The 112039-nt window shown below is 65.1% G+C and carries 105 protein-coding genes, 1 tRNA gene and 1 pseudogene (2 of these 107 cut by a window edge); 47 read left to right on the top strand and 60 right to left on the bottom strand.

Annotation, left to right across the window (positions count from 1 at the left end; all coding sequences use genetic code 11):
* A protein-coding gene (locus tag JOD97_RS23980; protein ID WP_209724222.1) for a DUF885 family protein crosses the window boundary here: on the bottom strand, nt 1–563 show its 5' end (the start). It extends 1195 nt beyond the left edge of the window; only the first 563 of its 1758 coding nucleotides appear in the window; the start codon lies at nt 561–563; the stop codon falls past the left edge of the window.
* A gap of 66 nt (nt 564–629) precedes the next feature.
* Complete coding sequence (gene queG, locus JOD97_RS23975; RefSeq protein ID WP_209724219.1) at nt 630–1748, bottom strand: tRNA epoxyqueuosine(34) reductase QueG; 1119 nt, start codon at nt 1746–1748, stop codon at nt 630–632.
* A 67-nt stretch (nt 1749–1815) separates the two neighbouring features.
* On the opposite strand from queG, the gene tsaE reads away from it, so the two are divergent.
* From tsaE to JOD97_RS23960, 3 genes are read left to right on the top strand one after another with little or no spacing between them, the layout of a single operon-like run.
* Nucleotides 1816–2301, top strand: a complete 486-nt coding sequence (tsaE, locus tag JOD97_RS23970) for a tRNA (adenosine(37)-N6)-threonylcarbamoyltransferase complex ATPase subunit type 1 TsaE (protein WP_209724595.1) — start codon at nt 1816–1818, stop codon at nt 2299–2301.
* Nucleotides 2265–3731 (top strand): N-acetylmuramoyl-L-alanine amidase, encoded by a 1467-nt coding sequence (locus JOD97_RS23965; RefSeq protein ID WP_209724217.1) that lies wholly within the window; start codon nt 2265–2267, stop codon nt 3729–3731. Before tsaE ends, JOD97_RS23965 begins: the two co-directional genes overlap by 37 nt.
* Nucleotides 3732–3768: 37 nt before the next feature.
* Nucleotides 3769–4611 carry a D-hexose-6-phosphate mutarotase gene (locus JOD97_RS23960; RefSeq protein WP_209724215.1) on the top strand — a complete coding sequence of 281 codons (843 nt, stop codon included), beginning with the start codon at nt 3769–3771 and terminating at the stop codon, nt 4609–4611.
* 16 nt (nt 4612–4627) lie between these two features.
* Here JOD97_RS23960 and JOD97_RS23955 read toward each other — a convergent pair whose 3' ends face one another.
* Both JOD97_RS23955 and JOD97_RS23950 read right to left on the bottom strand, forming a co-directional pair.
* The gene (locus JOD97_RS23955) at nt 4628–5644 is read right to left on the bottom strand and encodes a carbonic anhydrase (RefSeq protein ID WP_209724213.1); all 1017 of its coding nucleotides are present in this window, start codon (nt 5642–5644) and stop codon (nt 4628–4630) included.
* Nucleotides 5645–5793: 149 nt separating this feature from the next.
* Entirely contained in the window at nt 5794–6438 is a 645-nt protein-coding gene (locus JOD97_RS23950; protein ID WP_209724211.1) for a VTT domain-containing protein, read from the bottom strand.
* Between the two features lie 149 nt (nt 6439–6587).
* On the opposite strand from JOD97_RS23950, the gene JOD97_RS23945 reads away from it, so the two are divergent.
* From JOD97_RS23945 to miaA, 3 genes are read left to right on the top strand one after another with little or no spacing between them, the layout of a single operon-like run.
* Entirely contained in the window at nt 6588–7520 is a 933-nt protein-coding gene (locus JOD97_RS23945; protein WP_209724209.1) for a peptidylprolyl isomerase, read from the top strand.
* Between the two features lie 8 nt (nt 7521–7528).
* Complete coding sequence (gene mutL, locus JOD97_RS23940; RefSeq protein WP_209724207.1) at nt 7529–9487, top strand: DNA mismatch repair endonuclease MutL; 1959 nt, start codon at nt 7529–7531, stop codon at nt 9485–9487.
* 1 nt (nt 9488) lies between these two features.
* Entirely contained in the window at nt 9489–10445 is a 957-nt protein-coding gene (gene miaA / locus JOD97_RS23935; RefSeq protein WP_209724205.1) for a tRNA (adenosine(37)-N6)-dimethylallyltransferase MiaA, read from the top strand.
* Nucleotides 10446–10448: 3 nt separating this feature from the next.
* Here miaA and JOD97_RS23930 read toward each other — a convergent pair whose 3' ends face one another.
* Entirely contained in the window at nt 10449–10853 is a 405-nt protein-coding gene (locus JOD97_RS23930; protein WP_209724203.1) for a VOC family protein, read from the bottom strand.
* A gap of 158 nt (nt 10854–11011) precedes the next feature.
* Between JOD97_RS23930 and JOD97_RS23925 the strand changes: the two genes are divergently transcribed.
* Both JOD97_RS23925 and JOD97_RS23920 read left to right on the top strand, forming a co-directional pair.
* Nucleotides 11012–11088 (top strand) — tRNA-Met (locus tag JOD97_RS23925).
* 107 nt (nt 11089–11195) lie between these two features.
* Nucleotides 11196–11633: a hypothetical protein gene (locus JOD97_RS23920; RefSeq protein ID WP_209724201.1), complete on the top strand. Its 438-nt coding sequence runs from the start codon at nt 11196–11198 to the stop codon at nt 11631–11633.
* 76 nt (nt 11634–11709) lie between these two features.
* Here the strand turns inward: JOD97_RS23920 and JOD97_RS23915 are convergent, their stop codons facing one another.
* From JOD97_RS23915 to JOD97_RS23875, 9 genes are all read right to left on the bottom strand, one after another.
* Complete coding sequence (locus tag JOD97_RS23915; protein WP_209724199.1) at nt 11710–12267, bottom strand: hypothetical protein; 558 nt, start codon at nt 12265–12267, stop codon at nt 11710–11712.
* On the bottom strand, nt 12264–12842 hold the full coding sequence (locus tag JOD97_RS23910) for a lytic transglycosylase domain-containing protein (RefSeq protein ID WP_209724196.1): 579 nt from the start codon (nt 12840–12842) through the stop codon (nt 12264–12266). Before JOD97_RS23910 ends, JOD97_RS23915 begins: the two co-directional genes overlap by 4 nt.
* A 57-nt stretch (nt 12843–12899) precedes the next feature.
* The gene (locus tag JOD97_RS23905) at nt 12900–13682 is read right to left on the bottom strand and encodes a PAAR domain-containing protein (RefSeq protein WP_209724195.1); all 783 of its coding nucleotides are present in this window, start codon (nt 13680–13682) and stop codon (nt 12900–12902) included.
* Between the two features lie 51 nt (nt 13683–13733).
* Nucleotides 13734–14288, bottom strand: coding sequence for an FxDxF family PEP-CTERM protein (locus JOD97_RS23900; RefSeq protein WP_209724193.1), 555 nt, complete (start codon nt 14286–14288; stop codon nt 13734–13736).
* A 103-nt stretch (nt 14289–14391) separates the two neighbouring features.
* A complete protein-coding gene (locus tag JOD97_RS23895) occupies nt 14392–14868 on the bottom strand; it encodes a hypothetical protein (RefSeq protein ID WP_209724191.1) in 477 nt (158 codons plus the stop codon).
* Nucleotides 14869–14898: 30 nt separating this feature from the next.
* Nucleotides 14899–16488, bottom strand: coding sequence for a hypothetical protein (locus JOD97_RS23890; RefSeq protein ID WP_209724189.1), 1590 nt, complete (start codon nt 16486–16488; stop codon nt 14899–14901).
* A 320-nt stretch (nt 16489–16808) separates the two neighbouring features.
* A complete protein-coding gene (locus tag JOD97_RS23885; RefSeq protein WP_209724187.1) occupies nt 16809–17300 on the bottom strand; it encodes a hypothetical protein in 492 nt (163 codons plus the stop codon).
* 18 nt (nt 17301–17318) lie between these two features.
* On the bottom strand, nt 17319–18299 hold the full coding sequence (locus JOD97_RS23880; protein WP_229264673.1) for a poly(3-hydroxybutyrate) depolymerase: 981 nt from the start codon (nt 18297–18299) through the stop codon (nt 17319–17321).
* Nucleotides 18300–18739: 440 nt separating this feature from the next.
* The gene (locus JOD97_RS23875; protein WP_209724176.1) at nt 18740–21067 is read right to left on the bottom strand and encodes a glycoside hydrolase family 31 protein; all 2328 of its coding nucleotides are present in this window, start codon (nt 21065–21067) and stop codon (nt 18740–18742) included.
* 475 nt (nt 21068–21542) lie between these two features.
* Here JOD97_RS23875 and JOD97_RS23870 point away from each other — a divergent pair, with 475 nt between their 5' ends.
* Genes JOD97_RS23870 through JOD97_RS23855 form a run of 4 tightly spaced genes read left to right on the top strand, consistent with a single transcriptional unit; the run spans nt 21543 to nt 29233 of the window.
* The gene (locus JOD97_RS23870) at nt 21543–24425 is read left to right on the top strand and encodes a TonB-dependent receptor (RefSeq protein WP_209724173.1); all 2883 of its coding nucleotides are present in this window, start codon (nt 21543–21545) and stop codon (nt 24423–24425) included.
* A gap of 17 nt (nt 24426–24442) precedes the next feature.
* The gene (locus tag JOD97_RS23865; protein ID WP_229264672.1) at nt 24443–25579 is read left to right on the top strand and encodes a glycoside hydrolase family 88 protein; all 1137 of its coding nucleotides are present in this window, start codon (nt 24443–24445) and stop codon (nt 25577–25579) included.
* A gap of 13 nt (nt 25580–25592) precedes the next feature.
* The gene (locus tag JOD97_RS23860) at nt 25593–26873 is read left to right on the top strand and encodes a DUF2264 domain-containing protein (RefSeq protein WP_209724169.1); all 1281 of its coding nucleotides are present in this window, start codon (nt 25593–25595) and stop codon (nt 26871–26873) included.
* Between the two features lie 5 nt (nt 26874–26878).
* A complete protein-coding gene (locus tag JOD97_RS23855; protein ID WP_209724167.1) occupies nt 26879–29233 on the top strand; it encodes a beta-galactosidase in 2355 nt (784 codons plus the stop codon).
* A gap of 94 nt (nt 29234–29327) precedes the next feature.
* Here JOD97_RS23855 and JOD97_RS23850 read toward each other — a convergent pair whose 3' ends face one another.
* Nucleotides 29328–30143, bottom strand: coding sequence for an AraC family transcriptional regulator (locus tag JOD97_RS23850; RefSeq protein WP_229264671.1), 816 nt, complete (start codon nt 30141–30143; stop codon nt 29328–29330).
* Between the two features lie 123 nt (nt 30144–30266).
* Between JOD97_RS23850 and JOD97_RS23845 the strand changes: the two genes are divergently transcribed.
* From JOD97_RS23845 to JOD97_RS23825, 5 genes and pseudogenes are all read left to right on the top strand, one after another.
* Nucleotides 30267–31199: a 4-hydroxyproline epimerase gene (locus JOD97_RS23845; RefSeq protein WP_229264670.1), complete on the top strand. Its 933-nt coding sequence runs from the start codon at nt 30267–30269 to the stop codon at nt 31197–31199.
* Nucleotides 31196–32302 carry an FAD-dependent oxidoreductase gene (locus JOD97_RS23840; RefSeq protein WP_209724161.1) on the top strand — a complete coding sequence of 369 codons (1107 nt, stop codon included), beginning with the start codon at nt 31196–31198 and terminating at the stop codon, nt 32300–32302. The genes JOD97_RS23845 and JOD97_RS23840 overlap by 4 nt, the downstream gene beginning before the upstream one ends.
* Complete coding sequence (locus JOD97_RS23835) at nt 32295–32603, top strand: 2Fe-2S iron-sulfur cluster-binding protein (protein WP_209724158.1); 309 nt, start codon at nt 32295–32297, stop codon at nt 32601–32603. Before JOD97_RS23840 ends, JOD97_RS23835 begins: the two co-directional genes overlap by 8 nt.
* Nucleotides 32600–33862: an FAD/NAD(P)-binding oxidoreductase gene (locus JOD97_RS23830; RefSeq protein ID WP_209724154.1), complete on the top strand. Its 1263-nt coding sequence runs from the start codon at nt 32600–32602 to the stop codon at nt 33860–33862. The genes JOD97_RS23835 and JOD97_RS23830 overlap by 4 nt, the downstream gene beginning before the upstream one ends.
* A gap of 96 nt (nt 33863–33958) precedes the next feature.
* A pseudogene (locus tag JOD97_RS23825) lies at nt 33959–34102 on the top strand (FAD/NAD(P)-binding oxidoreductase); the annotation flags it as partial.
* A gap of 165 nt (nt 34103–34267) precedes the next feature.
* On the opposite strand, the gene JOD97_RS23820 reads toward JOD97_RS23825, so the two are convergent.
* From JOD97_RS23820 to JOD97_RS23800, 5 genes are all read right to left on the bottom strand, one after another.
* The gene (locus tag JOD97_RS23820; protein WP_209724151.1) at nt 34268–35257 is read right to left on the bottom strand and encodes a LacI family DNA-binding transcriptional regulator; all 990 of its coding nucleotides are present in this window, start codon (nt 35255–35257) and stop codon (nt 34268–34270) included.
* A 108-nt stretch (nt 35258–35365) separates the two neighbouring features.
* Nucleotides 35366–36769 carry an MFS transporter gene (locus JOD97_RS23815; protein ID WP_209724149.1) on the bottom strand — a complete coding sequence of 468 codons (1404 nt, stop codon included), beginning with the start codon at nt 36767–36769 and terminating at the stop codon, nt 35366–35368.
* A gap of 235 nt (nt 36770–37004) precedes the next feature.
* Nucleotides 37005–38303, bottom strand: a complete 1299-nt coding sequence (locus JOD97_RS23810) for an MFS transporter (RefSeq protein ID WP_209724147.1) — start codon at nt 38301–38303, stop codon at nt 37005–37007.
* A gap of 165 nt (nt 38304–38468) precedes the next feature.
* Nucleotides 38469–38789, bottom strand: a complete 321-nt coding sequence (locus tag JOD97_RS23805; protein ID WP_209724145.1) for a thioredoxin family protein — start codon at nt 38787–38789, stop codon at nt 38469–38471.
* Nucleotides 38786–39601 carry a ChaN family lipoprotein gene (locus JOD97_RS23800; protein WP_209724143.1) on the bottom strand — a complete coding sequence of 272 codons (816 nt, stop codon included), beginning with the start codon at nt 39599–39601 and terminating at the stop codon, nt 38786–38788. The genes JOD97_RS23805 and JOD97_RS23800 overlap by 4 nt, the downstream gene beginning before the upstream one ends.
* Before the next feature lie 435 nt (nt 39602–40036).
* Between JOD97_RS23800 and JOD97_RS23795 the strand changes: the two genes are divergently transcribed.
* Entirely contained in the window at nt 40037–40234 is a 198-nt protein-coding gene (locus tag JOD97_RS23795; protein ID WP_209724140.1) for a PEP-CTERM sorting domain-containing protein, read from the top strand.
* Between the two features lie 55 nt (nt 40235–40289).
* On the opposite strand, the gene JOD97_RS23790 is transcribed toward JOD97_RS23795, so the two are convergent.
* From JOD97_RS23790 to JOD97_RS23780, 3 genes are read right to left on the bottom strand one after another with little or no spacing between them, the layout of a single operon-like run.
* Entirely contained in the window at nt 40290–40457 is a 168-nt protein-coding gene (locus JOD97_RS23790; RefSeq protein WP_209724138.1) for a hypothetical protein, read from the bottom strand.
* Between the two features lie 16 nt (nt 40458–40473).
* The gene (locus JOD97_RS23785) at nt 40474–40875 is read right to left on the bottom strand and encodes a DUF3224 domain-containing protein (protein WP_209724136.1); all 402 of its coding nucleotides are present in this window, start codon (nt 40873–40875) and stop codon (nt 40474–40476) included.
* Between the two features lie 11 nt (nt 40876–40886).
* A complete protein-coding gene (locus JOD97_RS23780) occupies nt 40887–42467 on the bottom strand; it encodes a sensor histidine kinase (RefSeq protein WP_209724134.1) in 1581 nt (526 codons plus the stop codon).
* A gap of 170 nt (nt 42468–42637) precedes the next feature.
* Between JOD97_RS23780 and JOD97_RS23775 the strand changes: the two genes are divergently transcribed.
* Nucleotides 42638–42994 (top strand): hypothetical protein, encoded by a 357-nt coding sequence (locus tag JOD97_RS23775; RefSeq protein ID WP_209724131.1) that lies wholly within the window; start codon nt 42638–42640, stop codon nt 42992–42994.
* Entirely contained in the window at nt 42987–43832 is an 846-nt protein-coding gene (locus tag JOD97_RS23770) for an HDOD domain-containing protein (protein WP_209724130.1), read from the top strand. Before JOD97_RS23775 ends, JOD97_RS23770 begins: the two co-directional genes overlap by 8 nt.
* Before the next feature lie 91 nt (nt 43833–43923).
* On the opposite strand, the gene JOD97_RS23765 is transcribed toward JOD97_RS23770, so the two are convergent.
* Nucleotides 43924–44256, bottom strand: coding sequence for a hypothetical protein (locus JOD97_RS23765; RefSeq protein ID WP_090323567.1), 333 nt, complete (start codon nt 44254–44256; stop codon nt 43924–43926).
* Between the two features lie 485 nt (nt 44257–44741).
* On the opposite strand from JOD97_RS23765, the gene JOD97_RS23760 reads away from it, so the two are divergent.
* Both JOD97_RS23760 and ybeY read left to right on the top strand, forming a co-directional pair.
* Nucleotides 44742–45821, top strand: a complete 1080-nt coding sequence (locus JOD97_RS23760; RefSeq protein WP_209724128.1) for a PhoH family protein — start codon at nt 44742–44744, stop codon at nt 45819–45821.
* Nucleotides 45805–46272 (top strand): rRNA maturation RNase YbeY, encoded by a 468-nt coding sequence (ybeY, locus tag JOD97_RS23755; protein WP_209724126.1) that lies wholly within the window; start codon nt 45805–45807, stop codon nt 46270–46272. The genes JOD97_RS23760 and ybeY overlap by 17 nt, the downstream gene beginning before the upstream one ends.
* Before the next feature lies 1 nt (nt 46273).
* Here the strand turns inward: ybeY and JOD97_RS23750 are convergent, their stop codons facing one another.
* A complete protein-coding gene (locus JOD97_RS23750) occupies nt 46274–46573 on the bottom strand; it encodes a YrhB domain-containing protein (protein ID WP_209724124.1) in 300 nt (99 codons plus the stop codon).
* Nucleotides 46573–47058, bottom strand: a complete 486-nt coding sequence (locus tag JOD97_RS23745) for a toxin glutamine deamidase domain-containing protein (protein WP_209724122.1) — start codon at nt 47056–47058, stop codon at nt 46573–46575. Before JOD97_RS23745 ends, JOD97_RS23750 begins: the two co-directional genes overlap by 1 nt.
* Before the next feature lie 84 nt (nt 47059–47142).
* Here JOD97_RS23745 and JOD97_RS23740 point away from each other — a divergent pair, with 84 nt between their 5' ends.
* The 9 genes from JOD97_RS23740 to JOD97_RS23700 all read left to right on the top strand — a co-directional run bounded on the left by JOD97_RS23740 (nt 47143) and on the right by JOD97_RS23700 (nt 56788).
* On the top strand, nt 47143–48027 hold the full coding sequence (locus JOD97_RS23740) for an HlyC/CorC family transporter (RefSeq protein WP_209724120.1): 885 nt from the start codon (nt 47143–47145) through the stop codon (nt 48025–48027).
* Nucleotides 48027–49598: an apolipoprotein N-acyltransferase gene (lnt, locus tag JOD97_RS23735; RefSeq protein ID WP_209724112.1), complete on the top strand. Its 1572-nt coding sequence runs from the start codon at nt 48027–48029 to the stop codon at nt 49596–49598. The genes JOD97_RS23740 and lnt overlap by 1 nt, the downstream gene beginning before the upstream one ends.
* Nucleotides 49599–49697: 99 nt before the next feature.
* Nucleotides 49698–50624, top strand: a complete 927-nt coding sequence (glyQ, locus tag JOD97_RS23730) for a glycine--tRNA ligase subunit alpha (RefSeq protein WP_209724109.1) — start codon at nt 49698–49700, stop codon at nt 50622–50624.
* A 5-nt stretch (nt 50625–50629) separates the two neighbouring features.
* Nucleotides 50630–52738, top strand: a complete 2109-nt coding sequence (glyS, locus tag JOD97_RS23725) for a glycine--tRNA ligase subunit beta (RefSeq protein ID WP_209724107.1) — start codon at nt 50630–50632, stop codon at nt 52736–52738.
* Nucleotides 52739–52753: 15 nt separating this feature from the next.
* The gene (gene gmhB, locus JOD97_RS23720) at nt 52754–53320 is read left to right on the top strand and encodes a D-glycero-beta-D-manno-heptose 1,7-bisphosphate 7-phosphatase (RefSeq protein WP_209724105.1); all 567 of its coding nucleotides are present in this window, start codon (nt 52754–52756) and stop codon (nt 53318–53320) included.
* A 67-nt stretch (nt 53321–53387) separates the two neighbouring features.
* Nucleotides 53388–54080: a lysophospholipid acyltransferase family protein gene (locus tag JOD97_RS23715; protein ID WP_373999932.1), complete on the top strand. Its 693-nt coding sequence runs from the start codon at nt 53388–53390 to the stop codon at nt 54078–54080.
* Nucleotides 54081–54097: 17 nt separating this feature from the next.
* A complete protein-coding gene (locus JOD97_RS23710; RefSeq protein ID WP_209724589.1) occupies nt 54098–55042 on the top strand; it encodes a SprT family zinc-dependent metalloprotease in 945 nt (314 codons plus the stop codon).
* A gap of 213 nt (nt 55043–55255) precedes the next feature.
* Nucleotides 55256–56305 carry a patatin-like phospholipase family protein gene (locus tag JOD97_RS23705; protein WP_229264668.1) on the top strand — a complete coding sequence of 350 codons (1050 nt, stop codon included), beginning with the start codon at nt 55256–55258 and terminating at the stop codon, nt 56303–56305.
* A 303-nt stretch (nt 56306–56608) separates the two neighbouring features.
* A complete protein-coding gene (locus JOD97_RS23700; RefSeq protein WP_209724100.1) occupies nt 56609–56788 on the top strand; it encodes a hypothetical protein in 180 nt (59 codons plus the stop codon).
* Between the two features lie 22 nt (nt 56789–56810).
* Here the strand turns inward: JOD97_RS23700 and waaA are convergent, their stop codons facing one another.
* From waaA to rfbB, 9 genes are all read right to left on the bottom strand, one after another.
* Complete coding sequence (waaA, locus tag JOD97_RS23695; protein WP_209724098.1) at nt 56811–58112, bottom strand: lipid IV(A) 3-deoxy-D-manno-octulosonic acid transferase; 1302 nt, start codon at nt 58110–58112, stop codon at nt 56811–56813.
* Between the two features lie 5 nt (nt 58113–58117).
* On the bottom strand, nt 58118–59125 hold the full coding sequence (gene waaC / locus JOD97_RS23690) for a lipopolysaccharide heptosyltransferase I (protein ID WP_209724096.1): 1008 nt from the start codon (nt 59123–59125) through the stop codon (nt 58118–58120).
* A 3-nt stretch (nt 59126–59128) separates the two neighbouring features.
* The gene (locus JOD97_RS23685; RefSeq protein ID WP_209724094.1) at nt 59129–60511 is read right to left on the bottom strand and encodes a phosphomannomutase/phosphoglucomutase; all 1383 of its coding nucleotides are present in this window, start codon (nt 60509–60511) and stop codon (nt 59129–59131) included.
* 200 nt (nt 60512–60711) lie between these two features.
* Nucleotides 60712–61032: an H-NS family nucleoid-associated regulatory protein gene (locus JOD97_RS23680; protein ID WP_209724092.1), complete on the bottom strand. Its 321-nt coding sequence runs from the start codon at nt 61030–61032 to the stop codon at nt 60712–60714.
* A gap of 65 nt (nt 61033–61097) precedes the next feature.
* Nucleotides 61098–62192, bottom strand: a complete 1095-nt coding sequence (locus JOD97_RS23675; protein WP_209724089.1) for a glycosyltransferase family 4 protein — start codon at nt 62190–62192, stop codon at nt 61098–61100.
* A 182-nt stretch (nt 62193–62374) separates the two neighbouring features.
* Nucleotides 62375–63232 (bottom strand): dTDP-4-dehydrorhamnose reductase, encoded by an 858-nt coding sequence (rfbD, locus tag JOD97_RS23670; protein ID WP_209724087.1) that lies wholly within the window; start codon nt 63230–63232, stop codon nt 62375–62377.
* Nucleotides 63229–63774 (bottom strand): dTDP-4-dehydrorhamnose 3,5-epimerase, encoded by a 546-nt coding sequence (gene rfbC, locus JOD97_RS23665; RefSeq protein WP_209724085.1) that lies wholly within the window; start codon nt 63772–63774, stop codon nt 63229–63231. Before rfbC ends, rfbD begins: the two co-directional genes overlap by 4 nt.
* Nucleotides 63771–64685, bottom strand: coding sequence for a glucose-1-phosphate thymidylyltransferase RfbA (gene rfbA / locus JOD97_RS23660; protein WP_209724083.1), 915 nt, complete (start codon nt 64683–64685; stop codon nt 63771–63773). The genes rfbC and rfbA overlap by 4 nt, the downstream gene beginning before the upstream one ends.
* Nucleotides 64686–64687: 2 nt before the next feature.
* Nucleotides 64688–65758, bottom strand: coding sequence for a dTDP-glucose 4,6-dehydratase (gene rfbB, locus JOD97_RS23655; RefSeq protein WP_209724081.1), 1071 nt, complete (start codon nt 65756–65758; stop codon nt 64688–64690).
* Nucleotides 65759–65898: 140 nt separating this feature from the next.
* Here rfbB and JOD97_RS23650 point away from each other — a divergent pair, with 140 nt between their 5' ends.
* Nucleotides 65899–66768: a symmetrical bis(5'-nucleosyl)-tetraphosphatase gene (locus JOD97_RS23650; RefSeq protein ID WP_209724079.1), complete on the top strand. Its 870-nt coding sequence runs from the start codon at nt 65899–65901 to the stop codon at nt 66766–66768.
* Nucleotides 66769–66832: 64 nt separating this feature from the next.
* Here JOD97_RS23650 and JOD97_RS23645 read toward each other — a convergent pair whose 3' ends face one another.
* The 6 genes from JOD97_RS23645 to JOD97_RS23620 are packed head-to-tail and all read right to left on the bottom strand — an operon-like array spanning nt 66833 to nt 71530.
* On the bottom strand, nt 66833–67588 hold the full coding sequence (locus JOD97_RS23645) for a 1-acyl-sn-glycerol-3-phosphate acyltransferase (RefSeq protein WP_209724077.1): 756 nt from the start codon (nt 67586–67588) through the stop codon (nt 66833–66835).
* A gap of 8 nt (nt 67589–67596) precedes the next feature.
* Nucleotides 67597–68922, bottom strand: a complete 1326-nt coding sequence (locus tag JOD97_RS23640) for a dihydroorotase (protein WP_209724075.1) — start codon at nt 68920–68922, stop codon at nt 67597–67599.
* A gap of 8 nt (nt 68923–68930) precedes the next feature.
* The gene (locus tag JOD97_RS23635; protein ID WP_209724073.1) at nt 68931–69896 is read right to left on the bottom strand and encodes an aspartate carbamoyltransferase catalytic subunit; all 966 of its coding nucleotides are present in this window, start codon (nt 69894–69896) and stop codon (nt 68931–68933) included.
* Between the two features lie 20 nt (nt 69897–69916).
* Nucleotides 69917–70432 carry a bifunctional pyr operon transcriptional regulator/uracil phosphoribosyltransferase PyrR gene (pyrR, locus tag JOD97_RS23630; protein ID WP_209724071.1) on the bottom strand — a complete coding sequence of 172 codons (516 nt, stop codon included), beginning with the start codon at nt 70430–70432 and terminating at the stop codon, nt 69917–69919.
* Between the two features lie 9 nt (nt 70433–70441).
* Nucleotides 70442–70828: a Holliday junction resolvase RuvX gene (ruvX, locus tag JOD97_RS23625; protein ID WP_209724069.1), complete on the bottom strand. Its 387-nt coding sequence runs from the start codon at nt 70826–70828 to the stop codon at nt 70442–70444.
* Nucleotides 70829–70840: 12 nt separating this feature from the next.
* Nucleotides 70841–71530: a YqgE/AlgH family protein gene (locus JOD97_RS23620; RefSeq protein WP_209724067.1), complete on the bottom strand. Its 690-nt coding sequence runs from the start codon at nt 71528–71530 to the stop codon at nt 70841–70843.
* A gap of 170 nt (nt 71531–71700) precedes the next feature.
* Between JOD97_RS23620 and JOD97_RS23615 the strand changes: the two genes are divergently transcribed.
* Nucleotides 71701–73146, top strand: coding sequence for a deoxyribodipyrimidine photo-lyase (locus JOD97_RS23615; RefSeq protein WP_209724065.1), 1446 nt, complete (start codon nt 71701–71703; stop codon nt 73144–73146).
* A 6-nt stretch (nt 73147–73152) separates the two neighbouring features.
* On the opposite strand, the gene JOD97_RS23610 is transcribed toward JOD97_RS23615, so the two are convergent.
* The 6 genes from JOD97_RS23610 to JOD97_RS23585 all read right to left on the bottom strand — a co-directional run bounded on the left by JOD97_RS23610 (nt 73153) and on the right by JOD97_RS23585 (nt 82927).
* The gene (locus JOD97_RS23610) at nt 73153–78813 is read right to left on the bottom strand and encodes an Hpt domain-containing protein (RefSeq protein WP_209724063.1); all 5661 of its coding nucleotides are present in this window, start codon (nt 78811–78813) and stop codon (nt 73153–73155) included.
* A 38-nt stretch (nt 78814–78851) separates the two neighbouring features.
* Entirely contained in the window at nt 78852–81155 is a 2304-nt protein-coding gene (locus tag JOD97_RS23605) for a methyl-accepting chemotaxis protein (RefSeq protein ID WP_209724061.1), read from the bottom strand.
* Between the two features lie 105 nt (nt 81156–81260).
* Nucleotides 81261–81818, bottom strand: a complete 558-nt coding sequence (locus JOD97_RS23600; RefSeq protein ID WP_209724059.1) for a chemotaxis protein CheW — start codon at nt 81816–81818, stop codon at nt 81261–81263.
* 14 nt (nt 81819–81832) lie between these two features.
* Complete coding sequence (locus JOD97_RS23595) at nt 81833–82198, bottom strand: PleD family two-component system response regulator (protein ID WP_209724057.1); 366 nt, start codon at nt 82196–82198, stop codon at nt 81833–81835.
* Between the two features lie 19 nt (nt 82199–82217).
* Nucleotides 82218–82640 (bottom strand): PleD family two-component system response regulator, encoded by a 423-nt coding sequence (locus JOD97_RS23590; RefSeq protein WP_209724055.1) that lies wholly within the window; start codon nt 82638–82640, stop codon nt 82218–82220.
* Nucleotides 82641–82735: 95 nt separating this feature from the next.
* Nucleotides 82736–82927, bottom strand: a complete 192-nt coding sequence (locus tag JOD97_RS23585) for a rubredoxin (RefSeq protein WP_301547057.1) — start codon at nt 82925–82927, stop codon at nt 82736–82738.
* A gap of 57 nt (nt 82928–82984) precedes the next feature.
* Between JOD97_RS23585 and JOD97_RS23580 the strand changes: the two genes are divergently transcribed.
* Together JOD97_RS23580 and hemL are read left to right on the top strand one after the other, a co-directional pair.
* Nucleotides 82985–83836 carry a bifunctional hydroxymethylpyrimidine kinase/phosphomethylpyrimidine kinase gene (locus JOD97_RS23580; protein ID WP_209724053.1) on the top strand — a complete coding sequence of 284 codons (852 nt, stop codon included), beginning with the start codon at nt 82985–82987 and terminating at the stop codon, nt 83834–83836.
* A gap of 50 nt (nt 83837–83886) precedes the next feature.
* A complete protein-coding gene (gene hemL, locus JOD97_RS23575; RefSeq protein ID WP_209724051.1) occupies nt 83887–85191 on the top strand; it encodes a glutamate-1-semialdehyde 2,1-aminomutase in 1305 nt (434 codons plus the stop codon).
* A gap of 158 nt (nt 85192–85349) precedes the next feature.
* Here the strand turns inward: hemL and JOD97_RS23570 are convergent, their stop codons facing one another.
* Together JOD97_RS23570 and JOD97_RS23565 are read right to left on the bottom strand one after the other, a co-directional pair.
* Nucleotides 85350–86633, bottom strand: a complete 1284-nt coding sequence (locus JOD97_RS23570) for a nitrate/sulfonate/bicarbonate ABC transporter ATP-binding protein (RefSeq protein WP_209724048.1) — start codon at nt 86631–86633, stop codon at nt 85350–85352.
* A 13-nt stretch (nt 86634–86646) separates the two neighbouring features.
* Entirely contained in the window at nt 86647–88377 is a 1731-nt protein-coding gene (locus JOD97_RS23565; protein ID WP_209724047.1) for an ABC transporter permease subunit, read from the bottom strand.
* 305 nt (nt 88378–88682) lie between these two features.
* Here JOD97_RS23565 and JOD97_RS23560 point away from each other — a divergent pair, with 305 nt between their 5' ends.
* Together JOD97_RS23560 and JOD97_RS23555 are read left to right on the top strand one after the other, a co-directional pair.
* Nucleotides 88683–89420 carry a GAF domain-containing protein gene (locus JOD97_RS23560; RefSeq protein WP_209724045.1) on the top strand — a complete coding sequence of 246 codons (738 nt, stop codon included), beginning with the start codon at nt 88683–88685 and terminating at the stop codon, nt 89418–89420.
* Between the two features lie 200 nt (nt 89421–89620).
* Nucleotides 89621–91255, top strand: coding sequence for a methyl-accepting chemotaxis protein (locus tag JOD97_RS23555; protein ID WP_229264667.1), 1635 nt, complete (start codon nt 89621–89623; stop codon nt 91253–91255).
* Nucleotides 91256–91582: 327 nt separating this feature from the next.
* Here JOD97_RS23555 and corA read toward each other — a convergent pair whose 3' ends face one another.
* The 9 genes from corA to mpl form a co-directional block, all read right to left on the bottom strand.
* Complete coding sequence (corA, locus tag JOD97_RS23550) at nt 91583–92548, bottom strand: magnesium/cobalt transporter CorA (RefSeq protein ID WP_209724043.1); 966 nt, start codon at nt 92546–92548, stop codon at nt 91583–91585.
* 81 nt (nt 92549–92629) lie between these two features.
* A complete protein-coding gene (locus JOD97_RS23545) occupies nt 92630–93016 on the bottom strand; it encodes a DUF4124 domain-containing protein (RefSeq protein WP_229264666.1) in 387 nt (128 codons plus the stop codon).
* Nucleotides 93013–93723, bottom strand: a complete 711-nt coding sequence (gene mtgA / locus JOD97_RS23540) for a monofunctional biosynthetic peptidoglycan transglycosylase (RefSeq protein ID WP_209724041.1) — start codon at nt 93721–93723, stop codon at nt 93013–93015. Before mtgA ends, JOD97_RS23545 begins: the two co-directional genes overlap by 4 nt.
* On the bottom strand, nt 93720–94538 hold the full coding sequence (gene aroE, locus JOD97_RS23535) for a shikimate dehydrogenase (RefSeq protein WP_209724039.1): 819 nt from the start codon (nt 94536–94538) through the stop codon (nt 93720–93722). Before aroE ends, mtgA begins: the two co-directional genes overlap by 4 nt.
* Before the next feature lie 2 nt (nt 94539–94540).
* Nucleotides 94541–95428, bottom strand: coding sequence for a TonB family protein (locus JOD97_RS23530; RefSeq protein WP_209724037.1), 888 nt, complete (start codon nt 95426–95428; stop codon nt 94541–94543).
* Nucleotides 95429–95606: 178 nt separating this feature from the next.
* Nucleotides 95607–97631, bottom strand: coding sequence for a ribonuclease catalytic domain-containing protein (locus JOD97_RS23525; RefSeq protein WP_209724035.1), 2025 nt, complete (start codon nt 97629–97631; stop codon nt 95607–95609).
* 20 nt (nt 97632–97651) lie between these two features.
* On the bottom strand, nt 97652–98263 hold the full coding sequence (locus JOD97_RS23520) for a chorismate lyase (RefSeq protein WP_373999921.1): 612 nt from the start codon (nt 98261–98263) through the stop codon (nt 97652–97654).
* 11 nt (nt 98264–98274) lie between these two features.
* Nucleotides 98275–98853, bottom strand: a complete 579-nt coding sequence (locus JOD97_RS23515) for a YqiA/YcfP family alpha/beta fold hydrolase (protein ID WP_209724034.1) — start codon at nt 98851–98853, stop codon at nt 98275–98277.
* Nucleotides 98850–100229 carry a UDP-N-acetylmuramate:L-alanyl-gamma-D-glutamyl-meso-diaminopimelate ligase gene (gene mpl, locus JOD97_RS23510; protein WP_209724032.1) on the bottom strand — a complete coding sequence of 460 codons (1380 nt, stop codon included), beginning with the start codon at nt 100227–100229 and terminating at the stop codon, nt 98850–98852. Before mpl ends, JOD97_RS23515 begins: the two co-directional genes overlap by 4 nt.
* 88 nt (nt 100230–100317) lie before the next feature.
* Here mpl and JOD97_RS23505 point away from each other — a divergent pair, with 88 nt between their 5' ends.
* From JOD97_RS23505 to JOD97_RS23470, 8 genes are all read left to right on the top strand, one after another.
* Nucleotides 100318–100965 carry a hypothetical protein gene (locus tag JOD97_RS23505; RefSeq protein WP_209724029.1) on the top strand — a complete coding sequence of 216 codons (648 nt, stop codon included), beginning with the start codon at nt 100318–100320 and terminating at the stop codon, nt 100963–100965.
* Nucleotides 100958–101503, top strand: a complete 546-nt coding sequence (locus tag JOD97_RS23500) for a TlpA disulfide reductase family protein (protein WP_209724027.1) — start codon at nt 100958–100960, stop codon at nt 101501–101503. Before JOD97_RS23505 ends, JOD97_RS23500 begins: the two co-directional genes overlap by 8 nt.
* Before the next feature lie 95 nt (nt 101504–101598).
* The gene (gene aroQ / locus JOD97_RS23495) at nt 101599–102036 is read left to right on the top strand and encodes a type II 3-dehydroquinate dehydratase (protein WP_209724025.1); all 438 of its coding nucleotides are present in this window, start codon (nt 101599–101601) and stop codon (nt 102034–102036) included.
* A 100-nt stretch (nt 102037–102136) separates the two neighbouring features.
* Nucleotides 102137–102604 carry an acetyl-CoA carboxylase biotin carboxyl carrier protein gene (gene accB / locus JOD97_RS23490; RefSeq protein WP_209724023.1) on the top strand — a complete coding sequence of 156 codons (468 nt, stop codon included), beginning with the start codon at nt 102137–102139 and terminating at the stop codon, nt 102602–102604.
* Nucleotides 102605–102715: 111 nt separating this feature from the next.
* Nucleotides 102716–104101 (top strand): acetyl-CoA carboxylase biotin carboxylase subunit, encoded by a 1386-nt coding sequence (gene accC, locus JOD97_RS23485; protein WP_209724020.1) that lies wholly within the window; start codon nt 102716–102718, stop codon nt 104099–104101.
* Nucleotides 104101–105033, top strand: coding sequence for a 50S ribosomal protein L11 methyltransferase (gene prmA / locus JOD97_RS23480; protein ID WP_209724018.1), 933 nt, complete (start codon nt 104101–104103; stop codon nt 105031–105033). Before accC ends, prmA begins: the two co-directional genes overlap by 1 nt.
* 8 nt (nt 105034–105041) lie before the next feature.
* Nucleotides 105042–106508 (top strand): DUF3426 domain-containing protein, encoded by a 1467-nt coding sequence (locus JOD97_RS23475; RefSeq protein WP_373999920.1) that lies wholly within the window; start codon nt 105042–105044, stop codon nt 106506–106508.
* A gap of 9 nt (nt 106509–106517) precedes the next feature.
* The gene (locus JOD97_RS23470) at nt 106518–107456 is read left to right on the top strand and encodes a carbohydrate kinase family protein (protein ID WP_209724014.1); all 939 of its coding nucleotides are present in this window, start codon (nt 106518–106520) and stop codon (nt 107454–107456) included.
* Nucleotides 107457–107598: 142 nt separating this feature from the next.
* Here JOD97_RS23470 and JOD97_RS23465 read toward each other — a convergent pair whose 3' ends face one another.
* On the bottom strand, nt 107599–108114 hold the full coding sequence (locus JOD97_RS23465) for a YggT family protein (RefSeq protein WP_209724583.1): 516 nt from the start codon (nt 108112–108114) through the stop codon (nt 107599–107601).
* A 184-nt stretch (nt 108115–108298) separates the two neighbouring features.
* On the opposite strand from JOD97_RS23465, the gene JOD97_RS23460 reads away from it, so the two are divergent.
* Entirely contained in the window at nt 108299–109243 is a 945-nt protein-coding gene (locus tag JOD97_RS23460) for a hypothetical protein (RefSeq protein WP_209724012.1), read from the top strand.
* Nucleotides 109244–110234: 991 nt separating this feature from the next.
* On the opposite strand, the gene JOD97_RS23455 is transcribed toward JOD97_RS23460, so the two are convergent.
* Entirely contained in the window at nt 110235–110717 is a 483-nt protein-coding gene (locus tag JOD97_RS23455; protein ID WP_229264665.1) for a MarR family winged helix-turn-helix transcriptional regulator, read from the bottom strand.
* Nucleotides 110718–110798: 81 nt separating this feature from the next.
* On the opposite strand from JOD97_RS23455, the gene JOD97_RS23450 reads away from it, so the two are divergent.
* On the top strand, nt 110799–112039 hold the 5' portion of the coding sequence (locus JOD97_RS23450; RefSeq protein WP_209724010.1) for an FAD-dependent oxidoreductase. 250 nt of this gene lie beyond the right edge of the window; the window shows 1241 of its 1491 coding nt (coding positions 1–1241); its start codon is at nt 110799–110801; its stop codon lies beyond the right edge, outside the window.

The following is a 112039-nucleotide window of genomic DNA, read 5'->3' as shown; positions in this document are numbered from 1 at the left end:
GACGATTGCGTGATAAAGGTCGGCATCAGGAAGCCCCGGCCGGCGGCGCCCCGGGCGCGCGCGATGCCGGCGTCGATCTTGCCGCCGACGGCCTTCAAGCGCGCCAGATAGTTTTCGACGTCGCGCTGGTTGCGGATCGGATGCTGCTGCGACAGGAAGTTCACGATCTGCACATGCAGGCCGGTGAACTGGTTGAACACGAACTGGTGATCCTCGAACGCCTCCGCGTCGACCGCGCCCTGCAGGTTCCACGCGATGGCGGCGGCGCTGGCGCGCTGCTGCGGCGTCAGCGACTTTTGATCGATCGCCGCCAGCTGCGTCAGCGCGGCCTTGGCCTTGGCCACTTCGGCCTTGCGGTATTCCGGGGTGTTGGGCGTGAGCGCGCGGTCCAACCGGTCCTGCTCCTTGCCGCTGAAATACTGCTTCTGCGTGGCCTGCTCCGGATCGCTGCGCACCTTGGCGTCGGCGACCTTGTCGGCCCATGCGTCGAAGCTGACCGCCTGCGCGGCGATGGAAAAGGAGGCGCCGGCCAGCAGCGCTATGAACCTGGTTGAAGTTTGCATGGACATGGGCCTTTTAAGGAGGATAAGCACACGAGTGTAGCCCAATCGCGCCACGCGAACCAGCGCTCAAGCCCCGGTCGCCGGCCCCTCGGCATGACAGGCCAGCGCCCATTCGACATGCTCGCGCACCAGCGCCGATGGGTGCTCCAGGCGCGCCGTGAGCGCGGCGACGATCGCCGCGTCGCCCCTGGCGCCGGCCGCCGCCGCGTTGCCCAGGCCGACCGCCAGATTGCGCAGCCAACGCTCGTGGCCGATGCGCCGTATCGGGCTGCCCTCCATCTTGCGGTTGAATTCCTCCTCGCTCCACGCGAACAGCTCCACCATCGAGGCGTCGCCCAGCCCATGGCGCTCGTCGAAATCGGGCAGCACCGCGCGCTGGGCGAACTTGTTCCACGGGCAGGCGGTCTGGCAGTCGTCGCAGCCGTACACGCGATTGCCGATCAACGGCCGCATGTCGAGTGGGATGGCGCTTTTCAGCTCGATCGTCAGGTAGGACACGCAGCGCCGCGCGTCGAGCCGGCCCGGCCCCAGGATTGCCTGGGTGGGGCAGACGTCGATGCACGCCGAGCACTGGCCGCAGTGGGCGCCGGTCGGCGGGTCCACCGGCAGCGGCAAATCGACCAGGAATTCGCCCATGAAGAACATCGAGCCGGCGGTCCGGCTGAGCAGCAAGGTGTGCTTGCCGCGCCAGCCCAGGCCCGCCTTTTCCGCCAGCGGCAGCTCCATCAGCGGCGCCGAGTCGGTGAACACGCGGTAGCCGAATTCGCCGATTTCCGCCTTGACCTTGTCGGCCAGCTGCTGCAGCCGCGCGCGCAGCACCTTGTGGTAGTCCCTGCCGCGCGCGTAGACCGAGATGACGGCGGCGCCGGGATCGGCCAGCCGGCGCAACTCGCGCCCGCGCCAGTCATCCTCCCCGCTTTCGGCCTCCCTCGGCAGATAGTTCATGCGCGCGCTGATCACCCGCACCGTGCCGGGCACCAGTTCGGCCGGGCGGGCGCGCAGCATGCCGTGGGCGGCCATGTAGTCCATTTCACCATGCATGCCGGCGTCCAGCCACGCCCGCAGGCCCGCCTCGGCGTGACTGAGGTCGATGTCGGTGATGCGGATTTCGGCAAAGCCCAGCTCCACACCCCAACGCTTGATGCTGAGGGCGAGTTCGGCTAAATTGGATTCTGGCAAGGACATCAGTGGTTTGACAGGGACGCGGGCGGTTACAATGGCTGGCGATTCAACCAACATGACATTCTATTCGATGCAGCACTTCAAAGCCCATCTCCACGACGAAGCCGGCACCGCGGCACTGGGCGCGGCGCTGGCGCGGGCGCTGGCGCCCGGCCTGGCGATCCACCTGCACGGCGATCTGGGCGCCGGCAAAACCGCCCTCACCCGCGCGCTGCTGCACGCGGCGGGCCACGTCGGCACCGTCAAAAGCCCGACCTACACCTTGTCGGAACCATACCGGATACAACTCGGCGGCCGCGCCGTGGACGTCATCCATTTCGACCTGTACCGCATGGGCAGCGCCGAGGAATTCCTCGACGCCGGCTTCCGTGAAGACTTCAACGGGGACAACATCTGCATCGTCGAATGGCCCGAAAAAGCCGACCGCGTGCTGCCGCCGCCCGATATCGACCTGTATCTGACCGTGGCCGGCAACGGCCGTGATGTAGAATTGCAGGCGTCCACCGCCCTGGGTAACTCATGCCTTCAAAGCCTCAAATTCGCTCCCAATATGTGAGCGCGGAGTCCACTCCGGCCGTCTCGCGGCGCACCGTCCTGAAGGCCGGCGCCACCCTGATGCTGTCGGTAACGTCCCTCGCCGCGCCGCTGCGCGCCAGCGCGGCACAGATCCTGGCCGTGCGCGTGTGGCCGGCCGACGACTACACCCGCGTCACGCTGGAGAACGACGCCGTCCTCAAGGCCACCCACTTCATCGTCAAGGACCCGGAACGCATGGTGGTCGACATCGAAGGGCTGGAGCTCAATCCGACGCTCAAAAGCCTGGTCGCCAAGATCCAGTCCAACGACCCGTACATCAAGCAGGTGCGCGTGGGCCAGAACCGGCCCAACGTGGTGCGCCTGGTGTTCGACCTGAAGGAGGAGGTGCGGCCGCAGGTGTTCACGCTGCCGCCGGCGGGCCACTACAAGGACCGCCTGATCTTCGACCTGTACCCCGTCAAGGAGGCCGACCCGATCGCCGCGATGATCGAAAAAGGTAATTGGTCGAGCGACGGCAAGCCGCCGCCTGACGCCGCCGGCGCCGCGCCGAAGGCCGACATGCCGCCGCTCAAACCGGGCGAGGCGGAGATCGCCGCCAACGCGCCGCAAACACCGCAAGCGCAAATGGAGGCGCTCAAGCCGGACATCAAGGCCGAGCCGCGCGCGGAACTGCGCAACCAGGTCAAGACCGCCGAGGCGCAGGCCAAAGCCGCCGAGAAGGCGGAGAAAAACAACATGGTGCGGATGATCACCATCGCGCTCGATCCCGGCCACGGCGGCGAGGACCCCGGCGCCTCCGGCAAGAACGGCAGCAGGGAAAAGGACATCGTGCTGGCCATCGCCAAACGGCTCAAGGCCAAGCTGGAGGACCACCCCAACATGCGCGTGATGCTCACGCGCGACGGCGACTACTTCGTCCCGCTCGGAAAACGCGTGGAAAAGGCGCGCAAGGTGCAGGCCGACCTGTTCGTGTCGATCCACGCGGACGCCTTCGTGCAGCCGACCGCGCGCGGCTCGTCGGTGTTCGTGCTGTCGGAAAAAGGCGCCAGCTCGACGGCGGCGCGCTGGCTGGCGGACAAGGAGAACGAGGCCGACACCATCGGCGGCGTCAACGTCAAGAACCACGACCGCCAGCTGGCCGGCGTGCTGTTCGACCTGTCGACCACGGCGCAGATCAACGATAGCCTCAAGCTGGGCAAATCGGTGCTGGGCGAGATCGGCGGCATCAACCGCCTGCACAAAGGCTCGGTCGAGCAGGCCGGCTTCGCGGTGCTCAAGGCGCCCGACATCCCGTCGATCCTGATCGAGACGGCCTTCATCTCCAACCCGGAGGAGGAGGCCAAGCTGCTCGACGACGGCTACCAGAATCAATTGGCCGACGCCATCGTCAAAGGCATACGGCGTTATTTCGCCAAGAACCCGCCGCTGGCGAAGAACCGGCTGACGTGAACCCTATCGAACAACTCATTTATTTTACGGAAGAACCATGGCTGTAGTGACGATGACAGAATACGGCGCCCTGCCGGCGGTGCGACTGACCGCCGCCGATGGCGCGCAGGTGACGGTGTCGCCGTTCGGCGCCCATCTGCTGTCCTGGAAAACCGGCGATGGCAAGGAGCGCCTGTTCGTCAGTTCGCGCACCCCGCTCGACGGCAGCAAGGCGATACGCGGCGGCGTGCCGGTCATCTTCCCGCAGTTTAATATGCGCGGCCCCGGCCTGCGCCACGGCTTCGCCCGCGTCAGCACCTGGCGCCTGACCGACAGCGGCGGCGATGGCGGCCAGTCCTTCCTCGAGTTCAGCCTCGATCAGGACGATCTGGCAGCCGAACACGCGCAGGCGTGGCCGCACGCCTTCGCGCTGACGCTGCGCTTCACGCTGCACGGCGACGCGCTCGACTTCGCGTTCACGGTGCGGAACAACGGCCAGACGGCGTTCCCGTTCGGCGTGGCGCTGCACACCTACTACGACGTCGGCCACCTGAGCGCGACCAGCATCAGCGGCCTGCAGCACCAGCGCTACACCGACCACCATCTGAACACCGCCACGCAGGAGCATCCGGCGCTGCACTTCACCGAAAAGCACGACCGCCTGTACCAATCGACGCCGTCGCTGACACTGAACACGGCCAACGCCACCTTGCGGCTGGACCAGCACGAATTCAGCGAATGGGTGGTGTGGAATCCGGGTCAGGCCGACGCCGCCGCGCTGGTCGACCTGGCCGACGACGAGTATCTGCGCTTCGTCTGCATCGAGCCGGCGCGCGTGGACCAGAAGCCGCTCGACGCCGGCGCCGCCTGGACCGGCAAGCACCGCATCTGCGCCGACTGAATCGGTTCGACTCGTATCAGTTGGACTCTTTGATGATGCGGCCGGAACTGGGCTGGATCGGCCGCGAATTCAATGGATAGAGGCGGCTGAACAGCGCCATCTGGGCCGGCGAGGCCTGCACCGGCTCCTTCATCACCAGCCATAACACGCCCTCCTGGCAGGGCGGCGTCGTCATCGATCCCATGAAAGTGAAGTAGTCGCGGCGCGCCGGCAGCAGCTCCATCGGATCGAGCACCACCGACGGCGCCAAGGTCTCCAGCTTTTCCAGCGGCAGGTTGTTCCACACGGTCTGGATCACCGGCTGCGGCTTGCCGCGCTCGAGCAGCAGCGCCAGCATGGCGATGCGCCCCTCCCCGTCCTTGTGCACCAGGTGCACCACCATCTCGTAGCCCTTGCCGTTGATGCGCTCCTCCGACGGCCGGTGGAAGTGGAACTGGATCAGTTCATACATGCGGTTCTGCACCGTCAGGAAGTTACCGCCGCCGACCATCACCTGCACCGTGTGGCCGTTGTCGGTGACGTTGAAGGTGGACGGATGGTAGTCGAACGAGATCTGCTCGAGTTCCACCTTCATGCCGTCGCGGATATCGATCGGCGACTGGCGGTTGCCGCTGCCGCACTTGGCCCAGGCGGGATTGATCTTGCCCCAGTTGGCGGGGCCGGTTTCGCCCTCATAGGACCAGGTGTTGCTGAAGAATTTGGGCGCCGGCGGCGGCGCGGCGGCCGCCGCCGCGGCGGCCTTCTTGGCCTTGGCGGCCGCCTCGGCGCGGGCCTGCTGGTTGGCCCGCATGATGGCCAGGCGGGCCGCGATCTTGGCCGACAGCTCGGCCTCGGCTTCGGCCTCGGTCGGCTTGCGGGCCGCCGGCGCGCTCGACGCGCCGGCGGCGGCCGTCGACGCGCCGGCGAATCCGGCGCGCGCGCCTCCCACACCCGCCACCGGCGATTTCGCCGACGGCGAAATGAGCGGATCGGTTGCGGCGCCGGCGCTCATGACGACGCAGCAGCAGGCAATCAGGGTGAGAAGAGTACGCATGAGTTTCCAGAAGTAAAAGAATTACATACTGGTTTACGGATGCATTTGGGCAAAACTTGAGACGTGCCGGCCGGGCAAGGGAGAATTATTTCTGTAGAGACACGCCGCGTGGCCCGCGCGGCGTGCTTGAAGGCAGTCGGGAGGAGCGCTTAGCGGCCCATCACGCGGCGGCCCAGCTTCCAGGCGCCGCCCAGCAGCATCGGCACCACGGCCACGCCGACGCCGACCATGACGATCTCGGTCAAGTGGTCGCGCACGACCGGGATGTTGCCGAAGAAATAGCCGGCCGTGGTCAGCAGCGCAACCCACAGCGCCGCGCCGGTGATGTTGTACAGTTGGAAGCGCGCGTGCGTCATGTCCGACACGCCGGCCACGAATGGCGCGAAGGTGCGCACCACCGGCACGAAACGCGCCAGCACGATGGTCTTGCCGCCGTGCTTCTCGAAGAACTCGTGGGTGCGGCGCAGGGCGTCCTTGTTGAGCCAGCGGTAATCGTGCGTGAACACTTTCTGGCCGATGGCCTCGCCGATCCAGTAATTGAGCGTGTTGCCGGTGACGGCCGCCGTAATGAGCAGGAACATCAACAGCGCCAGGTTCATCTCGCCCACCGCGCAGAACGCGCCGGCGATGAACAGCAAAGTGTCACCCGGGAAGAAAAACAGCACCACCAGTCCGGTTTCGCAAAAAATAATGGCGAACAACACAGCATACACGAGCGTACCGTATTGCTTAATTATCACGTCCAATGTTTTGTCGACATGAAGGATCATGTCAAAGAATTGCATAAAATCCATATTCTTCCCATAAAGTGTGCGCCGGAATCATACACCAGCAATGCCGCCAGGGGTCGAAGTTTCCCGCCTCTTCTCCCAACGCTGTTAACCAGTTTACAATCGTCCGCGTGCCCGCAGCAAGCGGACGCGTCCAACCAAGGAGATTCTGGATGTCCCCGACCCGATTCCTACGTACTTGTACTTACTCCCTGCCGCTCGCCGCGCTCGCCGCGCTCGCCGCGACGGCCGGCGCCGCCGATCTGCCGGTCAAGCCCACCGCCGGCGAACTGGTCAAACAATCCCAACCCGCCGACTGGCGCCCGCTGGACCCGAACAACACCCTGTACATGGAATTGCCGGGCGGCCGCGTGGTGATCGAACTGGCGCCGGACTTCGCGCCCGAGAACATCGCCAACCTCAAGACCCTGGTGCGGGAAAAATACTTCGACGGCCTGGCGGTGCTGCGCTCGCAGGACAACTACGTGGCGCAGTGGGGCGATCCGGACGCCGAAAAGAATCCCAAGCCGCTCGGCACGGCAAAAGCCAAGGTGGCGGGCGAATTCACCGTCCCCATGGCCAACGACAAGCATTTTGTGCGCCAGATGGACTTCGACGGCTACGCGCCGCAAATCGGCCACTCCAACGGCTTCCCGGTGGGACGCGATCCGAAGACCAAGACCACCTGGCTGGCGCACTGCTACGCCACGGTCGGCGTCGGCCGCGACATGGCCACCGACAGCGGCAACGGCGCCGAACTGTATGCGGTCAACGGCCACGCGCCGCGCCACCTGGACCGCAACATCACGGCGGTGGGACGGGTGGTCTCGGGTATGGCGCTGCTGACGACGCAGCCGCGCGGCGGCCAGGAGATGGGCTTCTATGGTGCGAACGAGGCCAGGACGCCGATCAAATCGGTGCGCCTGGCGGCCGACGTGCCGGAGGCCGAGCGCAGCCACCTGGAGGTGATGCGCAGCGAGGCGCCGATCTACAAGGAGGTCGTCGAGGCGCAGCGCAACCGCGGCGGGCCGTGGAACAAGTTCTCGCCCAACTACGTGGAGCTGTGCAACGCGCCGATGCCGGTGCGCGAGCGCCCCGCGTTATAATCCACCGGATGAACGCGCCCGACACCTCCCCCCGCTCCCCCCGTCCGATCCAGGCCCTGCCCGACCAGCTGATTTCGCAGATCGCCGCCGGCGAGGTGGTCGAGCGGCCGTCCGCCGTCGTCAAGGAGCTGCTGGAAAACGCGCTCGACGCGGGCGCCACGCAGATCACCGTGCGGCTGGAGGAAGGCGGCGTCAAACGCATCGCCATCACCGACAACGGCCGCGGCATCCCGCCCGAGCAGATGCCGCTGGCGCTGGCCCGCCACGCGACCTCGAAGATCGCCTCGCTGAACGACCTCGAAAACGTCGGCACGCTGGGTTTTCGCGGCGAGGCGCTGGCGTCGATCGCCTCGGTGGCCGCCGTCACCTTGACCTCGCGCACCGCCGACGCCGCGCACGCGTGGGAAATCGTCGGCTCGCACAACGGCACCGTGGCGCCGTCGTCCGGCGCCCTGGGCACCACGATCGACGTGCAGGACCTGTACTTCAATACGCCGGCGCGGCGCAAATTCCTCAAGTCCGAGCAGACCGAATTCGGCCACTGCGCCGAGGTTGTGCGCCGCATCGCGCTGGCGCGGCCGGACGTGTCGTTCTCGCTGAGTCACAACGGCCGCACCATCGACCACTGGAACGTCAGCGAAATGGCCAAGCGCAGCGCCCACATCCTCGGCGACGGCTTCGCCGAGGCGCGCCTGCCGATCGACGAACGGGCCGGCGCGCTGCGCCTGCACGGCTACGCCGGCCTGCCGACCGCCTCCAAGGCGCGCGCCGACGGCCAGTTCTTCTACGTGAACGGCCGCTTCGTGCGCGACAAGGTGCTGGTGCACGCGGTCAAAGCCGCCTACCAGGACGTGCTGCACGGCGACCGCTTCCCGTGCTATGTGCTGGCGCTCGAACTCGACCCGGCGCTGGTCGACGTCAACGTCCACCCGTCCAAGATCGAGGTGCGCTTCCGCGACAGCCGCGCGGTGCACCAATTCGTGTTCCACGCGGTGCAGCGCGCGCTGGCGGCGACGTCGGCCACCTCGCACGGCAGCGTGCCGTCGCCACTGCCGGCGGCCGAAAGCCTGGGCAGCGCCACCTGGCGCGGCGAGCAGACCTCGTTCGGCCCGTTGCTGGCCCCTGATTACGCCCCGACGTTCTCGCCGTCGCCGTTCGGATCGCGCAATGGCGATGCCGGCGGCGGCGTGGGCGCGGGCTACGGCGCGACGCGCTTTGGCGCCGGCGAGGGCGGCGTCGCCCAGAGCACCGAGAAGTATGGCGCGCTGTTCGGCGGCGCCGGCCGCATCGACGGCTATCGCGCCGAAGCCGACATGGCGCTGCCGCAAGCGAGTCCGTTCACGGTATCCGCCGCCGCGATGGCGCAGGAGGAGTTCCCGCTCGGCTTCGCGCTGGCGCAGCTGCACGGCATCTACATCCTGGCGCAGAACACCAAGGGCCTGGTGCTGGTCGACATGCACGCCGCCCACGAACGCATCCTGTACGAACAGTTGAAGAACGCGCTGGAGAGCCGCGTCGCCGGCGAGGAGATGCAGGTGCAGCCGCTGCTGATCCCCGTCACCTTCTACGCCGACGCGGTGGAGGTGGGCACCGCGCAGGAGCACCGCGAGACCTTGAAGGCGCTGGGCTTCGACATCGCCGCGCTGTCGCCGACGACGCTGGCGGTGCGCTCCGTGCCGGTGCTGCTGAAGAACGCCGACGCCCAAACGCTGGCGCGCGACGTGCTGCGCGACGTGCGCGAATTCGGCGGCTCGCGGGTGCTGATCGAACGGCAGAACGAACTGCTCGGCACCCTCGCCTGCCACACGGCGGTGCGCGCCAACCGCATCCTGTCGACCCAGGAAATGAACGCCCTGCTGCGCCAGATGGAAACCACCGAACGCGCCGACCAGTGCAACCACGGCCGCCCGACCTGGGTGCAGGTGGAAATCGGCGCGCTCGACAAGCTTTTCCTGCGCGGCCAATAAGATGAACGCAACCGTTTCAAAACCGTTGGCGGTGGCCATCATGGGACCGACGGCGTCCGGCAAGACGGCGGCGGCGCTGGCGATCGCCCAGCGCATCCCGTCGGAGATCATCTCGGTCGACTCGGCGCTGGTGTATCGCGGCATGGACATCGGCACCGCCAAGCCCACGCGCGCGGAACGGGCCGCCGCGCCGCACCACCTGATCGACATCCTCGACCCGCTCGATTCGTATTCGGTGGCGCAGTTCCGCGCCGATACGCTGCGGCTGGTCGACGAGATTGTCGCGCGCGGCAACCTGCCGTTGCTGGTCGGCGGCACCATGCTGTATTTCAAAGGCCTGGCCGAGGGACTCGACGACCTGCCCGGCGCCGATCCGGCGCTGCGCGCGGAACTGGAAGAGGAAGCGGCGCGCGTAAGCTGGCCGGCGATGCACGCCAAACTGGCGGCGCTCGACCCGGAAACGGCGGCCCGTCTGGCGCCCAACGACGCCCAGCGCATCCAGCGCGCGCTGGAGATCTGCGCGTTGAGCGGCAAGCCGATGTCGGAGCTGCTGGCGCTGCGGGAGAAAACCGAGCTGCCGTTCGAGGTGCTGTCGTTCGCGCTGGAGCCGTCGGACCGCGCGGTGCTCCACCAGCGCATCGCGCGCCGCTTCGACATCATGCTGGAGGAATCCGGGGACGGCAATCTGATCACCGAGGTGGAGGTGCTGCGCCGGCGCGGCGACCTGCATCCGGGGCTGCCGTCGATGCGCTGCGTCGGCTACCGGCAGGCGTGGGAATATCTGGACGGGGCCATCGACTACGCGACCATGCGCGAGACCGGCATCATCGCCACCCGCCAGCTGGCCAAGCGCCAATTGACGTGGCTGCGCTCCATGCCCGGGCGCGTGGCGCTGGACTGCCTGGGGCCCGATCCGGCCGGCGCGATGCTGGCGCAAATCGCCGAAAAGCTGGGGTAATCGTTACGTGGTCGGCGGCGCCGAATCCATATAAATGATTTCCCACAGATGGCCGTCGAGGTCCTGGAAACCGTGGCCGTACATGAAGCCATGGTCCTGCGGCTCCTTGTAGGCGCTGCCGCCGGCCTCGATCGCCTTGTCGACCAGCGCCGTCACCTGGTCGCGCGACTCCACCTGCAGGCACACCAGCACCTCGGTCGACGCGTGGGCGTCGCTCACCGGCTTGGGGGTGAAGGTCTTGAAGCGCTCCTCGGTCAGCAGCATGACGAAGATGTTCTCGGCCACGATCATGCACGTGGCGCCCTCGTCGGTGTAATGCTGGTTGAAGGAATAGCCCAGGTGGGTAAAGAACTCCACCGATTTCGGCAAGTCGCGCACAGGCAAATTCACAAAAATATTGGTGGCCATACCATCTCCGTTTGGTTATATGCTGATAGCCCGGACATCAGGATACCAATATGCTAACGTTTTAGCGACCACCACGCGCGTGCACGCACTTTTTTAGAAAAATCTTTGGGTCACCCTTGACAGTCCAAAGCCCAACCCCGATAATGCTGGGCGTTGCAGGTGATATAGCTCAGTTGGTTAGAGCACAGCATTCATAATGCTGGGGTCGGTGGTTCAAGTCCACCTATCACCACCAAGAATTTTCCTGAGTCTATATGGCTCAGTTCAATAACCCGCCGTTCTCCCAGTGAGACGGCGGGTTTTTTGTTTGTGGACGTCGGGCACGTTCTTGGAGGGGAAATTATGAAAGCTAGCATTGGAAGACTGTTGGCTGCGACTGCGACCATCTTTTTTGCATCATGCGATTCCGGCGGCGGACAGACTTCCCGTGCCATCGCGTCGCCGGATCAAGCCTACGTCGCCGTACAGATTACCGAAGTTGGCAGTGAAATGCCCAGCTCCTCATGTATCGACACCATCGTCGTTGTTCCAAGCAAAGAGCTATCGTCGGGTAGATATCCCGCCAGCAGCCGCGCCGATGTCGGCGGTTGCCATTCGTTGAAGATGACTGTGATTAATGGTCACCCCACCATGCCGAACGGACCGCAATTGCGGTGGTCTGGCCCTCGGGAGCTCAGCATTGTCTTCGACCCGAAAGGCGCACGCAGCGGGGTGTCGACGTTTTACTCGGTGACGTCGCTCTACGACGGCGCGATAACAATCCGCAACGAGCCTCAATAAAGTTGATCTCATTGGGAGCGGTGGACTAGCGATTGTCCTGGGCTACTTACTTAGGAGGTCTACGGATAAATTCAGCTCATTTCGACACCATCGATTGCTCCAACTGGATTACCTCGAATCGACCAACAGGAGGCAGCTTATCTATGCCTACAGGCTCTAGGTCCGTGGTCGACCCAGCGACATGACGATACATAATGTATTTCTTGTTGGTCTCCCCGTAGCCGTTGGTCGGCACCACGATCAATGTTTGTCGTGCTCCAATATATAGCCGTGCAGGCCGATTTTTTTCAGCAAAGTCCAATCGTTCAATCTTGCCTGTGGCTGGATTCTGAGTCAGAACGAAACCCTGCAAAAAATTGGAGGTGAACATTCCGGAAACAATAAGCGCGTGCCGCTTTTGCCCGGCACACGCGATATGAACGTCTGAGCCGCGCGAATCATCCGGATTACCAAAAAGCGCTTTAACCTCTCCTTCCTGCCGCACATAGTAAATATGCGTATCGCCGATCTCCGAGTCGCGAACAACCTCGACTCGCTTCCCTCTTTTAGCGCCAACATCGCAGCTTGACACCGGTTCTGAGGCACCGGCCGAGGACGCTAAAAACATGAGCGCAAGACTAAAACACATCTTCATTTTTTCACCATCTCCCTGAGCACTTCCATGGATTCCGGATGAGCTTTCAGCTTTTCGCTAGCCGCCTTGATCTTTGCGTAATAGATGCCGTTACGGAGACCTCGGTAGTCCTTGTATGCCTCTGCGACAGGATCATCAGAACCATCCGCAGTACGCTTATCGATGAGCGCTTTTAAGTAGGCCGTGCCAGTTCGAATATTAACGGCTTCGTCGACGAGTTCGGTGCCACTGTGGAATGCATCCGCATCACGGTACAGGTCCGCCTCGGGACGTCTTTCCTTACGCGGCTTCTTAAGGTTTTCAAGACGATAGAGTTCGCGGATCGGTGCCTTCAGCAACTGCATCAGGCCTCGCGCGCTGCTGCCTTGGGCGTTGGCATTCGCGTCGAATCGGGATTCCATGTAGATCTGACAGATGATCAGGTCTGTACCTATGTCTGATTGATTGTTCGCCTCAACCAATGTCCTGATCTCACGGAGCCGCACAGAGTCGTCAATTTTGACAGCGCCAGGTTCATTGTCGGATACCGGGGTCAGTCGCGCCGTATGAGTTTTAATGCTTTTCTTCTTAGGCATTTTAGCGGTCCCAATGCGGATTGATCGGTGTGGGATCCGACTCATATACTTGGAGCGTCACATGGTCTGCCTGCTTCGCGGAAATTCTTTGGGTTTCCCGTCCTGGTCCGTCCTGCCTTCCAGGCGCACGCCGCTAGCAAGTTCGAGGACGTAGGGATGGTCGATTGCCGGTCGCCCAGTGATTTCGTTTGTAATCAGAAAATCCAGATCATAGGATTGCGGATCGGGCGAGGATTCACCAGCGTCCGCTACGACGCCGTTATTTTCCGCGATTTCCGCAGCATAGGACGTCGCTGTGGTGCCGTCGATCACTTGGCTCCGCAAAGTCTGACTGGCGATTAAGCGAGGGTGAGGCGTGCAGCCACAGATACAAATGTCATTTTCAAGAGCGACCGCAATATCGTTCCATAGCTCGACTAGCCGAGGACCCACGCACAAAATATAACCTGTGCCGCCGCAGCTGTTGCATATGATAGGGTCATTCTCCACGGCGATACGTGCGCCTTGAATTGAGCCGTGGCTACTAGCCTTTATCACAACGCCGCCAGCCGTAGTTTTGGCACCTTCGGTGATGATGTAACGTCTCACATTGGTCTCCTTGGCTTCGGGAATACCACATTCCGCGCGTATCGCTTTCTGATAGGCGACGTCATCTTTGGGCTTGGTGCCATCGTCTGCCCACATGCCAAAAACAGGAAGCAGCACGGCGCGACGTACCGCTCGCCTGCTTGCCAAGCTATCCAACCCAACAGCACGACCGGCGATGACGTGGAGTCGCCACCGCCCGTGGCAACTACCTGTTTGCCGGTGCCGACACGGCGGCAAACGCGCCGCCGCCATGTCCTCGCCGATCGGGACGGCTCAGCCGAACGGTGCCGCCCCGATGCCTGGTCAGGCCATCTTCAAGGACTGCGCACGACGACGGCGTGCCAAGCCCACGACGCCCAGGCCAGCTGCCATCAGCGCATAGGTCTCGGGTTCGGGAACGGCGCGGACGGCGACGTCGACGGTGCCGGGCCCGCCAATGGTCGTGCTGTACTGGCCATACTCGAAGCCTTCATAACCGGTAATCACCAGTACGTAAGCCGTGTTGGCGTCCAGGTGGGTCACGAAGCCCGAAGTGGTCGTACCAAGAAGATCGTCGTTACCGATCAGGGCGTTCGTCAGTGACGAGTGGGAATCGAAGCGCGGGCTGTACAGGAAAACGAGCGAGTCGAAAGTCGCCGTCGTCAAGAACGAGTAATCGCCCGCTGCGGAAACCGTGAAGCTGAATTGGTTGAAGCTCACATCCGTGCCGATTGCCGACAAGCCGGAAAGGTCCTCGACCGGTCGATTAAAGATGGCGGCGCCAGTCGTGTCGCCGGTGATGGTGTGGATGGAATCAGCCTGGGCGGTCGATGCAAAGGCAAAAAAGGCCAGGGCGAGCAGTGTCGATTTCAGAAACATGGTTTATTCCTTTTCAATAATGGCTAAGTCATAGGCTGGTAGGCGAAAGCCCAGGCAAGAGCGCCGCGCCCGTAAAGAGCGCGGGTCTTGCCGGCACCCGTTGCTATTTGGTTTGCGCTGGCAGGATGGCAATCCGCCGGCCGCGACCGTCGACCGAAATGGTCGGCGCGGTGCTGCTGGCAACGCTGGATTTGGCGGCCGGGCCGTTTTGCACGGTGAACGACGAAATCTTCGAACCTCGTTTGCCGTCAAACTGGCCATCGACCTGCACCGCCAGATTGCTCGTGCCCGGCGGGGGCGTGTAGTTGACCAGCAGCGTCATCACTTGGCCGGCGGCGAAAGTCCCGCCGATAACGGGAGACTTCGCTCCAACCACGGTCAGGCCATCCACGCCGTAGACCCGAACATTGACCTGCTGCGCGGCCGACTCGAAGGCGATCTTCAGCGTGGCTTGTTGAGCTTGCACCGTTCCGGAGATTTCCACGGGCGCATTGGGCTTGGCGTGGACGGCCGCGGCCGTGAATGAGGTGATCAGTCCGACGGCGAGCGCCGCCGCCAGTGTTGAAATTTTCACTTGCATGATGGCATCCTTAAGGAGGTGGGGAACGCTTTAGCGGACCGTTTTGGTTTTTTGATTGACTATCATGCCTTTGCCCGCGATCTCACCGCTTGCGATGCGCATCGACGCGGTGTATTGGCCGCTCCCGTTGACATTGAAGCCTTGGACCGCGAGGACGTACAACTTGTTGGCCTTGGCGGCGAACGAAAACTGCTCGGTTCCACTGATGTAACTGTCAGCAGCGGCGATCAGCTTGCCGTCTTCGAACAGCTTGAGCCCGATGTCGCCGCTCGAGGTCCCGATGACCTGGAGCGGACCTGCGGCAGGGCTGGTGAACCTGATGAAGCGGTTCGCTCCAAGCTTGTTATTGCGGTTCACATCCGCCAGGAACGTCAGGGTCTGGCTCTCGCCGTCCACCGTCATCTGCCGGAACACCGGCAGGTTCGCCGCATTGCCGCCGTTGTTGGTTTCGCCGGTCCCAAACTCGTCTTGAACGGGGCTGATACCCGACTTCGACGTCACGCTGTCGATTGCCGCAATCGTGGAGGCCGAGGTGCCGGGGACTGTTTTCAAGGCGTTGATGAACGAAAAAATGGAAGTCACCGCCGGGGTACTCTTCTGCCCCCCCGTCATGATGTCGTAGATCGGTCCCAGTCCAAGCGCCACCCTATCAAACGACTCGTTCGCCGGGTCGAAGAGGTCATACAGCACGGATTGCACCGAAGCCTCGGAGAACCAGCCCGGCGTCGGATCGTTGGAGTCGTTGGTTTCCATGTCGATGATGAGCGTTGTGTTGCCCTGGCCGACGCCTCCGGTATCCCGGTACTTCGCGTCCGGAAAAAGTATCATCGCGCTCAGCGCATTTCCCCACCCCTCGCCAAAGGCAAGCCGTGGATCGATGATGTCGCCGGCGCCGTGAGTCCCACCGATGCTGTCCGAGCGACCCAGCTTGTCTTCAAAGTAGTGTCCCCATTCATGCACCATGACATGGGCATCGTATTCGTCGGTATCCACATCCGCCTTGCCGAGGATGTAGATGCCGCCCGTGCCACTGTTGTAGTGCGAAGTGTCGATCTGGCCCGAAGCGATATCGCCAGATTCCGGACGATTGTTGACGCTCCAGTTAATGGGCAACGCGGGAAAATTCAGCTGGGGTCGCACCGCCATGAAAGCGCGCGCCGTCGAGTAGAGCGTGTCGAGGCTGGCAAACGGTGCGGCCGTGCGCGCGCCCGTGTAGGACGCCCCTCCCCAGCCGCTGCCGGCGTTCAAGTCCTTGACGGTGGCCGCCGCGGTCGTCGTAATTGCAGCAGACTCCAGCGTGTATAGGGCGTTGCCGTTGGTGTTGTCCTGAACGAACAATGGCGGATTGGCCGTCTCGGCGTACGCCCGAACCCTGACCCGGGTTACCAGATCGGGAACCGCGAAGCTGTAGCTGCCGTCTTCCCCTGAGGTGGTGACCGCGAGTTCCCGGTTCGTGGGGCTCTCTTTGTTGTATTCAACCAGCACCACCCGCACGTTGCGGATGGGCTTTGGCACGACCGCGCTGTAGTTAAGCCCGTTCTCCAGCGTCGACGGTACCCGGTCGTATGTCAACTTTCCGTACAACACCTTGCCCTTGGTGTCGGCTTTGGCGTCGTTCACAGCCAAACCTAAAACTCCGAACAAGCAGAGTGCCCCGACGCCAACCAGCCGAGCCAAGCGGCTCGTCTCTAGCTGGCGCAGGCCATATCCCAATGTGCCTCGACTATGCATGAAGGTCTCCCGTATTGGTCAATCGCCAAAAAAACCGTGGCAACCCCCTGTTGCCAGGTCACGATTTGCTTGTTAACAATATCATATTATTAATTAATATTTAAATGTTTTTGACATTTGGTAGACTAATTATTACTACCATCTTTATACCGACGTGGCAGGTCAACACACGCTCTGAAGCAAGGCTTAACCTCGGCGGCGCAATCTATTTATGCCTGAGCCGCCGGCGGCTCACTCTGCTTCTGGCTGGCCCAATAGCCATAATCGACATCGATGTTCTCCAGCAGCGCGATGAAATCCGTCGTCTGGCTGGTCAGCAGTTGGGAGAATTGCGAAATCAGATTGCCCTGTTTCTCCATCAGCTTGGACATGGTGTTGGCCTGGCGCAGTTGCTCGTAATCTTCGAGCAGTATCGTGCAACCCTTGCGCCAATTGAGCCCCTGCGTATGCAAGCGCCGCAAGATGGCCGCCTCCAGCTGCATCGCCTCGCTCCAGACGGTCGGATCCCACAGCCGCGTCGCCAGCGTGAGCGACAAAGCGCTGTTGTTGGCCATGCTGGTGGCGTATTTTTGCGTCAGCCTCTGCGTGGTCAGCGCCTGCGCCAGATGGGTCGTCGCGCTCGAAGCAAGCGCCCCGGCTTCGGCGGCGAGGTTTGGTTGCTCGTTCGATTTCAAGTCGACTGCGAAGGGAAATATACTCATGACATCCTCCATAGGCCTTCAAGCGCAAAGGCGGTCCAGCATGGCGTGAATGGCCTTGATCTGCACGGCATCACGGGAATAGTAAAGCGACTTCGCATCCTTGCAGCTGTATCCCCACCAGTCCCAGCACCCGTCCGGGTTTTGGAGGTGGCCGTTGTCCGTGCCCTCGGCTTGCGGGTACAGCACGATGATGTCGTTGCTTTCGGCGATATTGTTATAGCCGGTGGTGGTGATATAGCGGTTGCCGTAGGGCGGACGGTTGGCCGTGTCGGGGCGGCCGCTGACGCAGTCCGTGAAGTTGTAGCCCTGCTTGCAGCCATGCAGGGCGATATGCACGCGCGGCGCGGCCACGGCGCCGGCCAGCACCTGCGACGGGATGTAGGCGTAGCCGAATCGGCTCATGCTGGTCCACTGCGCGTCCTTGCCGAGAAACTCCGTCTGGTCGAAACGCAGCAAACGCCCGGCCAGACGCTCGGAGGCCGGCTTCAGCGCGCCATAAATATGTTCCAGGATATGGTGGGATTGCATGAAGCCGCCGTTGTTGATGTATGGCGGCTGATTGGCCGCCAATGCCGAATCCTCCGGATTGTCCGTGATGATGGAATGGCCCGCCGGCACGTTGTCGTGGTAAGCGATATTCTCCCCTTTTACACCCAGCATTTCGTAGAACTGGCGGGTTTTCGCGACCACGTCGGAATACACGACCTGGTCCCGGCTGCCGGTGAAGATGTAGAGCCGGTCATCGGCCAGATTGGAAAGATCGTCGATCAAGCCCGCCCTGGCCGTGTCCCGCGTCATATCGGCCAGTTGCCGGGGATCGGGCGCGGTTTGCGGGATCAACGGGCTCATACAGATATACAGGGCGTTCTCGATGTAGGCGTCCTCCGCCGCCACCGTCTTGCGGGAACGATATGTCTGGGCGCAGCGGAACGGTCCCCCGGCGATAATGCCCGCCCCCGCGAAGCTGGCCGAACGGGCCAGGTGCAGCTGCACCGTCATGAAGGCCCCCGACGACAGGCCGGAGATCGAATTATTGCTTTTCGACGCTCCGTACGATCCGAGTTGAACAATATCCGCGTCTGTGTTTGCGACCATCGCGCCTCCTGTTTATGTGGGTGGACCGGCCGATGCGCCATGGCCGCGTAGAAACAGTATTGTCTGATCCAGGCGGGGCAGCTTATTGAGATTTATCAAGATTTTCTGCACGGATCGGGCCGGACGCATTTGGCAGCCGGGGCACGACGGAGATATCGGGGGGGGACGTTGGAGCGGGTGCTGGAGGGCTGGAGGAGGCCCCGGACGACAGCGAGCCTTTGAAACACGTAGGGCGGATTAGCGCAGCGTAATCGGCCATGCATGCGCCGCCACCGGCGCATGCATGGCCGATTACGGCGTTCCGCCTAATCCGCCCTACGTGTATTGCGTGTTAACGGCGCGGTCTATTTACCGATCACCTTGACCAGCTTGGCCAGCGCCTTGTCGTTGGCGCTCAGGCTCTGCGTGGCGTCGTTCCAGCGCAGCGTGGTGGTGGTGGCGCCCTTGCCTTTTTCGTAGTCGTAGCTGGCGCCGTCGTCGTCATACAGGTTGAACTCGCCGTCCTTGCCCGGATAGACATGGATGGCGACGATCGCCTGTTTGGTCGCCGTCGACTGAATATCCGCGCCGACCGGCACGATCGATCCGGCCTTGACGAACACCGGTATGCGCTCGATCGGCGCCGCCACCTTGACCCACTGGCCGCCGCTGAATTTCTCGTTGGTCCAGTAGTTGTACCAGTCGGCACCCGCCGGCAGGTAGACATCCTTCTGCGTCTGCCCCTGCTCGGTCACCGGCGCCACCAGGAAGGCCGGGCCGAACATGTATTCGGTGCCGATGTTGGCGACGTTCGGATCGCCGGCGAAGTCCATCCACAACGGCCGCATGAATGGCGCGCCGGTGTCGTAGGTGGTCTTGGCGCTCGAATACAGGTACGGGATCAAACGATAACGCAGGCGGTCGTAGTCGGCCAGGATGGTTTCGGCGGCGCGGCCGAAGGACCACAACTCGGTGGCCTTGCGGTCGCCGTGCACGCGCAGCGTCGGCAGGAAGGTCCCGTACTGGAACCAGCGTGTGAACAGCTCCGGATAGTCGTGGTACTGGCCGATCACGTCGCGCGCGTCGGATGGATCGAGCAGCGGCGCCTTGGTGGCGCTGGTGACCTGCGGCAGTCCCTGCCAGCCGCCGATGTCGTTACCCCAGTAGGCGATGCCGGAGGCGGTCATGTTCAAGCCGGTCGGGATCTGGCGCGCCAGTGCTTCCCAGCTTGGGTGGATGTCCGAGGACCAGAACAGCGCGCCGGTGCGCTGCGAACCGAGGTACGCGGCGCGCGACAGGATCAGCACGCGCTTGTTCGGCTTCCACGCGCGCATGCCCTGCGCCACGCCTTCCACGTGCAGCAGCGGGAACAGGTTGTGATAGCGGTCGCCCGAGCCGATCGAGTAGAAGAAACCGTCCGGCACCAGATCGGGCTCGGTCTCGTCGAGCCACGGATAGTCGAAGCCGTGCGACAGGATATTGTCGCGCGCCTTCTGCCAGAACCACGCGCGCGCGGCCGGATTGGTCGGGTCGATCAAGCCGCCGGTGCGGTCGGAACGGAACGGCAGGCCGTCGACGGTCTTGCCGTCCTTGTCCTTGAGCAGATAGCCCTTGGCATCGAGCTCGTTGAAGTAGCGGCCCGACGTTTCGTAGCGTGGCCAGATCGAGATGATCGACTGCATGCCCATGTCGTGCAGCTGCTTGTTCATGCCGTCCGGGTCCGGGAACTCGGCCGGGTTGATGTCCATCTGGCCCATGCGCGTCCAGTAGAACCAGTCCAGCACCATCACGTCCAGCGGATACTTCTTCTCGCGGTAGGTCTTGGCCACGCGCAGCATCAGGTCCTGGCTGTCGTAGCGCGCCTTCGACTGGATCAGGCCAAACGCCGCCTTCGGTGGAATCGGCGTCTTGCCGGTCAGCCGCGCATAGCCCGAGTACAGCGCCTCCGGCTTGTCGCCGGTGATGATGAAGAAGCTGACGCGCTCCCCCACCTTGGATTGGAACGAGGTGCGGCCGTTGATGGCGGCGACAAAGCGCGTGGCCGACGGGTTGTCCCAGACGATGCCGTAGGACTTGGAGCTGACCATGAACGGCACGCACACCGTCTCGCCGGCCGGCGCGTCGTACCAGTGCGCGCAGTCGATGGTGCGGCCGCGCAGGTCCAACGCGCCGGTCGATTCCTGGTTCTGCCCCATGCCGTAGTAATGCTCGTCGGCCGGCGCGGCGAACGAGGCTCCCACCTGGTAGGTCTTTTCGGTGTTGACGGTCTGCGGCGACATCTCCCAGCCGTTCATGCTCAGGAGGGTCTCGCCCCTGGCGTTTTTCACTTGCAGGCCGACCGGCGCCAGTTGCGGCGCGAAGTACTTCTCGCCGGTGCTCGGCACGCGCGGCGGCGGCGCGGCGTTGATGTGCAAGGTCAGCGCGGACGAGGAGAAGGTGTCGCCGTCGGCGCCGGCCTTGTGCTGGAAGGCGCCGCCGTCCGCGTGCTCGGCGATGATGCCGTAGCCCGGCGCCTTGAGCGCCTCGGCCTTGTCGGCGGCGATCGAGACGTGGACGATGTTCGGACCATAGGCCTGCACCGAGACCCAGGCGCCATTGCGGTCCAGGGTGGCGAGCGGCGCGGCGTGGACCGCTGTGGCGGCCAGCGCCGAGGCGAGCACCGTCGAGGCGGCGCGGAGTGAAAGCAGTTTCATGGGGGAAGATCCTGTAATTGCAGGTCGATAATTTTGTATCCGTTGCAACGCTGTCGCAAGTGTGAAAATCACCAAACAATGGACTGAAATTTCGCGCCGCCGATTCCGGTCCCGCACGGGCCGGGCCACGACGGCGGCGCGAGCGTTACTTTTTTTCCACAATTCGTATAGAAAAATTGCGTCCGCCTATACGAAGTGGGAATAGCTGCGCGCAAAAATAATCATATCGGTGATTATTTGTGACTTTTATGACAATTCCCAGTATCGCGCCGCCAGCCACCCCGGCCGCCCGACCCCGCCCGCTGAGAGGGAAAGCCTGCCACCGCCGCCCGATTCTTCCTCCACGGAAACCGTTTAACTTGCGGTCCCCCGGCTCCCTACCGCTAGTTGCTCACTGTTTGCTAAGTGACTAGTCTTGACTCTGCCAGGCAAGAGACGGCTTAGGCGACCCAGAAATCAAACACTGAGGATAAAAATGAAAAAGAAAACATTGGAGACGATGGTGGCGCTGGCGCTGGCCGCCATGTACACCCCGGGGGCACTGGCACAGGAGACGCCGGCGGCGGCCAGCGGCGAACCGGCAGTCGCCACACCACCCGCGGCCGCCCCCGCCGCGGCCCAGGACAAAGTCGAAACGGTGGTCGTCACCGGTTTCCGCTCCAGCCTCCAGAAGGCGCTCAATCTCAAGGCCCAGGCCATCGGCGTGCGCGATTCGATCGTCGCCGAGGACATCGGCAAATTCCCGGAGGCGAACGTCGCCGAATCGCTGCAGCGCGTGCCGGGTGTGATCCTGAACCGCGACGAATCGTCCGGCGAAGGCCAGCGCATCTCCATCCGCGGCCTGCCGACCGACTACTCGGTCACCACCCTGAACGGCGCGCCGGTCAACACCACGTCGACGTCCACCATCGGCAGCGCGGCGCGCGGCTTCAACTACGACGTGTTCGCGTCCGAACTGTTCGGCCGCGTCGACTTCTACAAATCGCCGCTGGCCGAACTGACCGAGGGCGGCCTCGGTGGCGTGGTCGATCTGCAGACCCCGCGCCCGTTCGACAACCCGAAGCGCACCATCCGCTACGGCCTGACCGACACCTACAACACCGCCTCCAAGCACAACGACCCGAACGGCTTCGTGCTGTACTCGAACACCTGGGACAAGCTGGGCTTCCTGATCGGCGCCTCGCACTCGGGCAGCGTCAACACGCGCTCCGGCTTCGAGGCCACGGGCGGCTACAACAGCTCCTTCAACGGCAGCCAGAGTCCCGTGAAAGGCAATTTCGCGCTGACCTTGGACTATGACGATCCGCGCGCCAATCTGTCCGGCTACACGCGCGACCAGATCGACAAGGCGCTGCTGCCGCGTATCTACCGCTTCTACGGCTCGCAGAACGAGCGCACGCGCGACGGCCTGGTGTCGTCGCTGCAGTGGAAGACACCGACCGTCAACGTCAGCCTCGATACGATGTACTCGAAGCTGAAGAACACCCGCGAGGAGACGCTGTTCGGCATCCTGGTGCGCAGCACCAAGACCACCAACCGCGCGGCGCCCGCCGGCGCGAGCGGCAACAACGGCCTGATTCCGGTCAACGTGCATATCGATCCGGCCACCAATCTGTTGACCGGCACCTTCGCCAACACCACCTACAACGCCGGCGCCGGCTACACCAAGGACGAAACCGAATTCGGTTACGGCGCCTTGAACGGCAGCTGGAAGGTCAGCGACAAATTCACGCTGACCGGCCAGGCCAGTTTGAACCAGAGCACCGCCACCAGCGCGACCGGCCAATTGTCCGGCTTTATCTACGGCGCGCAGTCGACCATCGACTATGGCGACGACCATGTCTACCCGTCGATCTCGTCGCCGACCAGCTACACCGATCCAAACAACTGGAGCGGTTTCGCCGTCAGCACCGGCTGGACCAAGGAAACCGACAAGGGCAAGCAGGCGCGCGTGGTCGCCGACTGGGACTACGACCTGCCGGGCGAATGGACCGGCCACCTGAAGGCCGGCCTGACGTTCGTCTCGACCACCAAGGGCGTCAACAAACGTAACGGCACCTCGCTGGCGACGGCCAAGTTGAACAGCATCGGCGCCGCCGGCATGCGCAACGGCATGACCAGCAACCTGCCGATCGATAACCTGGACTTCGGCGCCGGCTGGCCGCATGCGTGGAGCACCTGGGACAGCAACTACTTCTATTCGCAGTTCGATCCGAACACCTACAATCCGCAGTCGGCGTTCACGCCCTCGCAAAGCTTCACCGCGCAGGAGGATGTCAAGACCGCCTTCGTGCAGTCCGACTTCAAGGGCACGATCGCCGACCACGAACTGCGCATCAACGCCGGCGTGCGCTTCTCCGGCACCGATACCAAGATCGACAACTTCAAGCAGCAGGGCGCGAGCCTGGTGTACTCGCCCAATCACGAGAATGGCTCGTACAGCAACGTGCTGCCGGCCATCAGCAGCGCGTTCGACCTGACCGAGAACCTGATGTGGCGCGCCTCGTGGGGCAAGACCATCACGCGCGCCTCGCTGTCCGTGATCGCCGCGCAAACCGTGATCCCCAACCAGTTCGACAACACCGCCACGTCGGGCAATCCGAACCTGCGTCCACAGCAGTCGAAGAACCTGGACACCAGCCTGGAATGGTACTTCTCGCCCGGCAGCCTGCTGTCGGCGGCCTACTTCAAGAAGGAGCTGACCGACGCCACCGTCGCCAACACGCAGGTGGTCACCTTCGGTTCCCTGGGCCTGCCCGACACCGCGCTCGGCCCGTTGTTCCAGGACGCCAGCGGACATGTGGATCCGAACCTGGCGATGACGCTGCGCAGCTACACCAACGCCGGCCAGCAGACGCTCAAGGGCTACGAGCTGGCCTACCAGCAGGCGTTCAGCTTCCTGCCGGCGCCCTTCAACGGCATGGGCGCGCTGGCCAGCTACACGCATATCGATCCGTTCAACAGCGCCAAGTGGATCACCAACGCGGGCAAGGAGATCGAGGTCAACTCGGTGCCGAAGTACGCCTACAGCACCACGCTGTATTTCGAGAACGGCCCGATCGCGATGCGCATGTCCTATAACTACAAGGGCAAGTCGCTGCACGGCGATAATCCGCGCAACCTGGGCGACGACTTGATACGCTGGCGCGCCGGCCGCGGCTACCTGGACGCCAACATCAGCTACAAGATCAGCGAGAAGCTGGAGTTCCGCATCGACGCGCTCAACCTGAGCAACACGCTGGCCTACGATTATTTCGAGGACGCGAGTGGCCGCTACGGCAGCGGCAAGAAGACACGGATGGACTATGCGAAGTATGATGGCCGTACCATCAAATTCGGCATCCGCGGAAAACTCTAAGGAATAAGCTTCAACCTATGATGAAACGACTCCTGGCAACCGGCGCGCTCGCGCTGGGATTGGCCGGCTGCGCCACCACGCAGCCGGCGGTCGACACCTCCCAACAGGAGGTGGTCGCGATTATCAACAAGGTCAACGACTACTGGCAGCAGCGCGAGTCGCCGCAAAAATGGGCGTTCTGGGACATCGCCGCCTACCACACCGGCAATATGGAAGCGTACCGGATCACCGGCAATCCGCGCTACCGCCAGTACTCCGAGGACTGGGCCGTCCACAACCAGTGGCAGGGCGCCAAGTCGACCGACAAGACCAAATGGAAGTACCAGTACGGCGAGACCGACGAACACGTGATGTTCGGCGACTGGCAGATCTGCTTCCAGACCTACGCCGATTTGTACCAGTTCGACGCGGTCAAGGACCCGAAGAAAATCGCGCGCGCGCGCGCGGTGATGGAATACCAGATGAGCACCGCGCAAAAGGACTACTGGTGGTGGTCCGACGGCTTGTACATGGTGATGCCGGTGATGACCAAGCTGTATACCATCACGGGCGAGCGCAAATACCTCGACAAGCTGCACGAGTACTTCGACTATTCGAACAGCATCATGTACGACGGCGACGAAGGTCTGTACTACCGCGACGCGCGCTACGTCTATCCGAAGCACAAAAGCGTCAACGGCAAGAAGGACTTCTGGTCGCGCGGCGACGGCTGGGTGTTCGCCGGCCTGGCCAAGGTGCTCGCGGACCTGCCGCAGGACGACCCGCACCGCGCCGACTACCTGGCCAAGTTCCGGGGCATGGCGGGCGCGCTGAAGAAGGCGCAATCGGCCGACGGCTACTGGACCCGCAGCCTGCTCGATCCCGAGCACGCGCCGGGACCGGAGACCAGCGGCACCGCCTTTTTCGTCTACGGCTACCTGTGGGGCATCAACAACGGCGTGCTCGATCGCGACGAGTACCTGCCGACGGTGCGCAAAGGCTGGCATTACCTGAGCAAGGTGGCCCTGCAACCGGACGGCAAGATCGGCTACATCCAGCCGATTGGCGACCGCGCGGTGCCGGGACAGGTGGTCGACCAGAATTCGACCACGCCGTTCGGGGTGGGCGCGTATCTGCTGGCCTCCTCCGAGATGGTGCGGCTGCTGAAAAAATAACAACGGAGACTCGATGGAACGACGCAATTTCATACAGGCCGTGATGGCCGGTTCCGCCGCGGGCGCCGTCGCCGGCGCGCACAACGCGGTGGCGGCGACGGCCACCGGCGCGAGCGCTATCGGCACCGACGGCAAGAGCGCCCGCGCGCAACTGGCGGCGCTGGCGCACAAGATGTCCGAGCCGGTGCTGGCCAACATGGCGGCCGGCACGCTGAAGAAGAATTTCGCGCTGGAGGTCAGCCCGACCTGGGATGGCCGCGACAAGGGCGTGGCCTACCTGGAGTGCTTCGGCCGGCTGATCGCCGGCATCGCGCCGTGGCTGGCGTTGGAGGACGACGGCACGCCGGAGGGCCGCACCCGCAAGCGCCTGCATCAACTGGCACTGCAAAGCTACACCAACTCGGTCGATCCGGCCAATCCCGATTACCTGCTGTGGAAAGGCCCGGGCCAGACGCTGGTCGACTCGGCCTACTTCACCAATGCCCTGATCCGCGCGCCGAAAGCGTTGTGGGAGCCGCTCGACGCCAAGACCAAGCAGCGCATCATCGCCGAGATCAAGTCGCTGCGCCGCATCGAGCCGCCGTACATCAACTGGATGCTGTTCGCCGCCATGAACGAAGCCTGGCTGATGTCGATCGGCGAGGAGTTCGACCCGCTTCGCATGAACGTCGCGATCCGCAAGATCAACGAATGGTACGTGGGCGACGGCTGGATCAAGGACGGCGACGCCTTCCACTTCGACTACTACAACGCCTTCGTCATGCACCCGATGCTGGTGGAGATACTCGACGTGCTCGATCAGAAAAAAGGCGCGTTCTGGAACGGCAAACCGGAGGAGCTGCGCGCACAGGCGGTCAAGCGCATGCAGCGCTACAGCGAGCACCTGGAACGCTTCATCTCCACCGACGGCAGCTTCCCGCCGATCGGCCGCTCGCTGACCTACCGCACGGCGGCGTTCCAGCCGCTGGCGCTGCTGGCGTTGCGCAAGCAGCTGCCGGCCAGCCTGCCGGAAGGCCAGATCCGCGCCGCGCTGCAGGCGGTGCACAAGGCCGTGTGGACCGCTCCCGGCAACTTCACCAGGGACGGCTACCTGACCATCGGCTTCGTCGGCCATCAGCCGGAGCTGGGCGACTGGTACTCCAACAACGGCAGCATGTACATCGCCTCGGCCAGCCTGCTGCCATTGGGCCTGCCGGAAAGCGACACCTACTGGACCTCGGCGTCGCAGGACTGGACGCAGAAAAAAGCCTTCGCGGGCGCCAGGTTCCCTAAAGATTACCCAGTCAATTACTGATTACCATGACCTCACATTCGATTTCACGCCGCGGCGTCCTGCGCGGCGCCAGCGCCGCCATGGGCAGCATGCTGTTGCCCGTCACCGCCCAGGTATGGGGCGCCACCTCCGCGCGCTTCGCCATCGGCGACAGCGATTTCCTTCTCGATGGCCAGCGCCTGCAGATCCGGTGCGGCGAAATGCACTTCGCCCGCGTCCCGCGCGAGTACTGGACGCACCGCCTGAAGGCCATCAAGGCCATGGGCCTTAACACCGTTTGCGCCTACCTGTTCTGGAACTACCACGAATGGCGCGAAGGTAAATACGACTGGCAGGGACAGCGCGACGCCGCCGAGTTCTGCCGCCTGGCGCAGGCCGAGGGCTTGTGGGTCATCCTGCGTCCCGGCCCGTACGCCTGCGCCGAGTGGGAAATGGGCGGCCTGCCATGGTGGCTGCTGAAAAGCCCCGGCGACAGCTTCCTGCGCACGCGCGACGCCGCCTACATGACGCCGGCCAAACGCTGGATGAAGGAAGTCGGGCGCGCGCTCGGCGCGCAGCAGATCACCAAGGGCGGCCCGATCCTGATGGTGCAGGTCGAGAACGAGTACGGCTTCTTCGGCGAGGACCTCGACTACATGCGCGACATGCGCCAGGGGTTGCTCGACGCCGGCTTCGACGTCCCCCTGTTCCAGTGCAATCCGACCAACGCCGTCGCCAAGACGCATATGAAGGAGCTGTTCTCGGTGGCGAACTTCGGCAGCGATCCGGCGGCCGGCTTCAAGGTGCTGGACCAGGTGCAGAAAGGGCCGCGCATGTGCGGCGAATACTACTCCGGCTGGTTCGACACCTGGGGCGCGCCGCACCGCCGCGGCTCGGCCGCCGGCGCGGTGGCCGACATCCAGACCATGCTCAAGGCGAACGGCTCGTTCAGCCTGTACATGGCGCACGGCGGCACCACCTTCGGCCTGTGGGGCGGCTGCGACCGCCCCTTCCGTCCCGACACCACCAGCTACGACTACGACGCCCCGATCAGCGAAGCCGGATGGACCGGCGAAAAGTTCCACGCCTACCGCGACGGCATGAAGCCCTACCTGATGGCCGGCGAAACGCTGCCGCCGCCACCGCCGCAAAATCCGCTGATTGCCATCGCGCCGTTCGCGCTGAAGCAGTCGGCATCGGTGTCCTCTGCGCTGCCGGCCGACGCCATCAAGGCCGTATCGCCCGAGCCGATCGAACGCTACGACATCAGCCGGGGCCTGGTCTCCTACCGCGTCACCCTGCCCGCCGGCCCGGCCGGCACGCTGGAAGCGGCCAAGGTGCGCGACCTGGCTTGGGTCTACGTCGACGGCAAGGAGGTCGGCACGCTGGACACGCGCTACCGCCGCTTCAAGGTCGACCTGCCGGCGCGCAGCCGGCCGGTGACCTTGGAGATCCTGCTGTACACCATCGCCCGCGTCAACTTCGGCGTCGAGATCCACGACCGCAAGGGCTTGCACGGGCCGGTGCGCTTCGCCGGACAGCCGCTGGAAAACTGGGAAATCCGCGCCATCGACTTCGACGCCGACGGCGTGCTGCCGCCGCTGACCTGGAAAACCGGCCGCGCCAAGGGCCCGGCCTTCTGGCGCGGCGGCTTCGACGCGCAGCAGACCGGCGACACCTTCCTCGACATGTCGGGCTGGGGCCAGGGCGTGGTGTGGATCAACGGCCGCTGCCTGGGGCGTTACTGGAGCATCGGGCCGACGCAGACCATGTATCTGCCGGGTCCCTGGATCAAGCGTGGGCGCAACGAGGTGGTGGTGCTGGACCTGACCGGACCGCGCAGCGCGCGCATCGCCGGCTTGAAGGCGCCGATCCTCGACAAGCTGCGTCCCGAGCTCGATCTGGTCCGGCCGCCCAACAACGACAAGCCGGCGCTGGACGGCGTCAAGCCGGTGCACGAGGGCGAGTTCCAGAACGGCGCCGCGACGCAGGACGTCAAGTTCGCGCAGAGCGCCAGCGGGCGCCAGGTGTGCCTGGAGTCGCTGGACGCCTTCGACGGCAAGCAGTTCGCGGCGGTGGCGGAACTGGCGCTGCTCGGCCCGGACGGCAAGACGCTGAACCAATCCAATTGGACCATCGCCTATGTCAGCAGCGAGGAAAGGAGCAAGGAGGACGGTTCGGCGCTCAACGCCATCAACGGCCAGGCGACGGACTTCTGGCACAGCGCGTATAGCGGCAAGGCGCCGCACCCGGTCCATCCGCATCGCCTCATCATCGATCTGGGCAAGACCGACACGGTGGCCGGCATGCGCTACACGCCGCGCCAGGGCGAGGACGGGGTGACGGGGCGTATCCGTCATTACCGCGTGTATGTCGGCGAGCAGTTGGTCAAACCCGGCTGACAGGCCGCGGTGACACGTGGGGTGGATTGGGTGGGACGACGTAATCCGCCATCTTTGAGCCGTCGAGGCGCACGCAATGGCGGATTACGCTGCGCTAATCCGCCCTACGTGTTTCAGATGATTTAGATGGTTCCGGGCCGGCCGGATGGCCCGGCGCCTTGCCCGCCAGCTGGCGGTACTGGCTCGGCGTCACGCCTGTGGTGGCCTTGAACTGGCGCGTGAACGCCGAATGGTCGCCGTAGCCGCAGGCCTGGGCGATCTCCGCCACGCTGGCGCCGCCGCCCAGCATGCGCGACGCCGCCTCGACGCGGGTCTGAATAATCATCTGGCGCGGCGTCAGATGGAAAATACGCAGGAAATAGCGCTCGATCTGCGCCACCGACATATTGGCCGTGCGCGCCAACTCGGCCAGATGCAGCGGCTGGCCATACTGTTCCTGTATCAGGTTCACCGCCGCCGCCACCTTGCGGTAGGCGGGATTCTTCTTGTCCGCCATCGCCAGATCGCGCGAGATGCCGGTCAGGCCGACGATGCGGCCGCCGGCGTCGCGCAGCGCCGTCTTGCGCGTCAGGCACCAGCCGGGATCGCGGCTGGGATACAAATGCAGCTCCAGCTGGTCCTCGATATCGTGGCCGCCGCCCAGCACCGCCATGTCCTGGGCCACGTAGCTCTGGCCGAACGGATGGGCGAACACTTCGGCCGGGGTGCGTCCGATCAGCGCCGATTTGTGCCGTCGGCCGCAACGCTGCACCAGCGTCTGGTTGACCACCACATACCGTCCCTGCACGTCCTTGACGAAGAAAACCACATCCGGCAAGGCGTCGAACAACGCCTCGGCGAAGAAGGGATCGGCTATGCCTGCGCCCAGCGCGCGGCGCGCGGGGTCGTCGAGGGGAGGTGAATTGTCCATACCCCCGATTGTGCCAGCGGCGCGCGCGGCAGTCTGCTGTTTTTTCGCGATTATGCCGATTTCGTCATTCATCGTGCGTAGGCGGTGCAAGACAGCGCGGCCGCCAACGCCTAAAATTTAAGCATGAAAACCATCTCCATCATCGATTCCCACACCGGCGGCGAACCTACGCGGCTGGTCACCGACGGCGGCCCCGATCTGGGCACCGGTCCCCTGAGCGAGCGCCTGGCGCTGCTCAAGCGTGAACATGACAGCTTCCGCTCCGCCGTGGTGTGCGAGCCGCGCGGCTCCGACGTGCTGGTCGGCGCGCTGCTGTGCGAGCCGCACAGCGCCGATTGCGCGGCGGGCGTCATCTTCTTCAACAATGTCGGCTACCTGGGCATGTGCGGCCACGGCACCATCGGCCTGGTCGCCTCGCTGGCCCACATGGGCCGCATCGGGCCGGGCCGCCACCGCATCGATACGCCGGTCGGCGTGGTCGAGGCGCAGCTGCATGAAGACGGCAGCGTCACCGTCGACAACGTCCCCTCCTACCGCAGCCGCGCGCAGGTCGCGGTGGACGTGCCGGGCTACGGCCGGGTCACCGGCGACGTCGCCTATGGTGGCAACTGGTTCTTCCTGGTCTCCGGCCACGGGCTGGAGCTGAACGTGGCCAACGTCGAGGCGCTGACCGCCTACAGCGTGGCCGTGGGCACGGCGCTGGAGCGCTCCGGCGTCACCGGCGACTTCGGCGCGCTGATCGACCATATCGAACTGTTCGCGCCATCGCGCACCGGCGCCGATAGCCAAAGCTTCGTGCTGTGCCCCGGCAAAGCCTACGACCGCTCGCCCTGCGGCACCGGCACCAGCGCCAAGCTGGCCTGCCTGGCGGCCGACGGCAAGCTGGCCGAGGGCGCGTTGTGGAAGCAGGAAAGCGTCATCGGCAGCGTATTCGAGGGCTCGTACCGCTATCGCGGCGAACAGCTGATCCCCAGCATCCGCGGCAAGGCGTGGGTCAACGCCCGCGCGCAGCTGATCCTCGACCCCACCGACCCCTTCGTGTGGGGCATCCGGTGACCAACACCGACGTGATCGTCATCGGCGCCGGCATCGTCGGCGCCGCCTGTGCCGACGCGCTCAGCGAGCGTGGGCTGCGGGTGGCCGTCATCGAGCAGGATATCGCCGGCGGCGGCGCCACGGCGGCCGGCATGGGCCACCTGGTGGTCATGGACGACAACGCGGCCGAACTGGCGCTGTCGGCGTACTCGGTCTCGCTGTGGAACGATCTGGTGGGCGAACGCCCCCAGCGCCACGAATACAGCGGCTGCGGCACCATCTGGGTCGCCGCCGACGAGGAGGAAATGGACGCCGCGCGCGTCAAGGCGCAGACGCTGTCGGGCTACGGCATCACCTGCGAGCTGCTGTCGCCGGCGGCGCTGTACGCGCGCGAGCCGCAGTTGCGCGCCGGGCTGGCCGGCGGCCTGCTGGTCAAAGGCGACGGCCTGGTCTACCCGCCCAAGAGCGCGCGCATCCTGCTCGACCGCGCCATGCGGCGCGGCGCCGTCACCCAGCGCGCCGCCGTCACCGCGATCGAGGACCACGGGGTGGTGCTGGCCGACGGCACCCGCCATCAGGCGCAGCACATCGTGCTGGCCGCCGGTTCGCGCTCGTCGGCGCTGCTGCCGGAGCTACCGGTGCAGCCCAAGAAAGGACACATCGCCATCACCGACCGCTATCCCGGCTTCGTCCGGCATCAACTGGTGGAACTGGGCTATATCAAAAGCGCCCACGCCGCCAGCGGCGATTCGGTCGCGTTCAATTTGCAGCCGCGTCCCACCGGACAGGTATTGATCGGCTCCTCCCGCCAGTTCGACACAATCGACCCGGCGGTGGAGCCGGCCATGCTGCAACGGATGCTCAGGCACGCCACCACCTTCACGCCGGCGCTGGCGCAGCTCAACGTGCTGCGCTGCTGGACCGGCCTGCGCGCCGCCACGCCCGACGGCCTGCCGCTGATCGGACCGCACCCGGCGCGGCGCGGCCTGTGGCTCGCCACCGGCCACGAAGGCCTGGGCATCACCACCTCGCTGGCGACCGCGCAGCTGCTGGCCGGCCAGATGCAGGGCGAAAGCACGCGCATCCCCTACAATCCCTACCTGCCCCGCCGCTTCCATGATTAACTTCGCCGCCAACGATTTGGCCCACGGTTCCGCCAACAGAGGCGATCGCATCACCCTCAGCATCAATGCCCGCGCCATCAGCGTCGCGCCGGGCGTCAGCGTGGCCGCGGCGATCGCGATGGCCGGCAGCGCCGTCACCCGCCGCTCGGTCGGCGGCGCCGCCCGCGCGCCGCTGTGCGGCATGGGCGTGTGCCAGGAATGCCGCGTGACGATCGACGGCCGCGCGCACCAGCTCTCGTGCCAGACCTTGTGCGCCGACGGCATGCACGTGCAGACCGGCGAAGCGGAGCGCGCGGCATGAGCTACCACGACATCCTGGTGATCGGCGCCGGCCCGGCCGGCCTGGCGGCCGCGCATGCCGCCTGCGTCAGCGGCGTCAAGGTCGGCATCGTCGACGACAATCCGCTGGCCGGCGGCCAGATCTGGCGCGGCGGCCCCGATCAGCAGGCCGACCCGCGCGCCCGCGCACTGTGGAACGCGCTGCGCGAGGCGCCCAACGTCACGTTTTTGCCGCAAACGCGGGTGCTGTACTCGCCGGAGCCGGGCCAGTTGCGGGTGCAAACGCCGACCGCTGCCGACACGCTGCGCTTCGGGCACCTGATCCTGGCCACCGGCGCGCGCGAGCGGCTGCTGCCCTTCCCCGGCTGGACCCTGCCCGGCGTGACCGGCGCCGGCGGCCTGCAGGCGCTGTCCAAGGGCGGCTATCCGCTACAGGGCAAGCGGGTGGTGGTGGCCGGCAGCGGCCCGCTGCTGCTGGCGGTGGCGGCCACGCTCAAGCTCAAGGGGGCGCACATCGTCGCCATCGTCGAGCAGGCGGGAACGCCGGCGCTGGCGCGCTTCGCCCTTGGCCTGATGGCTACTCCGTCCAAGATATCGCAGGCGCTGGGACTGGCGGCGCGGCTCAGGGGCGTGCCCTATCTGCGCGACAGCTACGTGCGCTCGGCGCATGGCGACGGCACGCTGCAATCGGTGCTGGTCCAGCGCGGCAAGGGCCGCGAACTGGAGACGCTGCAATGCGACTACCTGGCCTGCGGCTACGGCCTGATGCCGAATGTGGAACTGGCGCAGGCGCTCGGCTGCGACACCGCGACGGTGGGGGCGCAGACGGTGGTCGCGGCGGACCACTGGCAGCAAACCTCGGTGCCCGGCATCTACTGCGCCGGCGAAGGCACGGGCGTGGGCGGGGTCGACCTGGCGCTGGTGGAGGGCCGCATCGCCGGCCTGTGCGCCAGCGGCCAGATCCTGCAGGCGCACGCCGATTTCGGCCGGCGCGATCGCTGGCGCAAATTCGCGGCATCGCTGGCGCGCGCCTTCGCGCCGCGGCCGGAGCTGGCCACGCTGGCCGGCGACGACACCATCGTCTGCCGCTGCGAGGACGTCAGCCACGGCGAGCTGCGCACGCACACCACGTGGCGCTGCGCCAAGCTGCAGACGCGCTGCGGCATGGGGCCGTGCCAGGGCCGCATCTGCGGCGGCGCCACCGAAGTGCTGTACGGCTGGCGTCCGGACACGGTGCGCCTGCCGATCTCGCCGGCCCGCATCGACACCCTGATCGCCTGATTCACTCCGGGGTCAGGTCCACCATTTCTACACGGCCGCTGCCGTTGCAAGGCTCTAGGGTCGAGCTCGTGTAGAAATGGTGGACCTGACCCTAATGCCGCTAAGCTGCAGACGCGCTGCGGCATGGGGCCGTGCCAGGGCCGCATCTGCGGCGGCGCCACCGAAGTGCTGTACGGCTGGCGTCCGGACACGGTGCGCCTGCCGATCTCGCCGACCCGGATCGACACCCTGATCGCCTGACCCTGATGCCGTTAAGTTAAAGCGATTTTCGTAGGGCGGATTAGGCGAACGCCGTAATCCGCCATGAGCCGCCGACGGCGCTTGGCGGATTACGCTGCGCTAATCCGCCCTACGTGGTTCCGATGTCCGCTTAACTTAGCGGCATTAGGACCTGCCCCCGGATTTTTAGTTGCGCTTGGCGATCGAGGTGCGCAGCACCAGTTGCGGTTCGATCGTCGTGTCCGACGTGGCCTTGCCGTCGATGGCGGCGATCAGCTTTTCCATCGCGGCGACGCCCATGCGCTCGCTTTGCAGGTCGACCGTCGTCAACGCCGGCGACGTGTATTGGCCGTACTGGATGTTGTCGAAGCCGGCCACCGAGATGTCCGCCGGCAGATTGAACCCCAGCGTCTGCGCCGCTTTCATGAAGCCGAGCGCGATCAGGTCGTTGTAGCAGATCAGCGCGTCCGGATGCTCGCCGCCCAGCATGATCGCCGAACAGAGCCGCTCCCCTTCGGCCGACGTCGGCGCGCCGCCCTCGTAGACCGTCAGCTCCTGCCCATAACCCTTCAGGCACTCGGCGATCGCGCTTAACCGTTCCTCGTCGCGCCGCGAGCGCGGAAAGCGCAGGTAGGCGATCCGCTTGTGCCCCAGCGCGACCAGGTGCCGCACCAGCATGCCGGCGCCGCGCTGGTCGTCGCTGCTGACCCACGGCAGGTTGAGCCGCGCCGGACGGCCGAAATACACCAGCGGCTTGCCCAGGTCCATGACCCAGTCCATCTCCGATTCGAGCATGCGCGAGAAGATGATCAAGCCGTCCACGCGCCGGCTCAGCGCCTCCAGCAACGGCCGCTCGCGGTCGGGGTTTTCCTCGGTGTCGACCAGCAGCAGCGTGTAGCCGTGCGCCAGCGCGACCCGGTTGGCGCCCTTGACGATGCTGGTGAAGTGCGGATTGCCCACGTCCAGCACCGACAGGCCGATGCTCTTGGTGCGCCCGGTGATCATCGATTGCGCCAGCGGGTTGGAACGGTAGCCCAGGCGCGCGATGACTTCCTTGATCGTCGCCTCGACCGCCGGCGAGAAGCGCTGCGCGCCGTTGACGAACTTGGAGACGGTGGCCGTCGACACGCCGGCCGCCGCCGCCACGTCGCGGATGGTTGCTACGTTTTTTTTCATGATCGGGCTGTGGGTTGGCATGGCCGCCAACGTCGTTCACCCCGGCGCGGCGCCAAAGCGACGATCTTATCACGCCGCCCCGCCGCCCCCGGGCCGAACCCGCCCCGCCTACAGGTCCGTGATTTCCTTATGGCGCGGCACCAGCGCCTTCATCACGCACCACGCCACCAGGTAGGCCAGCGCGCAGATGGCGAACATGATCATGTAGCCGGTGCGGATGTCGTTGACCGATTTGTAGTAGTCGAACACCCAGCCGCCCAATTTGGTCAGCGCCACGCCGCCGATGCCGCCGGCCATGCCGCCGATGCCGATCACCGAGGCCACCGATTTTTGCGGGAACATGTCCGAGACGGTGGTGAAGATGTTGGCCGACCAGGCCTGGTGCGCCGAGGCGCCCACGCCGATCAGCAGCACCGGCACCCAGAAGCTGATCGCGCCGAGCGGTTGCGCCAGCAGCACCACCAGCGGGAAGAAGGCGATGACCAGCATGGCCTTCATGCGGCCGTCGTACGGCGCGTAACCGCGCGACATGAAGTAGCTGGGGAACCAGCCGCCGCCGATCGAGCCGATCATCGTCATGCTGTACAACACGGCCAGCGGCACGATGATGGCGTCGCCCTTCATGCCGTATTGGGCCGACAGGTAGGTCGGCAGCCAGAACAGGAAGAACCACCAGACGCCGTCGGTCATGAACTTGCCGAAGGCGAAGGCCCAGGTCTGGCGATACTTCAGCAGCTGGAACCACGAGACCTTCTTGGCGGCAGCGGCCGACGCCTGCTCGCTCTTCTCGACCGGCTGCACGCTGTCGCTGCGGATGTAGGCCAGTTCCGCCTTCGACAGGCGGGGCTGCTGTTCCGGCTTCTCGTACAGCCACAACCAGACGCTCATCCAGATAAAGCCCAGCATGCCAATCATGATGAAGGCCGACTGCCAGCCCCAGATCGCGGCGATGACCGGCACCGTGATCGGCGCCAGGATGGCGCCGACGTTGGCGCCGGAGTTGAAGATGCCGGTGGCGAAGGAGCGCTCTTTTTTCGGGAAGTATTCGGCGGTGGCCTTGATCGCGGCCGGGAAGTTGCCCGCCTCGCCGACCGCCAGCACCGCGCGCGAGATCATGAAGCCGGCGATCGAGGGCACCAGCACCACGCCGAAGGCGGCGCCGAGGACGGCCACGCCCTCGCCCAGCGGCACCGAGAACGCGTGCAGGATGGCGCCGAGCGACCAGATGACGATCGCCACCACGTAGGCGGCCTTGGTGCCGATCTTGTCGACCACGCGGCCGGCGAACAGCATCGAGACCGCGTAGACGAACTGGAAGGCGGCGGCGATGTTGGCGTAGTCGGTGTTGCTCCAGCCGAATTCCTTGGACAGGTCCGGCGCCAGCAGGCTCAATACCTGGCGGTCCAGGTAGTTGACGGTGGTGGCAAAAAACAACAGTGCACAGATGGTCCATCGGTATTTACCGACGGTTTGGCCCACCACGTGCGGAGTTACTGGCTCGCTCAGGTTCATGGCATCACTTATGTTTTGGTTTTTGGTGATGATCTCTCGGTCTCCACGAGATCACTTTAGTCGTATGTCATCGTACAACTATAAAACTTGATAAGCAAGCACAAAGATGGCGAAACCCGCACCCCGCATACCGGGGTCGTACCCCGCACGGGGTACGACCCCGGTATGCGGGGTACGACCCCATGTGGCCGCCCCGCGGGTTACGGGGCGCCGCCCCGGCCAGTTGTAGGACGACTCACGCCGCCTGCGCCGTGCGGGCGTCGCCGGTCTTGACCAGCAACAGCGCGACCAGGCTGATCAGCGCGGCGCCCGACAAATAGTAGCCCACGTACTGCAGGCCGTAGTTGGTCGCCAGCCAGGTGGCGATGTACGGCGCCAGCGAGGCGCCGAGGATGCCGGCCAGGTTGAACGTCAGCGAGGCGCCGGTGTAGCGCACCTCGGGCGGGAACAGTTCGGACAGGATGGTGCCCAGCGGGCCGTAGGTCATGCCCATCAGCCCCAGCCCGAGCGACAGGAACACGGTGATCTGCACCACGCTGCCCGAGCCGAACAGCGGCGCCAGCGCCAGCCCGAACGCGGCGATCGCGGCCGAAACCCAGATCAGCGTCGTGCGGCGGCCGAAGCGGTCGGCCCACAGCGCGGCGACCGGGATGGTCAGGCCGAAGAACAGCACGGCGATCAATTGCTGGATCAGGAAGTCCTTGCGGGTGAACTTGAGCGCCGTGGTGCCCCAGCTGAGCGCGAACACCGTCATCAGGTAGAACAGCACGAAGGTGGCCAGCGCGATCAAGGTGCCCAGCACCAGCACGCGGCCGTGGTTGCGGAACACCGTCACCACCGGCACCTTGACCCGCTCGTTCTTGTCGAGCACCTTCTGGAAGTCCGGCGTCTCGTGGATCTTGAGGCGGATGTACAGGCCGACCACCACCAGCAGCGAGCTGGCCAGGAACGGAATGCGCCAGCCGTAGCTGAAGAATTCGGCGTCGGTCAGGGTTTCGCTCAGCAGCAGGAAGATGCCGCCCGACAGGAAGAAGCCGATCGGCGCGCCCAGCTGCGGGAACATGCCGTACCAGGCGCGCTTGCCCGGCGGCGCGTTCTCGGTCGCCAGCAGCACCGCGCCGCCCCACTCGCCGCCCAGGCCCAGGCCCTGGCCGAAGCGGCACAGCGCCAGCAGCGCCGGCGCCAGGGTGCCGATCTGCGCGTAGGTCGGCAGCATGCCGATCACCACGGTCGAGATGCCCATCATCAACAGCGCCGCCACCAAGGTGGCCTTGCGGCCGATGCGGTCGCCGAAGTGGCCGAACACGGCCGAGCCGACCGGGCGCGCGAAGAAGGCGATGGCGAACGTGGCCAGCGACTGCAAGGTGGCGGCGGCCGGATCGCTGGCGGGGAAGAACAGCTTGGGGAACACCAGCACGGCGGCAGTGGCGTAGATATAGAAGTCGAAGAATTCGATGGTGGTGCCGATCAGGCTGGCAAATAGCACGGTGGCCGGCGAATTGGTCTTGGTCGATACCGGTTGAGACTGGCTCATGCGTGAGGCTCCTGCGGATGGATGGTGCGCCTCATCATACACACGACCTCCGCAGCTTGCCAAGCAGATATGTTTGCCCAGGAGGCGTAGGGCGGATTAGCGTAGCGTAATCGGCCATGCATGCGCCGCCGGCGGCTCATCAACGGCGAATGACTGCGGATGACGCTAGTGGTCGATTTGCGTCAATCCGGCGGCGATCCCGGCCGCGTCGAGCGGACGCACCACGCGCGCCACCTCCTGGCCGTCGCGCAGGAAGATCAACGTCGGCCACAGCTTGACGCGGTAGGAGCGGCCCAGCGCCCGGCCCGGTCCGTCCTCCACCTTGTAGTGAACCACGCCGTCGTGCCCGGCCATGGCCTGCGCCAGCGGCGCCTGCGCGGCCATGCAGTGGCCGCACCAGTTGGCGCCGAACTCCAGCAACGTGGCGCCCGGCATCGTGTCGATCTCGGCGCGCGCCGGCGCCTCGGGGATATAAACAGTTTTCATTTGGTCTTGAACTTGGCACATGGATCGTCGCGCTGCGGCCGCTTGAGCTGGTGGGCCACGTCGTAGCGGCCGGCGTTGTCGCCGCCTTCCACGAAGCCCTCGCTGCGCACCGTCAGTATAGGCGTAATCTGGTTGAGCCAGCGCGCGACACCGATGTCCTTGCGCACGTGGCCGTTGCCGGCGATCAGCACCACATCGCGCGGGCGCTGGTCGCGCACGATCTTGGCCATCCAGATGTCGCGCGCGACCTGGGCGTTGACCATGCCGTCGATCATCATCTCCGGCGTCATATCGCAGTGCCCGGCGGCGATCTCGCGCCGTTGCCCGGCGCGCACGTCGGCCGGCAGCGGCTGGTCCAGGCGGTAATCCCGGACGCTTTGCGGATCGAACGTGGCGGCGACCCCGTCGCGCACCACGCGCGAGGCGTCGGCGCGCGACAGGTTGCCGGCCACCAGCGGCAGATGGTAGTCCAGCGCCAGCTGGATCAGCGGGTAATACAGTTGCCAGTCCCAGCGCGCGCCGTTGACCACGCGGATCACGCATTGCGCGTCGAGGCAGCCCTTTTGCGCCTTGTTGAGCAGATCCTGGTCCTCGCGGTCGAACTGCTCCATGACGAGGGCCGGCCGCCAGCCGCCCTCCACCCGTTGGCGCAGCAGATCGTAGCGCAGCCGCTGCCCCTGGGCGTTGTCGTGCACCTCGCCCAGCAACAGCACTTGCGGGTTGGGGCCGACGGGCGCGGCGGCGGACTCCGGCTGCGCGCCACGCCCGCCGCCGGCGCACCCGGCCAGGGCCAACGCCGATGCCGCCGCCATCGCGATTCCTATTGTCCGCCAGATTTTTTGAGATGTGGATATCATCCTGCTCCTAACGTCGAGTTTGTAAGAAATCGACAATGTTTTCCCGGTGAAACTGACTATTGTTGCAGCGCAATAATAACTTTCTTTGATCTAAACACAGATAGCAATTTGCTATGAGTTGTGGTTTAATAGCCGTTGTGCAATGAGCGCAATGCTTTTTGCGACCGCAAGTCTAAGGTGTCTGCATTAAATTGCTGTTAACGCCCGGTCACCGCTGCACCGTCTTAGGAGTACATTATGAAAATATTACCGCTTTTAGCATCCACGTTGTTCGCGCTGGGCCTCGCCGGCGCGGCTCAGGCAAGCGTCCATGCGGCGCCAAGCGCGCCTACCGCACATGCAATAATTGAAGCCGAAAAATGCGCCTCCAGCGCCGCCGCCCCGTGCCCGATGGCCGCCGAAACCGCGGCGTCGGACGACGAGCGCGACGAGCTGGCGCCGCTGGCGAAAGCCAACGCCGAGCAGCCGGTCGACGCCGCCGCCACGCCGGTGCCGGAGCCGCAAACCTTCGCCATGATGGCGCTCGGCCTGGCCCTGCTCGGTTTCGCCTCGCGCCGCCGCCAGCCGTCGGACAAGTTCGAAAACTGAGCGCGCCGCGCCCGGCCACCCAATCCCGCCCCGGCGGGATTTTTTTCGGCCGTTGTCAGTAGCACAGCGCGCGGATATTGCTGAGGGTGACGCCGTGGGCGATGGCGCGCATCGCGCAGCCGAGCTTGTGCCAGCCGTCGTCGGTCAGCATGACCGCGCCCAGCGCCAGCGCCAGCGCGATGGCGATCACGATCAGCAAGCCCTGGATGGCGTCCCTGTTCATGCGGCCGGGAGGGGTGTCAGGCGGAGTCCGCCAGTTGGTAGTCGAAATCGTAGTAGTGCTTGCCGCCTTCTTTGCGGATCTGCAGGGTGCCGCTGATCCCTGCGAGCTCGCCGCGGCCGGAATCGGGCACCACCGCCACCACCAGGCTGGGCGCGCCCCGTTCCATCAGGCCGCGATGGTGCAGCAGAAAGTCGCCGCGCCGGCCGTCGAGCGTGCCCTCGACCCGCTCGATCGCCACGTACGCGCCCGAACCCAGCGCGCTGTCCATATAGGCCAGCATCTCGCCCTTGCCGGTGGCCTGCAGCGCGCCGTGGTATTGCTTGTCGAGCGACATGCGGCCGACGCCGGTGTCGGCCGCGACCGCCGAGGCCGGCTCCGGTTGCATCGTGACGCTAAATTCCCCTGTAACCTTGCTCATCACCGCTCCTTTCATGCGTGCAAGCGCGCTTCGGCCTGCCCGCTGGTGTCGTCGACCGGCGTCACGCACGGCATGCGCAGCGTGAAGCTGGCGCCGTGGCCCAGCACGCTGGCAACCGTGATCGTGCCGCCGAATTGTTTGGCCATCAGGTTGAACACGATGTTCAGCCCGAGCCCGGTGCCGCCCTGCCCGCGCCGCGTGGTCACGAACGGGTCGAACACCTTGTCCAGCATTTCCGGCGCGATGCCCTTGCCGTTGTCGCTGACCTGCATCTCGATCCAGTCGCCCTGGCGCACCACGCCGATGACGATGCGGCCCTCGTCGTCCGGCTCGAACGCGTGGTCGACGCAGTTGAGCGTCAGGTTGGTGATCACCTGCGCCAGCGCGCCCGGATAGCTGTCGAGCATGATGTCGGGCGGGCAGTCGATGTTGACGGCGATGTGCGTTTTCTTGAGCTTGGGCTGGAGGCTGGACACCACCTCGTTGATATAGTCGCGCAATTCGAAGCGGCGGCGCGCCTCGCTGACCTGGTCGACGGCGATCTGCTTGAAGCTGTGGATCAGGTGGGCGGCGCGGTAGGCGTTGTTCATGATCAGGCGCGTGCTCTCGGCGGCCGTGTCGAGGTAGCGCATGATGTCGGATTTCTTGATGTTGCCGCCCTCGACGGCCACCTGCACCTTCTCGGTGGCCTCCATCAGCACCGAGGCGCTGGTGAGGGCGATGCCGACCGGCGTGTTGATCTCGTGGGCAACGCCGGCCACCAGGCCGCCCAGCGAGGCCAGCCGCTCGGCCTGCAGCAGCGACTCCTGCGTGCGGCGCAGGTCGGCCATCGCCTTGGCGGTGGCCTGGGCCGATTTGCGGGCGTCGTCCTCGGCCTCGCGGATGCGCTGGATGTTCGATTTGACCTTGCGCTGGATGGCGTTGAAGCCGCGGATCACCTCGCCGAGCTCGTCGTGGCGGCTGTCGGCCAGCTCCTCGACTTCGTCGCTGCCGCGCGTGGCCAGGTCGAACAGGCCGTCGCGCAGGCGCTTGAGCGGGTCGAACACTATGCGCAGCGACAACGCCAGCGCCGCCACCAGGATCAAATCGAGCAGCAGCACCTCGATCACCTTGCGGCGCACCTCGGCCGCCAAGGTGGCGTCGATCTGGGCGCGGCTGAAATTGACCACCACGCGGCCGACGATGACCGGCTTGAGCGCGGCGCCGGCCGCGCCCGAGTCGCGGTAGGCCAGGTCGGCCACCACCGGCGTGCCGCCGACGGCGGCGTCGTTCTCGATCGCGCTGATCTTGCCGTCCTCGTGGCGCAGGCGGCCGGAAAACAGGCCGACCGAGGTGTCGTAGACGCGGATCGACACCAGCTCGGGCGGCATCATCTCGGCGGCGACGATGTTGTCGACCTTGGCCTTGTCGAGGTCCCACAACGCCGACGGCAAACTGGTTTGAAGCCGGGTCAGCACGCCCTGGCGCAGGCGCTGGCTGCTCACTTCGAGTTCGTGACCGAGGCTGTACTGCGCGTAGGTGCCGGAAATGCCCAGCACCAGGGTCACGATGACCACGAACAACAGCGTCAGACGGCCTTGAATACCAGACATCGAACAACCTCCCCCGACCACGTATTTGACGGCAACGTCCCAATGTACGGTATGGGCTGCATCTTGGCAAGAATTTGGGGCGGCGGCCGGGCAGACTTCGCCCGCGCGCGATGGTAATATTGTGCAACATAGTCAGGCGGACACACCAACCGACAATCACCGGAGGCAGCATGGCGGGCAATTATCATCAACTGGCGCTGGCCGAGGTGCGGCCGGGCATGGTGCTGTCGGACGAGCTGCTCGACGTCCAGGGCCATGTGCTGCTGGCGCAGGGCACCGTGCTGACCGACACGATGCTGGCGCTGATGCCGCGCCACGGCATCGCGGTGCTGCCGATCGTGCGCGAGGACGTGGCGCCCGAGCAGGCGCAGGCGGCGCTGGCCCATCATCAGGCGCGCATCGACCAGCTGTTCCGCAAAAACGACGCCGACAGCGACAGCGACTGGGCCACCGCGCTGCTGCGCCGCTTCGTCACCGATTTCCGGCTGAACCGGGCCACCCCGCAGGAGCACCCCGAGCATGAGTAACACCCTCAGCTACGACGACGTGGTGCGCAACCTCGACGACCTGCCGTCGCTGCCGGCGGTGGTCATGGAATTGCTCAACAGCATAGACCAGGACGACGTCGACATCTCGGTGCTGGCCAAGAAGGTCTCGCACGACCAGGCGCTGACGGCCAAGACCTTGCGGCTGGCCAACTCCTCGCTGTACGGGCTGCAGGTCAAGGTCACCACCATCCAGCAGGCCATCACCTACCTGGGCTTCCAGACCACGCGCAACCTGATCACGGCGGCGGCCGTCACCGGCTGCTTCGCCGAGGGCCACTGCCCGGGCTTCGACCACAAGGCGTTCTGGCGCCACTCGATCGCCACGGCCGCCTGCGCCAAGGTGCTGGCGCGGCAGATGCGCTTCAACCAGGATTACGCGTTCACGGCCGGCCTGCTGCACGACATCGGCCGGCTGGTGCTGGTGGCGTGCTTCCCCAACCAATATTCGGAGACGCTCGCCTACCGCGAGCAGCACGACTGTTATTTGCTGGAGGCCGAACGCAAGGTGCTGGGCGTCGATCATGTCGACGCCGGCATGGCGCTGGCCGAACACTGGAATTTTTCCGATACGATGCGGCTGGCCATCGGCGGCCACCACGACCCGGAGGCGCCGGGCGCGGGTTTCCTTGCGGCCATCATTCATGTGGCCGACGCCATCGTCCACGCGCTCGATCTGGCGCAGGTGCGGGACGACTTGGTGCCGCCCGTGTCAACCGTGGCCTGGACCGCGCTGGGTCTGGATGAAGAAGTCTATCTACAACTGTTCCGCGAAACCGAACTGCAATATGAAGAAATTTCGATGGTGCTACTGAGCTAACCGGCTGCCTGCACGAAAGGCTACCTGCCGGCCGGGCTGCGCGTGTGCAACGCTCAACCCGGGCGCGGCAAGTGCGGAAGCTGCGGGCGCATTAATGACGCGCGTAGTTTCCGGCCTCGGCCTTTTCTGGACGCTCTTCTGGCTTCGGACGGCCCTGGGCGTCGGACAGGCGGTACTTGGTGCGGCGGTCGCCCATCAAATCACGCAGGTCGCGGATGCTCATGCCGGTCACCTCGTGCATGCGGATCAGCAGCGAAGCGCCGACCGGCAGGCGGTGGTGACGGATTTTGCTGATGACCGGCGGAGCGACCTCCAGCAGGCGCGACAGCGCGGCGTCGTTTTTCAGTTGCATCTTGCCCAGCAGGATGTCGAGCAGATGGTTCGGGTTGTAGCTTTCTTGGGAAGCAAGAGCGTGATGTGCCATGATTTTCCTCGTTGGTTGGGTGAAGAGATAGTGCTGGTTGGAACTTAAGGACAACTTAGAATTTAGTAATTAAAGTTGTCCGGTCATTCCGCCCTCCTGAATTGCCTTTCGCGCAAGAGAATTCTATGCTTAAAGGGACTGCTCCAGCCGGCGCGCGGTGCGTGAAGATTGTTTGACATCAACCGCCGGCTAGAAAACTTAACAACTATGCTATTTCATCACATGGGGCCGGAGGGTGTCGCACGCAAGAACCTGTAGGAAATTGTTACATGAAGCAAGTTCATGCAGAGGGCCGGCGCCGATACTACCCTGTGGCAACTGTGTCGCGGCCTGTGCAACATCGGGTGGCGGCCGGGGGCCGGTTGCCGGGCGCGCGGCGGTGCCGCCCACCCGCCCTGAAATACGCGCCGGGCGCGGTTGGCGGCGGCAAATTACGTTAAACTAGCGCCTGTGCGCAGTGCGCCCCCCTCTGATAAAGCATTCCATTGAAAACCAAAACCCCCGTTCAGCCGCATTACTTTGTTCCGGAGCCGCTCGATAACGCGCGCCTGGCGCATTTGTGCGGCCCGCTCGACGAAAACCTGCGGCAGATCTCGGCCGCGCTGGACGTCACCATTTTCCGTCGCGGCGAGAAATTCATCGTCAGCGGCCACAATGCCGAGCGCGCGGTGCAAATCCTCGACCAGTTCTACGCCGTCGCCAACAAGGTCGTGCCGATCGAGGAAGTGCAACTGGCGCTGGTCGAACAGCGCGCCGGGCTGGCCGCCGCCGCCAACGCCGCCCCGGCCGGCGCCGACGCCAAGCCGCACGCGGTGGCCGCGGCGCCGTTCGTCGAGCCGGAGATCAACAGCCCGGTGCTCAAAACGCGCCGCGCCGACCTGCGCGGGCGCACCCCGCACCAGATCCGTTACCTGCGCAATATCCTCGAACACGACATCAGCTTCGGCGTCGGCCCGGCCGGGACCGGCAAGACCTACCTGGCCGTGGCCTGCGCGGTCGACGCGCTCGAGCGCGACGCCGTCAAGCGCATCATCCTGACCCGGCCGGCCGTCGAGGCCGGCGAGAGGCTGGGCTTCCTGCCGGGCGACCTGGCGCAAAAGGTCGATCCCTACCTGCGCCCGCTGTACGACGCGCTGTACGACCTGCTGGGCTTCGACCGCACGCAGAAAATGTTCGAGAAGCAAGTCATCGAGATCGCCCCGCTGGCCTATATGCGCGGGCGCACGCTCAACCACGCGTTCGTGATCTTGGACGAGGCGCAAAACACCACCGTCGAGCAGATGAAGATGTTCCTGACGCGCATCGGTTTCGGCAGCAAGGCCGTCATCACGGGTGACGTCACGCAGGTGGACTTGCACAAAAGCCAGAAGAGCGGCCTGGTCGACGCGGTTCAGGTGTTGAAGGATGTGCGCGGCATCGCCTTCAGCCACTTCAACAGCGAGGACGTGGTGCGCCATCCGCTGGTCGCGCGCATCGTCGACGCCTACGAGACGGCGCACAACCACGAAGCCGAGATCGCCCCGTTACTCAAAGCCACCGCCCTGAAAAATGTCCGTAAAAAATAAACTGACCTTGTCGGTGCAGTATCCCGACGCCCGCCTCAAAGAAGTCATCACCCGGCCGGCGATCCGCAAGTGGATCCAGGCCGCGCTGTTCGCGCCGGCCGAGCTGACCATCCGTTTCGTCGACGCCGAGGAAGGCCGCGCGCTCAACCAGCAATACCGCGGCAAGGACTACGCCACCAACGTGTTGACGTTCGCCTACAACGAGGGCGAGGAGGAGCTGCCGGACGACGCCCCGACCCGCGCCGACATCATCCTGTGCACCGACGTGCTGGAAAGGGAAGCTGCCGAGCAACACAAATCGGTCGAGGAGCACACCGCCCACCTGGTCGTGCACGGCGTGCTGCACGCGCAGGGTTACGACCACGAGGACGACGAGGAAGCGGCCGAGATGGAGGGCATCGAGACCGAGCTGCTGGCCGAACTCGGTTACGCCGACCCCTACGCGGAATGACTCAACCGCCCGTCGGCTCCGGAATCGCACATTGGTCTATTGCGTCCTGCCAAGGCACCGCTGTCGGCAGCGTGACGACCTGTCCGTCCCGTAGAACCAGCAGCGGCCCATTGCCCGCCAGCGCGAACATGGGGTCGCCGGTCCGGATAAAATCGGCTGAATTGTAGAAAAACAGCCAGCCTTGCTTCACCTCTTGTGTTTCGGCCGTCACAATGTCGAAGGCATCGCCCGCCATCCGGCCCAGTTCATCGACCTTGGCTCGAGCGATTTCCAAAGCAGCGGCGCGATTGAGCGTATCCATTATTTGGTCCTTAAAAAACGAAGCGCGGTGTAACCACCGACCACGGCAGCCGTGCCGGTTTGGCCATCGAGGAAGCGGATAACACCGTATTGATTCACGGCGTTGAAGACATGGCCTACTCCGCCGCCGCGGCTACCGTAGACGATCCCGCGACTTCCGCTGCCTGCGGCCAGCAGAGCCTGCGCCACCTCGCCAAGATGGCCAACCCCACTAAATTTTGCGCCAAATATTCGTTCAAGTATAGCGATGCTATCGGGGCCACCCGGCAGCGCCGAAGCAGGACGGCCTGCGAGCATCGCCTCCGTTGCAATGACGCAATTAACGCAGTTCGTCTTGCTCTGACCAGGATTAATACGTCGCACTGTGCCTGCCAAGAAACTCATCGCCATACCACCGTCGTCGAGGAAATCTGTCCAGCATGCCCCCGACCACAGGCCGATGCGCTGAGAATAATCAAACGATGCCTGGCTCCATTCCCCGATCAAATACGCTGCTTTTTTGACAAAAACCTGCTATCTTGAGCTTTTGGTGTATCCTATACCCCTTCGTAACAACGGCTCACGCCTACTATGCAAGAGCACTCTAGTGGCGTCAAAACTGACGCCAAACCCCATCGGTCGCTGTTTGAACGGCTGACCGCGCTGATTTCCCCCGAGCCAGAGAACCGAGCGGAACTGCTCGAAGTCCTGCACGACGCCCACGAACGCAACCTGATCGACGCCGACGCCCTGTCGATGATCGAAGGCGTGTTCCAGGTCTCCGACCTGTCGGCGCGCGACATCATGATCCCGCGCTCGCAGATGGACGTCATCGACATCTCCAAGCCGATCGAAGAATGGATGCCGCAGGTGCTGGCCACGGCCCACTCGCGCTTCCCCGCCATCGAGGGCGAGCGCGACAAGGTGATCGGCATCCTGCTGGCCAAGGACCTGCTGCGCTACTACGCCGAGGAATCGTTCGACGTGCGCGACATGCTGCGCCCGGCCATCTTCATCCCCGAATCGAAGCGCCTGAACGTGCTGCTGCGCGACTTCCGCGCCAACCACAACCACATGGCCATCGTGGTCGACGAGTACAGCGGCGTGGCCGGCCTGATCACCATCGAGGACGTGCTCGAACAGATCGTCGGCGACATCGAGGACGAGTACGACTTCGACGAGGAAGAGGACAACATCCTCTCGATCAAAGAGGGCGTGCACGGCCCGCGCTGGCGCATCAAGGCGCTGACCGAGATCGAACAGTTCAACGAGGAACTCGACACCGCGCTGCCGGACGACGACGTCGACACCATCGGCGGCCTGGTGGCCAAGCACCTGGCGCGCATGCCGCACAAGGGCGACATCTTCGACTACCAGGGCATGCGCTTTGAAGTGCTGCGCGCCGACGCCCGCCAAATCCACGTGCTGCTGGTGGAAAAACTGCCGCCCGCCCCCGACGCCGGCGACACCCAATAATGCGCTTTCGCCGCGCCAATCCGAACGATCCGCCCAAGCCGCAACGCAGCACCAAAGGTCGGATGATCATCACCCTGCTGGCCGGCGCGATGTGCGTGTTCGCCTTCGCGCCGTTCGGCTGGTGGCCGCTCGAGATCCTCGGCCTGGCGACCCTCTTCTACCAGGTGCTGCGCAGCGCCGACGTCAAAAGCGCGGGGCTGATCGGCTGGGCCTTCGGCTTCGGCTGGACCGCCGCCGGCACCCATTGGCTGTACGTGTCGATGCACGACTACGGCGCCATGCCGGCGCCGGTCGCCGTCGCCGCCGTGCTGCTGCTGGCGTGGGGCATGGGCTTCTACGTGGCGCTGGCGATGGGCGGCGCGGCCTGGCTGCGCAAGCGCTGGGCGCTGCCGCTGCCGGCCGCCAACCTGCTGGTGCTGCCGGCCATGTGGGCCCTGTTCGAATGGGTGCGCGCCTGGCTGTTCACGGGCTTTCCGTGGATGTCGGCCGGCTACGCCCACAATCACAGTCCGCTGGCCGGCTACGCGCCGCTCGTCGGCGTCTACGGCCTCGGGTGGCTGGCGGCCGTCATCGCCGGCGCCCTGCTGCTGCTGTTGCACCGCACCCGCGTCAAGGCCGCCGCGCTGGTCGTCGCCATCTTGGCCATCGGCGTCGGCCTGACCTACGCGCAGTGGACCTACCCGGAAGGCAAACCGATCTCGGTGCGTCTGCTGCAGGGGAATATCCCGCAAAGCGAAAAATTCGACGGCGCCCGCGTGCTCGGGACGATGAAGCTGTACCACGACGCCATCACCGCCGCGCCGGCCGACTTGATCGCCACGCCGGAGACGGCCATCGTCATGCTGCCGCAGCAGCTGCCGCCGGACTACCTGCCCGGCATCGCCCAGTTCCTCAACCAGACCAACAGCAACCTGATACTGGGCATCCCGCTGGCCGACAGCCAGAGCGCCTATTTCAACAGCGTGATCGGCCTGACGCCGCGCCAGGCCAGCAGCTACTACCGCTACGACAAGCACCATCTGGTGCCGTTCGGCGAATTCATTCCGCTCGGCTTCCGCTGGTTCGTCAACCTGATGTCGATCCCGCTGGGCGACCAGACCAGCGGCGCCGACATCCAGCCGGCCTTTCCGATCAAGGACCAGCGCGTACTGCCCAACATCTGCTACGAGGACTTGTTCGGCGAGGAGATCGCCGCGCAGTTGAACCATCCGGCGCAGGGCCAGAAGCCGGCCACGATGCTGCTCAACGTGTCCAACCTGGCCTGGTTCGGCGACACCATCGCCATTCCGCAGCATTTGCAGATCTCGCAAATGCGCACGCTGGAGACGGGCCGGCCGATGCTGCGGGCGACCAACACCGGCGCCACCGCCATCATCGACGGCCATGGCAAGTTGGTTCAACAGCTGCCGGTGAACACCTTCGGCACCTTGGCCGCCAACGTCCAGGGCATGGCCGGCAGCACGCCGTATATCCTCTGGGGTAATAAGCTCTTTCTGCTGCTGGCGGCGCTGGCGCTGGGCGGCGCCTGGTTTTGGGCGCGGCGCGCAAAAAACCGCGCCCAAGCCGCTTAATCTCTACAGGCTCCCGGCAAAACCCGCTAAAATTGCCCCTTTAGCATAACCGCAACCGCGCGTTCCCCGCCCCGCGAGGCGCGCCATCGACCACACAAGATGCTGACATTTCAACAAATCATTCTGACCTTGCAAACCTACTGGGACAAGCAAGGCTGCGCCCTGCTCCAGCCATACGACATGGAAGTCGGCGCCGGCACCTTCCACACCGGGACCTTCCTGCGCGCGATCGGCCCGGAGCCATGGCGCGCGGCCTACGTGCAGCCGTCGCGCCGCCCGAAGGACGGCCGTTATGGCGAGAACCCGAACCGCGGCCAGCACTACTACCAGTATCAGGTGGTGATGAAGCCGGCGCCGGAAAACATCCTCGACCTGTATCTCGGTTCGCTCGAAGCGCTGGGCCTGGACCTGAAACAGAATGACGTGCGCTTCGTCGAAGACGACTGGGAGTCGCCGACCCTGGGCGCCTGGGGCCTCGGCTGGGAAGTGTGGCTGAACGGGATGGAGGTGACGCAGTTCACCTACTTCCAGCAGGTCGGCGGCCTCGATTGCAAGCCGGTGCTGGGAGAGATCACCTACGGCATCGAGCGCCTGGCGATGTACCTGCAGGGCGTCGAGAACATGTACGACCTGGTATGGACCACGTGGGAAGAAAACGGCGTCACCAAAACGCTGAAATACGGTGACGTGTTCCATCAAAACGAGGTCGAACAATCGGCCTATAACTTCGAGCACTCGAACGCCGAACTGCTGTTCGCCCAGTTCAACAACCACGAATCAGAAGCCAAGCGCCTGATCGAGGCGCAACTGACGCTGCCGGCCTATGAGCAGATCATGAAGGCCTCGCACAGCTTCAACCTGCTGGACGCGCGCGGCGCCATTTCGGTGACCGAGCGCGCCGCCTACATCGGCCGCGTGCGCGCGTTGTCGCGCCTTGTGGCGCAGGCCTACTACGAGTCGCGCGAGCGCCTGGGCTTCCCGATGGCTCCCGGCCTGGCTCCCGCCGCTGCTGAACAAACTGTATAAATAATATGACCCAGACCCTCCTCATCGAACTGCTGACCGAAGAACTGCCACCGAAGGCGCTCGCCAAACTGGGCGCGGCCTTCGCCGCCGGCATCGTCAACGGCCTGAAAGTACGCGACTTCCTCGACGCCGACAGCGTCGCCACCTCGTTCGCCTCGCCGCGCCGCCTGGCCGTTTCCATCACCAAGGTGCGCGCCACCTCGCCGGACAAGTCGATCCGCGAAAAAGTGCTGCCGGTGTCGGTCGCGCTGGACGCCGCCGGCAACGGCACGCCGCCGCTGGCCAAGAAACTGGCCGCGCTGGGCTTCCCGAACCTGACCGTGGCCGATCTGGAACGCGCGCAGGACGGCAAGGCCGAGAGCTTCTTCTACACCTACACGGCGGCCGGCAGCGCGCTGCAATCGGGCCTGCAGGCGGCGCTGGAGGAATCGGTCGCCAAGCTGCCGATCCCTAAAGTGATGAGCTACCAGCGTCCGGACGGCGCCACCGTGCAATTCGTGCGTCCGGCCCACAGCCTGGTCGCGCTGCACGGCGCCACCGTGCTGCCACTGACCTTGCTGGGACTGACCGCGTCGAACGTCACCGAAGGCCACCGCTTCCTGACCGCTCCCGGCCAGCGCGAAGTCGCCATCGCCGACGCCGACAGCTACGCCGAAACGCTGAAAGCCAAGGGCAAGGTGCTGGCCAGCGTCGAACAGCGCAAGGAACAGATCCGCGCCGAACTGCTGGCCAAGGCCGGCGCCGACCAGGTGCTGATGCCCGAAGCGCTGCTCGACGAAGTGACCGCGCTGGTCGAATGGCCGGTGGTCTACGAGTGCCGCTTCGAAGAGGAATTCCTGGCAGTGCCGCAGGAATGCCTGATCCTGACCATGCAGACCAACCAGAAATACTTCGCGCTGACGGACGCCGACGGCAAGCTGCGTTCACGCTTCCTGATCGTCTCCAACATCGAAACCCCAACACCCGAAGCCATCATCGGCGGCAACGAGCGCGTGGTGCGTCCGCGCCTGTCGGACGCCAAGTTCTTCTTCGAGCAGGATAAGAAGAAGACGCTGGAATCGCGCCTGCCGCTGCTCAAGAACGTGGTCTACCACAACAAACTGGGCACCCAGGCCGAGCGCAGCGAGCGTGTCAGCGCGCTGGCCGGCTTCGTCGCCACGCAAATCGGCGGCGACTCCGCGCTGGCCACCCGCGCCGCCAAGCTGTCCAAGGCCGACCTGCTGACCGACATGGTCGGCGAGTTCCCCGAGCTGCAAGGCATCATGGGCACCTACTACGCCCGCAACGACGGCGAGCCGGAAGACGTGGCGCTGGCCGCCTCCGAGCACTACCAGCCGCGCTTCGCCGGCGACGCGCTGCCGTCGACCGTCACCGGCACCGCCGTGGCGCTGGCCGACAAGCTCGAAACCCTGGTCGGCATTTGGTCGATCGGCCTGCAGCCGACCGGCGACAAGGATCCGTTCGCGCTGCGCCGCCACGCGCTGGGCGTGCTGCGCATGCTGATCGAAAAACGCCTGATGCTGTCGATCCACGGCCTGCTCGATTCGGCCGCGCAGCAGTTCACCGGCATCGCCGGCTTCAAGGATCCGGTCGCCGAGGTCACCGCCTTCATGCTGGACCGCCTGCGCGGCATCCTGCGCGAGCGCGGATTCTCGCCGAACGAGATCGAAGCGGTGGTCGCACAAAACCCGGACCGCCTGGACGACATCGTGCAGCGCCTGGAGGCGGTCAAGGCCTTCGCCGCGCTGCCGGAAGCGGCCTCGCTGGCCGCCGCCAACAAGCGCATCACCAACATCCTAAAGAAGAACGAGGAGGCGCTGGCCGCCGCCGGCACCAGCGCCGTCGACCCGGCGCTGCTGCAGGACGAGGCCGAGAAGAACCTGGCCGCCGCCGTCACCCGCGTGCAGCCAGACATCGACGCCGCCTTCATCCGCGGCGATTTCAGCGACGCCCTCAAGACGCTGGCGCAGCTGCGCGACGCGGTCGACGCCTTCTTCAACGACGTCATGGTCATGGCCGAAGACGTCGCCCTGCGCAATAATCGTCTGGCGCTGCTGTCATCGCTGCATGGCATGATGAACCGCGTGGCCGACATTTCGAAGCTGGCGGCCTAAATGGGTACGCCGTCCATGAAACTGATCATCCTCGATCGCGACGGCGTCATCAACCATGATTCGCCCGACTTCATCAAATCGCCGGCCGAGTGGATACCGGTCCCCGGTTCGCTCGAGGCGATCGCCCGCCTGAACCAGGCCGGCTACCGGGTGGTGGTGGCGTCGAACCAATCGGGCATCGCGCGCGAGTTCTTCGACATGTCGACGCTCAACGCGATCCACGCCAAGATGCACAATCTGGCGCAGCAGGTCGGCGCCGACATCGACGCCGTGTTCTTCTGCCCCCACGCGGCGGCCGACAACTGCGATTGCCGCAAGCCGAAACCGGGCATGTTCAACGAGATCTCGCAGCGCTACAAGATCAGCCTCAAAGGCGTGCCGGTGGTGGGCGACTCGCTGCGCGACCTGCAGGCCGGCTACGTCACCGGCTGCGTGCCCTACCTGGTCCTGACCGGCAAGGGCGAGAAAACCCGGGAAACCGGCGGCCTGCCGCCCGGCACCCTGGTGTTCCCCGACTTGGCGGCGATGGTGGTCCACCTGCTCAAAACCAGCGCGCCGCCGGCGCTGCACGTCGTTAGCTAACAAGTTTTTGGAGTCTGCATTGGGTCATCCCGTATTGTTTTTGCGTTCCCTGATTTTCACCATCATCATGGTGATATCGACCATCGTCTGGGCGCTGGTGTGCTTCCTGGCTGCGCCGCTGCCGTACAACAAGCGCTTCTGGGTCACCGCGCGCTGGAACGTGTTCATCGTCTGGTGCGCCAAGGTTATTTGCGGCATCCGCTACCAGATCAAGGGCGCCGAGAACTTCCCGGACGCGCCGGCGGTGGTGCTGTCGAAGCACCAGTCGGCGTGGGAAACCATCTTCCTGCTGCCTAACCTGCCGCGCCCACTGGTGTTCGTGTTCAAGAAGGAAATCCTTTATATTCCGTTCTTCGGCTGGGCGATGGCGTTGCTGCGCATGATTCCGATCGACCGCAAGCAGGGCAAGAACGCGTTCAAGCACGTGGTCCGCCACGGCAAGCGCCGGCTCGCCGACGGCCAATGGATTATCATGTTCCCGGAGGGGACGCGGATTCCGGTCGGCCAGGCCGGCAAGTACAAAAGCGGCGGCACGCGCCTGGCCATCGAGACCGGCGCCGTGGTCGTGCCGATCGCGCACAACTCCGGCGAGTGCTGGCCAAAAAACTCTTTCATCAAACGGCCCGGCCTTGTTACAGTATCGATAGGTAAGCCAATTTCGCCAGAAGGACAAACTCCGGACGGCATGATGCAACAGGTGGAAACTTGGATAGAATCAGAAATGCGCGTCATTTCGCCCCACGCCTACAACGCTGGCTAGACGATTTAGCCACCTTGGTGAAGCCGGCGTCGCCGAAAGACGACGCCAGCCAGCTTGACCTGTTTGGACGGGAGGCGCAGTCGTCTCCCAAGCCGGTCTACACGTCGCCGGTATGGTCGGTTCCTCCCTCTTCCAGCAAGCCCCCTCCCGTTTCCCCGTACGTCGCGCCGCCCGAAACCGCGGTCCCGGTCAAGCCGCGCCAGGTCGCGCCGCCGCCGTCCGATCCGACCACGGCCAAGCGCCAGCTGATGGTCGGTGAATTCATCCTCGAATATGATTTGCGCCGCTCGACGCGCCGCTCGATCGGCTTCATGATCGACGACGACGGCCTGCGCGTGACGGCGCCGAAGCGCATCAGCATCGCCGAAATCGACAACGCCATCCGCACCAAGCAGCACTGGATACTGAGCAAGCTCAAGGAACGGCGCGAGCGCCGCGCCGCGCGGCTGCAAAAGCCGCCGGTGGAATGGATCGACGGCGCGCAGCTTCCGTACCTGGGCGCCGACATCACCTTGCGGCTGCTGGTGGGCGGACGCAATCGCACCAGCTACAACCCGGCCACGCGCGAGCTGTCGATGGTGCTGGTGCCCGGCGCCACCGAGACGCTGCTCAAGGAGCGCGTCAAGTCCTGGTACCAGCAGGAGGCCAAGGTACTGTTCGAGCAGCGCCTGGACTTGTACGCGGCGCGCCTGGGGGTCAGCTACCACTCGTTCGGGTTGTCGTCGGCCGGCACGCGCTGGGGCTCGTGCACGGTCGACCGCAAGATCCGCCTGAACTGGAAATTGATCCACTTCTCGTTGCCGCTGATCGATTACGTGGTGGCCCACGAACTGGCCCACACGCTGGAAATGAACCACAGCGCCGACTTCTGGAACACCGTCGGGCGCATCTACCCCGAGTACGACGAGGCCAAGAACCTGCTGCGCAAACGGGCGCAGGAGCTGCCGGTGCTGTTTGCCTGAAATATCTCTATTTAGCGTTCTTCCTCCCCCATTTCCCACCTTACTGCTGAGTTCGCCTCAGTAGTGACTTTAATATTGCATTGCACAATTTAATTGCCGTACGGAACTATGTGTGATATTTTGTCTCATGTTTGACTTGATCTGAGTTAAATAAATGGCAAATTGTTTCACTAAAACGGGGGTTATATGGGTCAGGTAAGTGCAACCAAAAAAATGGGTTTGGTGCTGGGTGGCGGTGCGCCGAATTCTCCATTGATAGCGGGGGCGCTGGCTGCATTCCTCGATCAGGAGGTCGAGTTCGACGTGATATCCGCCTCGGGCGCGGGCGTGCTGATGGGGCTGCTGTACACGGCGCCGCTGGACGGATCGCCGCGCGAGGCGCTCAAGCGCTGGGCCGACGCCGGCGTGGCCGACAGCATCTACAAGATGATGCCTGTCAACTACAAGATTTTCCACAAGCCGGGCAAGGAGGCGGACGCCTTCCGCGGCGTGTTCTCGCCGCAGGTCGGCAATCCGGTGTTCCCCGGCCTGCAAAGCGTGATGGGCGGCTCGGTGCCCTGGGCCGACTGGACCCAGCTGATGATGTCGACGATGTCGCCGTCTAACTTGTCGTCCAAGAGCCTCGGTTTGTGCGCGCACGCGCCGTTCCTGGAAGGCTCGATCGACTTCTCCGCCATCGCCAAGATGAAGCCGGAGTTCTACATCAACGCCTACAACCTGAACCAGCACCGCATGAAGATCTGGGACAAGCGCGAGATCCAGGCCGAGCACGTGCGCGCCGCGCTGTCGTTCCCGTTCCTGTACGCGCCCACCGAGATCGACGGCGAGGACTATATCGAGGGCGCGGCGCTGGAGACGCTGAACTTCGATCCGTTCATCGAAGGCAAGGGCGAGCACGCGGACACCGATGTGCTGGTGGTGCTCGACATCCTCGGCGACGAGCGCCTGCTGCGCAAGCCGCGCAACCTGTACGACGCGTGGGTCGGCCAGATGATCACGCCGCTGGTCAACATCTCGAACCAGCAGCTGCGCTTGTTCGAGCTGGAGCACAACACCGACCACAAGACGGGCGAGCCGAAGCGTCAAATGCTGAAGCTGGAGCTGATGGCCGCCGTGCCGGAACAGCATATTCCATACACGATGGACTGGTCGACGTCGAACATGCAATTGCTGTTCGACGTGGGCTACAAGACCGCGACCCGCTTCTGCCGTCAAAACGCCGACGTGCTGCGCTTTGCGGAGGAAACGGAAGTGGTTGGCTAGGGCCGATCTTACTTCGGTGAAGTTTGGTCAAAGTTAAACCACGTAGGGCGGATTAGCGCAGCGTAATCGGCCATGCATGCGTATCGGCGGCTCATCGAGTGGCGGATTACGGCGTTCCGCCTCTCAAGTCCTCCGGCAGGAGGACTTTCCTTCGGTAGGCCCCCGGGCGGTTAGCGGGCCTAGCCCGCTAATCCGCCCTACGTGGCTCGACAGGGGATCAGGCTTCCCTTGCCTGGATTCAATTGGATCGGGGTGCGGCAACGACAAGCTTACAATGATCAGACCACTATTTCGGAGGCGAGCATGAGCGAGAACGCACCAACCAATCCCGGCGACGAAGCGGCGCCCGGCACGCCCGGCACCGGCGACGACGTCTGCCCGATCTGTCACGGCACCGGCCGCATCCTGGACGAGGATGACACCATCCCTTGTGGAAACTGCGGCGGCACCGGCATCATCACCGAAGGCATCGGCGGCGGCTAGGCGGCGTCTGACCGCAGTCGGGTCAGCGCCCGATCAACGGCGCCAGCAACGCCAGGGTGCGCCGGGTGGCGCCACGATACCGGTTGGCGAACGCCAACGCCCCGCGCCCCATCGCCGCGCGCGCCTCGTCGTCGCGCAGCAGGCGCGCTGCGGCGGCAACCAATTCAGCGGCATCGGCCACGCGTTGCGCGCCGCCGGCTGCCAGCGCGTCCTCGGTCGATTCGGCGAAATTAAACGTATGCGGACCAATCAGCACCGGCTTGCCCAGGGCCGCCGGTTCGATCAGATTTTGTCCGCCCAGCGGCAGCAGGCTGCCGCCAACGAAAGCGCAGTCGCACGCCGCGTAATAGGCGAACATCTCCCCCATCGAATCGCCCAGCACCACGTCGATATACGCCGGAATCGATGCTTCGCCGGCGCCGTCCAGCGCCAGCTGGCTGCGGCGCTGCACATTGAGCCCGGCCTCGCCGACCATTTTGGCCACCTCGTCGAAACGCTGCGGATGGCGCGGCACGATCAGCAGCAGCACATTGACGGGCAGTTCGGAACGCGCCTCGCGCACCGCCTGCAGTATCAGCGCCTCCTCGCCTTCGCGCGTGCTGGCGAACAGCAGCACGGGACGCGCGCCGATCGCCCTGCGCAGCGCCGCGCCGGTGGCCAGCGCCGCATCCGGCACCACGACGTCGAACTTGATGCTGCCGGTGACCTCCACCTGCTTGACGCCGAGCGAGCGCACGCGCTGGGCGTCGGCCTCGGTCTGCGCGGCGACCAGCGAGATGCCGTGCGCCGCGTCCAGGATCAGCGAGCCGAGACGCCCGGCCTTGCGCAGCGAGCGCTCGGACAGGCGCGCGTTGGCCAGCACCACCGGCACGCCGCGCGCGCCGCACGTGGCGATCAGGTTCGGCCACACTTCGGTCTCCATCAGGATGCAGACCGCCGGTTTGAAATGCTTGATGAAGCGCCCCACCATGGCGCCGGTGTCGTACGGCAGATAGGACTGCGCCAGCCGCGCGCCATGTTTGGCGAACAGCGACTTGCCGGTGGCGCGGCCGGTCGGCGTCATGTGGGTCAGGATCACGCGGCCATTCGGATACCCGGCCAGCAGCGCGTCGATCAACGGCTCGGCGGCGCGCGTTTCGCCGACGGACACCGCGTGCACCCACAACACCGGCGAAGCCGGCGACAAGGCCGAACCGGTGCCGTAAAACCCCAGCCGCTCGCCCCAATGCCCGCGATAGCCCGGCTCCTTGCGGCCGCGCAGCCACAAACGCGCCAGCACCAGCGGCATGGCCAGCCACCACATCACGGAATAAAAGAGACGCATGCGACTCAGCCCAGCAAAGTCCTGGCCGCGGCCAGCACCTCGGACACGGAAGGCGGCGCGCCGCGATCGCCCAGGTTGATGATGCGCGGCGACCAGTTGCCCTCGGTCTTCCAGCGCGGCGAATCGGCGTAGATTTCCACCGTCGGCCGCACGAAGGCGGCGGCGATATGCGTCAAGCCGGTGTCGACGCCGATCACCAGCCCCGCATGGCGCGCCAGCAGCATGGCGTCGGCCATCGACAGCTTGGGCAGCACGCGCGCGTTCGGCAGGCTCGCCGCCAGATGCTCGGCCTCGGCCTGCTCCTTCGGCGAGCCCCATGGCAGCAGGATAGGCATCGGCGCCAGTTCGCGCCCCAGGGCGATCCAGTTCTCCGGCGCCCACTTCTTCGGATCGCGCGCCGTGCCGTGGAAGTACACCACGTAAGGCTCGGCCGGCATCCACGCCGGACGCGGCTCGCCGGCCGATACCGCCGGCAGGCCGAAATCGGCCGGCGTGTCGACCCGGTAGCCCAGCGCGGCGGCGGCCACCACCCGGCCGCGCGCCACCGCATGCGTGCGCGGGTCGGTCGGGATGCTCAGGTTATGGAAAATGCGCGAGACGCCCTCGTAGCCCGAGCCCTCGCTGCCGTTGGCCAGGCCGACCTTGCGGCCGCCCTTGACCACCCGCGCGGCGCCCATGATGATGCCGGTCTTGAGCAGCCCCTGGGTATCGAACACGTAATCGTACCGCTGCTGGCGCAGGGCGTGGAAGAATGCCTTGATCTCGGCGCGCGTTTCCGGCTTGCCCAGGCTTTTGCGCCAGCGCCGCAGCGCGAACGGAATGATGGTGCGCACGCGGGCGTTGAGCCGCACCAGACTGACATAGCCCTCCTCCACCACCCAGTCGATGTTCGCGTCGGGGAAGTGGCGGGCGATATCGGCCACCATCGGCAGGTTGTGCAGCACGTCCCCCAGCGAGGAGACGCGCACCAGCAGGATGTTCAACGGCTTGCCATCGCCCGGGCGCGGGGACATCGCTTAGAAAGGCAGTTGCGCGTCCGGCTTGGCGGCCAGGATCACGCTCTTGAACTGGCCCTGGATGCGCGCCAGCGCCGCCGGCGTTTCCGCTTCGAAGCGCATCACGATCACCGGCGTGGTGTTGGACGAACGCGCCAGGCCGAAGCCGTCCTCGTATTCCACGCGCAGGCCGTCGATGGTGATGATCTGCACGTTGCCCGGGAATTCCGCGTCCGCGCGCAGCTTGTCCATGACGATGACGTTTTCGCCTTCGCTCAGGTGCAGGTGCAGCTCGGGGGTGCTGTCCGACTGCGGCAGGGAATTGAGCAGCGCCGACGGATCGGCCTCGCGGGTCAGGATCTCCAGCAGGCGCGCGCCCGAGTACAGGCCGTCGTCAAAACCGTACCAGCGGTCCTTGAAGAAGATATGGCCGCTCATTTCGCCGCCGAGCGGGGCGCCGGTCTCGCGCAGCTTGGCCTTGACCAGCGAGTGGCCGGTCTTGTACATCAGCGGCACGCCGCCGCTTTTGGTGATGTACGGCGCCAGGTGGCGGGTGCATTTGACGTCGTACAGAATCTGTTCGCCCGGATGGCGGGTCAGCACGTCGGCCGCGAACAGCATCATCTGGCGGTCCGGATAAATGATCTGGCCGTCCTTGGTCACCACGCCCAGGCGGTCGCCGTCGCCGTCGAAGGCGATGCCGATTTCGGCGTCGGTCTCTTGCAGCGCGCGGATCAGGTCCTGCAGGTTTTCCGGATGCGCCGGATCGGGGTGGTGGTTGGGGAAGTTGCCGTCCACTTCGCAGAACAGCTCGACCACCTCGCAGCCCATGCCGCGATACAGGTCGCCGGCGAAGGCGCCGGCCACGCCGTTGCCGCAGTCGACCGCGATCTTGATCGGGCGCGCCAGCTTGACGTCGCCGATGATGCGCTCGAGGTACTGGGCGCGGATGTCGTGGGTGCTGTAGGAACCCTTGGTCGGCGCCGGCGCGCCGTCATGGTCGACGATGCGCTGGTACAGCGCGGTGATGGCCTCGCCGTGGATCGCCTCGCCGGCCAGCACCATCTTGAAGCCGTTGTAGTCCGGCGGATTGTGGCTGCCGGTGACCATGATGCCCGACGCCGCGCCCAGCACGTGGGTGCCGAAGTAGACCATCGGCGTGGCCACCACGCCCAGGTCGATGACGTCGACGCCGGCCGCCTGCAGGCCCTCGGCCAGCGCCGCCGCCAGCGACGGGCCGGACAAGCGGCCGTCGCGGCCGATCACCACCCTGGTCTCGCCCTTGGCCAGCGCGGCCTGGCCGAACGCCTGCCCGATCTGGCGCGCGACGCCCGCATCCAGGGTTTTATCGATGATGCCGCGAATGTCGTAAGCTTTGAAGATCGTTTTGGATAAGGAGACCATACTGGATTGAGCGTGTGCGTGCCACGGCGAGGCGGTGCGGGGCTAGCCCAGCGCACTGCCTTGCCGTGGACGCGGATTAGAGGGAAAAGCAGGTGCCGCCAGAGCGTTGTCGGCAACATGACACCATATACAAGTGCGCAGTGTAAGTCCGATACCGGCGGCAGGCAAGCCCCGCCGGCCCGCGACCGCGCTAAAACCGCTTAAACCTTCAGGCCGGCGATGTCGTTGCCGGCGTCGAGCCATTCCTTGACCCATTTCGGCTGGCGGCCGCGGCCGGTCCATTGCTGGGAGGCGTCGGCCGGATTGCGGTAGCGCGGCGCCACCGAGCCGGTCTTTTTGCCGCCGCGGGCGGTGACGGCGCCGCCGACCAGATCCTTCACCGGCAGGCCGACGCTCTGGGCGATGGCCAATATCTGTTCGCGCGCCTTGGCCAGGTCCTGGCCTTCGCGCTGTTTCAATTCGCGTTTAACTTGTTCTTGCAAATTCCGCAAATCGGCGGAAGACATATTCGACAGGTCCATTGGGCTTTCCTTCCAGTGATGATAATAAAAGCGCTGCGCGAATATATTACATCAAGCCGGAAAAATCACATTTTCTTATGGCGTATCATCCAGCGCGGCGCCTTAAAGCGGACGATGCGCACATAAATCCAGATGTAACTGCTGATAAACAAAATACAAAACACCATTAATACCCAGGTATGGCGCCAGAATACCGTGGCCGGTATCACCGCCATCAGCGAAAACATCCACAAATACGGGGACGTGAGCGAATTGCGGCGGATCAGCGCGCGCGCCTCCTTGCGGCCCACCGCCCATTGCACGATGCGGCGGAAGATCAGGCTATGCAAGTGGATACCGTCGGGCATGGCGGGAGATTTGCCGCGAACAAACATGCGCCGATAAACGGAAAACAAGGTTTCAAATGTTGGATATATTAACAACAACGCCGCGTACCAAGTGGAAACTTGCGGATTGCGCATTACCAGCAGCAACGCCAGCTCGCCCAGCATAAAGCCGATGAAATAAGCGCCGCCGTCGCCCAGGAATATCATGCCGACCGGGTAATTCCAGATCAGGAAACCGGCGGTGGCGCCGGCCACCATCAGCGCGGCGATCAGCACGAACATATCGTTGACCTGCAGCGCGACATAACCGAGCGACAGCAGCATGCAAATACACACCACGCTGGCCAGGCCGTTGAAGCCGTCGATGATATTGACGGCGTTGGCCACGCCGGCCACCGCCAGCACCGTCAGCGGCAGCGTGATCCACATATATTCGATGGGCCAGGCGGCGAAGGGGAAGTCGATGCGGTCGATGCGGGCGTCGAGCAGGAAATAGCCGAGGGCGGCGGCGGCCATGGTCAGCAGCAGCCGGCGCGTGGCGCTGACGCGGCCCGTGTAATCCTCGACGATGCCGCCGACGAAGGCGACGGTGGAACAGGCCAGCAGCGAGAACAGCCAGTTGCCCAAGGCCGGCACGCGCCAGACGGAAATGGTGGAACTGAGCGCGACCGACAGAAAGATCGACAAGCCGCCTATCCGCGCCACATGGTGGGCATGCACCTTCTGGACGCCGAGGAAATCGGAATCCAGCGCCGGACCGTGCAATCTGGATTCTTTTATGACCAACAGGGTAAGCAGCGCGGAAGCGATAAAGCTCAGTAAAAAGGAAAACATATTTTATCTATACAAAATTGCCGGATGCGCTTACCGGTACAGAGGCGAGTCCAGGTCCGCCGAGGGGTGATCGGCACGCTAGCCCGCGATTGTACCGGATTGGCCAAGGCAATCCTGAATTGATAACGCCGGGGTCAACGCCGGGGTCAGGTCCAACATTTCTACACGGGCTGGACCGTGTATCACTCCATGCACAGCCGCAGCGCCTCTTTCCACTCCGGCAGATGGCAAAAGCGCGTCATCAGGCGCTCGGAGGACATTACCGAATACCGCGGCCGCCTCGCCGGCGTCGGATAGTCGGCGCTGCCGATCGGCAGCACGCGGCACTCGAGCCCGGCCGCCTCGACGATCGCCTGGGTGAACTCGAACCAGGTGGTGCGGCCCTGCGCACTCAGGTGATAGACGCCGCTGTTGCGCGCCCACCAGTCGTCACCGCCGGCGCGCGCCTGCGCCAGCACCTGCGCCGTGGTGTCGGCGATGGTGCGGCTCCAGGTCGGCGCGCCGTGCTGGTCGGCCACCACGCGCAGCTCGTCGCGCTCCCTGGCCAGGCGCAGCATCGTCAACAGGAAATTCTTACCGCGCATGCCATACACCCAGCTGGTGCGGAAGATCAGGTGCGGAATGCCGGCCTCGGCGATGGCGCGCTCGCCGGCCAGCTTGCTGGCGCCGTAGACGTTCAGCGGCCCGGTCGGGTCGTCCTCCACCCGCGGCGCCGGGTCGGCGCCGTCGAATACGTAGTCGGTCGAATAATGCACCATCGCCGCGCCCAGCAGTTTGGCCTCGCGCGCCATCAGCCCGGGCGCCTCGGCGTTGACGCGGTGCGCCAGGTCCGGCTCGCTCTCGGCCTTGTCGACCGCCGTGTAGGCGGCCGGGTTGACGATCAGCCCCGGCTTGACCTGGCGGATGACGTCGCGCACCTGGTCGAGGTCGGACAGGTCCATGACGCCCCGGTCCACCGCCACCACCTCGCCCACGCCCTGCAGGCTGCGCGCCAGCTCGTATCCCACCTGGCCGGTGCTGCCGGTGAGCAAAATCTTCACGCGAACACCTCGGCGGCGGCCAGCGGTCCGGCTGCCTGGTCCTTGTGCGACAAGGTCGGCGTCAGGTCCAGCGGCCAGACGATGCCGATGGCCGGGTCGTTCCACAGGATGGCGCGCTCGTGCTCGGGCGCCCAGTAGTCGGTGGTTTTATAGAGGAACTCGGCGTTGTCGCTGGTGACCACGAAGCCGTGCGCGAAGCCGGCCGGTATCCACATCTGGCGCATGTTTTCAGCGCTGAGCTCGACGCCGTACCACTGGCCGAACGTGGGCGAGCTCCGGCGGATGTCGACCGCCACGTCGAACACGGCGCCGGCGGTCACGCGCACCAGCTTGCCCTGCGGCTGCTGGATCTGGTAATGCAGGCCGCGCAGCACGCCCCGGCGCGAGCGCGAATGGTTGTCCTGCACGAAGCCGGCAGTCACGCCGGTGGCCTCGGCGAATTGGCGGGCGTTGTAGCTTTCGTAGAAAAAACCGCGCTCGTCGCCGAACACGCGCGGCTCGAGCACCAGCAAACCTTCCAGCGGTGTGGTAACAACCTTCATCGCGGCACGACCTTGTCTTCCAGTATCTGCAACAGGTATTGGCCGTAATTGTTCTTTTTGAGCGGCTCGGCCAGCTTGCGCAGCTGGGCCGCGTCGATATAGCCCTTGCGATAGGCGATCTCCTCCGGACAGGCCACCTTCAGGCCCTGGCGCTTTTCGATGGTGGCGATGAACTGGCCCGCCTCCAGCAGCGACTCGTGGGTGCCGGTGTCGAGCCAGGCCATGCCGCGCCCCATCACCTCGACGTTGAGCTGCTGCTTTTCCAGGTAGACGCGGTTGACGTCGGTGATCTCGAGCTCGCCGCGCGCGGACGGCTTGATGCTGGCGGCGATGTCGCACACCTGATTATCGTAGAAATACAGGCCGGTGACCGCGTAATTGGATTTGGGCTGTTTGGGTTTTTCCTCGATCGACACGGCTTGGCGGCCGCCGTCGAACTCGACCACGCCGTAGCGCTCCGGGTCCTGCACGTGGTAGGCGAACACGGTGGCGCCGTCGGCCTGCTCGCTGGCGTGGTTGAGCAGCGCGTCCAGATCGTTGCCGTAATAGATGTTATCGCCCAGGATCAGCGCCGACGGCGCGTCGCCGACGAACTCCTTGCCGATGATGAAGGCCTGCGCCAGGCCGTCCGGCGACGGCTGCACCGCGTAGCTGATATGGATGCCCCACTGGCTGCCGTCGCCCAGCAGGTCCTGGAAACGCGGCGTGTCCTGCGGCGTCGAGATCAGCAGGATCTCGGTCATGCCGGCGAGCATCAGCACCGTCAGCGGGTGGTAGATCATCGGCTTGTCGTAGATCGGCAGCAATTGCTTCGATACGCTCATCGTCACCGGATACAGACGGGTGCCGGAGCCGCCGGCCAGAATAATGCCCTTGCGGCGGTTGCCGTTGGTTGTGCCCGTAGTGCTCATTCTTATTGGCCTTCGCGATTAAAGTAGTTGGTTTCCACCCATTTGGCGTAGCTGCCCGACTGCACGTCGGCGACCCAGGCCTGGTTGTCCAGATACCACTGCACGGTCTTGGCGATGCCGGTCTGGAAGGTCTCGGCCGGTTTCCAGCCCAGTTCACGCTCCAGCTTGCGGGCGTCGATGGCGTAGCGGCGGTCGTGGCCGGGACGGTCCTTGACGTAGGTGATCTGCGCGCGGTAACTGGCGCCGTCGGCCTTCGGGGCGACCTTGTCGAGCATGTCGCACAAGGTGTGCACGACGTCCAGGTTGGCCATCTCGTTCCAGCCGCCGACGTTGTAGGTCTCGCCCAGGCGGCCGGCCTCGAGCACACGGCGGATCGCCGCGCAATGGTCGCTGACATACAGCCAGTCGCGCACCTGCTGGCCGTCGCCGTAGATCGGCAGCGGCTTGCCGGCCTGCGCGTTGGCGATGATCAGCGGGATCAGCTTTTCCGGGAAGTGGTACGGGCCGTAATTGTTCGAGCAGTTGGTCGTCAGCGTCGGCAAACCGTAGGTATGATGATAGGAACGCACCAAGTGGTCGGACGCGGCCTTCGACGCCGAGTACGGGCTGTTCGGCGCGAACGCGGTCGTTTCGCTGAACGGCGCGTCGTCCGGGCCGAGCGTGCCGTAGACCTCGTCGGTGGACACGTGCAGGAAGCGGAACGCCGCCTGCTCCGCCGCCGGCAGCGCCGACCAGTAGGCGCGCGCGGCCTCCAGCAGGCTGAACGTGCCGTTGATGTTGGTGTTGATGAATTCGCCGGGACCGAGGATCGATCGGTCGACGTGGCTTTCGGCGGCGAAGTGGACGACGGCGCGCGGCTGGTGCCGCTGGAACAGTTCCAGCACCTGGGCCTGGTCGCAGATGTCGCCGCGCACGAAGATGTGGCGCGGGTCGTTTTTCAGCGACGCCAGATTATTCAGATTGCCGGCGTAGGTCAGCTTGTCATAATTAACAACAGGCTCGTCGGACTGGGCCAGCCAGTCGAGGACAAAGTTTGAACCGATAAAACCGGCACCACCCGTAACAAAAATCATTTAGTATCCCGCAGCAAGAGTCAAAACAGTCGTAAGAGTGATTTTATGTGAAACTGCGCTGCCCACGGGCAAAAATCAACACTCGCACTCTGATTTCAGGGTAATTCCGATTCCAAAGCAACGAACCAGAGAGCAACCATATGAAAACCTATGTAATCGGGGATTTACAAGGCTGCCACGAGCAGGCCCTGTCCATGCTCGAGCGCATACGCGCGCACGCGGCCGCGGCCGGCGTGGCCGAGCCGGCGATCCTGTTCGCCGGCGACCTGATCAACCGGGGCCCGGACTCGCTGGCCACCTTGCGCCACGTGCGCAAGCTGGCCATGGCCAGCGGCGGCCTGATCGACAGCGTGCTGGGCAACCACGACCTGCACCTGCTGGCGGTGGCCTACGGCATCCGGGCCGAGCACAAGTCCGACACCTTGGCCGACATCCTGCACGCGCCCGACCGCGACGAGCTGATCGACTGGGTGCGGCGCCGGCCGCTGGCGATCCAGACCCCGGGCCACGTGCTGGTGCACGCCGGCCTGCTGCCGCAGTGGAGCGCCGACCAGGCCATGGCGCTGGCCGGCGAGGTGCAGGACATGCTGCGCGGGCCGGATGAAACCTTCGCCGATTTCCTGGCCGAGATGTACGGCAACCTGCCCGATCAATGGTCGGAAGACCTGCAGGGCGCCGACCGGCTGCGCTGCATCATCAACGCCATGACGCGGCTGCGCTTCTGCACCGCCGACGGCGTGATGGATTTCAAGATGAAGGAAAGCGGCAAGGCCGAGGAAGGCTCGGGCCTGATGCCGTGGTTCGAGGTGCCGGGACGGCGCAGCGCGCGCGACACGGTGGTGTTCGGCCACTGGTCGGCGCTGGGGCTGACGTTGAAACCGAACTTGATCGGCCTCGACAGCGGCTGCGTGTGGGGCGGCCAGTTGTCGGCCGTGTGCCTGGAGGATCGTAGCTTGTTGCAGGTGCAGTGCCCGGAGTTCCAGGAGCCGAGCAACAAGAAAAAAGCCTAGGTATTCCGGCGTCAACCCGCACCGGGAAGGGGTCGGACCCAACGGGTCCGACCCCGCATCCGCGTCACGGGTGGGGGTGGCTTTCGACCGTCACGCCCAACGCTTCGGCCACCGCCTTGTGCGTGACCTCCGCCAATTCGCGCCGATGCGCGCCGGCCGTCTCGATCGGCGCCAGCACCATCAATTTCGCCTTCACCGGCGGGCCGCCGAGAATCGCGATGATGCTCTCGGCAAACGTCATCTCGCCGATAAAATCCACCGACGGATGCGAGGCGCCGTTTGGGGCCACATACGACAACGCCACCGGCTGCACCGGCACCCCGGCGTCGATCGCCGCCTCGAACAAATTGGCGTGGAACGGCAACAGCTGGCCCTGCGACGAAGTAGTGCCTTCCGGGAAGAAAGCCACGCGCTCGCCCCGCTCCAGGGTGCTCACCAATCCCTTGAAGATATGCCGCAAATCGCGCCGGTTGCCGCGCGAAATGAACACGGTGCCGGCCTTCTCCGCCAGCCAGCCGGCCAGCGGCCACGAGCGGATCTCGGCCTTGGCGACAAAGTGGCTCGGATGCAGGCTGTGGACGACGAAAATATCCAGCCACGACACGTGGTTGGCCACCACCACCGCCCGCTCCAGCATCGGCGCGGCCGCGTGCTGCTCGACGCTGACGTTGCACATCTTGAGCAGCCGGGTCGACCAGCGGCGGATGTGGCCGTTGCGCTTGTCCTGGGCGATCCACGGAAACACCGTGGCGCAGATCGCCATCCCCAGCAGCACGTGCGCCGTCACCCGCGCCAGGCGCCAGATCACTGAAATCTTCATCCGGAAAATCAGCCGCGCTGGTAGGCGATGTGGCCGGCCACGATGGTGGCGCGCACCTGCCCCGTCAGGTTGTACCCGAGGAAAGGCGTGTGCTTGCCCTGGCTGGCCAGCGCCGACGCTTCCACCGTCCAGGTGGCCTGCGGATCGAAGACGCAGACGTCGGCCACCGCGCCGACCGACAAGGTGCCGCTGCTCAAGCCGGCAACGCGGGCGGCGTCGGCGGTGATGCGCGAAATCGCCCGCGCCAGCGGACGCGTGGCGGCCTGGTCGGCGCCGTGGTGCTGGCCGGCGGCGTAGTCGTCGGCCCATTTCAGGGTCAGCGACAGCAGCAGCTCCAGTCCGGTGGCGCCGGGCGAGGCCTCGCCGAACGGCAGCAGTTTCTCGTCGTCGTCGACCGGCGTGTGGTCCGAGCACAGCGCGTCGACGGTGCCGTCGAGCAGGCCGAGGCGGATGGCGTCGCGGTCGCGCTGGCTGCGCAGCGGCGGCGTCAGGCGCGCGTTCGAGTCGAAGAAGCCGATGTCGGCGTCGGTCAGGTGGACGTGGTGGGCGCCGACGTCGCAGGTGACCGGCAAGCCTTCCTTCTTGGCGTTGCGCACCAGCTCGAGGCCGGCGGCCGACGACATGCGGCACAGGTGCACGCGCGCGCCGGTCGAGCGCATCAGTTCGAAAATCGTGTGCAGCGCGATCGTTTCCGACATCACCGGCACGCCCGACAGGCCCAGGCGCGAAGCCAGCGGACCGCTGGCGGCGATGCCGCCGCGGCCGATGTGCGCATCCTGCGGCCGCAGCCAAACGGTGTAGTTGAAGGTCTTGGCGTACTGCATCGCGCGCAGCAGCACGTTGGTGTCCTCGACCGGCTCCTCGGCCTGGGCGAACCCGATGCAGCCGGCCTCGGTCAGCTCGGCCATCTCGGTCAGCGCCTTGCCCTTGAGGCCGACGGTCAGCGCGCCCAGCGGGTGCACGTGGGCCTGGTTCAGGGTCTTGGCGCGGTACTTGAGCATCTCCACCAGGCCGGGCTCGTCGAGGACGGGATCGGTGTCCGGCGGGCACACCAGGCTGGTCACGCCGCCCTGCATCGCCGCCTGCAATTCCGATTCCAGCGTGGCCTTGTATTCGTAGCCCGGCTCGCGCAGGCGCGCCGACAGGTCGACGAAGCCGGGCGCGACGATCATGCCGGCCGCGTCGAGGGTCTGGTCGGCGCTGAAGCCGGCGGGTGCCGCACCCACCGCCACCACCTTGCCGTCGGCGATATACAGGTCCTGCTGGGCGTCGATGCCGTTGGCCGGGTCGATCAGGTGGCCGTTCTTGATATGGAGAGTTTTATTCGAGTTCATTCCTGCTTTCATCCTTGCGTTCCCGCCACAATGCTCATCACCGCCATCCGTACCGCGATGCCGAACGTCACCTGCGGCAAGATCACCGCCTGCGGACCGTCCGCCACCGCCGAGTCGATTTCCACGCCGCGGTTCATCGGCCCCGGATGCATGACGATGGCGTCCGGCTTGGCCAGCGCCAGCCGCTCCGGCGTCAGGCCGTAGCTCTTGAAGTATTCCTGCGCCGACGGCAGCAGCGCGCCGCTCATGCGCTCGTTTTGCAGGCGCAGCATGATGATCACGTCGACGCCCTTCAAGCCCTCTTCCATGTTGGTGAAGGTGCGCACGCCCATCTGCTCCAGCCCGCCCGGCAGCAGGGTGTGCGGGCCGATCGCGCGCACTTCCGGCACGCCCAAGGTGGTCAGCGCGTGGATGTCCGAGCGCGCCACGCGGCTGTGCAGGATGTCGCCGACGATGGCCACCGTCAGGTTGGTGAAGTCCTTCTTGTAGTGGCGGATGGTGTACATGTCCAGCAGGCCCTGCGTCGGGTGCGCGTGGCGGCCGTCGCCGGCGTTGACCACGTGCACGTGCGACTGCTTGGTGTCGTGCAGGTGCTTGGCGATCAGGTACGGCGCGCCCGACTGCGCGTGGCGCACGACGAACATATCGGCGTGCATCGCCGACAGGTTGTCGATGGTGTCGAGCAAGGACTCGCCCTTGCTGGCCGACGAGGCCTGGATGTTGAGGTTGATGACGTCGGCCGACAGGCGCTTGGAGGCGATCTCGAAGGTGGTGCGGGTGCGGGTCGAGTTCTCGAAGAACAGGTTGAACACCGACTTGCCGCGCATCAGCGGCACTTTCTTGACGTCGCGGTCCGAGATGCCGACGAACGACGAGGCGGTGTCCAGGATGTGATTGAGGATGGATTTGGGCAGTCCCTCGATCGACAGCAGGTGCTGGAGTTCGCCGTTTTTATTCAGTTGCGGATTGAGCATGGTGGTGGGGGTCGTGATGATTATGCGTGGTCTAGGGTGAGCGTGAATCGTCCATCGTCGGCGCGCTTGAGCACCAGCGCCTGCCCCGGCGGCACGGCCACGTGCGCGGCGACGAAATCGGCGGCCACCGGCAACTGGCGCTCGCCGCGGTCGACCAGCGCGGCGAGCATGATGCGGGCCGGGCGGCCGTAGTCGAACAGCTCGTTGATCGCGGCGCGCGTGGTGCGGCCGGTGTAGAGCACGTCGTCGACCAGCAGGATGTTGGCGGCGGCGACGTCGAACGTGATGTTGGTCGGCTTGACCTCGGCCGGCAAGCCCTTCTTGGCGTAGTCGTCGCGGTAGAAGGAGACGTCGAGCACGCCGCAGCGGGCCGACAGGCCGAGGTCGGCCGCGAGCCGTTCGGCGATCCAGGCGCCGCCGGAGTGGATGCCGACGATGGCGACATCGGCGACGCCGGCCAGGCCGGCCTTGACGTCGGCCAGCAAGGCCGCGTACAGCGCCTCGGCGTCGAGTTGGGTGGGGTTCAGTGTGGACATGGTGGTTCGCTAGGTGGCGTCGAAATATTGTTGCAAAATGATGGCGGCGGCGCGGTCGTCGATGACCTCGCCGCGCTTGGCGGAGATGACCGCCGACGAATAGCGTTCGTCGACCAGCTCGACCGGCAGGTTGAAGCGGCCGTGCAACTGGTTGGCGAACTTGCGCGCGCGCGCCGTCATCTCGTGCTCGGCGCCATCGGGATGCATGGGCAGGCCGACCACGAGGCGGGCGGGTTTCCATTCGTCGAGCAAGGCGCCGATGTCGGCAAAGCGCGTGGCGTTGTCGATGGCGGAGATGACTTTGACTGGCTGGGCCTGGCGGATCATGGTGTTACCCATGGCCACGCCGATACGTTTGACGCCGAAATCGAAAGCAAAGACGGTTTCGACGCTCACGGTTGACCGGACTCACGCATGGCCGGCCTCGGAGGTGAGCATCAGCGGATCGATGCCCAGCAGGCGCATGGCGGCCGTGTAGCGTTCCTCGATGGGCAGGTTGAACAGGATTTCCGGGTCGGCGCCGACCGTGAGCCAGCCGTTGCGGCCGATCTCCTCCTCCAGCTGGCCCGGGCTCCAGCCCGAGTAGCCGATCGACACCAGCATGCGCGGCGGCCCGTCGCCGGCGGCAACGGCCTCGAGCACGTCGATCGACGTGGTGAAGGCGATGTCCTTGGTCACCGTCAGCGACGACGAATAGCGGTTGCCCGGCGTGTGCAGCACGAAGCCGCGGTCGTCCTGCACCGGGCCGCCAAACATGATGGGCTCGTCCACATGCGATTCGAAGCCGGCGTCGGGCGTCAAATCTATCCGTTCGAACAACACTTGCATCGTCATATCGGTCGGTTTGTTGATCACCACGCCCAATACGCCGTTCTCATTGTGTTCGCAGACATACACCACGGTGCCGCCGAAGACCGGATCTTGCATGGAAGGCATTGCAATTAGGAAATGATTGGCCAGGTTCAGGACCGGCGCCGTGCCGCCGATGGCGCCCAGCTCATCGACGTCACCGTGGTGCTGGTCCTGTGCTCGATCCTGTGGTTCGCCCTCTCTCAGGCCGGCTGCAGGTAGAGTTTTGCCGATTTTGCTCTTCTTCATACGCGTTGCTCTCTCTGTGCTGGATGCATGATCTTACCGTGCCGCCGCTATGTCCTGGACAAATGCTGTAACATCGCGCCGCTAGCAGCCGTATCTCCCTCACCGATAGTTTACACTGAATTGAGGGCGCGGCCATGATTGCGTTCCTCCACGAGATTGACATAGACCGAATGAAACTGAAATCGTCCCTGGTATGGCTGCGCCGCGATCTGCGCGTGTTCGACCATGTCGCGCTCAACCAGGCGCTGCAAAACAGCGCCACCGTGTATTGCGTTTTTGTCTACGATACGACCATCCTGGACGCGCTGGCGCGGCGCGACCGCCGCGTCGACTTCATCCACGCCAGCCTGGCCGAGGTGGCCGAGGAACTGCGGCAACTGGGCGGCCACCTGATCGTGCGCCACGCCGATCCGGTCGACGCCATCCCCGCGCTGGCGGCCGAGCTGGGCGTCGACGCCGTGTTCTGCAACCACGATTACGAACCGCAGGCGATCGCCCGCGATGCCGCCGTGGCCGACGCCCTGAAGGACGCCGGCCGCCAGTTCCTCAGCTACAAAGACCAGGTGGTCTTTGAAAAAAGCGAAGTGCTGTCGCAGACGGGCGGCGTGTTCTCGGTGTTCACGCCGTACAAGAACGCGTGGCTGAAAAAGCTGGCGGCCGACCCGTCGGTGCTGGCGCCGTACCACGTCGAAGCGCACGCCGCGCGGCTGGCGCCGCCACCTTCGCCGGCGCCGGCGCTGCCGACCCTAGCCGAGCTGGGCTTCGAGCCGAGCAACCTGGCCGAGCTGAAGATCCCGACCGGCATGTCCGGCGCGGCGGCGCTGTTCGACGATTTCCTCCCGCGCATCGCCGACTACAAGACCGCGCGCGACTATCCGGCGGTCAAGGGGCCGTCCTACCTGTCGCTGCATTTCCGCTTCGGCACGCTGTCGGTGCGCCACCTGGTGCGCACGGTGGTGGACCTGATGGCGCGCGGCGCCGGCGGCGAAGGCGCGCCGGTCTGGCTGGCCGAGCTGATCTGGCGCGAGTTCTACGCGATGATCTTGTTCCACAACCCGCACGTGGTGGGCGGCGCCTATAAACCGGCCTACGACGCCATCCAATGGGAGAGCGGGCCGGAGGCGGACCAACTGTTCGCGGCCTGGTGCGAGGGCCGCACCGGCTATCCGCTGGTGGACGCGGCGATGGCGCAGCTCAACCAGACCGGCTATATGCACAACCGGCTGCGCATGGTGACGGCGTGCTTCCTGATCAAGGACCTGGGCATCGACTGGCGGCGCGGCGAGGCGTATTTCGCGCTGCAGTTGAACGACTTCGACCTGGCGTCGAACAACGGCGGCTGGCAATGGGCGTCGTCGTCGGGATGCGACGCGCAGCCGTATTTCCGCATTTTCAATCCGATCACGCAGTCGGAGAAATTCGACGCCGGCGGTAAATTCATCCGGCGCTATCTGCCGCAGCTAAAGGATTTGGGCGACAAGGAGATCCACGCGCCGTGGCAAAGCCCGCGTATGCAGCCGCTGGATTATCCGGCGCCGATCGTCATGCACGACGAAGCGCGCAAACGCACGCTGGAGCGTTACGAGGTGGTGAAGGTCAATCGCCCACCCGCGTGACACCGGTTATTTCAACAACCCGGTGATCGCCTCCAACAACACCGGTTCCTGGAACGGTTTGCCGAAATACGCGTTCACCCCCAGCTGCAACGCGTAATTGCGGTGCTTATCGGCGCTGCGCGAGGTGATCATAATGATCGGAATATCCCTGGTCCGCTCGTCCCCGCGCACATTCCTGGTCAAATCAAAACCATCCATGCGCGGCATCTCGATATCGACCAGCATCAAATCCGGCGTCATACCCTGCAACTGCTCCAGCGCGTCGACCCCGTCCTTGGCCAGCAACACATTGTAGCCTTCGCGCTCCAGCAAGCGCTGCGTCACGCGCCGCACCGTCATCGAATCGTCCACCACCATGATCGAGCGCGCGTCCGGGCGCGCCGGCGCCGGATCGGCCGCCCGCGCGGTCTGCCGCCTGGCCTCCGGCTGGTGCGCCAGATGCTGCGCCAGCGCCACCGGATTCAAAATCAGCACGATATCGCCCGTCCCCAGCACCGTCGCCCCGGCGATACCGGCCATGCGCGACAGCTGCGGACCGATATTCTTGATCACCACCTCGCGGTTGCCCAGCACCTCGTCGACCCGCACCGCCAGCCGCTCGTTGCCGTTCTTGAGCATCATCACCGGCGCCGAGCGCTGCGCCAGCGCCTGCGCAGCGGCGTCGCCCAGCAAAGCCGGCAGATAATGCAGCGCCGCCTGATGCCCCTGGATCGGCACGAAGCCGTTTTGATGGGCCTCGGCCAGCGCCGCGTCCTTCATCTGCAGCACCTGCTCCACCAGGATAGCCGGGAAGGCATAGGTCTTGCCGCCGGCGTCGACCAGCACCACCTGCGTCACGGCCAATGTCAACGGCAGGCGGATGGTGAACCGCGTACCCTTTCCGCGCTCGGAGAACAGGTCGACCCGGCCGCCCAGCGCTTGCGCCTCCGACTGCACCACGTCCATGCCGACGCCGCGCCCCGACAGCTCGGTCAGCGCCTCGGCGGTGGAGAAACCCGGCTCGAAAATCAGGTCGGCGACCTGCGCCTCGGAGACGTCGTCGTCCTCCAGCAGCAGGCCGCTGCTGATCGCCTTGGCGCGGATGCGTTCCAGATCGAGTCCGCCGCCGTCGTCGGAAAATTCGATGACGACTTCGTTGCCCTGCTGGGTGACCTGCACCAGCAGCTCGCCGGTTTCGTTCTTGCCCGCCGCGCCCCGGGCGGCGCGCGATTCCACGCCATGGGCGATGGCGTTGCGCAGCAGGTGCTCGAACGGCGCGGCCATGCGTTCCAGCACGCTGCGGTCGATTTCCACCGCGCTGCCGCGAATGTCCAGGTTGACGCGCTTGTCGACTTCCTTGGCGCTTTGCCGCGCCACGCGGAACAGGCGCTCGGAGATGCTGGCGAACGGCACCATGCGCACCCGCATCAGGTCCCGCTGCAGATCGCGCGTCAGGCGCGCCTGCAGCACCAGATCGTTGCTGGCGGCGTCGACGCCACGGGTCAGGCTTTCGTGGAACGAGGCGACGTCGTTGACGCTTTCGGCCATCATGCGGGTCAACTCCTGCAGCCGGGTGAAGCGGTCGAATTCGAGCGGATCGAATTCGCGGTCGCTGGAGACCGACATGCGGGAGGCGATCTGCGATTCGGCCTGCATTTCGACCTCGCGCAGCTGGCGGCGCAAGCGGGCCAGGTTCTCGGAGAAGTCGAGCAGCGACGAGCGCAAGGTGCCGACCTCGTTTTCCAGCTTGGAGCGCGAGATCGACACCTCGCCCGCCTGGTTGACAAGGCGGTCCAGGATATCGGCCCGAACGCGCACCAGCGGCGATTTGGCGCCGGCCCGCAAATCGTCGGCCGGCGGCACGGCGGCCTCGATGCCGGGCGCCTCGTCGGCGGCGATATCGGCGTCGAGCGCGCCGCCGCCCGCCGTCGCCGGGGCATCGGCGTCCATGCTCTCGACATCGGCGGCCAGGCCGGCGACGCCGGTCTCCACCGGGACGGGTTTGAGCGCGTCCGGATGCTGCAGCTGCTCGAACAGCAGCAAGGCATGGTCGTAGTGCGCGAGCAGTTCGTCGAACGCTTGCGGCGTCGCGGATCCGGCGTGCACCATGTTTTCGATATGGGTTTCGATTTCATGCGCGTGCTGGCCAAGGCGCATCGCGCCGGCCATGCGCGCGCTGCCCTTGACCGTGTGCAGCAGGCGAAGCAGGCCTTGCGCGTGCGACGTGTCGGCGGGACGGTGCTGCCAGGCGCGCAGCGCTTCGCCCACTTGCGGCAGCAGATCGGCGCCCTCCTCCAAAAACACCGGCAGCAAATCGGCATCCAGCTCGTCGTTGAAGAGCGCCGGCGCGGCGCCCAGGATCTCATCCTCGGCCGGGGCCAGTTCGATGATTTCGGTGTCCGGCAAGGGAGTCGCATCCAACAAGGATTCCAGATCGGGCTCCGGCTCGGCCAGCGGTTCCGGCGCGGGTGCGGGCATCGCCTCCGGTTCCGGTTCCGGTTCCGCTTCGACTTCCGGCTCCACCACCGGCGCCGCCTCGGGCAGCGGCTCGGCGGCGGCGGCCGGCGCGGGCGCCTGGTATGGCGGCGCGGCGATATTCAGCGGCGGATCGGCGAAGGCGTCGTCGAAGGCCGCGTTGAACAGGTCGTCGATATTGTCGTCGGCGTGCGCTTCGGCTTTTTTCGGCGCCGGCGCGAGCGCAATGGCTTCCGTCTCCGGCACGCTTCCGCTGATCTCGTTGTAGACATCCCTGAACAGCCGATCCAGCGGCGACTCCTCCACCTCCGGCGGCTGCGGCGGCACGGCGATGTTCTCCATCGTCTCCGCCACCAGGTCATCCAGACGCGCCTCGATATCCTGGCCGGCGCCGGGCGGTGTGGCGGCCAACTCCTCGCGCAACTGCTGCAAGGCGGCGATCAGCTCCGGTTGCGCGGCGGGCATCTCGCCCTGCGCAAAACTCTGCAGCATCTGGCGGATGCGCTCTATCGCGAAGTCCAGCAGATCGTGCTGCACCTGGTCCAGATGCGGCGCCGGCGGCAGCAACGACCGCAAGGTGGCCTCCAGCGCCAGCGCCAGCTCGCGCAGCACCTTGAAGCCGACCGTGCCCGAGGTGCCGGCCAGGGTGTGCGACGCCTGCAGCGCCTCGGCATTGACCGGACGGCGCGGCTCATGACGCCACTCGCCGAAGTCGCGCTGCAACAGGCGAACCAGTTCGTCCGTCTCGTGCAAATAGATGTTATACAGCGGCAGCGGGATATCCAGCGCGCCGATATGTTTGACGTTGTCGTCGCGCGGCGCCAGCGGCGGTGCGACGGTGGGGAACTCGATGACGTTGCCGGCGGCGGTGGCGGGCGCCGCCGGTTCGGTTAGCACGTCGGCCTCATCCGCCGCCGGCACGTCGGCGGGCGGTGCGTCGACGGAAACCGGCGCCGGCTGGTCGAGGAAGAACCCTTCGCCTTCCTGGACGCGGGCGGCGGCGGCCACCAGCGCATCGGCATTGCGGGCCGAGACGCCGGCCGACGCCAGCTCCGCCACCCAGTCACTCAACTCGCGCGCGGCGGCGGCCAGCAGCGCGAACAAGGCGTCGGAAGCAGACCGCTCTTCGGCCAGCCAGGTGTTCATCACCCGTTCGACCGCATGCGCGGCGTCGGCGAACTGGTTCAACCCCACCATCCGCCCGCTTCCCTTGAGCGTGTGGAAGGAGCGGCGCAACATGATCAGATACTGCTCGCCGCCGGACTCGGAACGCGGCTTGTCCAGCGTCTGGTCGACAAAGTCCAGCACCTCGCGCGCCTCGGAGATGAAGATCTCCAGCAGCTCCGCCTCCACCGCGGCATCGGTGGCGGCGGGCGGCGGCGCGGCGGCCGGCATCACCGACGGCGGCGGCGCGGGCACCTCCTCGTCGAGCACCGGGATCGACTCCGACTCCGCCATCTTCTTGAACGGCACGGAACGGAAGGTTCCCTGCTGGGCGTCGAAGGCGAAGCGCTCGCGCGCGCCGGCCGCGTTCTGCGCCAGCATATCGACAAAGAAGCCGAGCGCACCGACATTCTGCGCGATGTCGTCGAGCGTCTTCGGCTCCAGCGCCGGATCGCCGCCGCCGGCCGCCAGCGACTGCACCGCGGCCTTGACGTGCTGCGCCGCCTTCATCGCATCTTCCTGGTCGAGCACCGACAGCGCGCCCTGCAACTGATGCAGCACCGGATCGAGTTCCGCCAGCGACGGACGCCTGGCCGGATCGACGTAGTACTCATCGAGCACCTTCTCCACCTGGCGCAGGCCGGTTTTCATCTCCTGCGACAACGCGATGACGGTGTCGTCCTGCCGCATCTGCCGCGCCAGGCCGCTCTGCCACTGCGCCGGCTCCGGCGGCGTGTCGCCGGACACCAGCGCCAGCAGGCGCGCGCCTATCGTATCGGCGTTGGCCGCGAAATCGGTCGGCAGATGGCGGATCTGTTCCAGCCCATGCTCGGCGAACAACAAGGCGGTCGCCATTTCCAGCGCCAGCTCCTCGCTGCGGCCGGCCGAGACGGCGGTGCGCGCCACGTCGGCCAACTGGCGCATCAGCGCGCCCAGGGCCGGAATATTCAATTTGTCGCACTCGCGCGCGACGTCGGCGAGCGCGGTGTCGAAGGCCGCGTCCAGATCGGGATCGATCTCGGCCCCGGCCAGCCTGTCCCAGCTGGCTTTAGCCTGCGCCACGCCGGCCTTGGCGCGGGCCAACGCCTCGCCGTCGATCTGGCCGTAGCGCCGGCTCTCGTAATCGGCCGGCACCAAGCCGTCGAGCGCGAAGGCGGCGCGCATTTGCCGCGCCGTCGGCGCCGCGGTGTCCGCGCCGGCGGCCGCGATGAAGAACAGCGCGTCGCGCAGCATCGTATCGGGCAGCGCGGCGGTGCCCTGGCTCAAACGGCGGATTTGCAGATTGATCAATCCGAACAGCTGCTTGACGTACAAGCCGCCGGCCAGCTCGCCGCTGGCCACCAATTCGGCGAAGCCCTGCATCGCCAGCCAGAAGGCGCGCGCCTTGCCGTCGCGCTGCGCGTCGGCGACCAGCTTGACGGCGTCGAGCAGCGTGGCGGCGTGCTCCTTCTGCTGCGCCGGCTCCGTGCTTTTCAGGTAAGGCAGCAGCGCGCGTTCGAAACGCTGGCGACAGGCCGTGTAGTGGGCCACCGGATCGGCCACCGGATCGGCGCCATCGGCGGCAGGCTCCAGCTCCGGCGTGAGCGACAAATCCGGAAAGAACAGATCGGCCGGGTGTATCCGGTCGGCGCCGATCATCTCCTGCACCGCGCGGTAGTACGGGAACAGCCTGGCCGGCTGCGACGGCGCGCCCTCCAGCAGCTCCTCCAGATACTCGACCAGCGCCTGATACAACTGCGAGACCGCCTCCACATGATCGGTGCTGCACTTGACCGCGCCGGTCTTGAAGCGGTCCAGCGCCGCCTCGGCCACGCTGGTCATCTGGCTCACGCCGTCGATGTCGACCATCTGCAGCGCGCCGTGGGCCTGATGCAAATGCGATTTCGCATGCTGCAGCTGCGTCGCCTGATCCTCCGCCGCCCTGCCGCCCGCCTCGATCAGCGCGGTCCTGGAGCGCGCCAGCGACTCCCGGATTTCAACCATCACCCAAGACAAGGGTCCGGTGTCCAGTTGCGGTTGCGGTGGTGTCGGATTATCAGTTTTGGTCATGCTTGCCTAGGCCTTTCAATGAAGTGCGCGACGTGCGTTCAGGACGCGATGCGGAATCGCGCCACCGAGTTTTTCAGTTCCTGCGCCAGCACTGACAGTTTGTGGATCGATTGCGCGGTTTGCTGGGTGCCGTCCTGGGTCTGCTCGGTCACCGTCAAGATATGCTCGATGTTGCGGGCCACGCCGTTGGCCGATGTCGCCTGGTGCCCGGTCGCCAGCGAGATGCCGGAAATGAGCTCGGCCAACCGGTTCGACACCTGCGAAATGTCGTTCAGCGCCGCGCCGGCCGCGTCGGACAGGCGCGCGCCCTCGACCACGCCCTGGGTGGATTTTTCCATCGCCGCCACCGCGTCGTGCGTGTCCGTCTGAATCGTGCGCACCAGAGCGCCGATCTGCTTGGCCGCCTCGGCCGAGCGTTCCGCCAGCCGCTGCACCTCCTCCGCCACCACCGAGAAGCCGCGCCCCGCCTCGCCGGCCGACGCGGCCTGGATCGCCGCGTTCAGCGCCAGCACGTTGGTCTGTTCGGTGATGTCGGAAATGAGCTCGGTGATCTCGCCGATCTCCTGCGACGATTCGCCCAGCCGCTTGATGCGCTTGGACGTGTCCTGGATCTGGTCGCGGATCTCGTGCATGCCCTTGATGGCGTTTTCCACCGCCGTCGAGCCCTGCTGCGCCGCCGCCACCGACTGGCGCGCGACGTCGGCCGATTCGCTGGCCGAACGCGAAACGTCGGTGATCTCGCCGGCCATCTTGGCCACCGTGGCGCTGGCGTCCTGGATCTCGCGCGACTGCTGTTGCGACGCCTGCAGCAGGTTGCTGGCGATGCTTTGCGCGTGGGTGGAGGCCTTGGTCACCTGTTCGGCGGTCGCCGTCACGCGGCCGACCAGCCCGCGCAGCTCCTCCACCGTGTAGTTGACCGAGTCGGCGATGGCGCCGGTGATGTCCTCGGAGACGGTGGCCTGCACCGTCAGGTCGCCGTCGGCCACCTCCTGCAGCTCGTTCATCAGGCGCAGAATCGCGGCCTGGTTTTGGTCGTTCATCGCCTTGGCCTCCTCCTCCTTGCGCTGCGACTGCAGGCGCATCGCCTCCGCCTCCTGGCGGCGGCGGTCGGCCCCGCGCGTGCGGTTGTGGGAGTCCATCAGCAGCACGCGGCCGATCGCCGCCGCCGCGATCAGCGTCAGCAAGCCGCCGGCCACCATCAGCCAAAAGGTCGGGCCCAGCGAATCCTGGTCTTCGCGGTAGGCCTGCTGCAGCACCGACAGCCGCTGGCGCAGCGCCTCGTTGTCGTTGAAGATCAGCTGCTCGGCGGTTTTGGCGGCGCTGAATTTATCGAGCTTGTCGAGGATCGCCGTCACCAGCTTTTGATATTCCTCGAAATCGCCCTTGAGCGCCGTGAACTTCTCGCGCAGGTCCGGCTCGCGCACGGCGGCGATGCCCATCGGCGCGCCGCCGTTGAGGAAGGCGTCGACCGTGTTGCGGAACACCGTGGTGTCGCGCCCCAGCTGGAACGCGGTCTCCGAGCTGATGCCGCCTGCGGTGAGGAATTCGCTGGCGCCCCGGCTCATGCGCTGGGTCAGCATCGACAGCGCGCCCAGGGCCGCGAGCTCGCGCCCGGAGCCGCCGCGCTGCAGCTTGATGGCGGTGATTTCCTCGGTGCGCGCCAGCAGGTCGGGCGACATCGTGTTCAGCTTCTGCAGCGTCTTGTCGACGCCGCTCAGGTCGGCCTTGAGGGTGAGGATGGTGCCGGCGGCGGCGTCGGTCGCGGTCCACTGCTTGCGCGCCGCCGCCACCACCGGCGCCAGTTCGGCGCGCGGCTCGCCGATTTCACGTCCCTGGTAGGTGCCGCCGCGCGTCATCAGCGTGATGTCGTTATTGAGTTCCTTGCGGCTTTCCTCGAGCTGGCGGAAGCCTTCGGCGCTGCCTTGCACGGCGTTCGGCGCCGCCTTGCCGATGCGCTGGGAGTGCATCAGCGCGTCGCTGGCGACCTGGGTCTGGGCCGAGCGGTTGGCGCCGTGGATGGTGTTGAGCGCGACGAAGACGGCGCTCGCGCCCAGGCTGACGGCCAGCGCGGTCGACAAAATACTCAATTGGCGCTGCGCCGGCAGATGGCCGATCAGCGGCAGCTTGAAACCGGCGCCGGTTTCGGCGGGCGCCGTGCGCGTGCCCAGACGGCCCAGCGCATCGCGCAAGCGCAACGGCGCGCCGCCGTCGGCGGCGTCGGTGTCGGTCGACTCGGCGTGCATGAAGCGCGAATCGCCGGCCTCGCCGAATTGCGTATCCGCTGCCAGGTCCTGGTCGGCATTCCGGTTGCCATTCGAGAAACTACCCATCTTGAAAGCCATTACACCCTCTCCGGATTTAATTATTCGAACTGCGATGCGAGCTGCGTGGGCGAACCGCGATGCGACCGGCGTCGCGTCGTCCCCGTCACCCTCAGTGTACGTGCATCACAGGCCGACTTGCAGAAAACGAGCTTCGCGCACCAGCTGCGCCAGATCGATCCGGGTCCAATGCCGGCCTTCGGCGTCGTCGAAGCGCTGGCCGCACCAGGCGGGCGCGCCTTGCGCGTCGGCCGCGTCATCCTCGACGGCCCGCATGTCGGCCAGCTTGCGCAGGCCCAGCACGCGCCCGGCCAGCAACGCGCAGTTGAAGCCCAGCCCCGGCGCGAAGGTGATGAGGCGGCGTTCCGACGCCGCGGTGTCGTCGGCGGCGCGGCCCTGGTAGCGCGCCAGGTCGATCACGCCGGTCAGATTGCCGCGGATATTGGCCAGTCCCAGATACCAGTCGCGCGTCAGCGGCACCGGCGTCACCGGCTGCAGCGGCACGATCTCGCCGATCTGGGTCAGGTCCAGCAGGCATAGGCGGTCGCCGATCTGCACGCCCAGTTCGCGCCCGCCGACGTTGGCGCCGGTCTTGGCGGCCTGCATGCGCTCGAGCAGCTGCACCTGATACTGGCGCAGGCGGCTGCGGCGTTCCGGGGCGGGCGGCGTGGTCGGGATGCTCATCGCTGGGCCGCCGCTTAGCCGAGGGCGGCGATTTTGGCCAGCAGATCGGCGGCGTCGACCGGCTTGACAAGGTAGTCGCGCGCGCCCTGGCGCAGGCCCCAGATACGGTCGGTCTCCTGGTTTTTGCTGGAGCAGATAATCACCGGCACGTCCTGCAGCTCCGGATCGCGGGCGATCGAGCGGGTGACCTGGAAGCCGTTCGCGCCGGGCATGACCACGTCCATCAGGATCAGCTGCGGCTTGTCGGCCTTGATCTTGACCAGCGCCTCCTCGCCGCTTTCGGCCACGGACACCGAAAAGCCGTTACGCACCAGGATATCGGTCAGGTAGTAACGTTCGGTGGGCGAATCGTCGACGATCAAAATGCGTTGTATGGCCATATTTCCCCCTGCGGCTTTCTTATTCTGGTGACGGGACAGAGGCGCCGCCGGTGTGCTCGCGCACGGCCGCCAGCAGGCTGTCCTTGGTAAAAGGTTTGGTCAGATAGGCGGCCGAGCCGACCATCGCGCCGCGCGCGCGGTCGAACAGGCCGTCCTTGGAGGACAGCATCAGCACCGGCGTGGCATGGAATTTTGCGCTTTTTTTAATCAGCGCGCAGGTCTGGTAGCCGTCCAGGCGCGGCATCAGGATGTCGCAAAAGACCAGCGCCGGGTGGTGGTCGTTGATCTTGGCCAGCGCGTCGAAGCCGTCTTCGGCCAGCACCACCTGGTAGCCGGCCTGGGTCAGGAAGATCTCGGCCGATCGGCGGATCGTGCTGCTGTCGTCGATCACCATGATTTTCAGGGCCGAATCGGTCACATTGGCTTGCGGCGTGGTCGTCATAATCGAATCGCTGGGATGATGCTACACGATAGCATAGGCGGAGCGGCCGGCGCGCCGTCCTGGCGCGGCCCGGCTCCCGGCCGGAAAACAAGGCCTCAGATGGCGACCATCTCGAAATCGTCCTTGCGGGCGCCGCATTCCGGGCAGCTCCAGTTCATCGGCACGTCGGCCCAGCGGGTGCCGGGGGCGATGCCTTCGTCCGGCAGGCCGGCTTGTTCGTCGTAGATCCAGCCACAGATCAGGCACATCCAGGTCTGGAACTCCTGCGTTGTTTCATTGCTACTCACGTTCTGCCACCCTTCAATCAAGTAAAATGCTGAATTAGGTATCTTAATCTACCAGCCGTGCAAAACCAAACTTCTCCTCTCATATTAAGCTTCGGCGCTGCCGATCCGGCCGGCGCGATGGGCGTCCAGGCCGACCTGGCGGCTTTTTCGGCCCTCTCCTGCACCGGCCTGGCGGTCACCACCGCGTTGCTGATCGGCGACAGCGCGCGCGTCGAGGACGTGCAGGAAATCGATCCCGACTGGGTCTCCGACCAGGCCCGCGTGGTGCTGGAGGACATGACCATGGCCGCCTTCAAGGTCGGCGCGCTGACCAACATCGAGCAGGTGGCGGCGATCGCCGAGATCCTGTCCGACTATCCGGACGCGCCGCTGATCCTCGATCCGTTCAGTTCCCGCCTGCCCGACCTGCCCGACGACGACGCCGAGGAACTGCTCACGGCCGTGCGCCAGCTGCTGGTGCCGCAGGCCACGCTGCTGATGCTGTCGCAGGTGGAACTGGGGCGGCTGGCCGAAACCTGGCGCGAAGGCGCCGACGACACGCTCGAATCGGACGTCGAACACCTGCTGGCGTTGGGCTGCGAATTCGTGCTCGTCACCGGCACCGCGGCGGGCTCGCCGCAGGGCGACGCGGCGGCGCCCAACACGCTGGCCAACACCCTGTTCGGCGCCGACGGCATGATCAGCCACGACGCCTGGCAGCACCTGCCGGGGCCCTTCCTGGGCGCCGGCGGCACTTTGTCGGCGGCGATCACCGCCTTCATGGCGCGCGGCGCCGACGTGCCCGAGGCGGTGGCGGCGGCGCAGGAATACACGGTCGGCGCGCTGGCGCACGCGCAGCGCTACGGCATGGGCAAGTTCGTGCCCAACCGTTTTTTCCATTTGCTCACCACGGCCGCCGACATGCAGTAACCGTGCCGCGCACCACCGCGGCTTACACACTTGACACCGAAGATGCCAACATGACCACGAACTCGATCAACACCTCGAAAAACGATACCCTGTTCACCCGCGCCCAGAAAACCACCCCGGGCGGCGTCAACTCGCCGGTGCGCGCCTTCCGTTCGGTCGGCGGCACGCCGCGCTTCATCACCCGCGCCGAAGGCCCGTACTTCTGGGACGCCGACGACAAGCGCTATATCGACTACATCGGCTCCTGGGGTCCGGCGATCGTCGGCCACGCGCATCCGGTGGTGGTCAAGGCGGTGCAGGAGGCGGCCGCGCGCGGCCTGTCGTTCGGCGCGCCGACCGAGGGCGAAGTGCTGATGGCGGAAGAAATCTGCCGGCTGGTGCCGTCGATCGAGCAGGTGCGCCTGGTGTCGTCGGGCACCGAGGCGACCATGAGCGCGCTGCGCCTGGCGCGCGGCGCCACGGGCCGCGACAAGATCGTCAAATTCGAGGGCTGCTACCACGGCCACGCCGACTCGCTGCTGGTCAAGGCCGGCAGCGGCCTGCTCACGTTCGGCAATCCGACGTCGGCCGGGGTGCCGGAGGACTTCGTCAAGCACACGCTGGTGCTGGACTATAACGACGTCGGGCAGCTGGAGGAGGCGTTCGCCTCGTTCGGCGACGAAATCGCCTGCGTCATCGTCGAGCCGGTGGCCGGCAATATGAATTTGATCAAGGCCAGCGAAGCGTTCCTGAAGGCGATGCGGGCGCTGTGCACCAAGCACGGCGCGGTGCTGATCTTCGACGAAGTGATGTGCGGCTTCCGCGTGGCGCTGGGCGGCGCGCAGCAGCTGTACGGCATCAAGCCCGATCTGACGGCGCTGGGCAAGGTGATCGGCGGCGGCTTGCCGGTGGCGGCGTTCGGCGGCGGCGCCGAATTGATGGCCAAGATGGCGCCGCTGGGCGCCGTGTACCAGGCGGGCACCCTGTCGGGCAATCCGGTGGCGGTGGCGGCCGGCATGGCGACGTTGAAGATCGTGCAGGAGCCGGGGTTCTACGACAAGTTGAGCGCCACGGCGGCGCGTCTGGCGGCCGGTTTGACGGCGGCGGCCAGGGAGGCCGGCGTGGTGTTCTGCGCCGATTCGGTGGGCGGGATGTTCGGGCTGTATTTCAGCGAGACGCCGCCGAACAATTACGCGGAGATGATGGCCGGCGACCGCGCGCGCTTTAACACCTTCTTCCACGCGATGCTCGACGAAGGCGTGTATTTCGCGCCGGCCGCGTTCGAGGCGGGCTTCGTCTCGGCCCAGCACAGCGACGCGGTGATCGACGAGACCATCGCGGCGGCGGGCCGGGTGTTCAAGCGCCTCGGCGCGTAAGGAAGCCGGTGGCGGCGCACACATGGCGGATTACGCTTCGCTAATCCGCCCTACGTGTTTGCGTGGCATATCACGTCGACCTAAGGACACCACGGAGACACGTAGGGCGGATTAGCGCGCAGCGCGTAATCCGCCATCGCCGAGCCGCCGACAACGCATCACGTTTCAATCACCCCGGTATTGAAGTTGTACTCGAACAAATCGCCATAGCGTCCCCACTCGATCGCCACGCGCAGCGCCCGCTCGGCCTCCTCGTCGCTGAGCGTGAACCTGAGCAGCTTGAGGAACAGCTCCTCCGGCAAATCGCCCGACTTGTCCTGCGCCAGCCCGTGGCAGATGTAGGCCACCAGCGGCACATGCTCCAACAACTGCGCCCCGAACATCGCCTGCCGCTCGGTATTGGCCGCCGCCGCGTAGCGCCCGCCCAGCTCCGTCAACAGGATATCGCCGTTGGTCAAATAAGCGAATCCCAGCAAAATCAACGCGTTAAGCACCTCCAGCAGCTCGGCGTCGGTCAATTCCGTCTCCTCCGCCAGCTGCGGCAGATCGGCGCGGCCCGAGAACGGCTCCTCGGCCAGCAACTCCAAAATCCCCTCCATGTGCGCGATATTGGCCTGCGGCAGTCGGTCGCCCAGCTGCAGCTTGACCTCCTTCTCGCTGATCAAGCCGCGCCGGCCCGCCCCCGCCGTCATCAACTCGTACACCTTGTCGATCAGCTGGCGCACCTCCGGCCCCTCGGCCTTGCGCGGCTGCGGCAGCGAGATCGGCAGCTCGGCGCGCACCCGTCCCGGATCGCTGGCGAAGATCAGCACGCGGTCGGCCATCATGACCGCCTCCTCGATGTTGTGCGAGACCACCAGAATCGCCTTGGTCGGAATCCGGCCCGACTGCCACAGCTCCAAGATCTCCTCGCGCAGACGCTCGCCGGTCAGCACGTCCAGGGCGGAAAACGCCTCGTCCATCAGCAGCACTTCCGGCTCCATCACCAGCGCGCGCGCGATGCCGACCCGCTGGCGCATGCCGCCCGACAGCTCGCGCGGCAGCGCGCCCTCGAAGCCGGACAGGCCGATCAAGTCGATCACCTTCTCGGCGCGCTGCGCCCGCTCCGCCGCCGGCATGCCCTGCGCCTCCAGACCCAGCTCGATATTCTTCTGCACCGTCAGCCACGGGAACAGCGCGAACGACTGGAACACCATGCGGATGCCGCGCGCCGTGCCGTACAGCGGCATGCCGCGATACAGCACCTGGCCGTCGTCGGCCGGGATCAAGCCCGCCATGATGCGCAGCATGGTCGACTTGCCGGAGCCGGACTGCCCCAGCAACGCGACGATCTCGCCCTCGTGCAGGGTGAAGTCGACACCCTGCAGCACCGCGCGCGCGGAGCCGTCGGCGGCGCGGAAGTGTTTGCCGACCGATTTCAATTCAACGATAGGTGTGCTCATGATGCCCTCGATCCTAAAAATGCAGCCGGCTCTCGGCCAGCGTGTACAGGCGGCGCCAGACGAAGTGGTTGAAGCCCATGACGAAGATGCACATCACGCCGATGCCCAGCGCGATGCGCGGGAAGTCGCCGGCGGCGGTCATCTCGGCGATGTAGCTGCCCAGTCCATGCGCCTTGACGGTGGTCGCGCCCCAGCTGACGTATTCGGCCACGATGCTGGCGTTCCACGAGCCGCCGGACGCGGTGATGGCGCCGGTGACGAAGCTGGGGAAGATGGCCGGCAGCAGATAGCGCCGCCATTTGAGCCAGCCGGTCAGCCCGAAGTTCTGCGCCGCGTGACGCAGCTCGGTCGGTATCGTCGAGGCGCCGGCGATCACGTTAAACAGCAGATACCACTGGGTGCCCAGTATCATCAGCGGCGACAGCCAGATATCCGGATTCAGATGGAAGCGCATGATCAGGATCACCGCCACCGGGAACACCAGGTTGGCCGGGAACGCGGCCAGGAACTGCGCCACCGCCTGCGTGCGCGAGGCCCAGCGCGGATTCATGCCGATCCACACGCCCACCGGCACCCAGATCAGGGCCGCCAGCAGCAGCAACACGACCACCCGCATCAGCGTGTACAGCCCGAGCACCAACACATGTCCGACCTCGCCCCAGCCGACCTCCGTGCTGATGAAATGGCCGAGCGTCCACAGGGCGTAGAAGACGACGGCGGCGATGACCGCGTCCCACACCCGCTGCGCGCCGCGCGCCTGCGTGTGCCGGCGCGCGCGGATCGAGGTGCCGTCGTGGCCGAGGCGGAACAGCGCGATGGAGCGCGACAGCAGGTCGCCGCACCACGCCACCAGCGCCTGCGTGCGCTCGGTGCGGCGCAGCCACGTGAGCAGCCACGATTGCTGGGCCGTGTCGCTGCCGGTCTCCTCGAAGCGGAACTTGTCGGCCCACGCCAGCAAGGGCCGGAAGAACAGCTGGTCGTACATCAGCACCGCGATCAGCATGGCGAACACCGCCCAGCCCATCGCGCCAAGGTCGCTGCGTTCGATCGCCAGCGCGATGTACGAGCCGATGCCGGGCAGTTTGATGTTCTGGTTGGAGACCGAGATCGCCTCCGAGGCGACCACGAAGAACCAGCCGCCGGACATCGACATCATCATGTTCCACAACAGGCCGGGCATGGCGAACGGCAGCTCCAGGCGCCAGAAGCGCTGCCAACCCGAGAGCTGGAACACGCTGGCCGCCTCCGACAATTCGGCCGGCACGTTGCGAAAGCCCTGGTAGGCCGAGAAGGCCATGTTCCACGCCTGCGACGTGAAGATGGCGAAGATCGCCGCACACTCCACGCCCAGCAGGTTGCCGGGGAATAGCGCGATGAAGGCCGTCACCGTGATCGACAGGAAGCCGAGGATGGGAATCGACTGCAGGATGTCGAGCAGCGGCACCAGCACTTTTTCGGCCAGCTTGTATTTGGTGGTCAGCGCCGCGAACACGCAGGCGAAGATCACCGACGCGCCCAGCGCGATGAACATGCGCAAGGTGGTGCGCAGCAGGTAGTAAGGCAGGTTGGCCGGATCGAGCGACAGCGGCAGCGCCTGGCCGAGTTCATACGGGCGCGCCATCTGCTGGCCGCCGTACGCCAGCAGCACGAACACGGCCAGCACGATGGGCAGCAGCGCCCAGTCCCAGCGGTTGCCGCCGGCTTCGACCACCTGGCGCGGGAAAAATTGGCGTTTTTTGTTCATGACTTATGGCCGATGGGTGTGGAGACTGGCGGCCATTCTAAAGGAAACACGTGTCCGGTTTATTACGGTTGCGAAAGTTGATCCCGCATCCGGGTGGAAACCGCCACACGCCCGCGCCACGATTTGACGAATTCACCGATGCTAACGATGCGTTCATCACCATCGTCATAATTCGGCAATATTTTGTTGCCAAAAGCCAACCCCTAAATCATTTTCGTCAATTCTATATATTTCCTTACGGAAAATACGTACAATGTCACCAAAGATCACCAAAGACGTGTCGATCCAACCCAGCGAGCTAACAAATGCCCCATAGCAAAGATACAGTACTGACAACCAGCGCGACCGCCAAGTTGCTCGGCGTCGCCGTCAGCACCGCCCAGCTGTGGATCGAAAACGGCGCGATCCCTTCGTGGAAGACGCCCGGCGGCCACCGCCGCGTGCGCCTGAGCGCGGTCCGGCGCCTGATGGAGCAGCGCGACGGCGCGGCCACGCCGGCCGCCGCCGCGGCGAAGGCGCCGAGCAGCATCGAGTTCGTGCCGGCGCCGGCGCCACAGTACCCGGTCGCCAACGACGAGGCCCAGCGCCTGCTGGCGCTCGACGCCGCGCGCATCGTCGACACCGCGCCGGAGTCGGTGTTCGACCGCCTGACGTGGCTGGCGAGCCAGGTCACCGATTCGCCGATGGCACTGATCAGTTTGCTGACCGCGCGCCGCCAATGGTTCAAGTCGCGCATCGGCGTGGAAGTGACCGAAACGCCGCGCGACTGGGCGTTCTGCAGCCACGCGATCCTGCAAAACGGCCTGTTCATGGTCGAGGACGCCGCACGCGATCCGCGCTTCCAGGACAATCCGCTGGTCGTCGGCGAACCGTATATCCGTTTTTACGCCGCCTTCCCGCTGCTCGACCGCCACAACCATCCGTTGGGCACGTTGTGCATCCTGGACCGCGAGCCGCGCAAACTGAGGGACCGCGAAGTGCGCTCCCTGCGCGAACTGGCGGCGTTGGCGTCGGAAGAAATTCAGCGGCGCGCCCCACGTTAGGGAGCGCGTCCGGGCACGCCGCCCCCCACCCGTCGGCGCGCCCCACCGTTTTAGCAAGTCCAGTATCAGCAACTCCTACCGGCCTCCCCCAGCTCTCGCGACGGCCAAAAAAATCACTGTCGCCGCCTAGCGGTTCCGTTTCCCTTAATCGGCCTGATTGCAGGATTTTGTGGGAACTCCAACGTTTCCGGGAATATATTATGAACGCGTTTAAAAAACTTAAAATCGGCACCCAGTTGACCCTGGGCTTCGGCATGCTGACCATCTTCATGCTGGTCCTGGCCGCCGTCTCCATCCTCGGCGTGTCGTCCATCGGCGCCGCCTTCCGCGAACAAAACCGCATCACCGACGAGCGCCTGGCGCCGCTGTATGTGGCGCGCGAGGCGCTGGCGCAGACCGGCCTGGCCGCGCGCAACGCCTACGTCTTCACCGACGACGCCGAGGCGGCCAAGGAACTGGCGATCGTCGACGAGCAAAAGGCCATCTACCTGGCCGCCGTGGACAAGATGGGCCCGGCCTTCGGCGGCGACGCCCAGTTCGCCAAGGTCAAGACCGGCCTGCTGGCGATGGCCAACGAGCTCACGCGTCCGCGCAAAATGCGCGAGGCGAAACAGATGGAGGAATTCGGCACCTTCCTGGTCAAGGAATGCAGCCCGCTGCGCCGCCAGATCGTGGCCGACATGGCCGTGCTGTTGACCCACGCGCAGAAGGACGCGGACGCCGCCAGCGACTTGTCCGAAAACCGCGCCGCCACCGCGCGCAACTGGACGCTCACGCTGACCATTGCCGCCTTCCTGTTGAGCGTGCTGATCGCCGGCCTGATCAAGCACCTGCTGCTCAAGCAGCTCGGCGGCGAACCGGCCTACGCGGCCGACATCGCCAACAAGATCGCCCAGGGCGACCTGGCCATCGAAGTCGACGTCAAGGCGGAAGACCACGCCAGCCTGCTGTTTGCCATCAAGACCATGCGCGACAGCCTGGCGTCGATCGTCGGCCAGGTGCGCCAGGGCACGGACGCGATCGCCAGCGCCTCGGCCGAGATCGCCAGCGGCAACGAAGACCTGTCGTCGCGCACCGCCACGCAAGCGTCGTCGCTGGAAAAGGTCGCCACGGCGATGGAAGAGCTGACGTCGACCGTGCAACAAAACGCCAGCAACGCGCAGCAAGCCAACACCCTGGCCCAATCGGCCTCGGCGGTGTCGGAGCAAGGCGGCGAGGTCATGCAGCAAGTGACCGACACCATGGCCTCGATCAACGACTCGTCGAAGAAGATCGTCGACATCATTTCCGTCATCGACGGCATCGCGTTCCAGACCAACATCCTGGCGTTGAACGCCGCCGTGGAAGCGGCCCGCGCCGGTGAGCAAGGGCGCGGTTTCGCCGTGGTCGCCACCGAGGTGCGCAACCTGGCGCAGCGCTCGGCGGCGGCCGCCAAGGAAATCAAGGCGCTGATCGACGACTCCGTCACCAAGGTCGGCACCGGTTCGGAGCTGGTGCAAAAGGCCGGCACGACGATGCACGCGGTGGTCGACAGCGTCAAGCGGGTGACCGAGATCATGGGCGAGATCAGCGTCGCCAGTGCCGAGCAGAGCCAGGGCATCGGCGAGGTCAGCAGCGCCCTCGGCGACATGGACGGCATGACGCAGCAAAACATGGCGCTGGTGGAGGAAGCCTCGGCCGCCGCGCAGGAGCTGCAGGGACAGGCCGCGGGCCTGGCCGGGCTGGTGGGGCAGTTCAAGCTGGAGGCGGAACGCGGACGGGTGGCGGCGGTGCAGCCGGCGGCCAAGCCGGGCAAGGCGATCGCCCGTCCAGGCCTGCGCCTGGCGCGCGCCTGATCCGGGGTCAGGTCCACCATTTCTACACGGGGTGGACGGTAGGCGCTGTCGGCGGCTCATGGCGGATTACGGCGTGCCGCCTAATCCGCCCTACGTGGATCCGGCGCCTAGTCGGGGGTCAAGTCTAACATTGCTACACGGGGTGGACGGTAGGCGCTGTCGGCGGCTCATGGCGGATTACGGCGTGCCGCCTAATCCGCCCTACGTGGATCCGGGGCGGCTCGGTGAGGCCATGGCGCGTAAGTGCATCTGAATCACGTAGGGCGGATTAGCGTAGCGTAATCCGCCAAGCGCCGCCGCCAGTGGCACGGCGTCGGCGAGGCCGGCTTACTTCAGCCAGCCGCGCCGGCGGAAATACCAGAACGGCGCGATGGCGCTGGTGACCATCAGCACGATGGCGAACGGATAGCCGAGCTGCCACTCCAGTTCCGGCAGCCACTTGAAGTTCATGCCGTAGATCGACGCGATCAACGTCGGCGGCAGGAACGCCACGCTGGCCACCGAGAAAATCTTGATGATCTTGTTTTGGTTGATGTTGATGAAACCGACCGTGGCGTCCATCAGGAAGTTGATCTTGTCGAACAGGAAGGACGTGTGGCCGTCCAGCGATTCGATGTCGCGCAGAATCTGGCGCGCCTCCTCGAACTGCTCGGCGTTGAGCAAGCGTCCGCGCATCAGGAAGCTGACCGCGCGCCGCGTGTCCATCATGTTGCGGCGGATGCGGCCGTTCAAGTCTTCCTCGTGGGCGATCGAATTCAGCGCGGCCGCCGCGTCCTGGTCGGTGAACTGTTCCTGCAGCACGCGGCCGCTGACCTCTTCCAGGTTCTGGTAAATGCCCTCGAGCGCGTCGGCCGAATATTCGGCGTCGGTGGCGTACAGGTCCAGCAGCACATCCATATAGTCGGCGATCGAGCCCGGGCGCGAACGCGCGCGCATGCGCACCAGCCGGAACACCGGCAAATCGTCGGTGTGCACCGAGAACAGCATCTTGCGCGCCAGGATGAACGCGACCGTGACGATGCGCGACGGGCCGTCCTCCTCTTCCAGCAGGAAGTCGGTGCGCAGGTGCAAGTCGCCGTTTTCCGCCTCGTAATAGCGGGCCGACGCCTCGATGTCCTTGACCTCGTCCTCGCCCGGCAAGGTCACGCCGTAGATGGCCTTGACCCACGCGCGTTCGTCGTCCGTCGGGTCGGTCAGGTCGACCCAGACCGGCTCGACCTTTTCCAGGTCGGCGCGCGTGTCGATGGGCACCTGGTTGAGCCGGCCATTCTGGAGAACGAAAACATTAATCATGGGTACGCGAGCCTTCTGGAAACAGCGCAAGTGTACTCGGAAAGCCCCTGCCGAGGCCAGCCTGCCACGCGGTTTTTCGCCCTATCGGGTGGCTTTTTCGATCATTTGATCGGTCGCCGACCGCGGGGCGGACTCGGCCGGGTCCGGCTTGGGCGCTGTCGGCGCCTCGATGCCGCGCGTATCGATGGGCTTGACCACCTTGCCGTCCTTGCAGTCGACATCGGAGACCACGGTTTTGCCGTCGATGACGCATTTGCGCAGCACGTTGGCGGGCGTTGGCGGCGCGACGCCGGCCGAGCTCGATGCCGCCGCCGCCGGTGGCTTGCCGGCCAGCCGCGCCAGGCCTTCGGTGAAGAAATTGCGCTCGTGCCGGGCCGACATCAAAAACGCCATCGCCACCGCCGCCAGCGCGGCCATGACGATGGCCACTTGGATCAGGCCGAACCCGCGTTGCCGCTTGATCATCATGGCAGCTCCGCCGAGCCCATGCGGCGCAGGATGACGCCGGTGCGCCGCGCCAGATAGCCCGAATCGCGATGCTTGTCGAAGAAGCGCGGATTGGGCAGCATCACGGCCAGTTTGGCCGCCTGCGCCGCGCCCAGGTTGGCCGCGCTCACGCCGTAATAATGCCGCGCCGCCGCCTCCGCGCCGAAGGTGCCGGTGCCGAACTCCACCACGTTCAGGTAGATCTCGAAGATGCGTTCCTTGTCCATCAGCGTCTCCAGCATGTACGTGATGATCAGCTCCTGCCCCTTGCGCAGATAGCTGCGCGAACCGGACAGGAACAAATTCTTGGCCAACTGCTGCGTGATGGTCGAGCCGCCCGACACCACCTTGTGCTTCTTGTTGTTCTTCTCGTAGGCTTTTTGCAGCGCCTCCCAGTCCACGCCCTCATGTTCGGAGAAATTGGCGTCTTCGGACGCGATGATGGCGCGTTTGAGGTTCTTCGAGATGCGCTCGTACGGCACCCAGATCTGCTGGATCTCGGCCTTGGGATTTTTCTCGCGCAAGGCCGCCTCCTGCTGGCGCATGAAGCTGGTGCGCGACGGATTATGGTCGACCCACCACCAGATCTGCAGGAAGAAATACAGCTGCACGGCCGCGAACAACAGCACCGGCAGAATGAAGATCCACTTCACCCAGGCCCACTTGCGCCCTCCCTTGGCGGCGCTCATAGCTGGTCACGCAACTGCTGCAACACCTCGCCGGTGACCGGACGCACGCCGCGCCAGACGCTGAACGCCTCGGCCGCCTGCTCCACCAGCATGCCGAGGCCATCGCGCAGCCGTGCGCCGTGTTGGGCCGCGAACTGCAAAAATACGGTGGGGGACTTCGAGTACATCATGTCCAAAGCCAGCGCGCCCGGCGCGAACACCGAAGGCGACACCGGCGGCACCTCGGCGCCCAGGCTGGCCGACGTCGCGTTGATGACGATGTCGAAGCCGCCTTCGATATCGGCGAAACCGCAGCCGGACACCACGCCCTCGCCGCCCAGCGCGGCGAACTGTTCGGCCAGCGCCACGGCCGTGGCCACGGTGCGGTTGGCGATGACCAGTTGCGCCGGACGATGCTCCAGGATCGGCAGCACGACGCCGCGCGCCGCCCCGCCCGCGCCCAGCAGCAGCACGCGCTTGCCGGTGATCGCCACGCCGGCATTGCCGACGATGTCGGCCACCAGGCCGGCGCCGTCGGTGTTATCGCCGATGATGCCGTCTTCCGTGAAATGCAAGGTGTTGACGGCGCCGGCCGCCTGCGCGCGTATCGTCAGCGCGTTGGCGACCTTGACCGCCTCCAGCTTGAACGGCACGGTGACGTTGGCCCCAAGGCCGCCCTCGGCGATGAACGCGTGCACGGCCGCCGCGAAACCGTCCAGCGGCGCCAGCCGTTTTTCGTAGCGCAACTCCTGGCCGGTCTGCGCCGCGTAGGCGGCGTGGATCTCGGGCGATTTACTATGGGCAATCGGGTTGCCGAACACGCAGTAGCGATCCATCGTCATTGTCCTCCGCCGCTCATGTCGGCTTGTAATTTGTCTTCGCGGGTAAATTTAAACGTCGTGACGATCACCCACAGATCGTCCTTGTCGGCAGACAGCATGTTCGGCGGGAATTTGCCGAACGGCGCCGCGCGCCGCACGATGTTGATGGCGGCGTCGTCCAGCGCGGCGTTGCCGGAACTGCGGTCGACCTTGATGCCGCCTTCCTTCTCGTAAATCGTGCCGTCCTGGAAGACGGGGATCGACAGCACCAGCTGGCCGTACAGCTTGCGGCCGTTTTTCTGGGGGAAGTTCAGCGTACCGATGTCTTCGATCCGCTTCTGCAGCGTTTTATAGTACATCGCGTAGCCAACGCCGCGCGTGCTCGGCGTGATGAAGGTTTTCTTCGGACGCTTGTTCTGGTCTTCGATGGTTTCGCTGATCTCGGCGGCGCGGCGGGCGATCGCCTTGCTCGAATCGAGCAGGTCGGCACCGCTCGGCAGCGGATCGGGCGCGGTCTTCTCGGTCACCGGCGGCGCGGCGAACGGGGTCGGCTTGGCCACGCGCGTGAGCAGATTGCGCTGGCGCTCCTCGAGCTCGGCGATGCGGCGCTTGGAGGCTTTGATGCTCTCGCCGTCTTCCGTCTTGCGCATGTCCGGCAGCGGCGACTTGGAGCGGCCCTGGTCGACATTGCCGCCGCCGTCGAGGTTGGCCTGGGCCAGCGCGTCGGCCTTCAGCGGCGCCTTGCTGTGCTTGGCGTTGACGAGGATGACTTCCAGGCCGGGGTCGGTCGGCTTGACCGGCGCCGGCGTGGGCGCGACGAAGTGCACCATCAGCATGGCGGCGTGCGCGATCAGCGAGACGCCGATGGCGATGTACAGGAAGCGATTTTCTTGGAAAGACTTCACGCGGGGCCGGGGTTCAAAATGGGTGGGGTGATTTTACTTTAAAGAAAACCCGGCGGCTACCGGCGGGTTTTCGGGATCGGCCCTGCATGCGTCGCTGGTGACGCACGCATGGCGGATTACGCTGCGCTAATCCGCCCTACGTGGTTTAGATGTTTCAGATGTTTCGGGCCATCGCTTGTTATTCCGGCGCTGGTGCTTCAGCGGCTACTTCCACAGCCACCTCCGGCGCTTCTACCGCCTCTTCCGGCGCATCGACGATTTCGTCCTCGTAATCGAGCTCGGCATCGGCGGCCACCGCCTCGGTGGTCGGAATCTCCAGGATGCGCGCTTCGATCGACAGGTCGACCTCGTCCCACCGCAGGATGTCGATCTTGACCTGCGCGCCGCGCGCCACCGACGGCATGCCCGGCAGACGGATGATCAGCGGAATGTCGACCAGCCGCAGCACCTCGTCCTTGAGCACCACCGCCTCGACCTGGCGGGCGTTTTCCTGCCCCAGCCAGCGCAGGCACCAGTAGCGCTCCATGTTCGATTGATGGTCGCCATACGCCGCGTACGCCGCGTCGAACTGCGACACGATGGCGAACAGCTCGGCATCCTTGGGCTTGAACGGCGCCACCAGCGGCGCCGTCACGCCGTGCTCGGCGCACGCCAGGATCTGCCATTGATTGACCAGATCGGTATAGCGGCGCAGCGGCGACGTGCTCCACGCGTACTGGTCCACGCCCAGCCCCTGGTGCGGCGCGGCGTGCGTGACCATGCGCACCTGCATCTTGGCGGCCCAGCCGCCGACGCCCTGGCCCTGGCTGCGGTAAATGCCCGGCACGCCGTGGTCGTGCATCAGCTTGCCCCAGGTGCTGTTGGCGAAGATCATCAGCTCGGCGACGATCTTGTCCAGCGGCGCGCCACGCTTGCGGCGGCTGACGGTGACGACATCGTTCTCGACATAGAAGTTGAAATCGACGCGGTTATTCTGCTCGGGCTTCAAGCCGAAACCTTCGCGCTTGACCATGCGCGCCGCCTCCAGCACCTGCGCCCATTGCCAGATCAGGCCCAGCTCTTCCTTGTGGGCGTAGTCGCCCTCGCCGCTGGCCAGGGTTTCCTCGTTGACCAGATCGTCCAGGTCGTTGTGGCGCAGATTGCTTTCGATCGGCACCATCTCGGCGCGCGTCTCGGTGGCGATCACCGACCAGTCGGCCGGGTTCAGGGTCGCGTACAGCGACAGCGCCGGGCAGGTCTTGCCCTCGGCCAAGGTGAAGGCGTCGACGATGGCATCCGGCAGCATGGTGATCTTGTCGCCAGGCATGTAGACGGTGGACATGCGCGCGCGCGCCATCTTGTCGACCGCGTCGTCCGGCTTGATGCCCAGGCCCGGCGCGGCGATGTGGATACCGATCTTGACGTTGCCGTCGGCCAGCTTGGTGACCGAGAAGGCGTCGTCGATCTCGGTGGTGGTGACGTCGTCGATCGAGAACGCCTTGACGTCGGCCAGCGGCAGATTGGTCGGCGCCACCGGCACCGGCACGTCCGGGAAACCGGCGCCGCGCGGGAAGCTCTCGAACAGGAACTTGGCCATGTGCAGCGCCTTGGGCGACGCCACGCCGCCGGCCGCCAGCATCAAACGCTGCGGATTGGTGTGCAATTCATTGCAAGCCGCTTCCATCGCCTTGTATTCGATCGAGTTCTTGTCCGGCTTGAACAACAGTTGCATGACGATGTTCTTCATCGACTCCGGCAACTTGTTGGCCTTCAGTTCCTCGACGTACTGCGCCTGGACCAGCGCCTGCTGTTTCTTTTTCTCGATACCGGCCTGGGCGGCGCGCAACGATTGCTCCGGCGCGGCCTTGTAGCGGCCCCGGCCCTTCTTGTAGAAATAGATCGGCGCCGAGTGCAGGCTCAGGATCAGGCCGGCGGCCTCGGCCGGCAGCGGCGCGTGGCCGAAGTACTCGGCGCCCAGCTCGGCGAAGCCGAATTCCTCCTCGCCCGCCACTTCCCACAGGAAGTCGAGGTCGATCTCGGCGGCGACCGCCTTGGCCTGTTCCATCAAATCCGTCGGCGACGGCTTCTCGTACTGCAGCAGCACGTCCTTGATCTTGACCTTGGTGCGCTTGCCGCTGGCCATCTCCACCTGGTAGGCCTCGCCCGCTTGCGACATCATGGTACCGACCTTGAAATCGCCGGATTCTTCGAAAAATAGATTCATTGCTCGCTTCTGTTCGTTGTTTATTCGTTATGACTGCGCTGTTGTTTCAGGTCCAGCACGGAAGGCAGAAACACTTCCGTGACCAGCAGAGTACCCTGACGGCGCCGATATAAACAGCGCCGTGCATATAATATGCGCTCTTGCGGACGCGCCTCGCGAAGTTGATCTTCATCCTCCAGCCCCAGGGCCGCCGCCGCGCGCCGCGCCAGCGGATGCTCCTGGCGCAATCTTGCAAATTCCAACACGCCGCGCCGCACGCGCGGGTCGCCAAACAAGGTCGTCCCCAGCGAGCGCTCGCCCAGCGCGCTAAATAAAGGCCAATCGGCAGCCGTGGCCGACATCGGCACCACCGTGTGCGCGAACACCACCGGCGTATTATCACACCGCAGCAACACTTCCCTCTCCCACACGCGGCCGGGCCGGCGCAGGCCGATCGCGGCGGCCTCGTCCGACAAACAGCGGGCGACGCGCTGATGCAGGCACTGCACGCGGAAAGTCTGGCTGTGCGCCTTCAGCCGGGCGGTCAGCGAACCGCCGGCCGTCAGCCACGGGCGCAACGGCGGCGGCGCGTTCAGCGCCAGCACATGCGGTTGCCACTGGGTCTGCCGCAGCGACGCGCCACGGGTGGACACGGGCTGCGCCCTCAACGGGCGGCCCCGATGCCGCAAAACGCCAGCACCGCGTCCAGATAGTCGGGGAATTCGGAAATGCCATGGTCGCTGCCGTCGATCACGTGCTGGCGCGCGCCCGCATAATGCTTGACCATGTCGCGATAGTCCAGCACTTCGTCGCCGGTGGCGGCGATCAGGAAGTAGCGCCCGGGGCGGGTGATCGGGTCGACCGCCAGCGCGCGCAGCTCGTCGATATATTCACGCTTGAACTCGAACGGCTCGTCGGAATGGAATTGCGTTGTCACGCCGACATGCTTGTCCAGGTCTTGCAGCGGCACGATGGCCGGATTGAGCAGCACGGCGCGGCAGCCGGCGCGCTCGGCCAGCCAGGTGGCGTAGTAGCCGCCCAGCGACGAACCGACGATGCTCAACTGTTCCGCCGGCACGCCCTCTATTAAAGAGAGCGCCAATTCCATCGCCAGCTTCGGCGACGCCGGCAGCTGCGGGCACACCAGCTGGTCCGACAATCCCAGCGCGGCCATGCGCTCGCTGATCACGCGCGCCTTCATCGACTGCGGCGACGAGCGGAATCCGTGCAGATAAAGAATCATCGCGCCAGCGCTTCCAGGATTTTGTCGTGCACGCCGCCGAAGCCGCCGTTGCTCATCACAATGATCTGGTCGCCCGGACGGGCCGCCTTGACGATGGCTGCCACCAGCGCGTCGATGTCCTCGTAGGCGCTGGCGATGCCGCCCAGCGGCGCCAGCGCATCGCCCAGGCTCCAGCCCAGCGACTTTTCACTGCCGAAGCCGAACACCAGGTCGGCGTCGCTCAGGCTGCCCGGCAAGGCGTCCTTCATCGCGCCCAGTTTCATCGTGTTCGAGCGCGGCTCGAGCACGGCCAGGATGCGGGTGGCCTTGCCGATCTTCTGGCGCAGGCCCCCGACGGTGGTGGCGATCGCGGTCGGATGGTGGGCGAAGTCGTCGAACACGGTGATGCCATTGACGGTGCCGCGCACCTCCATGCGGCGCTTGACGTTTTCGAACGTCGCCAGCGACTTGGCCGCCTGCGCCACCGGCACGCCGACGTGGCGGGCGGCGGCGATCGCGGCCAGCGCGTTGGCGCGGTTGTGCTTGCCGGTCAGGCTCCACTCGACCTTGCCGGCCGGCTCACCGCCGAAAATGACGTCGAAACTGCCGTCATCGTATTCTTTCATCGTCCAATCGGCGCCTTCGGTGTGGCCGAAGCTTTCCTTCTCGCTCCAGCAGCCGCGCTTGAGCACGCGCTGCAGCGAGGCTTCGTCGCCGTTATAAATGACGCGCCCGATGCCAGGCACCGTGCGCACCAGATGATGGAATTGCGTCTCGATGGCGCCCAGGTCGGGGAAGATATCGGCGTGATCGTATTCCAGGTTGTTGAGGATCGCGGTCTTGGCGTGGTAGTGGACGAACTTGCTGCGCTTGTCGAAGAAGGCGGTGTCGTACTCGTCGGCCTCGATGACGAAGAAGATCGAATCCAGGTTGTTGTCACTGCGACCTTGCATGCGGGCCGACACGCCGAAGTTCAGCGGCACGCCGCCGATCAGGAAGCCGGGCGCGTAGCCGGCGTCTTCCAGTATCCAGGTCAGCATGGCCGAGGTGGTGGTCTTGCCGTGCGTGCCGGCCACGGCCAGCACCCAGCGGCCCCTTAATATATGTTCGCCCATCCACTGCGGGCCGGACACGTACGGCAGGCCACGGTTAAGTATCTCCTCGATCAGCGGATTGCCGCGCGAGACCACGTTGCCGATCACGTACAGGTCGGGGTTGAGCGCGGTCTGCTCCGGGCCGAAACCCTGTATCAGTTCTATGCCCTGGGCTTCCAGCTGGGTGCTCATCGGCGGATAAACGTTGGCGTCGCAGCCGGTCACGCGGTGGCCCGCCTCTTTCGCCAGGACCGCCAAGCCGCCCATGAAGGTGCCGCAAATACCGAGAATATGAATATGCATAGTGTGTAACAGGATCGATCCGCGCAAGTGAATACGCGATTTTACCTGAGCCGCCGCCGATTTCCCGGTTCAGAGTATTATCTGGTCCATGACGCCGAATGTAATCGAAGAAGTCCTGCTGCTGCGCGCCGAGATCGCCGCGGCGGCCGCGCGCCTGATCGCCCAGGACGGCGCCGACTACAACACCGCCAAGCGCAAGGCCGCCAGGCAAATCCTGGGCGACACCCAGCCGCCGCTGAACCTGCTGCCGGACAACGCCCAGATCGAAGCGGAAGTGCGCATCTATCAATCGCTGTTCCACGCGGACAGCCAGCCGGCCCGGCTGTTCCGGCTGCGCACGCTGGCGGTCGACATCATGGAAGGCCTGGCCGCGTTCCACCCGTTCCTGACCGGCGCCGTGCTGAACGGCACGGCCGGCCCGCACGACGACATCCATCTGCAGCTGTTCGCCGACAGCGCCAAGGAGGTGGAGATCTTCCTGCTGAACCGCAATTTGCAAATCGACATCTCCGAGACGCCGCATTTCAAGGGCCCCCGCTACGACCCGGTCGAGACGGTCAGCTTCATGTGGCACAAGGAAGGCGTGCACGCCGCCTTGTATGAGCTCGACGATTTGCGCGGCGCCGTCAAAGCCCGCGGCGACGGCAAGCCGGTGCGCGCCGACATCGCCGCCGTGCGCGCCCTACTAGTTAACAGTACTCACGACAACACCAACGACAAGCCTGATCATGAATAAAAAACATCTTGCCGCCTATGCCGGCGTCGCTGTCCTGTTCGCCGCGTCCGGCGCCTGGGTCGGGTTCAACAAACAAAACGCCGCGCCGGTCACCACCACCGCGCCGGCCGGCGTGACCGGTCCGGTCGGCGCCTTGTACGCGCAAACGCTGCCGGATGCCAAGGGCGCGCCGACCGTGCTGGCCCAATATAAAGGCAAGGCGATGCTGGTCAATTTCTGGGCCCCGTGGTGCGCGCCGTGCGTGCAGGAGATGCCGGAGCTGTCCGAGCTGGCCGCCGGAGAAGCAGGTAAGAAGCTGCAAGTTATCGGAATCGGCATCGATTCGCCGTCGAATATCGCCGCTTTTAGCGACAAATACAAAATCACCTATCCGGTGCTGGTGGCCGGCATGAGCGGCACCGACCTGTCGCGTCAGTTCGGCAATACCGGCGGCGGCCTGCCCTACACCGTGCTCATCGGCGCCGACGGCCAGGTTAAAAAGACCTATCTGGGACGCCTGAAGTTCGACGAGCTGCGCAAGGACCTGGCCACGCTTTAACGGACGGCCTCACACGGCACGCGAGTTTTTTTCTCTTGCCAATGCCGGCAGTTGGCGGCAAAATGCGGAACTTTCGCGGAAAACGGTCTAGAACCATGGCAAAAAACCTTCTATTGCTCAACGGCCCCAACCTCAATTTACTGGGCACCCGGGAGCCGGAAGTCTACGGCGCCAGCACCTTGGCCGACGTCGAACAGGCGGCCCAGGCCCAGGCCACGGCGGCCGGCGCCACCCTGTCTTGTTTTCAGAGCAACCATGAGGGGGCGCTGATCGACCGCATCCACGCCGCCCGCACCGAGCGCGTGGACGCCATCATCATCAACCCGGGCGGCCTGACCCACACCAGCGTCGCCCTGCGCGACGCGCTGGCGGGCGTGGCGATTCCGTTTGTTGAAGTACATATTTCCAATATTTATCAGCGCGAGGCGTTTCGCCACCACTCATTCCTGAGCGCGATCGCGTTGGGGACGATCTGCGGACTGGGTATCGAAGGATATCGGTTTGCCATCGACTTCGTCCTTAAAAGGCGTTAATCTACGCGATCTGCGCGCAACTCATAACGAACTTAGCGCGGTTTTCGCCCACGAGGCGGCGCCGCTCACACTTAAATAACAAGACATCCCAGGGGGTTACATGGATCTACGCAAGCTGAAGACCTTGATTGATTTGGTCGCGGAGTCGGACATCGCCGAGCTCGAAGTGACCGAAGGCGAGAGCAAAGTCCGCATCGTCAAATCGTCGGCCATGCCGCAAAACCAGATGGTGATGATGCAGCCGCAAGGCATGCAGCCGCAGTACCACGCCGCCCCGGCACCGGCCGCCGCGCCCGCCGCAGCGCCGGCCCCGGCCGTCGCCGCCGAGCCAACCGGCCACATCGTCAAATCGCCGATGGTCGGCACCTTCTACCGTTCGTCGGCGCCGGGTTCGGCCGCGTACGTCGAAGTGGGCGCCGTCGTCAAGGAAGGCGACACCCTGTGCATCATCGAAGCGATGAAGCTGCTCAACGAAATCGACGCCGACAAATCCGGCACGATCACCCAGATCCTGGTCGAGAACGGCCAACCGGTCGAATTCGGCCAACCGCTGTTTGTGATAGGCTAAGTTCGGTTCGCGCCCTCCCCTCCGGTGACGGGCGCGCCGGCTTTGTTCCGCATTCCCTCCTCTACCTGACGTTGCCGGTTTCCGGTACTCACAGACATACGCGAACCTATCATGTTTGAAAAAATCCTCATTGCCAACCGTGGCGAAATCGCCCTCCGCATCCAGCGCGCCTGCCGCGAAATGGGCATCAAGACGGTCGTGGTCCACTCGGAAGCGGACAAAGACGCCAAGTACGTCAAGCTGGCCGATGAGTCGGTGTGTATCGGCCCGGCGCCTTCGACGCTGAGCTACCTGAACATGCCGGCCATCATCAGCGCCGCCGAGGTGACGGACGCCGAAGCGATCCACCCCGGCTACGGCTTCCTGTCGGAGAACGCCGACTTCGCCGAACGCGTGGAGAAATCCGGCTTCGTCTTCATCGGCCCGCGCTCCGAATCGATCCGTTTGATGGGCGACAAGGTCTCGGCCAAGCAAACCATGATCAAGGCCGGCGTGCCGTGCGTGCCCGGTTCCGACGGCGCGCTGCCGGACGACCCGAAGGCGATCGTGCAGATCGCCCGCAAGGTCGGCTACCCAGTCATCATCAAGGCGGCCGGCGGCGGCGGCGGGCGCGGCATGCGCGTGGTGCACACCGAGGCGGCGCTGATCAACGCGGTGGCCATGACCAAGACCGAGGCCGGCACCGCCTTCGGCAATCCGGAAGTGTATATGGAGAAGTATCTGGAAAATCCGCGCCACGTGGAAATCCAGATCCTGGCCGACGAACACAAAAACGCCGTCTGGCTGGGCGAGCGCGACTGCTCGATGCAGCGCCGCCACCAGAAGGTCATCGAGGAAGCGCCGGCGCCGGGCATCCCGCGCAAGCTGATCGAAAAGATCGGCGACCGCTGCGCCGAGGCCTGCCGCAAGATCGGCTACCGTGGCGCCGGCACCTTCGAGTTCCTGTATGAAAACGGCGAGTTCTACTTCATCGAGATGAACACCCGCGTGCAGGTCGAGCATCCAGTGACCGAAATGATCACCGGCATCGACATCGTGCAGGAGCAGATCCGCATCGCCGCCGGCGAGAAGCTGCGCTTCCGCCAGCGCGACGTGATGCTGTCGGGCCACGCCATCGAGTGCCGCATCAACGCCGAGGACCCGTTCAAGTTCACGCCGTCGCCGGGCCGCATCACCTCCTGGCACGTGCCGGGCGGCCCGGGCGTGCGCGTCGATTCGCACGCCTACGCCGGCTACTACGTGCCGCCGCACTACGATTCGATGATCGGCAAGGTCATCTCGTACGGCGCCACCCGCGAACAGGCGATCCGCCGCATGCAGATCGCGCTGTCGGAAATGGTGGTCGAGGGCATCTCGACCAACATCCCGCTGCACCGCGAACTGATGATCGACGCCCGCTTCATCGAGGGCGGCACCAACATCCATTACCTGGAGCAGAAACTGGCCGACATGCCGGACCTGCACAAACTGAGTTTGAGTAACAAGGCGCCACAATAATGAGCTGGACTGAAATCGTCATCGAAATCGCGCGCGACCACGCCGAAGCCCTGTCGGACGCGCTGATGGAAGTGGGCGCGCTGTCGGTTTCCGTGGAGGACGCCGACGAGGGCACCGACCAGGAACGTCCGCTGTTCGGCGAGCCGGGCATGGAGCCGACCGAGGCGGCATGGGACCACAGCCGCGTGGTGGCCCTGACCAACCAGGATGACGACCAGGCCGCCATCGTGGCCGCCGCCGCCGAACAGATCAAGCTGGCCGCCCTGCCGAAGTTCACCACCCGCAAGGTCGAGGAACAGGACTGGGTGCGCCTGACGCAGTCGCAGTTCGCGCCGATTCACATCGGCAAGAACATCTGGGTCGTGCCGAGCTGGCACGAGGCGCCCGATCCTGACGGCCTGATCCTGGAACTGGACCCCGGCCTGGCCTTCGGCACCGGCAGCCATCCAACCACCCGCCTGTGCATGGAGTGGCTGGAGGCCAACCCGGCGCCTTCCAAGACCGTGCTCGACTACGGTTGCGGCTCCGGCATCCTGGCGATGGTCGCCAAGAAGGTCGGCGCCGGCGAGGTGGTGGGTGTCGACATCGATCCGCAGGCGATCGAATCGGCCGCCGACAACGCCGAGCGCAACAAGTGCGACATCGAATACTTCCTGCCCGACACCTTCGCCCAATCGAAGCACGCCGAGCAGAAATTCGACATCGTCGTCGCCAATATCCTGTCGAGCCCGTTGAAGTTGATGGCGCCGATGCTGTCGGGCCGCGTCGCCCCCGGCGGCGCGCTGATCCTGTCGGGCGTGCTGGCGCGCCAGGCCGAGGAAGTCGCCGCCGCCTACGCGCCGTTCATCAAGCTCGGCGTCTGGGCGGAGCAGGACGGCTGGGTCGCCCTGCATGGCCGCCTCGGCAGTGATGCGGTACCCGCCCCGCGCTAACGGCCGCGATGGCGCTCGCCACTAAATGCCCCCACTGCAGCACGATATTTCGGGTCGCCCATGACCAGTTGAAATTACGTGGGGGCATAGTGCGCTGTGGCTCCTGCAATGAAGTTTTCGACGGCAACGCGGCGCTGCTTGAGCCGCTGGCCGTGCCGCAGCCGGTCTTTGCGCCGGCCAAGCCTGATCTTACCCCCTCCCCCCAGCCAACTCCCCCTCTCGATGAGGTCGCCGTAGCCGCGCCCGATGCGCGCGTCGACGACCCGGCAAGCGACGAACCGATCTTCACGCTGGAGCTCGACTCGGCCGTGGACCAGGCCGATAGCGGGCGGTTCGACGAGCCGGCGGCGGCGGCCGTTGAAGAGGTAGCTGTCGCACCAGAGCCGGTATCGGAGCCGGAGTCCGATCCGTTCGAATTAAACTCCGAACCGGAATCCGCGCCTGAATGGAAGCCTGAAGCCGAGCCCGTGCCGGAACCCGGAATCGAACCGGAACCGGTGATCGCGCCCGAGCCCGAGTTGGAGCCCGCTCCGGAACCCGAACCCGCTGAAGACGAACAGCCGGCCGCGACCGAACCCGCGCCGGAAGATCCGCTCGACATCAAACCGATGACGCACGAGGAGCTGGAAGCGGCGCTGGCCGCCGAGCTGGCCCTGATGGAACAAAGCATCGCGGCCGAGGCCGAACCGGAGACCCCGGCCGCGCCATCGAGCGCCGCCGGCGAGCGCCGCGAGCCGACGCTGGCCCCCGACTCCCGCTACGACCTCGACGAGGCCGACGAGGAAGCGCTGGTGCAGCTCGCCGCCGCCCGGGAACGCGACACCGCGCCGCAACTCCCCACGCTGCTGCGAGCGGCGTCGGCGCCGCCACAGGACCGTTACGAACCGCCGGCGGAAATCCACAGCGTGCAGCCGCCCGAACCGGAGGTGGAGGAAGAGGACGCGGACGACCCGAACGAGCCCGGCTTCCTCAAGCGCGACCGCCGCCGCGAGCGCTACGGCAAAACCATCAATGTCGCCATGGGCGTAGGCTCGCTGCTGCTGGTGGGCGCGCTGGCGGTGCAGGGCTTGACCACCTTCCGCAACCAGCTCGCCGCCGGCTATCCGTCGCTTAAGCCGACGCTGCAGGGCATCTGCGCCAGCGTGGGTTGCAAGATCGAACTACCGACCCAGATCGACGAGCTCGTCATCGAGCAAGGCGAACTGCAAACCCTGAGCGAGACCACGTTCTCGTTCACCACCTTGCTGCGCAACCAAAGCGCCAGCGCGCAAGCCTGGCCGCACATCGAACTGGTGCTCGACGACGCCAACGACAAGGCCATCCTGCGCCGGGTGTTCACGCCGCGCGACTATCTGGGCGCCGACGCCGCGCTGGAGAAAGGTTTCGCCCCGCGCAGCGAGCAATCTGTCAAACTGTACTTTGAATTGAAACAGCTGAAAGCATCCGGCTATCACATCGCAGTCTTCTATCCATAAAGAACTATCATGACTCAGACCTCCATCATCTGCGGCTCGATCGCGATCGACACCATCCTGCAATTCCCCGGCCGCTTCGACAGCATCCTGCTGGCCGACCAGCTGCACAAAGTGAACGTGTCGTTCCTGGCGCCGACCATGCGCACCGAATACGGCGGCTGCGCCGGCAACATCGCCTACAACCTCAAGATGCTGGGCGGCGAGCCGCGCATCGTCGGCGTCATGGGCCAGGACAACGCCGCCTACATCGAGCGCCTGCACAAGCTCGACATCTCGACCGACAACATCCTGATCAAGCCGGAGGCGTACAACGCCCAATGCTTCGTCACGGCCGACGAGGACAACAACCAGATCAACGCCTTCCACCCGGGCGCGATGTCGTATGCGCACGAGAACGACGTCGCCAAGGCGGGCGCGGCCGCGATCGCCATCATCTCGCCGGACGGCCACCTGGGCATGCAAAAGCACGCGGCCGACCTGGCCAAGCTGCAGATCCCGTTCATCTTCGACCCGGGCCAGCAGCTGCCGATGTTCAACGGCGCCGAGCTGATCGCCTTCATCGACAAGGCCACCTACGTCACCGCCAACGACTACGAGATCGAACTGCTGATGGACCGCACCGGGCTGACCTTGCCGGAGATCGCCAGCCGCCTGGAAGCGCTGATCGTCACGCGCGGCGAGCAGGGTTCGGAGATTTACACCAAGGGTCAGCGGATCGAGATTCCGGCGGTCAAGGTCGCCGACGTGCTGGACCCGACCGGCTGCGGCGACGCCTACCGCGCCGGCCTGCTGCACGGCATCACGCAAGGCTGGAAATGGGAAACGACCGGCCGTCTGGCCAGCCTGATGGGCGCGATCAAGATCGCCAGCAAGGGCGGCCAGAACCACAAGTTCAGCGCCGCCGAGATCGCGGACCGCTTCGAAGCCGCCTTCGGCTACCGCTTCTAAACTCCGGGGTCAGGTCCACCATTTCTACACGAGCTGATGTGTGGTGGCCGATTTTGGCCGCCGCACAAAGCAAATCCGGGGTCGGGTCCGCCATTACACACGAGTTCGTGTAGAAATGGTGGACCTGACCCCGGAGTTTTTTTTAACGGCCGTTGAAGGCCATGCCCAGCAGGATCTGGGCGATCTGCAGCGCGATCAGCGCCACCAGCAGCGATAAATCCAGATTGCCCACCAGTGGCACGACGCGGCGGATCGGCCGCAGCAGCGGCTCGTTGAGCGCGCGCACGAACGGCGCCAGCGGCGCGTGCGGATTGACCCAGCTGAAGATCGCTTCGACCACCAGCAGCGCCATGAAGCCGTACAGTATCCATTTGAGGAAGCGCTCGAACGCGGCCAACAGCACCGCCTGCGCCGGCCAGCCAGCGAAGAACAGCACCGACGTCGCCAGCAGCACGATCAGGAAGGCGCCGATCAGACTGGCCCAGTCGTAGCCGCCCATGCCCGGCACGATGCGCCGCAACGGCCGCACCAGCCAGTCCGATAACTGGAACGTGAATTGCGCCACCGATTGCGGCGGACGTACGCGGATCGCCTGCATCCAGAAACGCAACAGCAAGGCCCCGCCCAACAAGGTGGCGATGGCATCGACAATCAACATAACAATACTAAGCACGGTCCCTCCAAAAAAAAGCCGCTGTGTGATTGTCTCACACAGCGGCCGGTTGCCTCAGCAGGCACCTAAGTATTTAGCTTAGGATGGACGCGTGCTGGTTGGGAACGGCCATGCGGCCGCCGGTGCCAACACGGTTTTTGCCGCAGGCGCGGCGGCAGGAGCGGCTGGCTTGGCGACAGCTTCCTTCTTCGGTGCGGCCGCTTTAGGGGCGGCTTTTTTCACGGCTGGCTTGGCTGCCGGAGCAGGTGCCGCCGCGGCAACTGGAGCGGCTGCCGGTGCTGGAGCGGCGGCCGGCTTGGCTGCCGCTGGCTTGGCTGCTGCTGGCTTGGCCGCAGCCTTGACGGCTGGCTTCTTGGCAGCTACCGGCTTGGCGGCTGCCTTAACCGGCTTTTTTGCTGCTGGCTTAGCCGCTGCCTTTGCAGCTGGCTTGGCTGCTGTTTTTGCCTTGGCGGCTGGTTTAGCGGCGACAGCTTTTTTGGCTGCTGGTTTAGCTGCTGCTTTGGCGGCAGGTTTAGCGGCTGGCTTGGCGGCCGCTTTTTTCGCTGCCGGCTTGGCGGCTACTTTTTTTGCCGCTGGCTTGGCTGCCGCTTTCGCTGCTGGCTTTGCCGCTGGCTTGGCAGCTGCTTTTTTAGCGGCTGGCTTTGCTGCTGGCTTGGCTGCGGCTTTTTTAGCTGCTGGCTTTGCTGCTGGCTTGGCCGCTGCTTTTTTCACTGCTGGCTTGGCTGCTGCTTTTGCTGCTGGCTTCGCTGCTGCTTTGGCTGCTGGCTTGGCTGCCGCTTTTTTAGCGACTGGCTTGGCAGCGGCTTTTTTCACTGCTGGCTTAGCTGCTGGCTTCGCTGCTGCTTTCGCTGCTGGCTTGGCTGCTGGCTTGGCGGCTGCTTTTTTCACGGCTGGTTTTGCAGCTGGCTTGGCAGCGGCTTTGGCGGCTGGTTTAGCGGCTGGTTTGGCGGCGGCTTTCGCTGCTGGCTTGGCGGCTGCTTTCGCTGCGACAGGCTTTTTCGCTGGGGCGGCGGCTTTAGTAGCGGCCGGCTTTTTTGCTGCTGGTTTCTTTGCGGCAGTTGCCATTTTTAGTTCTCCTTCATCGGGGATGGGAAAATTCACATACAAGATTTAAACCCGTCCGGCCCCGGATTGGGCCAGGCGAATTATTCATCGGCACAAACAGAATACGGTTTGCGCTAATGAATTCGGCACCAGCTGAACTGCTGCAACCCCTCACGAGTGCAGCACTTCAGCCATCTATCTGTCCGCCGTCCGTGGCCGGCGCGGCGTGCAGATACAAATCTTGTTGCGACGTTTTGCGGGTGGTCGGGCGTGTGCTCAGCTCCAGGGACCTACGTCGCAGCCACATCGTCGTTTTCGTTTTCAAACAAAAAACCGCCCAACCTGAACCGAATCAGGAAAGACGGTTGAACAAAAACGGTGTGGTCTTGTGCATATCTTTGTGAATCTGTATCCCGTGATCGCGATCATTTCTGCGGTGTGCGCACTTCAAAAAAAACGCACTTTTATAAACACACATTTTCAATCTCGTAAAGTACACGAAAACCTTGTCGGTACGCAACCGGCACGAGAAGTATTCGCCCGCTTTTTTTCGTCTTATGCTCGCCATTTCACATACGCGTGGCGCTTCGCGCTTGCTCGCTTGCGACATCGTGGTGCGATGTGCGCGCTCAATCGAGTTCGAAAATGCGCTTGCCGCGCCGCGCAAAAAAATCGCGCTTCAAAGCGAGCCAATTGCCGCCTGGGTGTCTGCGATGTCGCCAGCATCGCCGCGCGTTCCGCGCCACCATCTTCCGAATCCGAGAGCGCTTGCGCATCGCATGCGCGCTGTCGCTGCTCACTGTTTTTAAATTCGTCGCGATTATGAGACAGAGTGCGACGAATGGCAAGCGGAATACTGCGACGCGCCGCGGCGCGCCTGCGTTCGGCGCGAGCGTCGATGTGTGTCGGCGATGCTGGTGAAGTACTCGGCGCGCGGCGGCGAGGTGTTCGGCGAAGTGTTCGCCGGGATGTTCGACGAGGTGGTGGGCGAGGTGTCCGACGCGTGTTCGTCGAGCGTTCGTGCAGTGCCGGCGCGCGTCGCGTGGCGACGGCGCGTAGGACTATTCGGAATCTTCCTCGTGCTCGGGATGCTTGTGGCGCTGCACCCAGGCGTTCATGTCGGCGGCGAGGCGCTTCATCAGCCGCGCCAGATCGCGCCGCTCGGCGGCGGTCCAATCGGCCATCAATTCGCCGACCTGCGTCTCGCGCGTTTGATCGATGACGGCGACGACCTCGCGCCCGGCCTTGGTCACCTCCGCTTCGCGCACGCGCTTGTCGCGCGCGCCGGCGCGTCGCGCCACCAGGCCGAGTTCATCGAGCCGCGCCACCTGCCGGCTCACCGTCGTGTAGTCGCGGCCGACCATGTCGGCCAGCTCCACCACGCCGATCGGACCGCGCCGTTCGATGCGCACGAGCAGCGGCAGCAGCGCGCGTTCGAGCGGCATCGACATCTCCGACATCAGCGCGATGTCGGGCTCCGGCCTGCTCATGAAACCGATGATGTCGAGCAGCGCGTTGTGGGTATCGAGGAGATCTTTATTCATATGTGCATTATACACATAGTTATTGACAGCTTTTTCGGGCCGGAATAATATGTGCATCATACACATATCTAGGAGGGTTCCATGGACACTATCAACACCGACATTTTGATTTGCGGCGCCGGCGCCGCCGGACTGACCTTGGCGATCGAGCTGGCGCGCCGCCACGTCGACTTCATGCTGGTCGACAAAATCGACGGGCCGTTCAGCGGCTCGCGCGGCAAGGGCATCCAGCCGCGCACCCTCGAAATCTTCGAAGCGATGGGCGTGGTCGATCGCATGGTGGCCGCCGGCGGCGCCTATCCGCCGCAGCGCAAATACCGCGCCGACGGCGGCTACGACGAACAGCCCTCGACCGAAGGCTTGGCGCCCTCGCCGGCCGAGCCGTACAACCTGCCGCTGATGCTGCCGCAGTATCTGACCGAAGGCATCCTGCGCGACAGACTCGCCGAACTCGGACACGCGCCGCGCTTCGGCCAAGAGCTGACCGGCTTCGAACAGCACGCCGACGGCGTCACCGCGCGGCTGGCGCGGGCCGACGGCACCACGACCACGGTGCGGGCGCGCTACCTGGTCGGCGCCGACGGCGGCCGCAGCTTCGTGCGCAAGGCGCTGGCGATCGACTTCCCCGGCGAGTCGATGAAGATGCGGGCGATGGTGGCCGACCTGTCCCTGACCGGACTGGATCGCGGCGCGTGGCATCGCTGGGGCGACGGTCCCGGACAAATCAGTTTGTGTCCGCTGATGGGCACCGACCTGTTCCAGCTGCAGATGCCGGTTCCGCTCGAGGGCGACATCGACACCTCGGACGCGGCGCTGGCGGCGGTCATCGCCGCGCGCACCGGCCGCGCCGACATCGCGCTGCACGCGGTGCATTGGCGTTCGGTGTACGAGATGAGCTCCCGGCTGGCCGACCGCTACCGGGTCGGCCGCGTGTTCATCGCCGGCGACGCCGCCCACGTCCACCCGCCGACCGGCGGCCAGGGCTTGAACACCAGTGTGCAGGATGCGTGGAACCTGGGATGGAAGCTGGCGGCGGTGGTGGACGGCGCGCCGGACGCGCTGCTCGACACCTACGAGGCGGAGCGGCGCGAGGTGGCGGCCGCGATGCTGGGACTGGCGGGCAAGCTGCTGGAGGCGGCGCGCACGCGCGGCGACCTGCGTCGCGGGCGCGAGACGCAGCAGCTGGACCTGGGGTATCGGACGTCGCCGCTGGCGTGCGATGCGCGCGGCGACGATGCGATCGTGCGCGCCGGCGATCGCGCGCCGGACGCGCCGTGCCGGGGCGCGGCCGGGCAGCCTTTACGTTTATTTACGTTGCTGGC

The sequence above is a fragment of the Duganella sp. 1411 genome (genome assembly GCF_017833525.1).
Taxonomy (GTDB): domain Bacteria; phylum Pseudomonadota; class Gammaproteobacteria; order Burkholderiales; family Burkholderiaceae_D; genus Rugamonas.
The sequence above is the reverse complement of the archived record's forward strand: the minus strand, read 5'-3'. Positions and strand labels throughout refer to the sequence as shown.

What these genes read in the sequence shown, in the direction of transcription:
- JOD97_RS23960 (WP_209724215.1), top strand. Translation starts at nt 3,769, where the DNA reads ATGGCTGTAGTGACGATGACAGAATACGGCGCCCTGCCGGCGGTGCGA.
- JOD97_RS23810 (WP_209724147.1), bottom strand. Translation starts at nt 38,303, where the DNA reads ATGAGCCAGTCTCAACCGGTATCGACCAAGACCAATTCGCCGGCCACC.
- JOD97_RS23705 (WP_229264668.1), top strand. Translation starts at nt 55,256, where the DNA reads ATGGGTTTGGTGCTGGGTGGCGGTGCGCCGAATTCTCCATTGATAGCG.
- JOD97_RS23915 (WP_209724199.1), bottom strand. Translation starts at nt 12,267, where the DNA reads ATGAAGATGTGTTTTAGTCTTGCGCTCATGTTTTTAGCGTCCTCGGCC.
- JOD97_RS23775 (WP_209724131.1), top strand. Translation starts at nt 42,638, where the DNA reads ATGGCGGGCAATTATCATCAACTGGCGCTGGCCGAGGTGCGGCCGGGC.
- JOD97_RS23865 (WP_229264672.1), top strand. Translation starts at nt 24,443, where the DNA reads ATGATGAAACGACTCCTGGCAACCGGCGCGCTCGCGCTGGGATTGGCC.
- JOD97_RS23955 (WP_209724213.1), bottom strand. Translation starts at nt 5,644, where the DNA reads ATGCGTACTCTTCTCACCCTGATTGCCTGCTGCTGCGTCGTCATGAGC.
- JOD97_RS23830 (WP_209724154.1), top strand. Translation starts at nt 32,600, where the DNA reads ATGAGCTACCACGACATCCTGGTGATCGGCGCCGGCCCGGCCGGCCTG.
- prmA (WP_209724018.1), top strand. Translation starts at nt 104,101, where the DNA reads ATGAGCTGGACTGAAATCGTCATCGAAATCGCGCGCGACCACGCCGAA.
- JOD97_RS23595 (WP_209724057.1), bottom strand. Translation starts at nt 82,198, where the DNA reads ATGGCCATACAACGCATTTTGATCGTCGACGATTCGCCCACCGAACGT.
- JOD97_RS23500 (WP_209724027.1), top strand. Translation starts at nt 100,958, where the DNA reads ATGAATAAAAAACATCTTGCCGCCTATGCCGGCGTCGCTGTCCTGTTC.
- aroQ (WP_209724025.1), top strand. Translation starts at nt 101,599, where the DNA reads ATGGCAAAAAACCTTCTATTGCTCAACGGCCCCAACCTCAATTTACTG.
- rfbC (WP_209724085.1), bottom strand. Translation starts at nt 63,774, where the DNA reads ATGAAGGTTGTTACCACACCGCTGGAAGGTTTGCTGGTGCTCGAGCCG.
- JOD97_RS23465 (WP_209724583.1), bottom strand. Translation starts at nt 108,114, where the DNA reads ATGTTGATTGTCGATGCCATCGCCACCTTGTTGGGCGGGGCCTTGCTG.
- JOD97_RS23835 (WP_209724158.1), top strand. Translation starts at nt 32,295, where the DNA reads ATGATTAACTTCGCCGCCAACGATTTGGCCCACGGTTCCGCCAACAGA.
- miaA (WP_209724205.1), top strand. Translation starts at nt 9,489, where the DNA reads ATGAACGCAACCGTTTCAAAACCGTTGGCGGTGGCCATCATGGGACCG.
- rfbA (WP_209724083.1), bottom strand. Translation starts at nt 64,685, where the DNA reads ATGAGCACTACGGGCACAACCAACGGCAACCGCCGCAAGGGCATTATT.
- mutL (WP_209724207.1), top strand. Translation starts at nt 7,529, where the DNA reads ATGAACGCGCCCGACACCTCCCCCCGCTCCCCCCGTCCGATCCAGGCC.
- JOD97_RS23515 (WP_209724034.1), bottom strand. Translation starts at nt 98,853, where the DNA reads ATGATTCTTTATCTGCACGGATTCCGCTCGTCGCCGCAGTCGATGAAG.
- aroE (WP_209724039.1), bottom strand. Translation starts at nt 94,538, where the DNA reads ATGGATCGCTACTGCGTGTTCGGCAACCCGATTGCCCATAGTAAATCG.
- JOD97_RS23815 (WP_209724149.1), bottom strand. Translation starts at nt 36,769, where the DNA reads ATGAACCTGAGCGAGCCAGTAACTCCGCACGTGGTGGGCCAAACCGTC.
- JOD97_RS23475 (WP_373999920.1), top strand. Translation starts at nt 105,042, where the DNA reads ATGGCGCTCGCCACTAAATGCCCCCACTGCAGCACGATATTTCGGGTC.
- gmhB (WP_209724105.1), top strand. Translation starts at nt 52,754, where the DNA reads ATGAAACTGATCATCCTCGATCGCGACGGCGTCATCAACCATGATTCG.
- JOD97_RS23505 (WP_209724029.1), top strand. Translation starts at nt 100,318, where the DNA reads ATGACGCCGAATGTAATCGAAGAAGTCCTGCTGCTGCGCGCCGAGATC.
- JOD97_RS23765 (WP_090323567.1), bottom strand. Translation starts at nt 44,256, where the DNA reads ATGGCACATCACGCTCTTGCTTCCCAAGAAAGCTACAACCCGAACCAT.
- JOD97_RS23560 (WP_209724045.1), top strand. Translation starts at nt 88,683, where the DNA reads ATGCCCCATAGCAAAGATACAGTACTGACAACCAGCGCGACCGCCAAG.
- JOD97_RS23880 (WP_229264673.1), bottom strand. Translation starts at nt 18,299, where the DNA reads ATGACGGTGCAGCTGCACCTGGCCCGTTCGGCCAGCTTCGCGGGGGCG.
- glyS (WP_209724107.1), top strand. Translation starts at nt 50,630, where the DNA reads ATGACCCAGACCCTCCTCATCGAACTGCTGACCGAAGAACTGCCACCG.
- JOD97_RS23770 (WP_209724130.1), top strand. Translation starts at nt 42,987, where the DNA reads ATGAGTAACACCCTCAGCTACGACGACGTGGTGCGCAACCTCGACGAC.
- JOD97_RS23555 (WP_229264667.1), top strand. Translation starts at nt 89,621, where the DNA reads ATGAACGCGTTTAAAAAACTTAAAATCGGCACCCAGTTGACCCTGGGC.
- JOD97_RS23600 (WP_209724059.1), bottom strand. Translation starts at nt 81,818, where the DNA reads ATGAGCATCCCGACCACGCCGCCCGCCCCGGAACGCCGCAGCCGCCTG.
- pyrR (WP_209724071.1), bottom strand. Translation starts at nt 70,432, where the DNA reads ATGTCCACACTGAACCCCACCCAACTCGACGCCGAGGCGCTGTACGCG.
- mpl (WP_209724032.1), bottom strand. Translation starts at nt 100,229, where the DNA reads ATGCATATTCATATTCTCGGTATTTGCGGCACCTTCATGGGCGGCTTG.
- glyQ (WP_209724109.1), top strand. Translation starts at nt 49,698, where the DNA reads ATGCTGACATTTCAACAAATCATTCTGACCTTGCAAACCTACTGGGAC.
- JOD97_RS23790 (WP_209724138.1), bottom strand. Translation starts at nt 40,457, where the DNA reads ATGAACAGGGACGCCATCCAGGGCTTGCTGATCGTGATCGCCATCGCG.
- JOD97_RS23965 (WP_209724217.1), top strand. Translation starts at nt 2,265, where the DNA reads ATGCCTTCAAAGCCTCAAATTCGCTCCCAATATGTGAGCGCGGAGTCC.
- JOD97_RS23750 (WP_209724124.1), bottom strand. Translation starts at nt 46,573, where the DNA reads ATGGATACGCTCAATCGCGCCGCTGCTTTGGAAATCGCTCGAGCCAAG.
- JOD97_RS23620 (WP_209724067.1), bottom strand. Translation starts at nt 71,530, where the DNA reads ATGAAGAAGAGCAAAATCGGCAAAACTCTACCTGCAGCCGGCCTGAGA.
- JOD97_RS23635 (WP_209724073.1), bottom strand. Translation starts at nt 69,896, where the DNA reads ATGCTCAATCCGCAACTGAATAAAAACGGCGAACTCCAGCACCTGCTG.
- JOD97_RS23680 (WP_209724092.1), bottom strand. Translation starts at nt 61,032, where the DNA reads ATGGACCTGTCGAATATGTCTTCCGCCGATTTGCGGAATTTGCAAGAA.
- JOD97_RS23615 (WP_209724065.1), top strand. Translation starts at nt 71,701, where the DNA reads ATGAAACTGAAATCGTCCCTGGTATGGCTGCGCCGCGATCTGCGCGTG.
- hemL (WP_209724051.1), top strand. Translation starts at nt 83,887, where the DNA reads ATGACCACGAACTCGATCAACACCTCGAAAAACGATACCCTGTTCACC.
- JOD97_RS23545 (WP_229264666.1), bottom strand. Translation starts at nt 93,016, where the DNA reads ATGATGATCAAGCGGCAACGCGGGTTCGGCCTGATCCAAGTGGCCATC.
- JOD97_RS23860 (WP_209724169.1), top strand. Translation starts at nt 25,593, where the DNA reads ATGGAACGACGCAATTTCATACAGGCCGTGATGGCCGGTTCCGCCGCG.
- JOD97_RS23740 (WP_209724120.1), top strand. Translation starts at nt 47,143, where the DNA reads ATGCAAGAGCACTCTAGTGGCGTCAAAACTGACGCCAAACCCCATCGG.
- queG (WP_209724219.1), bottom strand. Translation starts at nt 1,748, where the DNA reads ATGTCCTTGCCAGAATCCAATTTAGCCGAACTCGCCCTCAGCATCAAG.
- JOD97_RS23850 (WP_229264671.1), bottom strand. Translation starts at nt 30,143, where the DNA reads ATGGACAATTCACCTCCCCTCGACGACCCCGCGCGCCGCGCGCTGGGC.
- JOD97_RS23565 (WP_209724047.1), bottom strand. Translation starts at nt 88,377, where the DNA reads ATGAACAAAAAACGCCAATTTTTCCCGCGCCAGGTGGTCGAAGCCGGC.
- JOD97_RS23610 (WP_209724063.1), bottom strand. Translation starts at nt 78,813, where the DNA reads ATGACCAAAACTGATAATCCGACACCACCGCAACCGCAACTGGACACC.
- JOD97_RS23945 (WP_209724209.1), top strand. Translation starts at nt 6,588, where the DNA reads ATGTCCCCGACCCGATTCCTACGTACTTGTACTTACTCCCTGCCGCTC.
- JOD97_RS23780 (WP_209724134.1), bottom strand. Translation starts at nt 42,467, where the DNA reads ATGTCTGGTATTCAAGGCCGTCTGACGCTGTTGTTCGTGGTCATCGTG.
- JOD97_RS23870 (WP_209724173.1), top strand. Translation starts at nt 21,543, where the DNA reads ATGAAAAAGAAAACATTGGAGACGATGGTGGCGCTGGCGCTGGCCGCC.
- JOD97_RS23910 (WP_209724196.1), bottom strand. Translation starts at nt 12,842, where the DNA reads ATGCCTAAGAAGAAAAGCATTAAAACTCATACGGCGCGACTGACCCCG.
- JOD97_RS23700 (WP_209724100.1), top strand. Translation starts at nt 56,609, where the DNA reads ATGAGCGAGAACGCACCAACCAATCCCGGCGACGAAGCGGCGCCCGGC.
- JOD97_RS23930 (WP_209724203.1), bottom strand. Translation starts at nt 10,853, where the DNA reads ATGGCCACCAATATTTTTGTGAATTTGCCTGTGCGCGACTTGCCGAAA.
- JOD97_RS23590 (WP_209724055.1), bottom strand. Translation starts at nt 82,640, where the DNA reads ATGACGACCACGCCGCAAGCCAATGTGACCGATTCGGCCCTGAAAATC.
- JOD97_RS23875 (WP_209724176.1), bottom strand. Translation starts at nt 21,067, where the DNA reads ATGAAACTGCTTTCACTCCGCGCCGCCTCGACGGTGCTCGCCTCGGCG.
- JOD97_RS23920 (WP_209724201.1), top strand. Translation starts at nt 11,196, where the DNA reads ATGAAAGCTAGCATTGGAAGACTGTTGGCTGCGACTGCGACCATCTTT.
- JOD97_RS23905 (WP_209724195.1), bottom strand. Translation starts at nt 13,682, where the DNA reads ATGGCGGCGGCGCGTTTGCCGCCGTGTCGGCACCGGCAAACAGGTAGT.
- JOD97_RS23715 (WP_373999932.1), top strand. Translation starts at nt 53,388, where the DNA reads ATGGTGATATCGACCATCGTCTGGGCGCTGGTGTGCTTCCTGGCTGCG.
- corA (WP_209724043.1), bottom strand. Translation starts at nt 92,548, where the DNA reads ATGATTAATGTTTTCGTTCTCCAGAATGGCCGGCTCAACCAGGTGCCC.
- JOD97_RS23805 (WP_209724145.1), bottom strand. Translation starts at nt 38,789, where the DNA reads ATGAAAACTGTTTATATCCCCGAGGCGCCGGCGCGCGCCGAGATCGAC.
- rfbB (WP_209724081.1), bottom strand. Translation starts at nt 65,758, where the DNA reads ATGATTTTTGTTACGGGTGGTGCCGGTTTTATCGGTTCAAACTTTGTC.
- lnt (WP_209724112.1), top strand. Translation starts at nt 48,027, where the DNA reads ATGCGCTTTCGCCGCGCCAATCCGAACGATCCGCCCAAGCCGCAACGC.
- accB (WP_209724023.1), top strand. Translation starts at nt 102,137, where the DNA reads ATGGATCTACGCAAGCTGAAGACCTTGATTGATTTGGTCGCGGAGTCG.
- JOD97_RS23645 (WP_209724077.1), bottom strand. Translation starts at nt 67,588, where the DNA reads ATGAAGATTTCAGTGATCTGGCGCCTGGCGCGGGTGACGGCGCACGTG.
- JOD97_RS23855 (WP_209724167.1), top strand. Translation starts at nt 26,879, where the DNA reads ATGACCTCACATTCGATTTCACGCCGCGGCGTCCTGCGCGGCGCCAGC.
- JOD97_RS23885 (WP_209724187.1), bottom strand. Translation starts at nt 17,300, where the DNA reads ATGAGTATATTTCCCTTCGCAGTCGACTTGAAATCGAACGAGCAACCA.
- JOD97_RS23845 (WP_229264670.1), top strand. Translation starts at nt 30,267, where the DNA reads ATGAAAACCATCTCCATCATCGATTCCCACACCGGCGGCGAACCTACG.
- JOD97_RS23900 (WP_209724193.1), bottom strand. Translation starts at nt 14,288, where the DNA reads ATGTTTCTGAAATCGACACTGCTCGCCCTGGCCTTTTTTGCCTTTGCA.
- JOD97_RS23800 (WP_209724143.1), bottom strand. Translation starts at nt 39,601, where the DNA reads ATGGCGGCGGCATCGGCGTTGGCCCTGGCCGGGTGCGCCGGCGGCGGG.
- accC (WP_209724020.1), top strand. Translation starts at nt 102,716, where the DNA reads ATGTTTGAAAAAATCCTCATTGCCAACCGTGGCGAAATCGCCCTCCGC.
- JOD97_RS23570 (WP_209724048.1), bottom strand. Translation starts at nt 86,633, where the DNA reads ATGAGCACACCTATCGTTGAATTGAAATCGGTCGGCAAACACTTCCGC.
- JOD97_RS23640 (WP_209724075.1), bottom strand. Translation starts at nt 68,922, where the DNA reads ATGAACTCGAATAAAACTCTCCATATCAAGAACGGCCACCTGATCGAC.
- ybeY (WP_209724126.1), top strand. Translation starts at nt 45,805, where the DNA reads ATGTCCGTAAAAAATAAACTGACCTTGTCGGTGCAGTATCCCGACGCC.
- JOD97_RS23675 (WP_209724089.1), bottom strand. Translation starts at nt 62,192, where the DNA reads ATGTTTTCCTTTTTACTGAGCTTTATCGCTTCCGCGCTGCTTACCCTG.
- JOD97_RS23650 (WP_209724079.1), top strand. Translation starts at nt 65,899, where the DNA reads ATGAAAACCTATGTAATCGGGGATTTACAAGGCTGCCACGAGCAGGCC.
- JOD97_RS23795 (WP_209724140.1), top strand. Translation starts at nt 40,037, where the DNA reads ATGGCCGCCGAAACCGCGGCGTCGGACGACGAGCGCGACGAGCTGGCG.
- JOD97_RS23895 (WP_209724191.1), bottom strand. Translation starts at nt 14,868, where the DNA reads ATGCAAGTGAAAATTTCAACACTGGCGGCGGCGCTCGCCGTCGGACTG.
- mtgA (WP_209724041.1), bottom strand. Translation starts at nt 93,723, where the DNA reads ATGAGCGCCGCCAAGGGAGGGCGCAAGTGGGCCTGGGTGAAGTGGATC.
- JOD97_RS23455 (WP_229264665.1), bottom strand. Translation starts at nt 110,717, where the DNA reads ATGAATAAAGATCTCCTCGATACCCACAACGCGCTGCTCGACATCATC.
- JOD97_RS23685 (WP_209724094.1), bottom strand. Translation starts at nt 60,511, where the DNA reads ATGGTCTCCTTATCCAAAACGATCTTCAAAGCTTACGACATTCGCGGC.
- JOD97_RS23605 (WP_209724061.1), bottom strand. Translation starts at nt 81,155, where the DNA reads ATGGCTTTCAAGATGGGTAGTTTCTCGAATGGCAACCGGAATGCCGAC.
- JOD97_RS23470 (WP_209724014.1), top strand. Translation starts at nt 106,518, where the DNA reads ATGACTCAGACCTCCATCATCTGCGGCTCGATCGCGATCGACACCATC.
- JOD97_RS23820 (WP_209724151.1), bottom strand. Translation starts at nt 35,257, where the DNA reads ATGAAAAAAAACGTAGCAACCATCCGCGACGTGGCGGCGGCGGCCGGC.
- waaC (WP_209724096.1), bottom strand. Translation starts at nt 59,125, where the DNA reads ATGTCCCCGCGCCCGGGCGATGGCAAGCCGTTGAACATCCTGCTGGTG.
- JOD97_RS23950 (WP_209724211.1), bottom strand. Translation starts at nt 6,438, where the DNA reads ATGGATTTTATGCAATTCTTTGACATGATCCTTCATGTCGACAAAACA.
- waaA (WP_209724098.1), bottom strand. Translation starts at nt 58,112, where the DNA reads ATGCGTCTCTTTTATTCCGTGATGTGGTGGCTGGCCATGCCGCTGGTG.
- tsaE (WP_209724595.1), top strand. Translation starts at nt 1,816, where the DNA reads ATGCAGCACTTCAAAGCCCATCTCCACGACGAAGCCGGCACCGCGGCA.
- JOD97_RS23525 (WP_209724035.1), bottom strand. Translation starts at nt 97,631, where the DNA reads ATGAATCTATTTTTCGAAGAATCCGGCGATTTCAAGGTCGGTACCATG.
- JOD97_RS23785 (WP_209724136.1), bottom strand. Translation starts at nt 40,875, where the DNA reads ATGAGCAAGGTTACAGGGGAATTTAGCGTCACGATGCAACCGGAGCCG.